The organism is Limnothrix redekei LRLZ20PSL1, from assembly GCF_043235035.1.
Taxonomy (GTDB): Bacteria; Cyanobacteriota; Cyanobacteriia; order CACIAM-69d; family CACIAM-69d; genus CACIAM-69d.
The window spans coordinates 57,672-173,014 of the sequence record NZ_JAZAQF010000057.1; the positions used below are offsets into that span (position 1 = coordinate 57,672).

Below are 115,343 nucleotides of genomic sequence, written 5' to 3' on the forward strand. Positions count from 1 at the left end.
ATCCGCATCGCCCACCACAAAGATCGATCGATGGTTCCATTGGTCAAAGCTTTCGGAAGATTCCCCATTGGTCACCAACAGCCGAATCAAGTCGTATTGGGTGCGGTTGGTATCCTGATATTCATCCACGAGAATGTGGCGAAATCGGCTGTGCCAGTAGCCCAAAACCGATTCATTTTGCTGAAAAAGCTGCACGGGCAACCCAATCAAATCATCAAAATCTAAAGCATTGTTCGCCGCCAAAGCCGCTTGGTAGCGATCATAAACCGTGGCGATTGTTCGACCGCGAAAAGTGGGATCATTGCGCTCCACCTCTTCCGGCGACAGTCCCTGATTTTTGGCATTGCTAATGGCAAAGCGTACCTGTCTCGGCTGGAATTTTTTATCGTCGAGATTCAGGTCTTTTGTCACAATTTGCTTAATCAGGCTTTGGACATCAGATTCATCAAAAATCGTGAAATTTTTTGTCCAGCGATAGCCTTTGGGATGCTGAAATTTTTCCAGATCAAACCGCAAAATTCGAGCACAGAGGGCGTGAAAAGTCCCGATCCATAGGTGCTTGATGGTGTCTTTATAAACCTGGGATTTCAGGCGCGTTTGTTCCTCGGGCCGCAGCAGGTCAAAGGGTTTGCCAAAGCGCGATCGCGACTCCTGTTGAGCAAAGAGGGTTTCAATCCGCTCTTTCATTTCCCGCGCGGCCTTGTTGGTGAAGGTCACGGCCAAAATCTGATCCGGATCCACGCGGTGGTGTTGAATTAAATGGGCAATGCGGAAGGTGAGGGCGCGGGTTTTGCCCGACCCAGCCCCCGCCACCACCAATAGGGGCCCCTGGTAATGTTCAACGGCGCGGCGCTGGGCGGGATTCAGTTGGGCAAGAAACGCAGACATGCGGGAAAAAACGAGGATAGGCGATGGAAAACTGAAAACGGGCAACACCCAAAACCGGCAACCCCAAGCACAAACACAACTCAAAAGGGGCGATCGGGCTGGACAGTTTCAGGGCGATCGGGCACAACTCAAGCGGCAGTTTTGGCCTTCACCACCAACACGGAACAGGGCGCTTGTTCCAGCACGTCGCTGCTGACGGAACCTTGCAAAATTCGATCGATGCCGCTGAGGCCCCGGCTGCCAATGATGATTAAGTCGGTGCGATGGATATTGGCCAAGCGGACAATTTCCGCAGCGGGTTCGCCACTGATGATCTCAATGGTGCTGGGGCAGGGTAGGCGCTTTTGGTAGGCCGCCAGTTGGGTTTCAATTTCGCGATACAAATCCGGTGCAGTGCCTTGGGGGCGATCGAGCGGCTGATCTAGATCGGTGCTGGTGGGCGGAATCACATGCACCAAAATTACTTTGCACTGATCGTTCAAATTGAGCGATCGCAGCATGGCAATTTCTGACTCGGATAATGCCGATCGATCCAGGGCCACCAAAACTGATTTCAACACTGCACCAAGTTAGCTAACGATTTTGCGGATAAAGGCAGCATACACCGCCAATTCTGGAATCTGGCTCCAGCCCCCACCAGACTTAACATTGTAAGCACTTGCGGTTGAGCGGTGGCCTGAAAACGCTGCGCTCCGAGAGATGCCAGTTCCGGGGTTCATCACCGGGGGTTCATCACCGGTTGATTCAGAACAGGGTGGTGGAAACTGATCAACCAAAACCCATCCCCCACCCTAGGGACTGCTTTGGATAAAACGCAGCCCGCTGATCAGGGGATCCCCGCTGGGCGATCGCTCGATCGAGCGATCAAACCCCGAAGGGGTTGCATAAAACAGCTCCACCGAACAAAGGGGGGCTAGTTGCTCCGCTCCCGCGTCGTAGGGACAGCCATAGTACACCAGGCGATCGGCAAGGCGCTGGGTTTCGATCGGGCGGAAAGATTGATGATCGTTCAGAATTCTGACATAGGCTAAGGCAGCCGCTTGGGAAATGGGCCGATAAAACGACAGGCTGTAGCCCACGGATTCCGTGCCGTCCCGCCGCGCCATCAGAGACAGATTGTTAAAGGGATAGATCCGCACCGAACAGGGGGAAGTCACGTCATAAAACCCACAGGCCCGATTCAGCGCTTGCACCTGTTGAAAGTGCGATCGATTAAAGGGCTGGCGACTGAATCGCGCATCTTCCACATCCTCCAAAGGCTCCCCTGACTGAGACGCTGGCCAATCGGCTGGGCCGGGGGGTTCCGAGGTGAGTTCCCACAGTTCTGCACGACAGGGAGCCGCCCCCCGATCGCAATTCTGGGGCCGCTGGCCATCGGGGCCAACCTGATAGATTTGGGATCCTTCAATCAGAAGACCCTGTTGATCATTCAGCCAAAGGGGATTGGAAAAGCGGCCGCGATACTCAATGGCGCTGTTGGCCGTGCCGTGGCGCTCAACGGTGGTGGTGCCATCTGGCTCGATCGTGATTGATTGCCCCGTGCCGCTGCCTCCCAAAAAGTTGAAGGAGCGCCGGCCAATGAAGGGGAATTCGTTAGGCGCTTGGCTCAAGGGGCCCAGCCGATCAGTCACGGGAGCGCGGGGAAACGCGGTGACCCTGGGGTGGCGCGGGGCGATCACGCTTCGCATCCCGATCGCCTGGGCCGGCCCGGAACTCCACAGGCCCCAAAACAGAACGATCGGGAGAGCAAAGCGGCGGCCCCGCTGGCTCCAAGCCGATAGTGCGCAGTGATTGGTCAAGAGATTCATAAATTGATGATTGCTTGGACAGCGGGCAACCAACAGAAGCAGGGGACGATCGCCCCGTCTGGCCCCTGGGGTTGGGCAGGGTCTTCCGCCAAACGATCAGGCTCAGTCCGCCCAGATCCTTAGACCGCCAGCGATCGCTGTGGTTGTCCCCAAATCACCCGCTCATGCTTGTAAATCACTAGCCCCGGTTTAGCGCCTTTGGGTTTGTACAGATGCCGGGGTTCCGTGTAAATCACGGGAACCTGTTCTGCTTGCCGGGCCCGGCTGTAGCGAGCGGCCAGGTCGGCGGTGAATTGCAAATCGGCGCGATCGGGCTGGGATCCCGCTGGCATCCGCAACAGCACGTGGCTGCCGGGAATTTCCTGGGCATGGAACCACAAGTCATAGGCCGTGGCCAACCGGAACGAGAGTCGATCGTTCTGAGCATTGTTGCGGCCAATCCAGACTTCATAGCCGCTGGGAGTGGTGAATTTGCGGAACCCTTCACCGGGGTCAGGCAAGGCCCGGCGATAGCCCGGATCCTCCAAATAACCTTCCTGCACCAGTTCATCACGAATTTCTTCGAGGGCGCTCAGATCTTCGGGGCCGCCGTAGTCCTCAAATTCACTGAGGCTTTCTTCCACCTCTTCCAGGTAGGCTAATTCGCTGCGGGCGGCGAGCAGTAGCGGTTCGATCGCGCTGCGGGAGCGATCGAGCTTTTGATATTTTTTGTAGAGCTGTTGGGCGTTTTGGACACCGGTTTTCGCCGGATCCAGAGCGATGGTCACGGGTGCGCCGGTCTCGAAGTCCGGCAGGCTGATTCGATCCAGCCCCGGTTCCCAATGGTGCAAATGGGCCATCAACAGGTCAGCCCGCGATCGAAACTGGTCGGCTTCGGCAGATTGGGCCAGGCGATCGGTAAATTCTTCAACTTTTTTGCGCAGCTTGCTGGCGAGGTTGCTCACCTTTTGCCGCAATTGTTGCCAAAGCCGCTGGAAGGCTTCCCGATCGAGCCGATCGCCATAGTAGCGATCGAGCAGGTCTTGCACCGATGGGGCCGATCGCTGTTCCTGCCACCCCAGCACGTCGTAGCCCGCTTCCGTCCAACCGGGCACAAAGTCTCCCATTTCCAGCCGTTTCAGCCAGCCTTGCCAAACCTCAAACAGCCGCCGCTGACCTGCCAGTTCCAAGGTTTCCACCGGCTGCTGGGGGTCAATTTCGGCCGCGGTTAGCAGGCTTTTGACCAATGGCGAGCTGAGGCCACGATAGGTTTTCAGCAGTTGGCGACTGATGGGGCCAGGAATCAGGGAAACCCGCTCCCACCAGCGGTCAAAGGATTCGGTTGGTTGCGGTGTGGCCTCCGTCAGTTTGGGCGGCGCACTGTAGCGATCGCCCGTTTGGATCGGCCGCACCCGTGACTGCTGGGCGCTCACTTGGTGGGCTGCGGTGACGATCGTGCCGTCCGCCGTGGTCAAAATGGCATTGCTGTACTTGCCCATAATTTCCACATACAGATGCCACAGGGGCGGATCGCCCGGCCGTCGGGCAAATTGCAAATCCACCACCCGCTCCCAAGGGGCCACCTCCGCAAAAGACACCAGGGCCAAGCCTTTCAGTTGATGCAACAACTGTTGGCTAAAGGTAAAGGTGTCCGGTTCCTTGGGCGGCGCGGCCCCAACGCAGAGCCGCGCCGCCTGGGGATGCCAGGAAATGCCCAACCAACCGCGCCGATCGATCGTTCGCAGGCAAAGGTAGACCGTGAAGCGATCGCGCTGAAAAACCTGTTCCAAGCGGGCCGGTAACCAGTCGCGCCGCAGTTCCCACAAGCTCGCTATCAGGGTGGTGTAATCAACGGGTTGCATGGGACACTCTCGGGCGGGCAACGGATCAGGCAACGGATCAGGCAGCGGGTCAGGGCGATCGGGGCGATCGGGGCGATCGGGGCGATCAGGCCAATCAGGCCAATCTGCAAACCACTAGGATTTGGGGCGGCGGTAGAAGGGACGATTGACCACCTCAGCGGTGATGAATTTATTCCGAATTTGCACCTCCAAGGCTTGCCCCACTTCCGCCAGGGCCGTGGGCACGTAGGCCAAGGCGATCGGGCGGTTGAGGGTGGGTGAAAATGTCCCGCTGGTGACAATGCCCACCGTCTCTCCCTGGTGCAACACCGGGTAATCATGGCGGGCAATGTGGCGATCGGGCAAGCTCAACCCCACCAGGCGGCGGGGAATGCCGGCCGCCTGTTGAGCCTCCAGGGCCGCCCGCCCCAGAAAGTCTCCCTTGCGATCGAGATGCACCAGCCAATCTAAGCTGCCTTCAAAGGGCGTGGTTTCCTCGGTGATGTCCTGACCATAGAGGGCCATGGCCGCCTCCAAGCGCAGGGTATCGCGGGATCCCAGCCCACAAGGAGCCACGCCCGCTGCAATTAACCGCTGCCAAAGCCGTTGCCCCGCCTCCAGATCCAGCATGATTTCAAAACCATCTTCGCCCGTGTAGCCGGTGCGGGCCATGAAAACGGCATCCGTTCCCAGGTGTGTGCGAATCGATCGATAGAACTTGAGTTGTCCCAAATCCGCCGTGATCCAGGGTTGCAAGGTGGCGGCGGCAGTTGGGCCCTGCACCGCAATCAAGATTTGCTCGGGCGATCGATCGATGACCGTCACCGCCGGATCCAAGTGAGCCGCCAACCAAGCCAGATCCTTAGCGGTGGTGGCGGCATTAATAATCACCGTGGCGAGATCGTCCCCTTCGCTATAGACAATCAAGTCATCCACAATGCCGCCCTGTTCGTTCAGCAGCACCGTATATTTCCCTTGCCCCGACTGGAGCGGGCTGAGATCGCTGGGCACTAACTGCCCCAAGGCCGTTTGCCAGGGGCCTTGCAGTTCCAGCTTGCCCATGTGAGAAATATCAAAACAGCCCACGCCCGATCGCACGGTTCGGTGCTCTTCCATCAGGCCAGCAAACTGCACTGGCATTTCCCAACCGCCAAAACCGGTCATTTTTGCGCCCAACTCAACACAGGCGGCAAACAAGGGGGTACGGCGTAGCTCGATCGCGCTCAAGGGATTGTCCTCAAGGGTAGAAATTGGGGCCTTTTCCATTATGCCGGGTTGCTCACGCCGCCATCAAAAAGGAGCGATCCCATGATCTCAATGATCTGGATCGCTCCTCGGAATAACGCTTAATCAGGATGCATCAAGGGGCTGCATCAAGGGGCTGAGGTTAGGCGTTGCCCCCATCACCCACTACCCGATCGAGCCGGGCGATCGGGTCACAGGGTTGAGCACCTAGTCTTCGTCGTCGAAATCTTCGCCGCCGTCAGTGTAGCTCTCTTCCTCTTCCTCATCGCCGCTGCTGGTGTAGCGGCTGCCGTAGCTGCCGCCGATGTCCTCATCATCGATGATCGCCGGGTTACGGCTCAGACCGTAGGCTGCCTCAGCGCCCAGGTCGATCGTCCCTTCCAGCTCATAGGCCCGCGCCGTGCGATCGTCCAGCACCACATCGGCCAGCTCCCCATCGTCGCCATAGAGCGGATCGGTCAGGGTGTAGCCCGTGGTTTCGTAGGGGCTAATTTCATCCACCAGGCCTTCTTCGTAGGCATTGAAGCCCGTACCCGCCGGAATCAGACGACCGATGATCACGTTTTCCTTCAGGCCACGCAGCCAGTCGGATTTGCCCTCGATCGCCGCCTCCGTCAGCACCCGCGTGGTTTCTTGGAAACTGGCCGCCGAAATGAAACTGTCCGTGTTCAGCGAAGCCTTGGTGATCCCCAACAGCACGGGCGTGTAAAGGGCCGGAGCCGCGCCGGTAATCGACATGGCTTCATTCACCCGCTCCACCTGTTGCAGTTCCACCAACTCACCCGGCAGCATCGTCGTATCACCACCGTCATCGATCCGCACCTTGGAGGTCATCTGCCGCACAATCACTTCAATGTGCTTGTCGGAGATTTCAATCCCCTGGGACTGGTACACGGACTGCACTTCATCCACCAGGAATTTTTGCACCCGCTGCAAGCTATCGAGGGCCGCTTCGTAGGGCGACATCAACTCCGCGTAGTAGTTGAAGAAGATTTCCAGGGTTTCGTGGGGATTAGCCGGGCCATCGGTCAGCGGTTCCGCCACGTTCGTCGTTTGACCATCAACCACCTGCACGTTTTGACCGGCCCGAATCGGGTATTCCGCCAAGGTGCCATCGTTCTCGATGATCTTGACTTCCACCGTGTCATCTTCCCCATAGACCACTTGGGCCGTACCGGGACGACGGGCCAACACGCAAGCTTCCTTGGGCTTCCGGGCTTCCAGCAGTTCCTCAATCCGGGGCAAACCTTGGATGATGTCTCCGGTTTTGGTGCGCTCAAACACCAACAACACCAGATTGTCACCCCGCTGAACTAGGTCGCCATCGTCAATGTGCAACACGGCTTGGGAGGACACACGGTAGGGGCGTGCCACCCGCAACACCACGTGATCTTCCCCGATCGACAGCACTTGGCCCGATTCGGCGCTGACCTGGCCGGGCGCAATTTCGCTCTTGCCCGCCACCACCAAGTCATCCACTTTGACGGTCGGGGTTTCCTGGGTCGCCACGGTCACCTGGTCGGTGGGGCGCATGATCAGCAAACGCCGCAGGCTTTCCCCGTCGCCGCGAATGCCGCGCACTTCCCCGCCGTCTTTAGCTTGGATTTCGGTGCGGGCCACCACGGCTCCCGGATCCACCCGATCGCCATCCTTCACCAGCAGGCGCGTGTGGGTGCTGCCCTGGGTCGGATCTGCCGACACATCTCGCCGCACCACCAGAGATTCCAAAATCACCAGTTGCAGGCGCTTGATGTCTTCGTCCGTTGGATCATCCACCAGTTCAATATCGGCGGCCAACTGCGGCGTGCCCTTATCCATTTCCAGGATCAGTTGGGTGCGCAGCAGGTCAATCCCTTCCACGGACTTAACCCGCTCACCGTCCTTGAACGGAATCCGCTGAACGGCCCGCAGTTTGATCGATCGCCCGGCTTCTTCGGCGGAATCTTGGCTCGGCACGGCCGGCTCATCGGGCACGGTGAACTCAATCACCGGCCGCAGCAACAGGCCCGACCCTTCCGGCGTTTCCACATATTCCACGCAAACCAGCTCTTCGGCCGGCAGCCCCGGAATAATGTCTTGACCGGGGGTGATGATTTGCCCATCGACGGTGGCCACCAAGTCCGGATCATCGACCATCCGCAGATCGCCGGGCTTGATCGAAATTTCCCGCAGAATGTCGTTCTTTTGGATCACTTCCACGATCCCGGCACTCTGGCAGAAGATGTCCTTGACGATCTCAGTGCCCGCTTCCACATACTGGCCGTCTTCCACCATCAACAGGGAGATGTCCTTGTTGATTTCGTGGGTTTCTTCGGGAATCCAAAGCAGCGTGCCCCCTTGGAGCACTTCATAGCCCTGTTTGCCCTTGGCCTTTTTGGCCACTTCCACGCCGGAGTAGCGCAGAATCCCGCCGGTGCTGGTGCGGTAGTGGTCGTCAATCAGCTCGGCCACCACTTGGTTGTGCAACACCTTGGTGCCGGGGGTGGCAATCAGGGAGAAGAGTTGTCCCCGATCGGTCTCAATCAGGTAGTGATCACGACCTTGGGCGCTTTCGGTGCGGATCCGAGCTTCGTTCAGCAACACCGAGGCGGTGATAATTTCAATTTCTCGGCTGCCGGCCTTGCCGTCGGCTTCGGCCACCTCGATCGGGAGGCGCACCACCCCGCCATGCTCCGTCACCAGGCGGGTTTCCGCCAGGATGCTGTTGGCCTCTACCACACTGCCATTTTTGACCGTGGGTTCAGCCCCCGGCGGCAGGTTGTAGACTTCCCCAGACAGCACCCAAATCAGCCCACTCCGCTGAGCAATTCGGGTGGTGTTGCCTTGGCGGTCTTTTTTCTCTTCGGGATAGACTCCATCGAACAGCACCTCACCGGCCATGTCCGAAGGCACGTCCTTGGTGGCTTTTTCGGTGGATTTCCGGGTGGTGCGCCCTTGGGCCTGCACCTCCACCAGCATTTGACCCAGCTTCACTTCTTCACCGCTGCGGGCAATCAGGATCGAGCCTTGGCTGGCTTCGAAGGTTTCCTTTTTGCCACCGGCTTCCACGGTGAGTTTGGTGGGCGCTTCCAGCAACAGGGCATCTTCCCCGTGGCGGGTGCGGAAGGAGCGGGCCCGCAGGTTCTTGGGATATTTGACCACCCCATCAAAGGGCGCACGAATCTGACCGGCCACTTCTCCGGTGAAGACCCCCCCCGTGTGGAAGGTACGCATGGTGAGCTGCGTCCCGGGTTCCCCGATCGACTGGGCCGCGATAATCCCCACCGCTTCACCCATGTCCACCATGCTGCCGTGGGCCAAGCTCCAGCCATAGCACTTTTGGCAGACCGATCGGGCCGCTTCACAGGTCAGGGGCGATCGCACGATCACCTCTTCCACGCCCGCCGCTTCGATTTCCTTGGCCAGCTCATCGGAAATGTCTTGGTTGCGGGCCGCCAGCACCTCGCCGGTTTGCGGATGAACCACATCCACCGCCACCACCCGACCCAACAGTCGGGAGCTAATCGGAATTAGGATTTTTTCATCGTCGGTCATGGCCCGAACCGGAATCCCCCGTTCCGTGCCGCAATCGGTTTCCCGAATAATCGTGTCCTGAGACACGTCCACCAACCGGCGCGTTAGGTAACCGGAGTCCGCCGTGCGCAATGCCGTGTCCACCAGCCCCTTGCGTGCCCCGTAGGAGGAAATGATGTACTCGGTAACGGTCAGCCCTTCGCGGAAGTTGGTTTTAATCGGCAAGTCGATGATTTCCCCTTGGGGGTTCGCCATCAAGCCGCGCATCCCCACCAACTGGCGCACCTGGGACAGGTTCCCCCGTGCCCCGGAGAAGGCCATCATGTAGACGGAGTTCAGGGGATCGTTGGATTCAAAGTTGCGCACCACCTCATCTTTCAGGTTTTCGCTGGTGCCGTTCCAGGTGTCGATTACCTTTTGGAAGCGCTCCACTTCCGTAATTTCCCCGCGCACATATTTGGTTTCCGTGCGGCGGATTTCCTCTTCGGCGGCTTCCAGCAGTTGGCGCTTAATCGGCGGAATTTGCAGGTCATCGACACTAATCGAGACCCCGGCACGGGTGGCGAATTTAAAGCCTAGATCCTTCAGGGCATCGGCAAGCTGGGAGGTGCGGGCCGTTCCGTAGTGGGTAAAGGCCCAGGCAATCAGGTTCCGCAGTTGACCCTTACGGATCACGCGGTTGTAAAAGATGGGTTGGGTCGGTTGGTCAGCCATGATCGGTTCGATCTTGTTGCGGTGATGGGGCCAAGCAGGGAAAAGCGATCGCCCCGATCGGGGCCAGGGCCAACGGGGCGATCGCGCAGGCTGGATTAGCCGATGCTGAGGACAGCCTGTTGAATCGTTTGGTTCAGCAAAATGCGACCCGGCGTGGTGCGGATGTATTGGGCCAGCAGTTCACCATCGCACTCGCGCCGAAGGCTGAGGGGGCGGCGGGTCTTTTTGCCCAGGGTGATGGTGGTGGCGGTGCTGCCTGCGGGAATCGTCACCGACTCGGCCGGCTGGGCCACGCGAATCGTCACCTGCTCCGGCGTAATCCGAATCACTTGCCCCGTGGCGGGCGCACTCACACCGGCCGCCAAAGCCGTGCCTTCCACCACCACATGGCCGTTGTTAATCACGGGGGTTTCACCATTCAGGGACACATCGATGGTGTCTTCACCCACCATCACCCACTGCTCCCCAACACCCTCGTCATGCTCCACGGGGCCGTTGTACTGCACCCAAACATAGGTATGGAGGCCCACCTTGCCCCGATCGTAGGCGATCGTCGCATCATCCAGGTTGGCAAAGTAGCGCAGCACATCGGCCTTCTGGTTCGGGTTTTCGGCCGTTAGGTAGTAGCAGCCCAACACCATGTCTTGGCTAGGGGTAATAATCGGGCGACCCGTTGCCGGTGACAGCACATTGTTAGAAGCCAGCATCAGCAGGCGCGCTTCCGCCTGGGCTTCCAGGGACAAGGGCACGTGTACCGCCATTTGGTCACCGTCAAAGTCCGCGTTAAAGGCCGGACAAACCAGCGGGTGCAACTGAATGGCACGCCCATCCACCAAGATCGGCTCAAAGGCCTGAATCCCCAATCGGTGCAGGGTCGGAGCGCGGTTCAGCATCACCGGGTGGCCGTCAATCACCTCTTCCAGCACATCCCACACAGCAGGGTCGTTGCGCTGGATCATCTTCTTGGCGGCCTTGATGTTGTTGACCAAGCCTTGCTTGATCAACCGGTGGATCACGAAGGGCTGGAACAGCTCGATCGCCATTTCCCGAGGTAGACCGCATTGGTGAATCTTCAGATTCGGCCCGACCACAATTACGGAACGGCCGGAGTAGTCCACCCGTTTACCCAGTAGGTTTTGGCGGAAGCGGCCCTGTTTCCCTTCAATGATGTCCGACAGGGACTTCAGCGGGCGGTTGTTGGCTCCCACCACTGTCCGACCCCGCCGACCGTTATCAATCAGCGCATCGACAGCTTCCTGCAACATCCGCTTTTCGTTGCGGACAATGATTTCCGGAGCCAGGATCTCTTGCAAGCGAGCCAACCGGTTATTGCGGTTAATCACCCGACGATAGAGATCGTTCAAATCCGAGGTGGCAAACCGCCCCCCATCCAACTGCACCATCGGTCGCAGGTCGGGCGGAATCACCGGAATCACATCCAGCACCATCCACTCGGCCTTCGCCCCGGTGGCCACAAAGTTGTCAATCACCCGCAGGCGTTTGATCAGCTTGGCCCGCTTTTGCCCCTTGGCCGTGGCGATTTCTTCCCGCAAGCGCTCGGCTTCCTGCTCCAGGGGAATATCCTGCAACAGGCGCTGAATCGCTTCAGCCCCAATGCCCACTTCCACGCCTTCGAGATCCGAATCATCGGCGTAGAGGCGATCTTCGATTTCAATCCACTGCTCTTCGCTCAGCAGTTGTTTGTAGCTGAGATCTGCCGCATTACCCGGATCGAGCACCACGTAGGAGTTGAAGTACACCACCTGCTCCACATCGCGCAGGGGCATATCCAACAGGATTGCCATGTAGCTGGGGATCCCCTTCAGATACCAAACGTGGGTGACGGGGGCCGCCAGTTTGATGAAGCCCATTCGGTGACGACGCACCCGCGATTCGGTCACTTCCACACCGCAACGTTCGCAGACAATACCGCGGTGGCGCACCCGCTTGTATTTGCCACAGTGGCATTCCCAATCCTTGGCGGGTCCAAAAATCCGCTCGCAGAATAGCCCGTCCATTTCGGGCTTCAGGGTGCGGTAGTTGATCGTTTCGGGCTTGGTCACTTCACCGACGATTTGACCGTTGGGCAAGGTACGCTCGCCCCATTGGCGAATCCGCTCGGGCGAGGCGATGCCGATCTTTACGTAGTCAAAGCGCTGCTTGAGTTTCGACATGGTTGTTCGGTGACGGTGGGCAATCAGCAGGCAAACGGGAATGGATCGATCGCCCCAGACAGGACATTAAGGGGGCGATCGATCCGCAGAACTCACACCTTACTCGTCGTCAAACCCTTCGCGGGCGAACACTTCGTAAGTGGGACGGGTGGGCGCGCGGCGGACACCGGGGATATCGATCATCAGATCTACCTCCACATCGCGGCTGGTGCCGTCGTCTTGGATTTCGCTCTTGTGGACGGCGATGTCCAAACAGAGGGATTGCAGCTCGCGCATCAGCACCTTGAAGGATTCCGGTGTACCCGGCCGTGGGATCGCCTTGCCCTTCACTATGGCGTTCAGCGCTTCGTTGCGCCCCTGCATATCGTCGGACTTGACCGTCAACAGCTCTTGCAGGATGTAGGCGGCCCCGAAGGCTTCCAGGGCCCACACTTCCATTTCCCCAAACCGCTGGCCACCCTGCTGGGCCTTACCGCCGAGGGGTTGCTGGGTCACGAGGGAGTAGGGGCCGGTGCTGCGGGCGTGGATCTTGTCATCAACCAAGTGGACTAGCTTCAGCATGTAGCCCTTGCCGACGGTGACGGGGCGATCGAACGGTTCCCCTGTCCGGCCATCGTAGACCGTGATTTTTCCGGGATTCGTCGGCTCAAACAGCCAGTCCTTACCGGTTTCGTCGCGGGCTTCCTGCAACTTGCCATGCACCGCCAAGCGGGAGGCTTCTGCCCCGTACATTTCGTCAAAGGGCGTGACCTTGAAACGCATCCCCAACTGCTCACCGGCCCAACCCAGCAAGCACTCAAACACCTGACCGACGTTCATCCGGGAAGGCACTCCCAGCGGATTCAGCACCACATCTACCGGGCTACCGTCGGGCAAGAAGGGCATATCTTCCACGGGCAGGATCTTGGAGATGATCCCCTTATTGCCGTGGCGACCGGCCATTTTGTCGCCCACTTGGATTTTCCGCTTTTGGGCCACGTAAACGCGCACGACCATGTTCGCGCCGGGGGGCAGCTCGTCGCCCTGTTCTCGGGTAAATACCCGCACATCGACAACACGACCCTTTTCACCGTTGGGCACGCGCAGGGAGTTATCGCGCACGTCCCGGGCTTTTTCACCGAAGATCGCTCGCAACAGTTTTTCTTCCGGCGGTTGATCCGATTCACCCTTGGGCGTGACTTTCCCGACCAGGATGTCACCGGATTCCACCCAAGCGCCGATCCGGATGATGCCGTGCTCGTCCAGTTGCCGCAGGGCATCTTCCCCAACGTTGGGAATTTCGCGGGTGATTTCTTCGGGGCCGAGTTTGGTTTGGCGGGCTTCAATCTCGAATTTTTCAACGTGGATCGAGGTATAAACATCCTCGGCCACTAGGCGCTCACTGATCAGGATTGCGTCTTCGTAGTTGTAGCCTTCCCAGGGCATGTAAACGACGGTGACGTTTTGCCCCAGGGCCAATTCGCCGCCTTCAGTGGAGGAGCCGTCGGCCAGCACCTGCCCAGCCACCACACGCTCGCCGCTGTAGACCAAGGGCCGCTGGTTGAGGCAGGTATCCTGGTTCGATCGCTGGTACTTTTGCAGCTCGTATTCCAGGATGTTGCCGTCTGGATCCTTGACGCGGATTTCTTTGGCGGACACGTAGACCACTTCTCCGGCAGTGCGGGAGACGATCACCATCCCCGAGTCGCGGGCGGCCTGGGCTTCCAATCCAGTACCTACGAGGGGCCGTTCGGGCCGCAGCAGGGGCACGGCTTGCCGTTGCATGTTCGATCCCATCAGGGCCCGGTTTGCGTCGTCATGCTCCAGGAACGGAATCAGGGACGTGGCTACCGAGATGATCTGTACCGGGGACACGGCGATGTAGTCCACCTGGTCGGGGGTGGTGGTGGTGAATTCCTGGCGGTAGCGCACGGGCACCGATTCCCCGAGGATGTAGCCGTTTTCGTCCATGGGCACATCCCCAGGAGCTACGCGCACATCGTCCTCTTCGTCGGCGGTCATGTAGATCGGCGAGCGATCGAGCCGGACGCGGCCATTTTCCACCGGGAACACCGGGGTGGTAATGAAGCCGTAGGGATTAACGCGGGCATGGGTCGCCAAGGAGCCGATCAGACCCGCGTTGGGGCCTTCCGGCGTTTCGATCGGGCAGATTCGGCCATGATGGCTGGGGTGAATGTCCCGCACCGCGAAGCCCGCCCGCTCCCGGGTCAGACCGCCGGGGCCCAAGGCACTCAGACGACGCTTGTGGGTCAACTCCGCCAGAGGATTAGTCTGATCCATGAACTGGGACAGTTGGCTGGAGCCGAAGAACTCCTTAATCGCCGCCACCAGGGGTTTCGGGTTGACCAAAGAAGCGGGCGTTAGGGAATCCGCATCAGATACGGTCATCCGTTCGCGAATGATCCGCTCCAGGCGGTTAAGGCCCACGCGCACTTGGTTTTGCAGCAGTTCACCCACGGAACGCACCCGGCGGTTGCCCAGGTGGTCGATGTCGTCGGTGCTGCCCAGGTCAAATTCCAGGTTGATCAGGTAGTCGATCGCCGACAGAATATCCTGCGGGGTCAACACGCGCACCGTGTCAGGAATATTCAGGTGCAGCTTGCGGTTGATCTTGTAGCGGCCCACCTTGCCCAGGTCGTAGCGCTTGGGATCAAAGAAGCGTGAATCCAACAGTTGCTGACCACCCGAAACCGTCGGCGGTTCGCCCGGTCGCAGCTTGCGGTACAGCTCCATCAGCGCTTCTTCTTCGGAGAAGTCGCCTTCTTTTTCGATCGTCCGTTGGAAGTATTCCGGGTGACGCAGCCCATCGAGGATTTCCGCCGTCGTCCAACCCAGGGCCTTTAGTAGCACTTGGGCCGACAGTTTGCGGGTCTTGTCGATCCGCACCCAAACCATGTCGTTTTTGTCAGTCTCAAACTTCAGCCAAGCACCCCGGTTGGGAATCAAGCTGGCGGAGTAGGTGCGGCGACCGCTTTTGTCAATTTCAAACTTGTAGTAAACGCCGGGGCTACGAACGATTTGGTTCACGATCACCCGTTCCGCGCCGTTGATGATGAAGGTTCCCCGTTCCGTCATCAGGGGCAGATCGCCAATGAAGACTTCTTGCTCCTTGATTTCGCCGGTTTCTTTGTTGATCAACCGGGTCGGCACATACATTTGCACCGAATAGGTGGCATCCCGCCGCTTGGCTTCATCAACGTCATACTTGGGTCGCTTCAGCTTGTAGTTTTTGCCGATGAAGTGCAGCTCCAACTTGCCGGTATAGTCCGTTATGGGGGAGAAACTGTCGAGTTCTTCGATCAGGCCTTCTTCGAGGAACCAACGGAAGCTGGCCCGCTGAATTTCAATCAGGTCGGGCAGCAGAAACGAAGGGGTCGTGGTCGCGAGTTTGTCGGTCATGCGTCTCCTGGGGGCGGTGATGCCAAGTGCAAACCCGTTGGCAGATGGAACGCGGGCAGCAAAACAGCAGCAAAACAACGGTGACCGGGCTTGGCAAGGGGCAAATCACAGGGGCGATCGCCCGGCCCGGCTGCGGGGCCCTAGGCGAGGGCCAGGGCGGGAACGGTGGGTTCGATCGACTGGGGCAGTCGGAACAACTGGCGAGCATTGGCGCTGGTTTGCTCGCCCAGAGCGATCGGGTCAAGATTCCGCAGGGCGGCTACCTGGTTGAGCACCGAAACCACGTAGGCCGGTTCATTGCGACGACCGCGATGGGGAACAGGAGCCAAAAATGGGCAATCCGTTTCCACCAACAGGCGATCGAGCGGCACCACCTTGGCGGATTCCTGAATGTCTGGGGCATTTTTGAAGGTGACCGTACCGCTGAAGCTGATGTGAAACCCAAGCTCCACAAACTGCAATGCCTGCTGAGGGGTACCTCCCCAGCAGTGCAAAACTCCCGCCGGACAATCCGGGCGATCGCGCAGAAACGCAAGCATTTCCTCAGCAGCCTCGCGGCAATGGATAATCACCGGCAAACCTAAATCGCTGGCCAAATCAAGCTGGGCCCCAAAGGCCGCAAACTGCACTTGGTGGGCTGTTGATTTATAGAAATCGAGACCGGTTTCACCAATGGCCACCACCTTCGGATCCGATTGAGCCAAGGTACGAATTTGCCCGCCCAGCGCCTCTTGCCACTGATGTTCCGCCTCCAGTGGGTGTAGCCCAACAGCGAAAAACACTTCAGGGCAAGCCCGGGCGATCGCCTGAATCGCCCCAAACTCGCCCGGATGCACACAAGCGTGAACCAACGCGTCAACGCCGGCCGCCAACCAACGCTGGCGAACGGCGCTGAAATCATCACTAAAGTTGGGGAAATTAACGTGAACGTGCGTGTCGATCGCTTTCACGGCGCGTTTACCCACCTCGACTACGGCTAAGGGTTAATGCTTGGGATCTCAGCCCAGCAGTCTCAGTCAGCGATGGGCAACGCACCAAAGGTGGCGAGGCCCCATCACCCAACCAACCCTTAAGCAGCGACAGCCTTCTTCAGGTAGCTGGCCAACTTCGACTTTTTGCGCGCACCGTTGTTGCGGTGATAAACACCCCGCTTCACGGCCTTGTCAATTTTGCTGGCGGCATTGGACAGATTTGCTTGGACGGCTTCCAGGGCTTCCGGCGAAGGGTTGGCCGCGTAAGCATCCACCGACGACAGATATTTCTTGGTCAGGGTTCGCACCGCCGACTTATAAGCTTTATTACGCAGTCGATTACGCTCTGCGATCTGAACGCGCTTGATTGCAGACTTAATATTAGCCACGGTCGATCTCTTAGGATTTCGATTGCAACGTTGACACTAGATTCCCATGCCGGGGCAAGGGGGACACCCAAACCAGAGGACTTGGGTTCTTGCTTGTTTCTCGTGGTCGAGTCTTCCGCGCCTTCGTTCTAGGATGAGACCAGGAAAAGTCTCAGGGTCGCTCCGCAGGCTGACACCGCTACAATGAGCGGTCAAGAAGCATCGGCACTGGTTCCTTGGGCCCGGTGAGTCGTGACGCTGTTGAGCAGGAAAAAATTTCTGCTCTGGCAGTCACCCTTTGGCAAGGCTGAACAAGGAGAGATTGGACGGTGTTGGAACTGCCCGGCGATCCATAATAACACCCATGGCCGGAACTCGTGCAAAGAACTCCGGAATTTTGTTAAAAAATGTTTTAATACTCACCGCATTAGCCAGGCGATCGCACAAGAGTCCCTGTTGCTTTTTAACCCTTGCTCTCAAGAGACAAGGTTTTCAGGCTGCCGAGTGTTTCTATAATGATGACTACGCCGATCTCGTCGGTAGCCACGGGGCGCTGCGAGGTCGCCGAATTGGACGACCAGGACGCGAAGACTCCATGTTGCGAATTATTACCGAATTGGCCGAGGCCCGGTCGGAGCTGCGGCGGATTTGCGATCGCACCCACGATGAGCAGGTGACGCACAAGGAAGCCACCGTGCGTCAGATCCTCCAAACCGTGAAGCGCCAAGGCGATCGGGCCTTGCTAGCCTACACGGAAGAGTTTGACAAGCAGATTTTAACTGCCGAGCAACTTCGCGTCACGGGGTCGGAACTGGATGCGGCCTACCAACAGGTTTCCAAGGAACTCTTGTCGGCGATCCAACTGGCGAGCCGACAAATTGAGGAGTTTCACCGGCTGCGCGTTCCCAAAAGCTGGGTGCAATTTGGCGATCGAGATGTGGTCTTGGGTAAGCGCTACACGCCGGTCGATCGCGCTGGTCTCTACGTTCCCGGTGGTCGGGCCGCCTATCCCAGCACCGTGCTGATGAATGCGATTCCGGCCAAGGTGGCCGGGGTGGAGCGAATTGTGATGGTGACCCCGCCGGGGCCCGGGGGTGCTTTGAACCCGGCCGTGCTGGTGGCAGCCCAAGAGGCGGGCGTGACGGAAATTTACCGGGTGGGCGGGGCCCAGGCGATCGCCGCCCTCGCCTACGGTACAGAAACGATTCCGAAAGTGGACGTGATCACCGGTCCGGGCAATGTTTACGTGATGCTAGCCAAGGGGCAAGTCTACGGCACGGTGGGCATTGACTCCCTCGCTGGGCCCTCAGAAGTGCTCGTGATTGCCGATCGCACCGCGGATCCCACCCACCTGGCCGCCGACCTGCTAGCCCAGGCTGAGCATGACCCCATGGCCGCGGCAATTCTGATCACTACCGATGGCGACCTGGCCGGGAAGGTGGTGAACGAGGTGAAGGATCAACTGGCGGATCACCCTCGACGGATTGATACAGAAAAAGCGATCGCCCATTTTGGCCTGGTCATTGTGGTGGAAACACTGGAGTTGGCGGCGGAATTGTCCAACGAATTTGCACCGGAACACTTGGAATTGGAAGTGGCAGAACCCTGGGATTTACTGGAGCGGATTAAACATGCCGGAGCCATCTTCCTGGGCCACTCCACACCGGAAGCAGTGGGCGACTACCTCGCGGGCCCCAACCACACCCTGCCCACCTCCGGCGCAGCCCGCTATGCCTCGCCCCTGAGCACAGAAACCTTCATGAAGCACTCCAGCATCATTTCCTATTCCGCTGGGGCCCTGTCGTCCGTGTCCTCGGCAGTGCAGGCATTGGCGGAAGCGGAGGGTCTGCCGTCCCATGGCTATTCCGTGAAGGTGCGCACCGATCGCCCCAGTCCCGAACGTTAGGGAGGATTAGCAAGCAATTGGGCAATTGGAAGTTGAGATTTGTTGCAGATTGTTACCTGTTGTTGTAACTCTTCATATCCCATCCCCCATCCCCCCAAAGGAGATTGATAGACTAAACAACAGTTTTTTTAAGGCTTTGATCTTTGTGATCTTTGGCAAGCCGTTTTTAAAATCCCAACGCAGCCTTTGATCCCACACAACCGCTGTGCAGTTGCCAGGAAAAAATCGCTGCTGATCATCCCGTTGACGACCCTTCCCTAGCACGCTGATAGATCCGTTCAGATTGCGCCAGTCAGATCGATCCAGATCCTGTCCGGTTCAGTCATCCGCCCAACCCGTACCTCGATCGCACTAAGCAATTCATGGTTAGCACTCCCCAAAAACCGCAAGCCGTCCAGCCGGGAGTCAAAGTTCCCGCCAAGGACACAATCCTCACGCCGCGCTTTTACACCACCAACTTCGAAGAAATGGCGGCGATGGATATCTCTGCCAACGAAGAGGAACTCCAAGCAATCATCGAAGAATTTCGGGTGGACTATAACCGCCACCACTTCGTGCGCGATGAGGAGTTCAACCAAAGCTGGGATCACATTGACGGCAAAACCCGCGAGCTGTTCATTGAGTTTCTGGAGCGCTCCTGCACCGCTGAGTTTTCGGGCTTCTTGCTTTACAAGGAACTGTCGCGGAAACTGAAGGGCAAAAACCCGGTGCTAGCTGAAGGGTTTGAGCTGATGTCGCGGGATGAAGCACGCCATGCGGGCTTCCTGAACAAGGCGATGACGGACTTCAACCTGTCGCTGGATTTGGGCTTCCTGACCCAAAGCAAGAGCTACACCTACTTCGCACCGAAGTTCATCTTCTACGCGACCTATCTGTCGGAAAAGATCGGCTACTGGCGCTACATCACGATCTATCGCCACCTGGAAAAGAACCCCGAAGACCGGATTTATCCGATCTTCCGCTTCTTTGAAAACTGGTGCCAAGACGAGAACCGTCACGGCGACTTTTTCGATGCGGTGCTGCGGGCCAATCCCCAATTCCTGAACGATTGGAAAGCCCGTCTCTGGTGCCGGTTCTTCCTGCTGTCGGTGTTTGCGACGATGTTCTTGAACGATCTGCAACGGAGCGGGTTCTACGCGGCGATCGGGCTGAACGCTCGCGACTATGACATCGAAGTGATTAAGAAGACCAACGAAACGGCGGGTCGGGTGTTCCCGATCATCCTGGATGTGGAGAACCCTGAGTTCTATGAGCGGCTCGATCGCTGTGCCGCTAACAACATCAAATTGGGTGAAATCGCTGCCTCGAACGAACCGGGCTTCGTGAAGACTCTGCAAAAGTTGCCGCTGATTTTGAACACGGCCTGGCAGCTCATTGCCCTGTTCCTGATGCCACCCATCCGAGTTGACCAAAATTGGTCGGTGGCTCGCTAGAACTCGGGAATTAGACCCGATTTGACTGTCATTTCGAGCTGATTGGGTGGCCAGTGCTGAGCATTGGCCATCTTTTTTGTCTCTTTTTCTTTTGTCTCTTTTCTGCGTTTTGATCGCTTTTTCTGGCCCATCAAGCCAGTCATTTACGCACAATTAGGCAATGATTTCGTTGCCCTTCCTAGACAGCGGTAAGGTCGTTCGCTACCCTGAAGTCTGTAGTGACGGCTTTGCCGTATCCCGATCGAGATGGTTCTCTGTGCCTTGCCATGACTGCTTCTAGCACAAAACGCCGCCGCCAACTGCCTTGGCTCCATCGCCACGGTCGCACCGTAATTGCGGGCATCGCCGGAACCGGTTTGGTGCTCACCAGCTATCTAACCGTGGTGAAGTTAACGGGCGCAAAGGCGGCTTGCCCCACAGAAGGGTGCGATCGCGTCCTGAACAGTCCCTATGCCGAGGTGTTGGGGATACCGCTGCCGCTGATTGGGATGTTGGGCTATGGCGCGATGTTGTTGTTGGCGCTGGCTCCCCTGGCAACCCAACAGGCCCGTAAGGATCTGCAAGTGCAGATTGAAGAATGGAGCGGCTTGCTGTTGGTGGCGGGCGGCGCAGCGATGGCCACGTTCAGCGGCTATTTGATGTATGTGATGGTCTCGGAAATTCGCGAGACTTGTCTCTATTGCTTGGGGTCGGCGTTCTTTTCCCTGTCGCTGTTTGGTCTGGCCCTCAGCAGTCGCCGTTGGGATGATTTAGGGAAACCCATTTTTACGGCGATCGGGCTGGCCATCATCACGCTGGTGGGAACCTTGGGGGTTTATGCCACTCCCAGCGGATCCAGCTCCAACGGATCGGAAATGTTCACCATCAAGACCACTTCCGGCCCGGCGGAAATTGCTTTAGCCGAGCACCTGACTAAAACGGGGGCACAGGAATTTGGAGCCTATTGGTGTCCCCACTGCCACGAGCAGAAAGAACTGTTTGGCAAGGAGGCGGCCGCAAAGCTGCCCTACGTGGAGTGTGATCCCAACGGCAAGAACGCCAAGCCGGATCTTTGTCGGGCGGCGGGGATTCGCAGTTTTCCCTCCTGGAAAATTGGCGGCAAGCTCTATGAAGGGGTAACTCCGCTCGATCGCCTGGCGGATTTGTCGGGTTATCAGGGCGATCGCACCTTCCGCCAAGGAAGCCTTCAGGAACTGCCAAACCGCGCCGCCCCGATCCCAGAACCCGCCCCTAGTCCTTAAACCCCAATGACTTTCAGCCCAACACCTGAGTTCAGGAGGTTGGGCGTTGTAGATTTTGGGGCCATGATGGGGAATTGAACCGAAAATCTTGAAAAATTTGCAAATGCTTCGCCGGATCAGGCAACTTTTCGCTAGAAAAGCTAAAACAGACGGAATTTGCTTGACATCCTCCCCAGCCTAAAAGCGTGGGGATTCCGGCCCTGGCCGAACAACCGAAGTTGCTCGACTAGACCATGGGTTGACGCTTCACAGGCTGCTGCTAGCAAACCAGTCTGGCGCTAGCCTCCACGTCCGTTTTTAGTCTCGGACTGCCCGCCCGCGACTGAAAGAGAAGTTTGCTTGAGCAAACTGAATGGGGTGTCTTTAGGTCGGCTTCTCCGTTGCCCTCAGATTCTTTTCCTCTCGCTGTCCCAGGCCCGGTTTCACAGCTCAATGGCTGGTATATCGCTGCAAGATGAGGTGGGGATTTCAACCATTCCCATCCTAGCTACAAAATGGAATTTCCATGATCAAAGCTCGCCCGCCAAAGCCGTTAATTAAGCCGTAACGAAGCCAATCCGAGAGAGTGAGGTATCTATCACGATCCGTAATCTCTGAAGCGTTACGATTGAGACCGGGAGCAGTCGGCTAGAATCCAGAAAAGATCGTCAAACATCTTGCCGGGGGTGGCCACTTTTGACCTGGCCCATTTGGCTTGACTCGATCCAGTATTTCCGATCAGGGTGGCGTGCCAACGGCTATTCGCGATGTTCTGTTTAGGCATTTTGTTTAGGCGTTTCGTTTAGATGCTCCGTTTAATAGTCCTCGTGATTTGATTACTCGATTTAATCACCCAAGCTTGATCACCCATCGATCAACCAACCCTGATCGCTCTTGAGACCTCTGACAGTGGCTGTTATGCAGATTTGTCCCCAGTGCCAATGTGAAAACCCTGATGACAACAAGTACTGTCAGCAGTGTGGTGCCTCGCTTGATCGACTGCTTTGTCCGGAATGCGGCACTGAGAATCCCGTCGGTCAGCTCACCTGTAGTGACTGTGGCGAAGCAATCGGGACAGTTCTGCAAGCTCTTTTGGTGCCACCGGAGCCGGATGCCGCTTGGCCAAATCCCCCCGAGACCAATGATCCTGACCAGCCTTTTCTGCGCTACAGGCCCTTGACCCCGATTCGGGCGATCGATGCCAGCGCCCAATATCAAACCCAAGTGCTGGATCAACAACCTTATCGACTGCGATTTTTCGATCGCTGGTTGCACCAACCGATCGAGGGCGACGCGGAACCCACCTTGCCCCCCAGCTCTCAACCCGCAACTTACGAACTCTCGATCGAGTCCCAGATTCCCTCCATTGCCCAACCCTACCTGCTGCTCGATTCGCAACTGGGCCAACGCTTGCCCCAGGTCTACGACACCTGGCAAGGAGAAGGCTGGCAAGTGCTGTTGATTGAGGATCGATCGGACTGGAAATCCTTGAGCGATCTGTGGCGAGATCCCGACACGCCCACCCTGCAAGTCCTGCACGATCTCTACGAAATGCTCGACCTTTGGGAAGAGCTAATTCCCGTGCAATGCACCGCCAGCCTGCTGGTGCTCGACAACCTATGTGTTGACGAAGACAGCGTTCTGAGCCTTAAGCGCCTGCATGACCCCACCGCGCATCCGGAGCAGCCCACCGCCGCCAGCAGCCTCACGCATCTGGGCGAAGCCTGGCTACAGTTGCTGACCCAAGCGGAACATCCGGGAGCCGACTCCCTGATTAACCTGGCCCAACTGATTGCTCGGGGCCAATTCACCAGCCCCGATGTGGTGCGCCAGCACCTGCGACTCATTGCCGACAACTTGGAACAGAAATCCCCCGTGGCTGCGGCCGCCGCTAGTCTGAACGAGAGCGTGGCCATGCCCCCTAGCTCGGTTGTTCCTAGCGGTGGCAATCCGCTCGTGAATCTTCCCCTCAGCAGCCTGCGGGATGACGATGAGGACGATACGCCCACGATCGTCCTGCCCATGAAGTTGTCGAGTCTGGATGAGGCGGGGCGCACGGACATTGGTCGCCAACGCGATCACAATGAGGACTACTTCGGCATTTACACCAACTTCCAGCGCCTGGAAACCCCCAATGGCAGGACGGTTCGGGCCCACAATCTTTATATCCTCTGCGACGGGATGGGGGGCCATGCCAGCGGGGAAGTGGCCAGCCACTTGGCGGTCAAAACTCTGCAGGATTATTTCCAAACCAATTGGCAAAATGAAATGCCCCCGATCGAGGCCATTCGAGAGGGCATCTTCATCGCCAATCAGGCCATTTACGACGAAAACCAAAGCGAGCAGCGATCGGGCAGTGGACGAATGGGAACCACCCTGGTTTTAGTGCTTGTCCACAACTCCAAGGTGGCCGTGGCCCATGTGGGAGACAGCCGGCTCTATCGGCTCACCCGCCGTCGGGGTCTTGAGCAAATCACCACCGACCACGAAGTCGGACAGCGGGAAATTCAGCGCGGCATTGATCCCGATGCCGCCTACAGTCGCCCCGATGCCTATCAACTCACCCAAGCTCTGGGGCCCCGTGATAACACTGGAGTGGATCCAGAAATCCAGTTTTTGGATCTGGACGAGGATGCTCTGTTGTTGCTCTGTTCTGATGGATTGAGCGACAACGACTTGATTGAAACCCACTGGCAAACCCACTTAGCCCCACTGATTAGCTCTCGTGCCAATCTTGACCAAGGGGTTGCGCAACTGGTGGAGCTGGCAAATCAGCACAATGGCCATGACAACATCACGGCCCTGCTGATTCGAGCGAAGGTGCAGCCCAACATGGACAGCATGTTGATGTAGGGCTGGGAGTTGGACTGGGCCAATTGGCCAGGCTTCCTAAGGGGCTTAACCAGCATCCAGGAAGCCACGGTCGATCGAACGGGGAGCGAGCCGAATGCCTAGAAGCTAAGTTCCTAGAACAGGGTGATTTTGGGGTTTTCATCGATGCGAACGGTGAGCGATCGCTCGATTTGCCCTAGGTATTGAAGTTTCGAGACCCCATCCTCAGGATGAGTGACCGATCGCGCACGGATGGTCAGCGAGGGCTTACCCCCCACTCGTCCAGGGGAGTAAAGGTCGATCGCGGCTTGCTTGAGAGTGGCCACCAACACCTCTGCTGGCAAGTCTGGCGAAACAGCAATTGTGGCGAGGGTTGCTCCCGTGTCATAAACCAATTGGTAGGGGGCAGCTCCCTCAATGCGCGGCCGTTCCCGAAGACTGAGGCCAAAACCAAATAACCCCGCCGCCACCACGATCGTGAACGCGGTGACTCCCACCAGTCGAAATCGCCAGGCCCAGCCCAACACAAACGCCAAAATGGTCAAGAGCAAAAACAGACCATCGGCCGCCAAAGTCCACTTGGCCCCCTCGATCGCCAGTTCCGTCAGCCCTTTGCCATTCAAAAGTTGACTTAAATCCATCGCTTGAATTCCCCTTGTCTTTGCTGTTTTTGAGAGTGGCTGTCTTTCAGATTTAGCTGTCTTGCAGATATTGATCTTTCAACATTCTTTTGGCTATTGCGAGAGTGTCTGAGAAGTTGCCTGAGGGACTAACCAAGCGCCAACAGTTGTGGGGGCAAGGCGCTTCAGCCCCTTATCTGGGCCGGTTGATGAGACCCACAAAGCAGTAGCTTTGGCCTTTCAGACATCCTCTGATGGGATCTTTGAAAAGTTGGGAATACCCAAAAAAAGGGGTGGCTCACTGTCCACCCCTCAGACTCTATCGGTTTTGCTTCCATCGATGCAAGCGCACCATCTGAGCGCAACTGAGTAAGCGCAACCGATTAGCTCCTCTGCATCTGGGCGATCAGGAACCGTTCTGCGGTTGGGCCCCAATCCCCAATGACCGAGTTTTTAATCATCATCATCGTCATCGCCTTTGCCGAAGCGCTTGCCAATGCCGGGGGGCAGGGTGTCAAACGTCCGCTTGCCACCGACAATCTGTTTCGCTAATCCGGGCGGCAGACCCAACAAACCACCACCCAGGGTGATGTTGGTAATGTTCGTGATATTGGTGATGTTCGTGATGTTGGTGACGTTGGTGGTGGAGCCGCTGAGGCTGCCGCCTGTGGTGCCGCCGCCGGTAGTGCCACCCGTGCTGCTGCCGCCGCCCGTGGTGCCGCCCGTATTGGTATCCGGCAGACCAAAGATGCGGAAGTTGCTGGCGATCAATTCTGCCTCGGAGTAGATCTTCAGCGAGAAGCCTGAGGAAACCTTGACGATCAAGAAGAAGTTGCCGTCTTCGTCGCGGCCCTTTTGGGTCACGGCTTTCAGCACATCGCCACCGGACTTGAAGCCCAAAGTTGCCGCCAGGGCAATTCGATCGTCCTTCGTTGAGAAGTCGTAAATCGTCGCTTCGCCGGTCAAGGGGTCGATCGAACTGCTGCCCGTCGTACCTGTCCCCGTGCCAGTTGTCCCCGTGCCAGTTGTCCCCGTGCCCGTCGTACCTGTGCTCGTGGTACCTGTGCCCGTAGTCCCGGTGGTTGTACCGAGTGTAGTCCCCGTGGTGGAAGTCGAACCCGTCGTGCTGCCCGTGGTCGATCCACTCGTGCCCCCCGTCAACGAATCGGAACCCGTAGTGGCCGTCACATCCAACTTGCCAAACAGGAACACATCCTTACCAGCACCACCCCACAGGGCATCCTTACCGTAGCCACCCTCGATCGAGTCGTCACCCTCGCCGCCCAGGATCGAATCATCGCCCTGATCGCCCACCAGGACATCCTTGCCAGCGCCACCGACAATAAAGTCATTGCCATCGCCGCCAAAGATCAGGTCATCCCCCGCATTGCCCGTCAGGATGTCATCGCCACCAAAGCCAAAGATCTTGTCATCGCCACCCAGACCATTGAACACATCTTTGTTGGAGCCACCCCGGAAGAAATCATCTCTCTCGCTGGGCCGGTCAGACAAAGGCGAATTCGTGAAATCTGCATCCCGTTTTTCCTTGATGCCGAATTCCAGGAAGTGCTTGAACAGGTTTTTGACCTGTCCGCCCTTGAAGGCCTTGGAAAGGTCTTCGTTGAAGTCTAGGTAAAGATCTTGGTTGAACTTGGGTGAAGGGCTGAGACCCTTGGCAAAACCAACCGCTTGGAAGTGGGCAAAGGCGCTGCTGAATTGGCCACTGGCTACCGCCGCTGCGGCATCCGGATTGGCTTCCAGATAATATTTGCCATCAAAGAATGTGCCGCTGTTACGCCCTTCCTTGACCCCAACAGTCAAGAAGTGCTTGTAGCTATAGGAAAACGACAGATTGTTGAACAGGATAAATCCGTCAACATCACCGTTGGTCTTCAGATATTCATTGGGATTGAAGAAGTAGCTGCCCACCCGCCGTTCCTGAACGCCGGCTTTGATGAAGTGTTCAAAGGCGCTGCGGAAACCGCTGGCTTTCAGCGAAATCTTCAGGTCAACGTTTAGCTCCAGATATGCCTTCGGATCGAAGACCAACGAAGGGGCCCGATCTTCAAACTGCCCAACCGTTAGGAAGTGCTGATAGGCGCTCTTGATGGAGCCACTTTGCACAGCGGCGACCACATCAGGATTTTGATCTAGATAGAACTTTTCGTCGAAGCAAAGGGACGGATCGATCGCGGCTCCCGTTGTGGTTCCGGTGGGGTCGGTGGTTGTACCCGTGGTTCCAGTCGTGCCCGTGGTACTCGTGGTTCCAGTCGTGCCGGTCGTGTCTGTGGTTCCAGTCGTCCCGGTGGTTGTGCCTGTGGTTCCGGTCGTACCAGTTGTTCCAGTCGTCCCGGTGGTTCCCGTGGTTGTGCCTGTGGTTCCGGTTGTGCCTGTGGTTCCGATCGTACCAGTTGTTCCAGTCGTCCCGGTGGTTCCCGTGGTTATGCCTGTGGTTCCGGTCGTGCCTGTGGTTCCGGTCGTGCCCGTGGTTCCGGTCGTGCCCGTGGTGCTCGTGGTTCCGGTGGTTCCAATCGTGCCCGTGGTTCCGGATGTGGTGGTTGGGGTGGTGGAAGTTGGAATAACTACAGTGTCCGTGGTGGGTGTTGTAGCCATGGTTGTTGATGTCCTCAGATATTGCTGATTAAGTCCCTAGATCTCAACTGGATGAGACAGATGAACGGGCTTGTTCACCTGCGATCTCGATCGCAGTCCATGGGCTGGGCAATCGTATTTCGGGCGATCGGGAAATAATGATTTGCTGATGGTGTGTCATTTCACAGCCCACAGCCTGCATCGAAATAATTGCGATACACCCAAATGCTTAGGATTGAAATTTCCTATAGCCGATCGATTCAGGCCAGTTACTGAGTCGATCAGTTTGCTGTTACGAGCTTTTGGCATCTCTGCCTTGTCAGACGAAGGGTTCCCAAATTGGTTCCCGTTCAATTTCTAAAATTCTGGATATTTTTTTGCACGGGGCTGTGACCATCATTTTTTTGAATTACTGTGAAACGAGTGATAGTTCCCATAGAAATTTGGGTAATCTAAAAAGTTTGCAAGATTATTTTCAACGCAGTTTTTTAAGATCACAACCGCAAGACCGTGCGGCAAGAGAGCGATACGAGCTTGGCAATAACTCCCAACCTTTACAGGATGATTGACTGCGAGATCGGACGCTTATGCCAGGTTGAAAACCGGCTAATGGCCCCGTGACTGTTGACCCCAATTTGCTGATCCCTATCTTTGCCCAATCTTTGCCCAAGCTGATGTTCTGAGGGGATGCTTGGGGTAGGGTGGAATGGGCAGTTAACCGGATGAGTCGGGCTTGTGGAGTTGCGCTGTGGATCGGTTGGACTATCGTGGAGCGCTGGTGGTTTTGGCGGATGGGATGGGGGGACAGTTGGGCGCGTTTTATCGATCGCTCCTGGGAGATCCGGTGCGATCGATCGGGTCGGGCTATTGGGAATTTAGGCTAACGGGCGGTCTGCGCCTAGGAATTTTTCGGCCCCAACCCGACCAGGTGGAGCGCTTTCAGGGCGCAACGGGGGGCTTTTCTCTCTGCCTGGAAGTGATGGACTTGGATCAAGCGATCGCCCTGGTGAGCGATCGGGGGGCCACCTTGGCGGGGCCGGTACGCATTGCGAGCCACGGCCGGGAAATTGACGCGATCGACCCGGCGGGGAACCGTCTGATTCTCTATGAGCCAAATGAATTGGCGAATTCTTGAATTAAGAATTCTTGAACTCAAGGAATTGATCAACAGCTATTGATCAACAACTAAAGAACTGAGCCATTAGCGGCCAAAACTTGCTCGATCGCCCGAGCAGCCCCATCCTCCGCCACTGACGGCGCAACCCATTGGGCGATCGCCTTGACCGGTTCCGGCGCATCCCCCATGGCCACCCCCAAACCGGCATAGGCGATCGCTTCCAAATCATTGAAGTTATCGCCCACAAACATCACCTGCTCCGGCCGCAAGCCCAACCGTTGCTCCGCCAAATTCCGCACCGCATTGCCCTTGTTCACGTCCGGATGCGCCACCTCCAAAAAGGTGGATACGGACGTGGTGAGGTAAGCTTCTTGGGCGCAGTAGCGCTGGCGTAGTTTTTCCAAAAGGTCGCGGGTTAAGTGGCGATCGGGACTGAGGGCCAACACCTTCGTGGGTTCGGGACCCTGAGCCAGCACTTGCCGCAAATCTCCCACTTCGATCGGGGTCACGCCCGTGCGATCGGCATAATCCTGGCTGGCCGGTGTCAGTTGGCGAATTAGCAAGCGATCGTTCACATACAAATGCACCGACAGGCGATCGCCCCAGGCCGGCTCCTCCAAAAAGTCAACCACCTCCCGCGCCACAGTCCGATCCAGCGGGCGGTGAAACAGTGGCTTGGGCTTAGGGCGATCGGCCGGTTGGCTGTGGTCGGGTTGATCCATCCAAGCCCCCTGATAGGCAATCAGCGGTAGGGGGGTTTGAATCTCCCGATGAAACCGCAACGCCGAGCAATACATGCGCCCTGTGGCAATGGTGACAGCCAAGCCCCGGGACTGAGCCGCTTGGATCGCGGCCAGAACCGGGGGATTAATTTGGTTATTTCGACCCGCGATTGTGCCGTCAATATCCAACACAATCAACCGAATTGCACGGGCCAAATGATGGGGAAATGGCTGCTGTCCGCCACTGCCCGATTGCCAAGCTTCTGTAAACACCATCGAAAGGCCCCTCACCCTGAAGTCACGGCTCGAACGCTCCAAAGTCTAACGCTCTCCCCAGGGCCAAACCTAGCCAAGAACGGTCTTTGGCAGAGGGAGAACGATCAAACCTATGGAGCATTCAGCGGCTATGCAAAGCCGTGGGATTCGGCCGCAATGGCGAGTCAGGGATGCATCGATGATGAGTTTGCAAGTCCGAACTATGGATCCGCCAGAACCCTAAACTTGGGTTGCCGTGCCACTCGCGACCATCCAAAGCCTTCGCTAAATTGGTTGGTCGCGAAGATGGCGACTATTGCGAATCGGATCCGAAAGGTTCCTGGCCAACGCCAAGGTTTTCATAACTTCCTTCCAGGGAAGCCCACAGGGATTGCAGTTCATGGAAAGCTGCTTCGGGTGAGAGCTTGCCGTTGGTCTCCAAGTTGCAAATGAAGCCCACTCGTTGGGCAAACTCTTGGAGGTTCGCGTTAAAGACCAAATTCTCGGGGCGAACCGCGCCGTGATAGGTGGAACAGGGAGCGATAAAGGTCGTGTGGTCTTTCATTGGGATAACCTCCAGGTCATACACGAGTTGTGAATGGACGAAGAGGCGATCGCGAGCTTCCGGAGGATGTTAGAGCAGAGGGTTAAGGTCTGATTGCACCTGGTTGGAGGATAACGCTAGGCGATCGCGGTAACAGTGCGAGTTGGGCGCGAAAAGAGGTTCCTTATAAACCCCTTAACCTAAGTTTAACCTAGTTTCAGAATTTTGGGCCTGAATTTGGAAAATTTGTCAAGCACTTGACCTGGACTGGGTTGAAGTTTTGCGCCCGATCGAGAAATCAATTCCTAAAAGGGAGACTAGGGACTGATCGGAAAAATATCCGACCGCTGGAGGAATTGATTAGTTTCAGCATCCCTGAAATTGCGGAGAAACACTGCGATCGCGATCGTCCTCCAGCCCGATCGACATCATCACGCCCCCCTTAGATTTGGAATTTGGGCTTTGCACTCTGGGCTTTGCGCCCTTGACTTTTTTCACCCCTCAGTCCAGCCAATCAGGATCGTTCAAGGCCTGATTCACCAACGTTTCAAGGGCGTTTCAGTCGGGGCTTCAGGGCGCGAAAAGCCGATAACAATTAACCATCATGGAGGAAACCGGGGCTTTTCGATGGGCCAAGGCCCAGTTCCTTAAGGATTCGAGACGATTCGTCAAAAAGATTGGAAAGCTCGGGAATGGTTCTGATTATTTCGGTTAACCATGAACCATCGCGGAGAGCCTTACGGGCCGTGGCGATCCACTGAACTCAGCTCCCCGTTTGCCCTCCAAGGCTGTCCCGTTGTCAATCAATTCCTATCAATCGCCATCGAAATCCAACGATTGATGGCGACAGTATTTACAATTGGTTACTAAGTAACTGGTTCAGGCAACGTTCGCCATGACTTCAGCGATGACTCCTGTGTTTGATGCGACGGATCCCAAACGGGCCACGATCGAGGCACGGGCAGTGGCAGAGGATGTTTCCGCGCCGGTATCGCCAAATCAGGGGCCCACCGACGACGAAGACATCGAAACCTATCGATCGCCCCACTACGACCCAGACGCGATCGACGCGGCCTATCGAGGACGCTGGTGGGCAGTACTGCAACGGGCGATCGCCGTTTTATGGCCCTGCTTCACGTTTGCCTTTGCAATTTGGCGCGATCGCCAGAGCAACCAAGTCAAGCGCAACGAAGCCCGCCGCGCCCGCCAGTTACGAGAATTGCTGACCCAGTTGGGGCCCGCCTTCATCAAAGTGGGTCAAGCCCTTTCCACCCGGCCCGACCTAGTGCCGCCGGTTTATCTGGAAGAGTTGACCCAACTGCAAGATCAATTGCCAGCTTTTCCGAATGAAATTGCCTACCGATTCATTGAGGAAGAATTGGGCGATCGCCCCGAAAACTGCTTTGCCGAACTCAGCGAAAAACCCGTCGCCGCCGCCAGCCTGGGGCAAGTCTATCGCGGCAAATTGAAAACTGGGGAAGCCGTTGCCGTGAAAGTGCAGCGGCCCGGACTCACGGAGCAAATCACACTTGACGTTTACATCATGCGTGGCCTTGCCAAATGGGCCATGAAAAATGTCAAGCGACTGCGGAGCAACCTAGTCGCCATTACCGATGAATTTGCGGCCCGCATCTTTGAGGAAATGGACTATTCCCAAGAAGGGCGCAACGCAGAGCAATTTGCCAAGCTCTATGGCTCCATGGCAGAAATTTACGTGCCCAAAATCTATTGGCAATACACCGGCAAGCGGGTGTTAACCATGGAGTGGATTTCGGGAACAAAGCTCACCAATTTGAAAGAAGTGGCCGCACAAGGCATTGATGCCACCCACTTGGTAGATGTGGGGGTGCAGTGTTCTCTGCGGCAATTGCTGGAACATGGTTTTTTCCATGCGGATCCTCACCCGGGCAACCTGTTGGCCATGCCCAATGGTCGATTGGCTTATCTCGATTTTGGGATGATGAGCCGAGTTAAAAAATATCAGCGCTACGGACTGATCGAAGCGGTTGTTCACATGGTGAATCGCGATTTTGCTCGATTGGCAGAAGATTATGTGAAGCTGGAGTTTTTGACTCCTGACACCAATTTGGAGCCAATTTCCCAAGCCCTATCCGGTGTGTTTAGCAATGCGTTGGGATCGAGTGTTTCGGAGTTGAATTTCAAAAACATCACCGATCAATTGTCAGGGGTGATGTATGAATATCCGTTTCGAGTTCCGGCTTACTATGCCCTGATTATTCGATCGCTGGTGACCCTTGAAGGGATTGCGATCAATGTGGATCCGGAATTCAAAGTGCTCAGCAAAGCCTATCCTTACATTGCCAAACGATTGCTCACGGATCCGGCTCCAGAACTGCGGGCTTCGTTGCAAGATTTGCTGTTCCGGGAAGGAGATTTTCGTTGGAATCGGTTAGAAAATCTGTTGCGCAATGCCAAGGACAGTGCTGATTATGATCTCAATGAAGGGATCGATCGGGCAGCGGAGTTTCTGTTGTCGGAGCGTGGGGAATTTATTCGCCAGCAGGTCGCCAGTCGGTTAGTGGAAGCGATCGATGCGGCGGGCCAAAGTGCTTGGCGATCGCTCCTGGACAATTGGGGCAAGTTCCTGAACCGCAACCCAGGCAGTCCGGCAAGTTCCAACCCGGGAACCAACTCTAGTGACCCGCGTGAAACCCTGGAGCGGTTGCAACGCATTTGGCAGTTGCTTCAGGAAACGCCTGGGTTTGATTCCATGAAGCTGTTGCAGTTGGCGGCGCGGATTCTGGTGCGGCCGGAAACCCAGCAGTTGGGTCAACAGATCGCCGGAGAGTTAGCCCAACGCGCGATCGCCCGGTTGATTCGGGAGGTGTTGGTGGCACGATCGCCCCAAACGATGACCGATCCCAAGGCGGCCGTTCCGATCGCAGCTTTGCGTTAGGCAATCATCGGGAAGATTTGGATCCCTTGGGACTGGTGCTCAGGGTTGCTTGAGGCTTACTTGAGGGGAAGGCGATTGCTCGATCGGGCGATCGCCTTCTTCGTTCAGAGCGCGATCCTCCGTTACCCGGTAACCCCGCATTAGCTCGCTCAGCATTGGCTAACCCAGAATTCCTTATTCCTTGAGGGTCACCGTTGAATTTATTTCATATGAATTTATTTCATAACCCAATAACGATAAAAAGATAAAAGACCATCAACGGTTAAATTAAGAAGCGGTTGGCTGGCCGATCGCCCCTCCTCCCGAGACCCGATCGCCCCAGCCCCCAAAAACCGCACAATTAAATCAATTCACTCGATCGATCCCACATCGTTTGAGATCGCATCGAGCATCGAGATCGCATCGACTGAAATCAACTGCGAGCGCCTGCGAATAACTGCAAGCATCTGGAATCACCCGTCCTTCAAGCGATTGATTGAACTCAGGGAAACCAGGGCAACTAGTAGTACGGCTGCCTTAATTCGCTGGGTCAAATTACATGACTGTTACCGTCACCTGATCGTTAAGTAGCAAGATGCTCAAGCCCCTTGTTACCACGACTGGCTCCGCAACTTTGACCCAATGCCTTAAGCCTGTCACGCTACTAGTGCAACTAGCTCCATTCGTAGGCTGGCGTTTGACTTTGAAATTGTTTTGAGAAAACTTGAAAAAAGGAGATCAAGCCGTGGTGGTTGCTGCACCGATTGGGGTTGAAGGGACAACGGATCGATCGACGGCGATCGATGTGTTGATTGTCGGCGCGGGTTTAACAGGCTTGAGCGCTGCCCACCGCTTGGTTAATCACCCGGGCAACCGGGGGCGATCGACCCTGGTGGTGGAAGCGCAAAACCGTGTGGGCGGCAACATCACCACCCGATCGGCCGATGGGTTTCTGTGGGAAGAGGGGCCCAACAGCTTCGCCCCCACGCCAGAGTTGCTGAAACTCGCCGTGGAAGTGGGGTTGAAGGATGAGCTGGTGTTTGCGAATGGCAAGCTTCCCCGATTTGTCTATTGGGACGGTCGGTTACAAGCCATTCCCATGAGTCCCGGCGCATTTTGGAATTCCACCCTGCTGAGTGATCGGGGCAAAGCCAGACTGCTGTTAGGCGCGGCGGGTTTTGTGCCCCCGATCATGGGTGCAGCCATTTCGGCAAGGGGCGGCGAAGAAACCGTCCGTGAATTCTTCACTCGCCACCTGGGCCAAGAAGCCATGGAGCGCCTTGTGGATCCCTTTATCTCGGGAGTTTATGCCGGAGATCCCGATGCCCTCAGTGCTTCGGCGGCCTTCCGCAAAATGGCCGCCATGCAAGCGGCCGGTGGTGGCTTGGGAGCCGGGGCTGCCCGAATTCTCTGGGCCAAACGCCAAGCGACCAAGCAAGCTCCCGCAACCGATCCCCGCTTACCCAAACCCAAGTCCGGGGAGTTGGGATCCTTCCGCGAGGGGCTACAAGCTTTGCCGGAAGCGGTGGCACGCGGTTTGGGCGATCGGGTCAAGCTGGGTTGGCAGGTGGAGGCGATCGCCCGTGATCCCCAAGGCACTTACCAGGTTGCGATCGCCAGTCCCGATGGCCCCCAACAGATCACGACTCGATCGGTCATTCTGGCCACCCCGGCTCCGGTCACGGCTCAACTGCTAGAACCCCTCGCCCCCCGAGCCAGCACCGCCCTCAACGCCATTCCCTACCCCGCCGTTGCTTGCGTAATTTTGGCCTATCCCGAAACCGCCTTTGCCCAGTCCCTGCGCGGCTTTGGCAACCTGATTCCCCGCAGCCTGGGCCTGCAAACCCTAGGAACCATTTGGGCTTCCAGCCTGTTTGCGGGACGCGCTCCCCAAGGTTGGGCCCACCTAATCAACTTCATTGGCGGCGCACAAAACCCCACCCTGATCCACAAAACCGAAGACGAAATCGCCCAAATGGTTCATGCGGACGTGCGGCGGATTTTGCTGAAACAGGACGTGCCGCCCAAGGTGCTGTCGGTCAAACTCTGGCAACGGGCGATTCCGCAATACACGATCGGGCATGGGTCTCGCCTGGCCACCTTGCACCAGGAGCTTCAGCATTGGCCTGGCCTCTTTGCTTGCAGCAACTATGAAGGCGGCGTAGCGCTGGGTGATTGCGTGCGCCATGGTTGGGAACAGGCCGACGCGATCGAGCAGTTCCTCGGCAGTCGGGTCTAGGCACTCAGACCCCGCCTACCCGATCGGAGATCTATTTTTGGATCGCGTTGAATTGTTTTGAATTGCGTTCAACCATCTCCCAAGGGGCGCACAGTTCTCTTTTAGCTGTGCGCTCTTTGTCCTGATGTTGATTTGTTGGTTACTGGTTGTTGGTTACTGGTTGTTGATGCCTGTTTGTTAATTGTTGGCACTTTTGACGATGGTTCTGGCTATGATTCTGATTTTTTAATTTCTCTGTCTTGATTCATTTTTTAAATTTGTTTTTAAATTTGTTTATTGATTGATATTTTTCACCTTTTGCCTTTTTCACAACTTTTCTAGCTTCTAGATGCTTATTTATTAGCTTTCTATCGATTTCATGGTTATTTCACCGATCGGCCCTTAGCACTCCTATGTTGAGGCGACTGCATTGGGAATGTTGTTCGTTGCCGTTTATTACGTTCTGATCGACGAAAATTGGGCTATTGTGTGAATTTTTATCGCGAAATTTCAAGAATTCTCAAGCTTATTAAAGGTTAATTGCAAAGCCAGGCTCTTCCCAAACGCCCAGCCAAATCGGGATGGTAATTTGGGACAGCACAGCCGCTCATTAGCGGTTCTTATTAGTGCCTTTTGTTTAAGAAATCATCAAGGAAAAAACCATGCAACCCGAGCAAAAAGATTTGGTCACTGGTGTTATTTCCGCTGCCGTTGGGGCCGGTGTGGCGGTGTCCTTCGCGGTGGCGTTCGGTCAAAGCCCCTGGATCGCAATGGGCATTACGGCTTTTTCGGCAGGTGTGGCCCTGTTGGTCGATCGCACCGGTTTGATGTAGTCGCCTCACTGCGGTCTCTTTTTCTAAGATACGGCTCCCTAAAAATATGGCCCCAAAATACGGCTCCCTAAAACAGGGAAAGCTGATCGTTTTGGGAATCGTTTGGGGATCCGAGGCGATCGCCCCCAGTCCGATCCCTGGCCACTGCTGCCGCGCCTTCGGTGATTGATAACTGATTCCAAGGCAACGGGGCGATCGCGGTCGCCGCCGGAACCGTCGCCGCCTCTAGCAGAGCCTGAAACTGGCGGGCCGTGTGGGGCGAATGCTCCTCGATCGGGCAGTGGACAAAAAAATACAGTTGCACCCCTCGCTCCAGCCAGCGCAACACTCGATCGCGCCATTCCAACAAATAAGCCTCATTGCGCCAGGCTTCCGGGTGGGAAATGAACCGGACGATCGCGAACTCCGCCGTTACACAGGACTGCAGCGGCAAATTCGGTTTGCGCCGCTGGGATTGCCGTTGGGGATCTTCCCGAGCCAAATCTAACCCCCGATAAATGGGTCGCGTGTCCAACACCACCCGACCAATCCCCAACTCTCGTAACCAACCATTGAGGCGATCGCGCCACTGGGGCAAAAACCAATCCCGGTGACGCACCTCCAAAGCCAAAGAGACATTGGTTGACCGTCGCCATTGGCTCAAAAACTGTCGCAGATCTGCGCTCTGGCTGGGGCCGTAGCTAGGAGGAAGCTGAGCAAACAAGGGCCCGCACCGATCGCCCAAGGCCACAGCCCGCTCTGCAAAGGCCAACGCCGCCGGCCCGCGATCGAGCAAGGGGCCCACATGGGTCACATCCCGAGGCAACTTCAGGCAAAAGCGAAATCCATCGGGAACCAACGATCCCCAGCGCTGCACCGTGGCTGCCGTTGGCACACCATAAAACGTCGTATTGCCCTCAACGGCCCAAAACCGCTCGCCATAACAACGCAGGGCTTTTTGCCCCGAAGTTCCCGGCGGATAGACTGAACCCACCCAACCGGGATAAGACCACACAGCGCAACCGAGCCGAAATTGCCAATCGATCGCCATACCCTATTGCCATACCCTATAGATCCTTCAGAGTATCTTGCAATCATTTTCTCTCCAAAATGTCCCACGATCTTCTAGGGGGCATGGCCCATCGCGGGTAAAGCTGCATCCAAATTCAGCAGCTCTCGCCCATAACTCAACTCACTATTAATCACAGGTCAATGATCCCGGCAAGATTACGCCCAAAGACTGACCATGATTGATTTTCGTTCGTTTGGGTTCCTAGGGTCTGAGTCGCATTGATTGTTCTGAAGATTAGAAAACCGTCGTTCAAAAAATTCTTGGCCATCATTGTCGAGAAAAATCAAGTTTTTCAGGACTTTGAGCTTATTTTGGGCAATTTTTGGGAATTTTAGAACTTAGCCCCTGTTTGATCGTTTTCCATCAACCACAAGCGCAGAACCATTGGGTAATGGTTGCTTCACCGTTTCGTCCATTACCCAAATTAGTGCATCTCGTTCCGTAAAAACCCTGAAATCAGGTTGTGGATATTAATACCAAGACAACTCTATACCCGAGGACAAGCCACCACCAGTAACACGCCTTAAACGCAGAGGTCAGAAAAACTAAGAGATCAGAAAAACAACAAGGATCGGAAGTATAAATTGTTGTTGATGGCAACACCAACTGGGTCAATGACCCAGCAAACTTGCAAAGTAGTTCAGGCAATTTCAAGGAGTTGAGAAATGAAGCGAGCCTCGCGATCGAGGCCGAGCGCTGGGAGGAAAGAGGGGATGGATCAATGCAATAGTGACTCTGGAGTTAATCGATGTTTGGACGTAGCAAAAAACTAATGCCGTCAGTGACCTATCTGGCTGAAGGAAGTGATTTTCAAGGAAACTTAAGAGTCCAGGGCGGTTTACGGGTTGATGGCGCGGTGCGGGGCACGGTGGAAGTGAATGGGGATTTGGAGATTTCGGCGGCTGGCTCGATCGAAGGGCCCGAGGTCAAAGCCGGCAACATCATCATCCACGGCACAGTGAAGGCCAGTATTGTGGCCGAAGGGAGTCTGACCCTAACGCGTACCTCGCGCTTGGAGGGGGATGTGGTGGTTAGCGCCCTGAATATTGAGGCGGGGGCTTTCTACGTGGGCCACATTGTCACCAAGGATGCCAACTTGTTGCCCGTTGCCCCGCCGATCCCCAAATTGGTGGGCCGCAGCGAGTAGGGATTTCCTGGGGCACTAGGCAAGGTGAGAGGGGGCACCATGCCATGAACAAACCATCCACAAACCATCCACCAACAACCGACCAACGACCAGGCCCCAATCGCCGTCAGGATTGAAAATCTTACCGACTATTGAGATCCCTGAGATTGGGTCTATCTCCTGGGGTTAGCGGTTCAGCCTCAACAACTGCGGCTTAACCCTAGGAGATAGATCCAGTTCTCTGGAGAGGGGTGTGGGCTTGGCAGGACAACGGACAGGTGGGCCAAACCCGATCGAATCCAAATCAACTGGAACCCAAATCAACCAAAACGCTGATTTACGGCCTCAGTTTCACGATCTCAGTCACCGATCTCAGTTGCCCGATCGCCCGGGATATTCGGGATACATGTCACGGGGGCGATCGCGCCCGTCAATGCATTGGCCCATGGCGGTGGTGAGGTCACTGGTCACCTGGCGATTCAGGGTGGTGACGCAGCGGGCAAACCGTTCGGGCAGCAAACTGCGGCGACAATGATCCAAAACGGCGCTGCCGTCAACGGCTCCGGCCCGCGAGATGCTGACCACACAGTTGGCGGTGTCGATCGGGCGGCGAGCTTGCCGACAGGTTCTGAGGGCCGCTTCCGCTGAGATGGTGGTTTTTTCGTCAATCCGCTCCACGCAGTCGCCCAAGTCCTCGGGGTGGAGCACATAGGCACAGGAGCTAGCAATCAGGTCGGGGCTGATGTTGGAGTCGCGCAGGTCGCGCACACAGCGATCGTATTCGTTGGCTTGGGCAGCGGTGGGGGTCAGCAGCAGCGGCAAACCCAGGGCGATCGCTGCGATTGTGGATTGAAGTTTCATCGCAAAGTTCAAGCGGTACTTGTGATGGGGACTTGATGGGAACTGGATGGGGAACTGTTGAGCCGTTGGACGATCGAGGACGGGGCGATGGGCAAACGAGGCCCATCCTCGATCGGGGACAGGGACACGATCAGCCATTTCCACCTCCCTAGGCTAGAGCTTTTCTGGGCTGGCGCTGCCCTGAACTCTAAAAATTGGTGCGATCGCGGTTGGCGGCCGTGGCCCGTTCGATCGTGGTGGCCACCGTCACCGATCCCAAATCACCGTCGGCCCGGGTGCGAAGGCTGAGGCTGTTGGTTTCCAACTCTTTTTCACCGACCACGGCCATCACGGGGATTTTCTCCTTTTCGGCGTTGCGGACGATTTTGCCCAGGCGATCGCCCGAACCATCGACCGTTGCCCGAATGCCCGCCAGTTGCAGTTGCTCCACGACGCGATCGGCGTAGTCGCGGAAATTGTCGCCCACGGGCAGCAGGCGAATTTGCTCGGGAGCCAGCCAGAAGGGGAAATCTCCGGCGTATTCTTCGATCAGGATGCCCACCAGCCGTTCGATCGACCCAAATGGCGCACGGTGGATCATCACCGGCCGCTGGCGGCTGCCATCGGCGGCGACGTATTCCAGATCAAACCGCTCCGGCAGGTTGTAATCCACCTGCACCGTTCCCAGTTGCCATTCGCGCTCTAGGGCATCTTGGAAAATGAAGTCCAGCTTGGGCCCGTAGAAGGCCGCTTCGCCGGGAGCCTCGAAGGAATCCATGCCCAGGGTTTGCACGGCCGATCGAATGGCGTTTTCGGCCTTGTTCCAGGCCTCATCGGAGCCGATGTACTTGTCGGAGTCGGGATCGCGAAAGCTGAGGCGGGCTTTGAAGTTTTTCAGTTGCAGCGCCCTAAACACCGTCAGGATCAGATCCACCACCTTCAGAAATTCCGCATCCAACTGCTCGGGCGCAACAAACAGGTGGGAGTCATCCACGGTGAAGCCGCGCACCCGCGTTAGACCACCCAGCTCGCCGGACTGCTCGTAGCGATAGACCGTGCCGAATTCCGCCAGGCGCATCGGCAGTTCTCGGTACGAGCGCAACTGGCTCTTAAAGATTTGGATGTGGAAGGGGCAGTTCATCGGCTTCAGCACAAAGCCCAACTCGGCGGCCGCCTCATCCGGCGACTCGGCCATCATCGGGAACATGTCTTCCTTGTACTTTTGCCAGTGGCCGGAGGTTTTGAACAAATCCACGCGGGCAATGTGGGGCGTGACCACGGGCAAATAGCCGCGCTTGACCTGTTCGCCCTTCAGGAAGTCCTCCAGGATCGATCGCAGCATCGTGCCCTTGGGTGTCCAGAGGGGCAAGCCGGGGCCCACAGGGTCAGCAAAGATAAACAGCCCCAAGTCTTTGCCCAGTTTGCGGTGATCGCGTTTGAGGGCTTCTTCCTTGCGACGTTTGTATTCGGCCAGTTGCTCTGGCGTTTCCCAAGCCGTGCCATAGATTCGCTGGAGCTGGGCCTTGGTGGCATCGCCGCGCCAATAGGCTCCGGCCACGGTTTCCAGTTCGATCGCCTTGGGGTTAATTTCCGAGGTGTTTTCCAGGTGGGGGCCGGCGCAAAGATCCCACCATTGATCGCCCAGGTGATAAATCGTGATCGGTTCGGTTTTGATGTCGTCGAGGATTTCCAGCTTGTAAGGCTCCCCGATCGCCTCAATCCGGCGCTTGGCTTCCTCGCGGGACACCTCTTCGCGAATCACCGGCAGCTTTTTGTTGATGATTTTGATCATCTCTTTTTTGATCGCCTTCAACGCCTCTTCACTGAAGGGTTCGGGGCTATCAAAATCGTAGTAAAAGCCGTTTTCGATCCAGGGGCCGATCGTCACTTGAGCCTTGGGAAACAAGCGCTGCACCGCCATGGCCATCACGTGGGAAGTGGTGTGGCGAATTTTTTTCAGCGTTTCCGATTCGCTGGTTTTCGGCAGGGTGATTTTATCAACCTGGTCGGCGGCGGGCAGGGGACGATCGGGCAATTGCTGAACCATACCAACGAAACTCAACAACAGTAGAAAGCGACGGTCGATCGCGCATCGTGGCTACTCTAACGCTAATTGACGACATGGCCCGACTTTTGGTTCGCGAACCGCCGCTTGGGGCCTTCTATCTTAGCGAGGCCCGCGATCGGGTAGCGTTTCGGGACAGGACGCTCAGGGGCACAATCAGGGCGAATGGGCGGAAATGGGCGGAAATGGGCAGTTTAGGCGCGATCGCTGTCGGGCAAGCTATAGGGCACAATCCCGTTACCCTTGCCCGATCGGGCCCGATAAAGGGCCACGTCTGCCCGGTGCAACAACTCAGCCGCCGTGCGGCCATGGTCTGGGAAACTGGCAATCCCGATCGCCACGCCAATTCCTTGGGGCGCAAACTCCAGCAGGGACGCATCCAACGACGACAACAGTTGGCGCAACCGCTCCGCTCGGCGACAGGCTTCCTCAATCTCCGTGTTGGGCAACAACAGCACCAAGTCGTATTTGCCGTAGCGCCCCAGGGCTTCCAACTCAGAAATATGGTTGCGCAACCGCATCACCACCCGTTGCAACAAATATCGGCTGGTATCTTGGCCCGAAAGACGCTCCGCCACAGCCAACCCATCCAGGGCGATCGCCAACAAACTCAAGGGTTGCTGGGCACGAGCCATATTTAGCAAATCGCGCTGAAGTCGCTGCTCTAAATATTGCCGATTGAACAGTTGTGCATCCTCGTCTTGAAGCGCCACCAGGTTATGTTTCTGGCGCGATTGCATATCAGACAAGGCCAAGCCCAAGTGCTCCGCCACGGCCGTGGCCATGGGTTGGTATTCGGAAATCAAACGCTGATTGGGCTGGGTGCAAAGGTGCAACAGGCCCAAGGTTTGCCCCCGCCCCACCAAAGGCATACAGAGAGATTCACCAATGAACCCCTCAAAGGCGTGCTGACAGCGCAGGTTTTGCGGCCCCGCTTCCACTCGGTGCGATCGCCCACGCCGCAGGGCCCAGCAATGGCGAAAGGCAAAGGTCGATTGGCTGGAGAAACCATCGCCCCACTGGCTGATCAGGGAAAATACGCCCTTGCTGTCGTCGTATAAAAACACCCCTCCACTACAGCGTGGAAACAAAGCCATCAACACACTGGGCAAGGCGCGGCCCGCCTCAGCGATGCTGAGGCAAGTTTGCAGCAGGCCGCTGAGATCGCCCAGCAGTTTCAACTCCTGGTTACGGCGCTCTAGGGTATCAATCCAAGCCTTGAGCTGGACATTGGCTTCGGCCAGGGCCCGCTCGGCCCGTTTGCGATCGCTAATATCACGCGCCACCCAAATCACGCTGCTGTGGGAGGTGGGGGCAATGTTGGCAATAAACCAAGCCTCCTGTTCTCCCAGCCGCAAAGAATATTCCAAGGACAGGGAACGTTGTTGCCGAATGGCTTCCCGCGCGGCGGCCAACCAAGGGCCCGATCGGGTAGAATCCGTCAAAATTTCCACCATCTGATTAATTAGCTCCCCCCCATGATTTGATACCTGGGCCAACTGGGTGGGCATCACTCGCACATGGGCCTGCTCCGTTGACAGTTCCAGCACCAGATCCGGCAGGGCTTCCAACATGCCCCGCATTTCAGCATAGGCAGTCATTAACTGCTGCTCCGCCAGGTCACGGTGATCGGCCTGTTGTTGCAATCGCAAAATTAGCTCCTGGGAGACGACCATCAGCGGCAACACCCCCAGAGGCCGCAGTCCTCCATCCACTACGGGCAAAATATCCAGGTCTTGACGAGTAAACAGATCCAACAGGGTTCGGAGGCCCTCAATAGTGCCAATCCATTGCCCCAAGTCCTTGAGCAAGATTGGTTGGACGGCCTGGGCAATGGTTCCTAGTAGCCGAGTGGGCTGAGTGGCCAGGGCCCGCAAGAGATCCCGAGGCAAAACCACGCCCTTGAGCTGATTGCTTTCGAGAACCAGCAAACAACTCGATCGAGCAGCACTATCGGGCAGAGCCATCCAGCGCCGTGCCGCTTCCGCCACCGATCCAGACGCTGAGCCTGTGGCAAAGGTTCGTTGAACAGCCGCTTCAATTTCCATGCATCCTGGCCACCGACAGGCTCAGACAGTAGATTGCGCAAGATATTTGAGCATTGGGGTTGCGGATTTCATGGCGAATTTCATTAATATCATCGATCGCTTGACCTCCATGCGGATGGCTCTAGATCAATCGATTCCATCAATTTGATCGCCTTGATCGCCGTCGATTTGATCACCTGGATCGCCCTCGATCGCCCCGATTCTCCCGATCGCCCTCACCCAATCACTGGATTTAATGGATTTGAGCAATAGCGATCAGTTAACGTGATCGGTCTAATCAGACTCATCAATGGGTACTGATCAAGGGGACTGTGAATCTCAAATTGATTGTGATCGATGATGGGTCAATCAGTCGTTGATCCGAGTCCCGATCAATTCCCCCAGTGCATCACGCATGATCGGTCATGAAATCACTCATGCGGTTGATGGTGAGCCATCTTCCCTTGATCGATCACAGGGGATCACCGGAGATGCAATCAGTTCCATCAAGGGCGATCGCCCCATCACCCCTCGGCTGTGGCTCGATCGAGATTGATAGAACGGATGGATGAAGACAATTGATCTTAGAACCGCAAATCGTAGACCGCAAATCTAGGCTGCAACCGCAGACAGCAGATCCCGAGCCACAAACAACCGGCCACAGGGCTGTGCTCATCTAACCTTGCTGTGCTCAGTGTTCAGCGGCCAACAACCCCAAGCAAAAGCGATGATGGGCCACATCATAATGGGCCACAAATTTAACTCTAACTTAGGGCCGGAGTCTCGGTTGCATCGGCCCACGGGATTCACCATTCCCCAGCAGCCATCGGCCGCTCTCCCCAGAAACCGCCAAGCCCAATTGCCAAGTCCAGCGATTCGACCTAATTGCCAAACCCAATTGCCAAACGACAGCCATTTGCACCCTGTCTGGTAAAATTTGGGAGACTTCTACCGTGTTCGGCTTCTATGGGGTCAACTGGGGATCGAATCGCAATTGACGCAATGGGCGGCGACTATGCCCCCGAAGAAATCGTCGCCGGAGCCGTGCGCGCCAGCGAAGAACTGGGGGTTAAGGTTCTGCTAGTCGGTGATCCCCACAAAATCGAGGCTTGCCTGAAAGAGCACAATGCTGGTTCAAACCTCGAAATTGTGCCCGCCGATAGCGTGGTGGAAATGGACGAAGAGCCATTGACTGCCCTGCGCCGCAAACCCAATTCTTCCATCAATGTGGCCACGAATCTGGTCAAGGAAGGCCGAGCCGATGCTGTGGTTTCGGCGGGGCACTCGGGCGCGTCCATGGCAGCGGCACTGCTGCGGTTGGGACGAATTCCGGGAATTGAGCGCCCCGCGATCGGGGCTGTGTTGCCAACCCAGGTCAACGGCAAGCAAGTTTTGATCTTGGATGTGGGGGCCAATGTGGACTGTCGCCCCAAATTCCTAGAGCAGTTTGCCGTGATGGGTTCCATCTACAGCCAACATGTTTTGGGGGTGGAACGGCCCAACGTGGGTTTGGTCAACATTGGCGAAGAGGAATGTAAGGGTAATGAATTGGCCCTGCGGGCCCATCAGTTGCTGGCGGAAAATCCCGTCATTCACTTTGCGGGTAATGCCGAGGGGCGCGATATCCTCTCGGGTCAGTTCGATGTGGCTGTCTGTGATGGCTTTGTGGGCAACGTGCTGCTGAAGTTCGCGGAAGCCGTGGGCAGCGCGATGCTTCAGGTGGTGAAGGAGGAGCTACCCAAGGGCACACGCGGCAAAATTGGGGTCACGGTGTTGAAGCACAACCTGAAGCGCATTAAGCAACGGGTCGATCATGCGGAGCATGGGGGCGGTTTGTTGCTGGGCGTGAACGGGGTTTGCATTATTGGCCATGGCAGCTCGCGGGCCCCTTCAGCCTTTGGGGCTATCCGCCTCGCCAAGGCGGCTGTGGAATCTCGTGTGATTGAGCGAATCCAAGCCCAGTATCAACAAAGCGTGCAGCAGGCTGTTGCTTCGGAGAATTAATGCAAACGCGATCGCCCTTTGGAATCGCCCTCATTGGCAGCGGTTCAGCTTTGCCGGATGGAATTTTAGACAACCTTGCTCTGGAGCAGTTGGTTGAAACCTCCGATGAGTGGATTTCCACAAGGACGGGAATCCGTCAGCGGCGTTTGGCGCAACCGCAGGAGTCCCTTACGCCGTTGGCCGCAAAGGCTGCTCAGCGAGCGTTGGCAATGGCGGATCTCCAGGCGGCTGATTTGGATTTGATTCTGCTGGCCACCTCCACGCCCGATGATTTGTTCGGGAGTGCTGGGGCGATTCAAGGGGCGATCGGGGCGAGCCACGCGGTGGCGATGGATTTAACGGCGGCTTGCTCGGGGTTTGCGTTTGGCTTGGTGACGGCGGCTCAGTTTTTGCGATCGGGTGTTTATCGCAATGTGCTGCTGATTGGGGCCGATGTGCTCTCGCGCTGGGTGAACTGGAACGATCGTGGCACTTGCATCCTGTTTGGCGACGGGGCAGGGGCTGTGGTGTTACAGGCAATTGATTTGCAGGAGCAACCCGCCGCTAGCGATGCTTTGCTGGGGTTTGAGCTACGCAGCGATGGCTCCATGAACCATGTTTTGAACCTGGCGGGGGAAGCGATCGAACAGCCTCTCAAAAACGGAACCGTGGTGGGTCAAGGCAATTTCCAACCGATCACCATGAACGGTCAGGAAGTCTATCGTTTTGCCGTTAAGCGGGTTCCCGAGGCGATCGAGAAGGCCTTGCATCGGGCGGAACGGTCGATCGAGCAGGTAGATTGGCTGCTGTTGCACCAAGCGAATCAACGCATCATCGATGCGGTGGCCGATCGCCTTGGTTTGCCCCACGAAAAAACCATCAGCAACTTAGAGCGCTACGGCAACACGTCCGCCGCCTCCATCCCGATCGCCCTTGATGAAGCGGTTCGTGACGGACGGATTCAGCCCGGCCAAACCTTGGCCCTAGCTGGATTTGGGGCTGGTTTGTCCTGGGGTGCTGTCATTGTCCGTTGGGGCCGCTGACCATCGCAGCCTCATTGACTCCCAGCCTCAGTCTCCATGGATCGGCAGGCGAATCAGAAACTCTGCACCTTGGCCAATCTCTGATCTCACCTCCAAGCTCCCCCCGTGTTTATCCACAACAATTTGGCGAGCGATCGCTAATCCCAACCCCGTTCCCTTCCCCACGGCTTTTGTCGTGAAGGCATGGTCAAAAATATTCGATCGCACCGCTTCGCTCATGCCCTTTCCATTATCCCGAATAGCAATTTGCACCTGTTGATCCACAACCTGGGTACCAATTGTAATTTGCTGCGGATGGGTAACCCAATGCTCAAAGGATGCCCCTTGAGCTAACTCATCAAACATATCGATCGCATTGGCCAGCACATTCATAAACACCTGGTTCAGTTGCCCTGGAAAGCAATCGATCGAAGGCACATTTCCATAGTCTTGAATCACTTGAATTGCCGGGCGATGCTCATTCGCTTTCAGTCGATACTTCAAAATCAGCAGCGTACTATCAATCCCTTCGTGGAGATTAGCCTGAACTTTATATTGGGTATCTGCTCTCGAGAAGGTTCGCAAGCTGTTACTAATTCCTTTGATGCGATCAGTTGCTAATTGCATAGACTTCAAAAGTGTTGGTAAATCTTCACTTAAAAAGTCCAGTTCAATTGCTTTTGCATGACTTTCAATCGCCAATTCAGGATCAGGGTAATACTGCTGATAAAGCGATAGATGGCTCAGCAAATCTCCTATTGAATCTTGAAGATTTTGAATACTGCCATTTAAAAAGCCGATCGGGTTATTAATTTCGTGGGCTACACCAGCCACCAAATTTCCCAGCGAGGCCATTTTTTCGCTTTGCACCACCTGTAATTGGGACTGCTCAAGCTGGTGGGCATAGGTTTGGGCTTGCTGATATAGGCGTGAATTTTCCAGAGAAATCGCAGCTTGGGCACAGAGAAAGTTCAAGACCAGTAGGCGATCGTTCGTAAAAACATTGGCCACTGCGCTATTTTCTAAATATAAAATCGCCACCAACTGCGATTGATTTAAAATCGGCAAGCACAACACGCTTTTAGGGGCGACCTGAATTAAATATTGATCTGTAATGGGCAGATTGGTTTGGCCGTGATCAATGACCACTGTTGTCTCAGTATTCTTCACGTACTGCACCAACTGCACCGGCAAAGCAGGGCAAGTTTCCAAAGGTTCTGTGCAGACTTCCACTAATTCTAATCGCGCGATCGCCCGCACCTGCCAAGCACCTTCACCACCAGCAACCACCAGCGCACAGCGATCGCCACCCGAACATTGCAAAACAATTTGTGTTAGTTGCCGCAACAAATCATCTAACTGAATCGTACCGGCCAAGGTCTGAGAAGCACGAATGACCGCCGCCAAATCCAACATTTCATTCACGTCGGAAGCAGAAGAACTGGGCGTACCACTAACCTGGCCTGAAGAATTGTGAATTGCAGATGTGCGGAGTGCCAGCGGAATTGTAGCCGCTGCCAGCGTTTCTAAGGGATTAAAAACTGGCGCAGGCGATCGCAAAATTGGACTCAACAACTGTGGATAGCGTCGCTCCAAATCCGCAGTTTTGGCCTTCGCACCCCAACGCGCATAGCCATAATAAGCCTCTTGCATATAACCGGCGGCCACCTTTTCTTTACCCCATTGGAGGTAGAACTTTGCTGCCAGCTCATTGGCCAGAGCTTCCTCATGGGAAAACCCACTTTTTTTAGCATCAGCGATCGCACAGTCATAGGTCTCGATCGCTTCAGTTTTTTGCCCCAATACTCGATTAACCTCAGCCGCCACCAATTGCCAACGATGCGCTTGATTTTCTGGCGCATAAACTGCCCATTGATGAAGGCGATCTTGGGCCCCTTGCACTGACTCCCAAATTTTGGTCTGTTCTGATGATGTTGCCAAGGAGTACTGCTGAAGTTCGATTAACGCTTGGTAAAACACCCAAGTAGACATCAAAAAGAAGCCAATTCCTGCATCCTGATACTCTTGAACCATTGGGATTAACGCTATAGCTGCTTCATGTTCTTCAAATAGGTAGTAAAGAAAGATTTGATGCAAATAGCCACTGAACAGAGAGGCTCGATCATTCCCCACCTTGAGGGAGGGAACCAATTGCTCCAGATCAAAAACATCGCCCTGCAAACGATAGGGAACAGTCGATCTACCCAGAAGATTCAGCACCGCTTGTAGATAAGACTGATGGGCACGCAAGGCTGCTTGCTGCTTCACTTGCTCAATCACAACTTCATGGCTCAGCAGTTCCTCCGCTAAGCCCAGCAGCTCTCGCCCACTCCAATATTGATGATTAGAATAGGTAAATAAATTCAGCGCTACACATTCCCAATCGCCACTTTCCAAGCCACTGCGGCAGCCCTCCAACAAGGCTGGAGTTACCTCTTGTAGCGGCTCGCACCAGTGGCGAGCAAAGGTATTCACAACCAGATAAACTCGGCTTTTAAACGCATTGGCTTGCAATTTTTCCAGAAGTGCCAGCGAAAGCTGCGCAAATTGATATCCTGCCGGAATATCATTCATGATTCCACAAAGAACCATTCCATAGTCTGCGTAGGAAACCACAGAAACTGCACAGTTTCCGTGATGAATTGAAAGGCTGATTTGTTTAAAAATCAGGAGTGGCAACAGAGCCGGAGCTGCCATACATGCAGAGTGCGACAAGTTTGTCAAAATCTGCATAGCGGCTAAGAGTTTTGGATCTTTCATCGGTGGCAAATCCAGCAAACTCAACGGATCTTGCGCTTCCCAGGCCTGGCGCGATCGCTTATAAGCTGCATCAATTTCTGCGGGTGTTGGCTGCAAAGGAAACTCGATATCCAGTTGTCGCAAAACTTGCAGCCCTAAATCAATCACTTGCGCAAATTTACTCTGCGCCTGAAAAACCAACATTCGAGTTTCATAGACTTTAATTTGATCCAACACTGAAGTGCTGTTCTGCAAAATCACTTCACCCCAGATTTTGAGTTGCTCAAATTCTGTGTTGAGGTAGGCCGCCTCTAGGCGTTTTTGATGTAGCTCCAGCGTCAAATCGTAATCTTGCTGCCAAGCATTGTCTGGCAACAAATCAATTCCCTGATTCAAATAATCCAAGGCAGCCCCGTAGGCTGCCGAAGCAATTGCTTTGCGACCCGCTTGTAAATTGAGGCAAACCAACTCACTTCGATCAAAATTATCAGTAATTAAATTACGACCCGCATTAAGGTGATTAACAATTTCAAAAACCCGATCTTCTTGATCGTTTTGGGTAAAGTGCTGAACCAAAAGCCGACCAATTCGGTAATGAAGGGTAGGTCGCTCCGACTCTGCAATTAATGAATAGGCAGCTTGCTGAATTCGATCGTGTAGAAATCGATAGGTTGGGTTCAATTCATAGGGGCGATCGGCCTGTTCAGTTATTTCCGAGTGAAAGAGCTTATAAGCCTGATTCACGGGCACAAGCATCCCTTCCTGAAGCGCTCGCCACAATGCAGCAGCCGCTTCTACCAAAGACTGCTCAGCAATTACTGCCAATGTTTCTAGATCAAACTGATTACCAATACAGGCCGCAAATTGCAAGCATTGCTGAGTTACAACCGGTAGTTTTTGCAGTTGCACCGCCATAAACTCCACTACATCATCAGCCAAGGCTAGGACATTAATTTGCGCTAGATCGCATTCCCAATGGCAGTGGTTGGTATTGAATGTGATGTAACCCTCTTCATGAAGTGTTTTCAAAAATTGTGTTGTAAAAAATGGATTTCCTTGTGTTTTTTGATGGACTAGTTTTGTCAGGGGCAATGCCAAACTGGGCAAACAATAAAAGGTGTCCGCAATTAAATAGTTCAAATGCTGAATAGTCAACGGTTGGAGCATAATCGTATTAACCGTTGCTTGAGATTTTTGTAACTCTTTCAGAGTCAAGATTAATGGATGAGCTGCTGAAACTTCGTTGTCTCGATAGGCTCCCAACATTAATAAATACCCTTGATCTTCCATCAAGATTTTCAGCAATTCCAAAGAAGCTGGATCTGCCCATTGCAAGTCATCTAGAAAAATAACGAGTGGATGTTCAGTGGTTGTAAAAATTTGAATAAATCTTTGAAATAGTAGCTTGAAGCGGTTTTGAGCAGCCATTCCCGATAACTCCGGCGCAGGTGGCTGTGAGCCAATAATGCGCTCCAGTCCTGGAATGACTTCCAGCAAAACCTGTGCTTGGTTGCCCAATGCTTCCAAGATTCTTGATTTCCAATCCTGCAATTTTTGGTCAGATTCCGAGAGCAACTGCCCGATCAGACTTTGAAACGCTTGGACAAAGGCTGACAGGGGAATATTACGATTGAATTGATCAAATTTTCCTTTAATAAAGTATCCCTTTTGGCGCGTAATGGGTTTGTGAATTTCATTGATGACGGCTGTTTTTCCAATTCCAGAAAACCCTGCAACCAGCATCAACTCAGTTTTTCCCTGTTGAACTCGATCAAACGCATCGAGCAGAGTTTTTACTTCTAATTCACGACCATAGAGCTTTTCAGGAATTAAGAAGCGATCACTGAGATCTCTGCTACCCAACTCAAAATCTGGAATCGTCTCTTGTGCCTGTAGTTGATCTAGGCAAATTTGCAAATCGTGGCCCAGTCCGCGAGCACTTTGGTAGCGATCTTCAGCATTTTTAGCCATCAGTTTCAGCACAATCGCAGAAACCACGGGCGAAATTTCTGAATTCAGAGCGGAAGGGGCGATCGGCTGTCTTGCCAAGTGGCAATGCACCAACTCCATGGGATCAGTGGTGGGGAATGGAAGTTGGCCGGTCAGCAGCTCATACAAACTCACACCCAAAGCATAAAAATCGCTGCGGTAGTCAATGCCGCGATTCATCCGCCCCGTTTGTTCAGGAGCCAGATAAGCCAACGTGCCTTCCAAACTAGTGGGACTCTGAAGATATTGGGCTTCACGGGGCAACAGGGAAGCAATACTAAAGTCAGTTAATTTAATTTTTCCCGAGGAGGGATGAATCAAAATATTGGCCGGCTTAATATCTTTGTGAATGACTTTTTGTTGATGCAAGTAATCTAAAATTACGGACAATTGCAGAGCGATAGACAGAATTTCATGCAAAGATAATGGCTGATTTTGAACATATTCACGAAGAGAAATCCCTCCGAAGTCTTCCATGATTAATGCATAACTATTTTCATAGGCAGCCAAAGCATAGGAGCGGACGAGGCCTGGCATATCCAAGGCTTGGGAAATCGTGTACTGATTCCGAAATTGCAATAATTCCTCAAAACTGGGATAAGTTGATCGCAGAACTTTAATCACAACGGGCTGTTGTGACTGTGATTGCATTCCGCGATAAACAGCAGTTCGAGAACCTTGGTAAATTTCTTCAATGAATTGATAACCCGATAGTTGACAATCTGCCAGCATTAGAGTAAGCCCAAGAAAAGACGCAGGAATAGACAAGGAAGCATTTTGAGATTTTTTCAACTATTTTTAAAATCTCAGTATATTAGTCATACATTCTGGTCTAATAAGATACAAAGACTTCTATAGCGCAATAATTTTCCGCGTATTTCACTATTTTATAATCTTGAGGGACACAATAGTTTTGGTGCGGCGATTTCGGTCAAAATTGGTGACCGTCCCAGATCTGGTCAGTCAGGCAGCTATGCTTTGATGCTCCATGATGGCACCCAGTGTTATCCCAGCTCAAAACTGGTAATTCCAAATATCTGACCCAAAGGCAGCTCCGGCGAGCACCCTCGGTACATTCGGGCAGTTTCAAAAGCTGGTTTCATTTTGTATTTCTGGGCCAGTTCGATCGCCTGAGGATTAGGTTCAGGGACATCTAAATAGAAGGTTGCTCCTAATGGAATGGTGGCCACCAAGGCTTGGATAAGCGCATCAGCCAGATCAGGGGTTTCAGCATTGAGTGGGCCAATTTTGTAGCCGGTGTGGCACGCACGAATCACGCCATAGGCACAGAGCCGATCGCCCTGCAAAATGCCCATGGATTGAGCGTCAGGCTGATTAATCCAAGCTCGTAAAAATTGCTCGCGTTGCTCAGGAAAAAAGCGACGATCGCACTGTTTCAGTTGCTCAAAGGGGATGGCGGATAGCGGCACAAGGTCGGGGTGGAGTTGGTCAGCGCGATCGCTGATGCCCGCAAAGCGAATATTGCGATGGGCAAAGGTAAATCCTGATTTTTGGTAATTCTCTTGTTGGGCAACCACGCCATCTAAGCCGATCGTTCGGCCTTCAAGAATTTCGATGGCACGCTGCCAAATTTGGATGCCATAGCCTTGATGCCGAGCGTCTGGGTGGACGATGTAAAACCCAATGAAGCCAAACGTGTCACCATACCGCACGGCCGAAATTGAAGAGATCGGACTTTGGTTCAATTTCCCAACCAAGAATCCTTGGGGATCGGTTTCATAAAAGATATCTGAATCATTAATTCCTGGGTTCCATCCTTCTAGTTCAGCCCAGCCTATTGCTATTTTGAGTTCATCCTTTGACATCACTGAAACATCGTAATCTGAACCTTGAGATAGCTGCATTTCAAGCCACCTTATTTATCATCAATTAGAAAGTACAATTCTTTTCAGGAAGGTTTATTTTTACTAAGACGAATTCTCAGCCTGTTTCTAAACAAGAACAATTGAACATTTATTCATTCAGTATCAATCAGACGGTGAGCGTCAATAAATGATTAGCTCGTCAGAAGTGAATCATGATGAAGTTCTAACATTTTGCAAATTTAATGACAAGATTCAAGAACTATTAAGCGAAGGAAGCCAAAAGACAAAAGGCAGAGATTGCAAAATCTTCACAAATCAAAATCTTCAATCGCATCAATTCTTAAATCTTTGCCGAGATTATCAAGTTTCGTGATTTCTCTCGCTAGCATTAAGCGAATACCCTACTCGATCGTACATTTTCTAGCTCCAACTCAAATGATGGACTTTCTATCTAGTACCGTTGCATTATCACGAATACAGTTTGCAGTTACAGCTATTTTTCATATGCTTTGGCCCGTTTTAACCACGGGCATGGCTATTTATCTCGTCATTGTTGAAGGACTCTGGCTAAAAACGCGCAACTCTGATTACTACCACCATGCTCGTTTTTGGTCAAAGCTATATGTCTTGAACTTTGGAGTGGGGGTCGCATCCGGATTACCCATGGAATTTCAATTTGGTACAAATTGGGCTCCATTTTCCGAGGCCGTGGGTGATTTTTTCGGCAGCATTTTGGGCTTTGAAGGCGCAATGGCTTTCATGCTAGAAGCTGGTTTTTTAGGCATTATGTTGTTTGGCTGGGGGCGGGTTAATCCTGCTATCCATTACCTGGCAACAATCATGGTTGCTTTTGGTGCAAACTTATCCACATTTTGGATTTTAGTCGCCAACTCCTGGTTACAAACTCCAGCAGGTGGTGAAATGGTAAATGACAAGTTTGTAGTAAGTGACTATTTTCAAGCTATTTTGAATCCGTTTATGATCAAGAGCGTGATGCACATGTTCTTGGCCACCCTAGAAACTTCGCTCTTTGTAATTGGCGGCATCAGTGCTTGGTATATCTTGCAAAAACGACATCAAGAATTTTTTACTCAATCACTCAAAATTGCCCTGGCAGCAGCAATTTTAGTTGCTCCTCTACAGATTTACGTGGGACACCTGAGTGCTGAACAGGTTTATCACTATCAGCCCACAAAGTTAGCAGCAATTGAAGCCAAGTGGGAAACATCTTTAGCCGGTGAATCAGCAGACTGGAGCCTAGTAGCCATCCCCGATAACCAACAGGAAAGAAATCGCTGGGAAATTACTATCCCCAATGCATTGGGCTACATTTTGGAGTTCAAGGCTAAACTCTCCGAGCCAGTTTTAGGTCTAAAAACTTGGTCTGCGAGCGATCGCCCCCACATGGTGGGGCTGGTTTATTACTCCTTCCGTATCATGAGCGGCATCGGCATTTTCATGGCTGTATTAATGGTTTGGAGTAGTTTGCAATGGCTGCGGGGCAAACTCAATTCGGAGAAGTTGGGTGAGCAAAAGTGGTTGCTCCGTAGTTGGATGCTCACGGCTCCCTTGGGATATATCGCCGTTGAGGCCGGCTGGATTGTGCGTTGTGTGGGTCGTCAACCCTGGACACTGTATGGACAAATTCGGACTGCCGATGCTGCATCACAACTACCCGCTAGCACAGTGCTGACTTCATTACTGAGCTTCACGATCGTCTATTCAATTTTGTTTGTAGCAACACTATATTTCGGCAGTCGAATTATTCGTCAGGGTCCTAATTTGAATCTTCCTTTGCCGAATCATAACAACCCAATGCCAGTTAATCCTCAGCCTGCGCAATTCGTCCCGGATCAGCGTCCCACTGAAGCACAACAGTAACAGTCTCAACTAGACGAGTTTCAATTGATCATGAATGCTCTCTTACATTTTCTTCCACAAGTCTGGTTTGTTGTTTTAGCATTGTTTTTGTTTTTGTATGTCATTTTGGATGGTTTTGACCTGGGAGTAGGAATTTTATCTCTGACCAGCTCTAATGAAGAACGACGCAGCCTGTTAATGACTAGTTTGGGTAATGTTTGGGATGCAAATGAAACTTGGTTAGTGGTGATGGGAGGAGCTTTGTTTGGGGCATTCCCATTAGCCTACGGCACAATCTTGAGTGCTCTCTATATTCCTATTTTCATCATGATTTTTGGGCTAATTTTTCGAGCAGTTGCCTTTGAATTTCGGGAGCATTCTCAAAGGAAGCTGTTTTGGAACTTAGCTTTTGGAATTGGAAGCTTTATGGCAGCTCTGGGGCAAGGGTTTGCCTTGGGTAGTGTGATCGAAGGAATTGCTGTGGACGGAGCAGGGCATTTCATTGGCTCATCCTGGGATTGGCTCGATTGGCGATCGCTGCTTGTGGCGTTGACATTAATTCAGGGATATGTCTTGATTGGCTCGACTTATCTGATTTTGAAAACAGAGGGGGATCTTCAAAAAACCCATTTCCAAACAGCGAAGTTAGCAGCAATCACCACCTTAATTGGGGCAGTTTTGATCACGATTGTCACACCTGTTTTTTATGAGGCAGTGCGAACACGCTTGTTTAGTCCACCATTGCTATACATTTTTATCACAATTCCTTTATTGGGTTTGCTGTTAGTTGGTTTACTTTTGCGCAGTCTTATTCAACAAGAAGAGCGTACACCCTTTGTTTGGACGATTTTAATTTTTTTATTGACTTTTATAGGGTTGGGGCTAATCATTTTCCCTTACATTATCCCCACTCAAATTACCATTTATCAAGCAGCGGCTGCTCCTAGTGCCTTGGTGTTTATGATCATTTTTGTGGGATTTCTAATTCCAATCATGATTTTCTACAACATCTACCAATACGTGGTGTTTCGAGGCAAGGTGGCAGGCAGTGCCTATGATCATTGACGGTTTTTGATGTTTCTCAATGATATTAATTAGATTCAAGTCAGACGCTCAGTTAGCATCTTTAAGGAAAGGCTTGGGGCCATCCCGACTGTCACAGTTGGTTAGTAGGAATGAAGGATTCGTTGGCAAGCTCAACAAAAAACTCACACATGAGTTTGTGCATGAGTTCGTGAATAACCAGTCCATGAATTGACCTAGCTGATCGCCTCAAAACGGCCGGATAACTGACTGGGATCGGTGTTGTTGACAAATCCCAACACAACGCCTGCACCACGAATAAATGTCCCTGGCGTGTTGCGCAGATTACCCGCTTCCAAAGCGATCGCACTGGCCGTTAAGCCTCCCGCGAGGCCAATCACATCTTCCGCGCTGAAGTCGGTGATGATGTCGGCCAGGGCGGGGTTACTGTCGGCAGTGGTGGGATTGAGAATGAATCGATCGACCCCAGCCCCACCCGTCAGCAAGTCCACTCCCCGATCGCCACTCAGCCAATCATTCCCATCGCCGCCGATCAGCGTGTCATCACCTTGACCACCAAAGAGGCTGTCGTTGCCCGCTTCCCCAAACAGCAGGTCATTGCCCAGGTTGCCATACAGATCATCATCCCCATCACCGCCTTCGAGGCGATCGTCATCGCGACCACCGGAGAGAAAATCATTCCCGCCGCGACCGGCCAGGGTGTCGTTGCCTTGGTTTCCGGAAAGGGTGTCGGGGCGATTGGTGCCGACCAACGGATCGTTGCCGGAGAGGGTCTGCGCGATCGTGCTGTCAATCCAACTGGCAAAGGCTGAAAGCCGGGTCGCCGCAAAAATTTCGCCGTAGCTGGTGTCGTTTGCACCGGTCACGTCGGCTCCCGTGGCCCGGGGCACAGCACCGTAGGACACCACCCCGGCCACGCGGTTGCCAAGAAACAAGGGCCCCCCGGAGTCGCCACTGCTGGATCCCACTTCAGTGCTGCCAGTGCCCCGATCGCGCAGGCCAAAATCACGCCCTAGGCCGTCATTGCGATCGGTGCCATTGTCAAAGTCATAGATCAACTGGGTTCCAGGCAACACGGCCACATTCGACTGGCGGTTTAAAACATCCCCTAGCCCATCAATGCGGTTGGTTCCTAACCGGCGAGTGGCGGGAAAATCACCCACTAGTTCCCCAACGCTGCCCGTGCCCGGCTGACCATAGCCCACCAGGGTCGCCACCTGCCCCACTTCATCGCCGTTGCGGTAAATATCGTAGCGATCGGCCCCCTCGGGAGCCAGGGAATCGAGCCACAGGATCGCCACATCGTTGTTGGAATCTGGATCAGAGCTGTCCCAGTTGGGGTGGACAAAAATTTGCTGCACCCGCACCGACTGTCGCCCCTCCGGCAAATCGAAATACACCTGATAGCTGTTGTCGCTCACCAGGCGATCGGCCACACAGTGAGCCGCCGTCACCACATGCTGGCCCGACAACAGCAGCGAACCGGTGCAGTCTACTTGGCCCCCCGTGCCATAGCCCACAACTCCATCAAATCCCTGACCCGTGGAGGACAAAAACCGCACATCATTCGCCTCACTGGAAGCAACGGCAATGCGCGAACGGCGATCGAGCGATTCAAGGGTCATAACTATCCGTTAACCGAATTCATCAACAGGCCACTGCGGGATTCGACTCCGATCGGCTCGATCGGGTTTCCCAAACCAGCAATCTGCCCCCGCTGGCTGCAAAATTCTCCAGCGCTTGACTAATCGCCTGATGGTTTCGCTGGGTTGATTCGATTCGGTGAACTCGGTTAAGGCAGTGAATTGGGCCGATGAATCATCAACCATCAACGGGCGGCTTAACTCTCTTCGCTGGCCAAGTTTGGGCGATCGGGGGTTGCCGCTGAAGCGATGGTCGGTGGTTGATAGAACCCCGCCACCAGGGCCAACATTAACCAGAAAAGCGTGCTGACCTGGGGGCGATACCAAACCGTATCCACCAAACCATGGGCCAACATACCGGCCATGGTGGACAAGGCCGCCAGCAACCAGTAGCCCTGGCTGGCTTGCAGTTGTCGCAGTCGATTGAGGGCCCTTCCCCCTTGATAAGCCGTCATGCCCAACAGCCAAACAAAGCAGGTGAAACCAATCACACCCGTTTCCACCAACACTTCCAAAACCACGGAATAGGCACTGAGGGCGCTGAACTTCGGCTTTTGGTAACGCGGATAGACGCGGTTGAAGGCCACATTACCGGGGCCAATCCCTAACCAAGGGCGGTCTTGGATCATCTGCAAAACCGCTTGCCAAACATTAATGCGGAAGTTGTTGCTGCTGTCGCCCCGGCCCGCAAAGATGCTGAAGACCCGATCGCGCAGGGGTTCCAAAGCCGCCACCGCCAACACCATCAGGGTTGTGCCACCGCCCAGCAGGGCCGGCATCGCCCACCGTCGCCAAAAGGGAGTGAACCGCACAGACCACCAATAGAGCAGCAAAATTCCCAGCACCGCCAACTCCACCACCAGCCCAATCCAACCGCCTCGGCTGAAGGTGAGCACCAGACAGGTTCCATTCAGCCCCAACAGCACCACGCCTAAGATTTTTTGGATCCAGCTTTTCCAGGCTAAGATCGCTGCCACGCTCAGGGGAACCGAGGCTTCTAGGTAACCGGCTAGCAGATTGGGATTGCCCAGATAGCTGTAGACCCGGGTTGTTTTGCTGAGGGGTGATTCTGGATCAACCCAGGTGGCCAGGGCATCGGCTCCAAAGATCCATTGCCGCAGACCATAGACACTGGTGGCTAAGGCAGCCAGCAGGTAGACGGTGATGATGATGGCGCGGCCCCGTTCCAGCCGGGTGACCCGTGCCAGAACACAGAAAAAGACCAGGTACAAAATCAACTTAGTCCAGCCCACGAAGGCGGCAGCCTGGACGGGCGAAAAGGCCACGGCCACGGTGGCGATCGCCCCATAAAGCAACACCAACAGGTGAATGGGGGTGAACAATCCAGGCTGATCACCAGCTTCCGCAGCGGCAACGGGGCGATCGGTCACCGTTAGCAACACCCAAAAAGCGCCGGCCGCCAACAGCAACAGCCCCAGCAAATCCGTTTCGGCAAAGGGAGCCAAGCCAAAAACCGTGGCCGCCAACAGGGCCAGCAGGGTTTCGCCCCAATGCAACAGCCAGCTACTTTGTCGCCAAGCGCTGAGGGCCCCAATCCAACGACCCAGCCAGCTTGTTTGTCGCCACTGGGTTAAGGCGACTCCAGAGAGGGTGAGGGTTTGCCCGATCGTGTCCCAATGGGTCATGCGAGGAGGTGGCGGCGATGCCTGTGTGGAAAACAGCACATTTAGCCTAGGTCGATCGGGGCCCAATGGCTAGCGATCGTGCCGCTGGCAGTTTTCCCGAATTGGCTCAACGATTCGCGCAGCCCTTTGCGTAGCTACCAGCACCACTACCAGCGCAAACCCTAGCGCAACCCTTGGCTCACTCCTAAGACCAAGCCGGATGGCGCATCAGGGCATTCATCACCCGCACGCCCCGCAGTTGATTGGTGGTGGGCAAATGGCCTCGGGGCGCTGCCAAACTCCAGGTAAATTCGCCGGGCCAGCGTGTCCAGTGGTTACCCTGTTTCCAGTTAATTTTGGGCCAGAATTTTTCCCAATCTTGCCCCACGCCCAACCAAATTTCGCGCTGAATCGAAAAGCCAAATTTCCCTTCGGAATAGGTGCGCCACAGGCCATCAATCACTTGCAGATCGAGAGCGGGGAAGCGATCGACCTCAGTGAAGTACAGCCATTTGCGTTTGACAGCTTCGGGGCCCGCCAGCTCGCACAGTTTTTGGATGGTGATTCGATCGGCTTGATCAAAATCTTCCTCAAGCAACGCCGTTTGAATGGGTTGGTAGTCCACGGTGCATTCCCTGGGCAACTCCACCACCCCATCGGGATAGTAGCCTTCAAGGAAGTTGCGAGCCTGGGGTAAGTCGGCCCGGTTCAACAGTTGGCAGATGCGACCCAGCAGCGGATCGATCGTGTCAATGGCCAAGGGCTGGGGCGATCGATCCTTGGCAAAGTCGATCAGCAAGGCCACGCCATCATCCAGGGCCGCTAACGCCGGAAGGGCAGCCAATTGCTTTTTCAGGTTGCCGCTGTTGAGCGCGGTGGCCAGGGAGTCGAGGGCGGTAGACGGATCAATGACGGCGGACGCAGGGGAATCGCTCATGCCAACCTAGGAAGAACCAGCGTTTTCAAGAAATGGTTGTTAAAGGAAAATTGGCCGGAAATGGCGCATTAGGGACTACGGCGCAAACCCCAAAACCACGAGCGGATTGATCGGTTTGCCCAGGCTTCGAGATTGCAAATCATGATTACCAATTGTTGAGCGCTGCTCAGGGATTGGCTTGATCTTGCTGCTTAAGCTTCGGGAGCTTTCGGGAGCTTCGGGATCTATGGTACTGGGTTTCGCGGCCCTTGCCCGATCGCCCCGGTATTCCTCAGCAATCCCTGCATGAGACTGGTTCGGGCCACGAGCGATCGGGCTTCTAAAGATAGCCATGCTCCGCTAAAAAGTCGGGGGTGATGGCATAGCTCTCCCCCGCGCCGCCGTTAAGGGGGCCCGCTCCCGATCGCAGGAGTTTTTCAACATATTTCCCCAACACGTCTCCTTCCAGGTTGACGGCGGCCCCGGGCTGCAAGTCCTGCAAGGTGGTGTGGGCGTAGGTGTGGGGAATGGCGGCCACCTTGAACCAGCGGCCATCGTCCGAACAATCGGCGATCGTCAGGCTGATGCCATCGATCGCGATGCTGCCCTTTTGAACGATGTAGCGTGCGACCCGATCGCTCGCCTGAAAACTCAGTTCCCAGGAGGTGGCCGTGGAGATCGCCGATTCAAACCAGCCGGGCCCGTCCACATGCCCCGTCACGAAGTGGCCGCCAATTTTGCTGCCCACCCGCAACGAAGGTTCCAAATTCACGCGCTGCACTTGCCCCAGGGTGGTGCGATCGACGGTTTCCGGGGACACAGCCGCCACAAACCCATCGGGCAACAGGGTTTCCACCGTCAAGCACACCCCGTTCACCGCCACGCTATCACCCAGTTCCAAGCCGGGAACGATCGCCCCGATCGCCTCGGGTTCGCAGGTAATCACCACCCGATCGTTCCCCAGCCGTTCCAGGGTTCCCAGTCCTTGCACCAATCCTGTAAACACCGCTGAGTCCTAATGCCTGATGCCGTTAAAAGCCACTGTTCAAAACTACCGATCAGAACCACTGAATCAAAGTCACTGAATCAAAGTCACTGCGAAAAGTCACTGAATCACAATCACTGCGAAAAGTCACTGCGAACAAGGGCGAGTCGTCGAATCCGAGTTCAGAATCGCAACCGCTGGCGATGGTTGGCCACCGACAGCACCAGCCCGATCGCCACAAAGTTGGTGAGCATTGCCGATCGCCCATAACTCAACCAGGGCAAGGGAATCCCCGTGATGGGAGCCAGACCGATCGTCATCCCAATGTTGACCGTAATTTGGAAAATCAACATTCCCAACACGCCAATCGCGATCGCCGAACCAAAGTTATCTTTCGCGGATTGGGCGATCGACACCAACCGCAAGCAAATAATCCAAAACAGGGCCAGCACCACGATCGAGCCAATAAAACCCAGCTCTTCGCCCACCGCCGCAAAGATAAAGTCCGTGTCCTGCTCGGGGATGAAGTTCAACTGGGTTTGGGTTCCTTTGAACAACCCCTGGCCCCAAAGTTCCCCCGCCCCGATCGCGATCCGCGACTGGATCAAGTGATAGCCCCCACCCATCGGATCCTGATCTGGGTTGAGAAACATGGTGATTCGGGCCTTTTGGTATGGCTTCAAAAAGTCCCAAAAGATTTTGCCCAATCCCCCGGAAGTCAGGTTCAGCACGATCGCCCCCAAGCTGCCATAGATGCGCCAGGGCAGGCTTTTCCAAGCCGCAAACCCCATCAGGGCCACCCAAGCCAACCAAGCGGGCAAATAAACGTTAAACAACAAGGCGGAAATCACCGGCGACACCAGCAGCGCCAGCCAACCGGGATTGGCATTGCCCCAATACAACATGCTCATGCAAATCGACCCCAGCACCAACGTTGATCCTAAGCTGGGCTGCAAGAACACCAGGGCTGCGGGCACAGCCGTAATCGCTAACACCTGGAACAAACGCGGCAGGGTGGAAATGCTTTCTTGGTTGATGGCGCTGGCCAGAGTGATGATCAGCCCCACCTTGGCAAACTCCGAAGGCTGAATATTAAAGTTCCCGATCGTCAGCCAACGTTCTGCCCCCAGGGCCGTAGTCCCAAACAGCATCACCGCAATCAACAGCAGGTTAATGCTGCCGTAGATCCACCAGCGCCAACGCTCCACTTCCTCATAGCGCGATCGCGCCAGCCACAGGGCAATGATTAAACCAATGGCTCCCATCACCAGGTGTTGAATCCAGTTCGTGCCCCCGGAACTGAGTTCGACGCTGCGGATGCTGATGCCACCAATGACGGTCATCACCGTGACCGCCAGCAGCAACACCCAGTCAATATCAGCCCAGGGTTGAATCAGCGATTTGAGATTCCAGCGACTGGAGCGCAACATGGAAGAAGCCATTGAGTGCAAGCAAAGGGTGAGGATTAGATCGAACAGTAGCGGAGCGATGGCCCGATGGTTCACCGCCAGTCGCCGGTAACCCCCAAACTAGCTCAGGCAAACTAGCTCAGGGCCATTACCGAAACCCGTGCTGCCACGGCCTGGGCGATCGCCTTCAGGGCCTGGGCTGAGGCCGAATCCGGAGCTGACACCACAATAGGCACACCCCGATCGCCCCCTTCCCGCACAGGCATCTCCAAGGGCACACAGCCCAGCAGCGGCACTGCTAATTCTTCCGCTGTCTTTTTACCCCCACCCGAACCAAATAGGTCGTATTGGCGATCGGGCAAATCCGGCGGAATGAAGTAGCTCATATTTTCCACGATCCCCAACACCGGCACACTGAGCTGCTGGAACATCTTCAGCCCCCGCCGCGCATCAATCAGCGACACCGTTTGGGGCGTGGTCACAATCACCGCCCCCGCCATGGGCACAGCTTGGGCCATGGTCAACTGGGCATCCCCCGTTCCAGGCGGCATATCCACAATTAAGTAGTCCAACTCGCCCCAGTCCACTTGGTACAGGAATTGGCGAATGATGCCGTTCAGCATCGGCCCCCGCCAAATTACCGGTTGATCGGGGTCAATCAAGAAGCCCATGGACACCATCTTCACGCCGTGGTTTTCCGCCGGTTCCAAGATGTCTTGCCCCTGCCCCTGCCCTGGCCGCACCATCACCTCCGCCTGGGTTAAGCCCAGCATGGTCGGCACGTTGGGCCCATAAATATCGGCATCAATTAGCCCCACTTTGGCCCCCGATTGGGCCAGGGAAACGGCAATATTCACGGCTACGGTGCTTTTGCCCACGCCTCCCTTGCCGCTGGAAACGGCCAGGATATTTTTCACGCCGGAAATCCCCGCACGATCGGGCAAGGATTTTTGTTGCGGCGTTTCAGCCGTCACTTCCACGTCCACCGACTCCACGCCGGGCAGGGTTTTCACCGCCCGCTTACAGTCATCCACAATAAATTCCCGCAAAGGGCAAGCGGGGGTTGTCAGCACCAGGGTGAACCGTACAGCGCCACCATCAATGCTGACGTTGCGGATCATGTTCAACTCAACGAGGCTTTTGCGTAGTTCCGGATCTTCCACGGGGCGCAAAATCTCAAGCACGGCTTCGGGACTGAGGGCGGTAGCAGTCATGGGTGAGTGGGAATTCGTTGGCGTAGCTGAGTCGAAAGCTGAGTCTTAATCGGAAGCTGAGGCTAAAAGAGATCCCGAACAGATCCCTCAGAGATCCCGAATTCGCTGAAGTTTCCAAGACTCTGACTGCGGGGGCCGATAGTTCGGCATTGGCAGCGAGTCGGGGGGATTCAGGAACTTTTGGATGATTCTAAGGATTTGTACTCAGAGTTTATATGTTTTGAAATCTTACCGTTTGCCGGTGGGCTGCTACCGATCGAGCAGAAGGCTCCTTATGTTCTGAATGTCCTGATTGTTCTCAGGGCTTGCAAGATCGAGACTTGGGGAAATCTGAGGAGGCTCGGTTCTCAGGGGTCTGGGTTGGATTCTAGAAGTTGCCTCTACATCTGTTTGAGTTCTGCTTGAGTGTTGATAAGTATTTGTTTGAGTATTTAGTTGATAAGTATTTATTTGAGTATCTGTTTGAGTCGCTCTCATAGCTCTGGAGGTTCGTCAATATTCAAGCTGATCCCCATCTTGATCCCAGTCTTGCTAAGGGAAGTTGGCAGGCGGCGGCTTAGGCGATCGGGGGCGATCGAGCGCTCATACCAACGATTAATTCCGATTCAGCAGCAGGATTACAACAAAATTGTTAAGTTCTACGACTGCTTGGCCGGACTTTTAGGGGCCTCCGGTACGCTAGAGGGTCAATAGCAACCGTGGCACTGGTTGTCGTTCGGGTGAGGAAACTGACCCAACCGCCAGAACCTGTTTTCTACCAAGATCGATCGTCGTCCCCCGTCCCAGGCTGAGGGAGTTCCTAAATTTAGGTCGATCGCGGGCGTTTCCTTTTCCTAAAGCTTCCTAACAAACTGCGTTAGACATTAGCTATGACCGCATTCGCAACCCCCGCCAAATCATCGATCACCCATCCCGAGGCCAACGGCCAGGCCCAACCCATGGTTGCGGGCGCACCGCCAGCCGACTCCCGTGAACGGGTTGGCCAATGGATGCGCCAAATTCAAGATGAAATTTGCCAGGGACTGACGGCCGCCGATGGGGCGGGTCAGTTCCGTGAAGATGCCTGGGAGCGGCCCGAAGGGGGCGGCGGGCGATCGCGCGTCATCACCAACGGCGGCGTATTTGAGCAAGGCGGAGTCAACTTCTCGGAAGTGTGGGGCACTCAATTGCCCCCTTCGATTTTGACCCAGCGCCCGGAAGCCGCCGGCCATGGCTTCTATGCCACCGGTACCTCCATGGTGCTGCACCCCAAAAATCCCTACATCCCCACGGTTCACCTCAACTACCGCTACTTTGAAGCGGGCCCCGTGTGGTGGTTTGGTGGCGGCATTGACCTCACCCCCTACTATCCCTTTGTGGAAGACGTGGTGCATTTTCATCAAACCCTGAAGGATGCGTGCGATCGCCACAATCCGCACTACTACGACACCTTCAAACTCTGGTGCGATGAATATTTCTTCCTGAAGCACCGCAATGAAACTCGTGGGGTCGGCGGCATCTTCTTCGATTACCAAGACGGCACCAACGAACTCTATCGCGGCCCTGATGCCCAAGGCCCCGCCGCCCACCACAGCAAGCAAGTGGGCGTACCGGCTCAGCGAAATTGGGAAGAGTTATTCGGCTTCGTGCAAGATTGCGGCCGAGCGTTCCTACCGGCCTACGTGCCGATCATTGAGCGTCGTCAGTCCCAGGAATATGGCGATCGGGAGCGAAATTTCCAGCTTTATCGTCGGGGACGGTACGTTGAGTTTAACTTGGTGTACGATCGCGGCACGATCTTCGGGCTGCAAACCAACGGTCGCACAGAGTCAATTCTGATGTCTTTGCCGCCACTCGTACGCTGGGAATATGGCTACCAGCCCGATCCCAACACGCGGGAAGCTAGTCTCTATGAGATCTTCCTGAAACCGCAGGATTGGCTCAATGCACCCCCTCAAGTGCCTGGACTTGCCTAGCAGCTTGGGGAAAACGGCACTCCGAGACCACTTAAGTCTCCTGGGGTGCCGTGATACAATCCGAAGGAGACTTACCTGTCGAGCGCTGCTTCCGATTGCGTGGTGCTCGTAGCCGGTGCGATCAAATCGAAGCATTAAGCCCCCAGCTTTGTTTCGATCTCCGTGTCCTGACCGGGATCGTTCTTTGCACGTCCACTGGCCCCCGAGTTTGGGTATGGTCATGAAGTGCTTGCCGATCCGCCGCTGTCCTCAACACGATCTGTCGGCCAGCCCCCTTCCTAGTCCCCCAAGAGCGAACAATCCATCATGGAGCAGAAGACCCACACGACCAAAGATGGCACGACGGTAATTGTTCTCACCCCTGAAGGACGGCTGGACATTACGACAGCCTGGCAATTTCGCCTCAAACTGCAAGAATGTATTTCTAAGCTGAGTCCTCATATCGTCGTGAATCTCAGCAAGGTCAACTTCATTGACAGTTCTGGCCTCACCTCGCTCGTTGCCGGGATGCGTGATGCCGATAAGGAAAAAGGCAGTTTTCGCCTCTGTCAGGTACACCCCGAAGCCAAGCTGGTTTTCGAGGTCACCATGATGGATTCCGTATTTGAAATTTTTGATAGTGAAGACCAAGCCCTTGAGGGCACTCCTCGCACGATCGCCAGCTAGGCCTTCGCCCTAGCGAGCCATCTGCCCGTTGCAATTAGGTTGTTATCAAACAAGAGGGGCGATCGCCTCCTAGGCAGCGCAAACCCCGGGCCGCCCGATCGGGAGCAGTCAACTTTTCATCCAGCTCATAACGTCACCCACCCAAGCACTGGAAGATGAGTCCTATGAATCTTCCGGTGCTTGTGGTTTATGGGCCGAACTGGGTGCTTTGTTGCCTCAGTCCACTGCTCGCGCAACTCCTCGCACGACCATCTGGCAACTATCCACAACCATTGCCAGTGCCCACCACTCCAGGGCTTGGCTGATGCTGCCCAGTGACACAGCGGATTCGATCGACCCGCCCAGCCATCATCCAAGAGCCATGATAAGGGGGATGATCAAATATTGCAGGACAGTCGTAGTCTTTAAGAATTTTTAACGGCCAGACCTGTGCCAAGCCATCGAGCAAGGATGAGAATAGGTAAAAGTTCAGTATTGCTCGCTACTAAGCAACAGCCATAGATAAATTTGGTGCGTTACAGTAGGGTGCATTTGAATCGAGCCATACCGAACCATCCGAACCGATCGCCAAGAGGGCCTTCTATATGCTGCAAACGAAACTGCGTTACTCGATCGACGAGATCCGAGACGAAGCCCGCCATCTCGTGGAAACGGGAAACGTGGATCGTCATCAGCCCCTCTATGTCCTCTGCCAATTTATTCCGCCTCGGGAATGGACTTGTGTGGAGTTTGAGCTAGAGCGGTGTGACTATCTACTCCGGGACTGTGTGGGAGACCTGCTCAGTCACGAAGAATGGACTAACGATTAAGACCAGTAGCCCAAGCCCATCAAGCGCACATTAATTGGCTTGCCAAACCTTAAGCTATCGCGTGAGACTACGTGGGCGCTGTTACCCATCAAATTTGCAATTTTCGCTCGCCAGATCAAACAATCAACTGCCGATCGGCTGAGATACATACACACTCTCTCACTGCGATTCATTCAGACCCATTCAGATTCAGCCTCATTGAGACTCACCCCAAGATCTAAGCAGCACTGATCAGGTCTAGTTAGCTCCGGTTAGATCTATTGGATTGATTGATCAGACTCAATTTATTAATCACAATCTATCAATCAATGGATCTAACAGGGTGTCGATCAACAAATTTCAATGAATGCCTAAAAGCAGGCTGAAGTAATCCAGAGCGCCAAACGGCGCAAACATTGACCAGGCAAGGAATTGACCAGGCAAGAAGCTGGAGTTCCTTGCCTGTTTATGTCCTGTTTATATGTAGACTCTGTTACTGAACTACTTTCGCTAACGTTTCTATTGTCTGATTTTAGTTTTTAGATGGCTAGATTTTTGTACTTCTGAGCTTCTGGGTTGCTAGACTTCTGGGATTTTAATTACTCTTTTTCATCAGCATTCAAGATTAAGTCCAGGATAAAATACTATCAACATTTTTGTAAACATCTTGGTTTGCGAATTAAATCTAACCCGTATGCGCAAGTTTTTAAATCTCTTTAGCTATTAACTTAGATATTTTTGAATCGATAATAATTTTCACTGAAGACTAAGCAAGGTTTAAAAGAAAAAACTAAACAAGCAAATTCACAGAAAATAATCCATAACAGGAAAATCAAATAAGAAAACAAGGAGCCAAGGCCCCTTGTTTCGTCAGCGATCGATCAGTTGTATTTAGTTGTATTTAGTTGCTGTGTTGACTTGCTTTTAAGCGTCCAAGGCTTAAGTTCTGAGACTCAAACCGAAGGCTCAGGTAAACGCCCTAAACCACTTGTTCAATTTCGGCAATTTCGGGGATCACTTCCTTCAAGCGGCGCTCGATGCCCATTCGCAGGGTCATGGCCGAGCTAGGGCAAGAACCGCAAGCCCCTTGAAGACGCAGCTTGACAACTGGCCCGTCAATTTCAACAAGCTCAACGTTGCCACCGTCAGCCATCAGGTAGGGACGAAGTTCATCAAGGGTGGTTTCGACGTTTTCAACAGTGAGGGGTAGGGTCATGGCGAGCGTTCTGGATTTAGCAAAACGGATGAGGATTTTCCTTGGAGGGATGACCTCAGGGCGGGCGATGGATGGGTCGCTGGATCGTGTGATCGCCCGTCCTTTAGTGTATCGCCTGACTTGATTACTTTTACAACAGACAGGTTGCTAAATCTGGGTCATGCCCCCGAGTCATTCCCCCAAGTCATGCTCTTGAGTCATGCCCACAATGTGATGGGATCTCAGTTCATAGGGGATCTCAGTCCATGGCGAATCGCTCACGACCGGTTGCCCGTGGCCGCTCGTTTGTGGCAGTTAGCGCACCAAAATCGTGAAGGTCAAGGGAGGAAGCTCTGTTTCGCCCACTTGGGCCACGGACAGCCGGTAGCGATCGCCCGGTTTGACGTTCCGCATGGACAGGCGCAGGAGGCCTTCCCCAGCCGCTTGCACGGAGGCCTGGGGGCCGTTGAGGGTGGCGGTGCCCGTGCCGGGAAGCCGCAGGGTGAGGTTCAAGGCAGGGCGATCGGCTTGGGGGATGTAGTGGGCCTCAATCCGCAAAGCACCACCGTCGGCTAGCCATTCTTGGGTGACCTGGGGGGTTTTGGCGCTGAGTTCGAGGGTCAGGCGGTTCAGCAGTTCCCGCGCGGCCAACAGAGCAATGGTCATTTGCTGCTGGGGATTGGCGCGATCGTATTCCACATATTCCATGGGGAAGCGATTGGCAGCGCCTGTACGCACGGCCGTTGCCCAGCGCAATACGACGGAGGCTTGGGCATTCAACAGACGATCTTGGTCGGGAAATAGCTCATCCACGGCTTGCATGAGGGCTACGCCTTCTTTGAGAGCCTGGGCAGCAACGGTTTGACAAGCGGCTAAGAGTCGTTCGGCCAAGTCCGCTGGCAGGTTTGTGGGCAGGTTGAGCTGCTGGAACTGCCGTAGCCAGGGATTTTGGGGAACTTGGGCGATCGAGGGCGCGTCCTCGTACGTGTCGCGATAATCTAGCACTGTTTCGGGCGACTCCCAGGGAAACAGGGGAGGACGCTGGGACGCTTCTAGAATCAACCGCTGTTTCAGCAGGGCATGATAGCGCTGGTCAACGACAGGCATTGCATCAAGTTCGAGCATAGGATTCGCAACCGATAAATCGCTGGAGGATAGCGATCGCGCTGGTGCGGGGTTGATCGCCGGATCCTCAAGAGCGGAAAAGTCACTCTCTAGGAGGTCAGCGGGATCGAAGGCATGGGCAGCGAGGGCCTGTTCGATCGCCTGATCAATCTCGATCGGCTCAAGCTGGGTTGCCCCAAGTTCAATCGGCTCAAGCGATCGGGACTGATCAGGGGTGGTTGTGGAGTCGAGTTCCTTGGCCACATCCAATAACTGGCCCAAGAGCTGCGCTTGCAACGCACCGGGAACGCTATCTAAGTTGCTATTCATCTGTCCCCCTCCTCGTTCCGGACTCTGTGCGATTACGAATTTCCCAAGCGGTTTCCAGCAACTTGAACCATAGCTTTTGCACTTGAGAAGCGCTGATCCCCATTGCTTGGGCCACGGTTCGATCGTCTGATCCCGCGCGTTTTAGCTCCACCAATTTGGTAATTTCCGGGCCCAGTTGATTGAGCAAACTTTCCCATTGACGAGGGGTTAAGCCTAAATCGCGCTCCAAATCCACATCAAGCCACTGGTGAACCAATTCCCAACGGTGGAGCAAAGCAAAGCGAATGAGGTGATATTTGAAACGCTGTTGTAAGTAATCGCGCTGACGAGCATCCAGCCCCAACACCTTTTCAATTTCGCTGGCGGATAAGTCTTTTAATCGCAGCACCAAGTAGTTAACGCATTCCTCTTGGTTGCGATCGCGCAGGTAAGCAATTAATTCATCCACAACCGCCTGGCGCAGGGCCCCATCCATCACATCGGTAGATTCCTTGGCGCTGATTCGATCGCGCACCTGCTGCACCGATGCGTCATCCCAGGAGTAGCCCTCACCGCTATCACTGGCGCTTTCGGCAGCCTGATCCATGTCGATCGAAGTTTCCGGGGGCTGTTGACGGGCAAAGGTTTGGGCCCGCAACACAATTAACTGCTGCGATCGCCCGCCAGGCAACGGAATCCGGCGCTTGGCGTAGCGTTCCACAAACGCCATATATTCCGCCAACTCCAGCCGTACCCGAGGGGTATAGTCTGGGGGCAACTGGTTTTCACGCCGAAAGGCCCCCAACGCTTCCACATAAAATCCCTGGAGGAAATCCTCGATCGCCAACAGCCGCGCTTGATAGCTCGTGCGCGATCGGGCTGGGGAAATGTATCGGTAAATGATGGCGCTGAGGGTGCTGTGCAACTCGGCCCGGCCGCGTTGGGATCCCAATTGGTAATAGCGCAAATTCTGTTGCAATCGGTGACGAGCCAGGCTGTGGGCCCAACCCAACACATCCCCGGAAGACTGGATCCGACGACTTTCAGTGCAGATGCGATCGACTTCCGCCGCAATTCGATCGGCCACTGCTGCACAAACCGCCTCTGGAGCCGTCGTTCCTGACCGCAACTCCCGCTGCAATAAATTGATCGTCGATTCCACGCCCCTACAACTCTCGTCTGATGCCAACATTACAACCGACCATTGCGACTGATGCCACCCCAAGACTCCGGAGATGTCCTACGGAACGGTTTACCATGACAAGCATAATCGACTCAGCGATGACCACCACGAGCGATTACGCTGCTTGTGCGATCAGTAACCCCAATTAGCCCCCAACAACTTGCCACAAAATCCGCAGGTACAATGCTTGCGGCCGAGCGCAACGATGGTTGTGGCACGAGCGATCGTTGCTAGGACTGTTACTAGGGCGATTGCCAAAGCTGCTGCCCACCCTGCCTAGCTTGACCGTCATTTTTCGTCTTTTTCATTGAACCTATGGATATTGAAAGCCAAATTCAAATTCTGATCGACAATGCCCCCCAAGACGGTCAAACCCCCGAAATCGTTGCCGCGATCGCCCCAGCATTGATCTACTTCGCCAACCAACTGAGTCGCGAAGACTACTACATCCTACAAACCCTCAATGGCGATTGGGTACGCGTCACCCTCGGGAACCGCCGCGAGCAGGGAATCGAGAAAAATGTGGTCTACGCCTTTCCCACCTTGCAAGACGCAGCCCGTGGCCCCATGCCCACCAAAGATCCCAACTTGATGGCCGCCCCATTTCCCGTCACGCACATCCTGTTTCAACTGATGGCAATGGAAACGATCGATAGCCTCGTATTTTTCGACATCCCCGGCGATGTGATGCAAGGCATTGAAGTAACCCGAGAAGCCTTTCAAGAAACTGTTCGCAACCTCTTCTCTCAGGTGCAGCAATGGCAGGAGGGCGACATGATTCCCAATCCGCTGCCCAATAGCGCCACGACGATCCCTTCAGACTTTGCCTAGTAGCATGGCCACCTTAATTTGGGGGGTCAAAGTTGCGAAATCAGTTGTCATAACGAGGGGCTTAAGCCCCTTGTTACCTAGCGATCGGGGAACGGCAACAGCCATTTGACTTGACCGATCGACATAGGCTCGTTCCGCTACTAGAAAGCTTTGGGAAAGTTCTATGATCTACCATCTATGATTCATTTCTATATGCCCTTTGCCCAAGTGAAGAGAAAGAGTTGAGGCACAAGAGGACTGTCAATTTTCATTCAAGTTCTAAAAACAACAAAAGCCACCTCGATGTTCAAAACTAGGGTGGCTTTCGTGTTGTTTGTTACGGTTGGTCGGTTGCAGACAACTATAGCCAGTGGTGACTAAAGATCGTCGTGGCAAGTAATCGCTGCGGGTAGCAAGTGCAGGTCATTACTTTGGGGAGTTGCTGCGAACCGTCATTGTGGATCATCAACGAGGTTAGAACTCAACGACCACTCGTGCGGGTGCAGAAAATGGTTGACTCTGCTAACACTAACCCCTGAAGGTTCTAATGCTCTAGGCGACTGAGGATGCAGCGAAGGCAACTGCCAAAGTTAGCCCCAGGAGTAAGACAGCGGCCCCACCCAGTTGTGCGTAGCGGCGTTGTTCCCAGAAGGTGGGGTAATGCGCGTAGTACATCTTCGGCTCTTTAGCGTAGTTATTCAGTTGGCCGGTTTCGTTAATGGTGGTGTACATGGCACTGCTCCAAAGGGTGTGGGGGCTGTTTGTTGCCCTGTGTTTCACAGTATAACACTATGTAAATTTTTCTTGCAACATACTTGACGAAAATTATTTTATTTTCCTCATTCGGAGCAAAAAGCCTTTGTAGTCATCAGTCCAGCTCTCGGATCAACCCACATTTCATCGTTTAATAGACACATGCGTTAATAACGATTTAAAAATCACTACAGATTGCTTGCTTTGGGCCCGATCGCGCCCGGGGGCGAAAACGCAAGGCTATACTCGTTTTTGAGCGGGGATCGTCCTTGTCTAGTTCTTCAGCCCCTGTTCACCGCTTCCTATGTCCTCCTCGATCGCCCCGTGGCCCGATCGCCCTTGCCGCTTTGCCGTCATCAGCGATTTACATGTCGCTTTGCCCCACACGGTTTGGGACCATCCGAGTCGATTTCACTTGGTGGAGGTGGCGATTCCGGCCCTAGAGCAAATCCTAGAGCGACTGGAGCTACTAAATTTAGATTTCCTGTTGTTGCCCGGTGACCTAACTCAACATGGCGAGCCAGAAAATCATCAGTGGTTGGTGCAACGGCTGAAACAGTTGCCCTATCCGGTTTATGTGGTTCCGGGCAACCATGATTTTCCTGCCCAATCGAGCTACCCACGCATCACGACCCTGCCGGAGTTTGTGGCGCTGTATCGAGACTTTGGCTATGGGGATTCTCCGCAGCCCTATTACATTCAAGAGTTGTTGCCTGGCCTGAGGCTGATTGGTCTGAATTCCAATCAACTTTCAGAAGATGGCAAGGAAATTGTTGGGGCGATCGATGCGGAGCAAATGGCCTGGCTCGATCGCACCCTCGCCCAGCTCAACCCGCAGGATCTGACCCTGGTGATGGTGCATCACAATGTGGTGGAACATTTGCCAGAGCAGGCGACTCACCCCCTGGGCAGTCGTTACATGCTCCAGAATGCGATCGAACTGCGCCAAAAGCTGCGATCGGCCGGGATCCAGTTAGTCTTTACGGGCCACCTCCATGTGCAGGACATTGCCGAAGCTGACGGACTCTATGACATCACCACCGGCTCCCTAGTCAGTTACCCCCATCCGTTCCGCTTGGTCACCTTGCGGCGCGATCGCGCGGGTCATCCTTGGTTGGAGGTGGAATCGGGCCGCGTGAAGTCTGTTCCCGGTTGGGAAGATTTGCCCGCCCTTTCTCGGCAGTGGATGGGCGATCGGAGTCCACCGTTTATGTTGAAAATGTTGATGTATGGCGGTTTGGGGCTGTCGCAAGACGAAGCGCTCTTGCTGGCTCCCCAGTTGCGGAATTTCTGGGCCGATGTGGCCAATGGGGACACGCTCTTTGAGTTTCAGCAATTGCCCCCGATCGTGCGGGACTATTGCCAACAATTTGGGGCGATCGGCCCCGACGGCTCGATCGCACGCATCGACAACCACATCGCCCTGCGCCTCTAGAAACATCAAACCCAACCTGCAATCTCCAGGCCGCTAACCACTCCTAACCCATCCCCCAAAAGCAGACAAGGGGCTTAAGCCCCTTGCCCTTCGCGCGATCGTTGGCTATTCAACACCAAATTCCGCGCCCTCAGTTTTTTCGTCCCCGCGCATCAAGCGTCACCCAGTACCAGTCACACGGCACCCAGAGCGTTCTAAACCGCAGCCACCAACGGCTCCGAAGCCGACGGCCGACGATTAATCACCTGGTCAATCAGGCCATAGTCCTGGGCTTCTCCAGCCGACATGAAGAAGTCGCGTTCCGTGTCCTCTTCAATGCGGCTCAGGGGTTGACCCGTGTGATCCGCCAAGCAACGGTTGAGATTGGCCTTGTGATACAGAATTTCCTTAGCTTGGATTTCGATATCCGTTGCTTGGCCCTGTGCGCCGCCCAAGGGTTGGTGAATCATAATTCGGGAGTTCGGCAAGCTCATCCGTTTGCCCTTTTCACCGGCACTGAGCAAAAACGCTCCCATGCTGGCCGCTAGCCCAACGCAGATGGTGCAAACGCTCGGGCGGATGTGATTCATCGTGTCATAGATGCCCATGCCAGCCGTCACCGAACCCCCAGGGGAGTTGATGTACAGGTAGATATCCTGTTCGGGATCTTCCGCGTCAAGGAACAGGAGCTGCGCCACGATCGAGTTGGCCACATCCGCATCGATCGCCGTTCCCAAAAACACAATGCGCTCCCGCAGCAACCGGGAATAAATATCAAAAGCGCGTTCGCCGCGGCCAGATTGTTCGATAACAGTCGGGATCATGCGCGTCCTATGGCTTGTGAATGACCTGAAACAACCTTGATTCTAGCGAGTTGCGCCAAATACCTTCTAGGGGTCTCGATACGGGTCTCCGCCCTAAGGTCTGCTCGATCGCAATGAAGCCTAGGCTGAACAGGCTAGTTGCCCATTTCACGCTCTCGATTCTGAGCAAGGTCGATCGACGCTCAATAGGCTGATCCACCATTCCCCGGCGATTTTTCAGCCAGCCAGAGCACAAGATCAGCAACGCTACACCAAAAGCCCAGAGACAAAAAAAGGGGTGGTGTGTCAATCACACTCACCCAATGAACCGTTGTCGTAAAAAGAGAGTTAGAGCAGGAAAAGAGAGTTAGAGCAGGGTCTGTGGAGATTGCCAGAGATGTCAGACAGAGATGGCACGCTGCGGAGACCCCAAAGGGGTGACTTTTTTGCTTTGTCCGCAAGCGCGTGAATGCAATGGAGTTTTTAGCCCTTATTGCGTTTTCAGCACTTTCATAACTTTAAGGGTATGCGAAAACCCCTAGCTGTCTGTAAAGCTAGGATGAACTTTCGCCCATTCCGTATGAACCTTTGGTAAAGAATTGCCAGGCTCCAAGGACAGGGACTGAATTGAATTGGGTTGAGTTGGATTGGGCTGCGAGGTTGACCCAGCATTTCAACTGGTTAAACGACTTCTCGCCCAGCATTTACCCCATCTGTTTTGATCCGTGTCTGACTGTCTGACTGTCTGACTGTCTAACTGTTTAACTGTCTGGCTATCTGCTGTTTGCGGTCTGCTTTTTTCGTGACTGGCTTGTTTTCAGCCGGCTTTACGCGCCAAAGCAGGATCGATCGTTTCCCGCCACTTGGTTCGCCCGTGGAGATGATTCAACCTTTGGCGATCGGGGCTAACCAGGCGGGGGGATGCCAGTATTTTGCCGGTTGCACTCTAATTTGGAAAGGGCGGGGGTCAGTTTTTTGATCGCCACAGGGCGATCGCCCGGGTCACCCCCAACCCACTCCTTTCGTTGAACGAGTTCATTGAGTCGCTTGCAAACGATTCGTGAACTATTCGCTGATGGCTCCCACCGCTCCCGAATAGATGGCTCCGCGCGGTGCATCCAAGGTCACGATCGCCCCGTCACGAATGGCATCGGTGGCCCCGTCCACGCCCACAATCACGGGAATGCCTAACCGTTGGGCGATTGTGGCCGCGTGCCCCGTCAGACTGCCATCTTCGGTAATTACGCCACCGGCACGGCGAATCGCTTCAATGCAATCAACACTGGTAGCAGGGGCCACGAGGATTTCGCCCGCTTCCAGGGAGTTGGCATCCATCAGGTTTTTCACCACCCGGGCCCGACCGCTAACGGAGCTTTGGCCAATGCCACGGCCACGGCCCAGCACAGAGGTCACCACTTCTACTTTGATCAAGTCTGTGGAACCGGAGATACCTTGCAACGTACCGGCGGTCATCACCACCAAATCCCCTTCGCGCAAGACGTGCTGTTCTTGGGCCAGCCCGATCGCCGCTTGCAGAGTTTGGGTGGGTGACGGCAAATCCAACACCATCAGCGGCCGCACTCCCCACACCAATTGCAATTGGCGGGCAATGTTGACATGGGGCGTGACAGCCAAAATTGGCGTACTGGGGCGGAACTTGGAAACGTTGCGGGCGGTGGCTCCGGACTTGGTGAGGGTTACGATCGCCGCTGCATCCAACTGGGCCGCAATGTCCCCAACGGCCTTGGAAATCGCATTCGGGATCGATCGCCCAGCACTTTCCAAATCGAACTGGAATTTTTCCTGTTCAATCCGCACGGCAATCCGAGCCATGGTGGCCACGGCTTCCACAGGATATTGACCCACAGCGGTTTCGTTGGACAGCATCACCGCATCAGTACCGTCCAAAATGGCATTCGCCACGTCGGAAATTTCCGCACGGGTGGGCCGCGGGTTGCTGACCATGCTGTCGAGCATCTGGGTTGCCGTAATGATCGGGATGCCCAGACGATTAGCCGTGCGAATCAAGCGCTTTTGCAGGACGGGCACGTCTTCGGCGGGCAGTTCAACCCCCAAATCGCCCCGCGCCACCATCACCCCGTTACACAGGGAGAGGATGGCCTCCATCTGTTCGATCGCCTCGTGCTTTTCGATTTTGGCGATCACGGGCACGTTTTTGCCCCGACTGGCGATCAGCTCGCGGATTTCCAGCACATCTTGGGGATTGCGCACAAAGCTCAACGCCACCCAATCGACCCCTTGATCCAGGCCGAACACCAAATCTTCTTTATCCTTGTCGGTCAAAGCCTTGATCGACAGGTAAACCCCGGGGAAGTTCACGCCCTTGTTGTTCGAGAGGCGGCCGCCAACAATGGTGCGGCAGTGGAGATCGCCCTTGGCTCGATCGACCCGTTCCACGACCATTTCCACGCGCCCATCATCGAGCAAAATCGTGGCATTTTCAGGAACTTCTTCCGCCAGCAAATCGTAAGTGACGGAGCTTGCGTCCTGAGTGCCCACCACTTCCCGGCTGGTGAGCACGAAGGGATCGCCCTTTTGCAACACGATCGACCCTTCAGCAAATTTGCCGAGCCGAATTTTCGGGCCCTGAAGGTCTTGCAGAATCGCCACCGGCTGATTTAGCTCAAAGGAGATTTGCCGAATCAGCTTAATGTTGGACTGGTGATCGGCATGGCTGCCATGGGAGAAGTTGAGGCGAAGCGTCGTGGCACCGGCTTCAATGAGCGATCGCAACACATCGGGCGTGTTAGTGGCGGGGCCAATGGTGGCGACGATTTTGGTGCGGCGCAAGGGCTGTGGCGAGTCCATGAATGTCTCGAAACGTTGCGGGTACTACGATACCATCGATGGAGTCCTCTCTCTGCTATGGGCCATGCGATCGACCTGGGACTGCTTGCTAGAGAACGTGGGTGAGTGGTATGGATCTTTTGCCACGGTGGATGACCAAGGACAACTCCTTAGCGATCGCCCCAGCATCACTAGCATTACCCCCCTCGAAGGCGGCAAAACCATCCATCAGCGAGTGCGCCAATTTGCCCCCACGGCCGATGGACAGTTTCCTGAAATCGAAACCGCTGCCCCCGTTCAAGATTTAGAACTCACTTACAGCAACCTGGGGCGAGGATTCTTAGCCCTCGAAACCGGCGCATTTTCCCAAGGTTCCATGCAATTAGGGCCCTTTTCCGAATTTGGGGCCGAGTTGGGATTGGTGGCTCGGCCCTTGCGGGTGCGGGTCGTGATTCGCTACGACAAGGCGGCGCAGTTAATGCCCCTTTCCCTGATTCGGGAAACCCTGGATCCTATGCCAACCTTGCCGCCGGGGGAGCCGCTCACGCCTGAAGCGCTGTTAACCGCGCTGCCAGGAGTTTGGCAAGGACAGTGGGTGACGGTCTATCCCGATTTTCAGCCGGCCCAAACAGGCATGTCGCACTTGGAAGTTCGGCGATCGGGCGATCGGCTGGTGCAAACGCTCAAGTTCGGGAATCAGGCGATCGGCTCTGATGCGGCGATCGCGGGGAATCGGCTGGAGTTCCGCGCAGGCAACAGCACGGTGCTCCTGCTGCCCAACGGGATTTCTGCCACCTTTCCCACGCAACTCAATTATCGACAGCCGCTCTTTTTGGAGGCCGGTTGGCTAATCAACCCCAATCTGCGCCAACGGCTGATCCGCAGCTACGATGCCCAAGGAGCCTGGGCTAGCCTAACCTTGGTGACTGAACAGCGCGTCGCCTAGGTTGTTCCAACAACCCTGGCCCAGTGGCGAGGCGCGATCAAATGCCACATCTAGCTAGGGCGTTGGTGCAGGGCTGGATTGGGCTGGGCGCTGGGCGGGCCCCTGAGTCCGTTTCAACTCTTCCCGCAAAATTTGACGATAGGCACTGGGCAGCAAACGGGTCATGCGGTTGGTTTCAATGCCGTAGCCCAAACTAGTCCAAGTCCCGGACAAACGGCGCAACACTCGATCGAGCTGGCCTTGGCGCAAGGCCTGGCGCAAATCGATCCCCCAAGCAGCCCGATCGTTCAGCCAGCGATAAACCACCCAATCCTGATAAACCGGCTCGAAACTGTAGCGGCCCAAAACGCCCCAACTGTGGCGATCGGGGTGATAGGCCTTCGCCTTTTCAAACCAGGTGCGATCGAGCATTTGATAGCGACCCGCCGCCGTGGAGCAATTGCCCATATTGGGCCCCAGCAAAATCGTCACGCATTCCTGGGGATGCTGGCTCAGGTTCCGAACCCGTCGGCCGCCGTAAAGCATCGCGTAAGGATCACGGCCATTCGCCTCGCTCACCGAGATTGTCCGCATCAAGGCTCGCAGGTAAGGGTCTCCGCCCTGCATGGCCAGAGGCGGAATGGCCACGCCTTCGCTCAGCTTCAAGGCTGGGCCCAAGTAATTGGCCCCCGATGGCGACAACTCCGACAGGTTCAAGCCCAACCACAACAGGGTAATGGCACTGCCCGCCGCGATCGCCCCGTTGACCAAAGATCCCCAAAAGGTCGTCGATCCCTCTGCTGGTGCGGGTGCGGGCAACTTGGGTGGCAACTCGGTAGGCGAGCCGTTGGCATGGTCAAGCATGGGCCAGAAGCCGGATAGAGCACCGGAGGCAAGGGGGCAAAATTGGGCGATCGGGAAACTGAGCCTGAATCGACGAACGGTCTGGTTTTGATCGATACCTGAGTCCACCGCTCCCCTCAGGCACATTCTAAAGCCCGATCTTCCAACAGGCTGAGGGCAATCACCCCACAACACCCTTGTCCACCTCAGCTTCATCCATGCAGGAATTGGCGCACTGTGGCTAGGTAAGTTTCCGGATCCTCCAGCATTGGGAAATGTCCCGTGGCCGTCAGCTCGCGGTAGGTAATGCGAGGATTGAGTGCAGCGGCCTGCTGTCCCAAGCGCGGCGGAATAATTTGATCAAACTGTCCCGCCACCAACAGGGTCGGCACAGACAAGGCCGCAAAGGCAGCGGGCATCTCTTCCACGGCTCGCAGACTAACGGAGGTGAAGATCGTGCCCAGGGCCGCCGCACGATCGGCCTGAGTAAAGTCCTCCAGGAAAGCACGCTGCTCCGACATCGGAATGGAGCGATGTAAAAACCGCGCCATGAACAGTTGTGGCGCTAGGGGTAAGCGAGACAGCCAAGGAGGGCGAAATTGCACCACATAGCCCCCAAACCGGTAAAAGGCCGCAAAGGCCGCCGCGTCATATTCAAAAATGCCGCTACAGGTCAGGATGGCTTGCCGAATCCGATCGGGCGATTGCCGCATCAGCAACACGGCCACCGAAGCCCCCATTGAGTGGGCATTGAGATACACCGGCTCCGTGATGCCCAGGCGATCGAGCAGCGCGATCAGATCTTCCCCATAGGCTTCCAACCAGTAGTCAGGGGAATCGGCCGGAGGGTGGTCTTGGGGCAAGCGCGATCGGCCAAATCCCCGCAGGTCATAAATCAGCGCATCGAAGCGATCACTCAGGGCCGCCGCAGTCGATCGCCAATAGCGCCCGGAGCCGCCCCAGCCATGCAAAAACACCATAATGGGCCGACCGGTTGGGGTCGTTGCGCCCCCCTGTCGGATCCACTCGTAATAATGCGCTGTTCCGCGCACCTCCACATAGGCCATGGTTGCAGAGCAGCAAAGAAGGTTATTGCAAAAAGGTTAATAGATCACAAGATCAAACTTCGAGTCCGGGTGCCAAGCCCCCAAATATCAGGCTTGATCGGGCCATTAGCCCAATGAGCTGAGCTAGTTCCAGTCCTAGGCAGGCTAGGCAGACTCCGGCTTCGGCAGCGACGACGGGTGCAACAACAACTCCGCAGTCGATCGATGCTCCACCATGTGCCGCGTAATCAAACAGCGGGTCAAATCCTTCCGCGACGGCACTTCATACATCACATCCAGCATCAGCTCTTCCACAATGCTGCGCAGGGCCCTCGCCCCCGTTCGCCGTCGATAGGCCTCCTGGGCGATCGCCCGCACCGCATCCGGCTCAAACGTCAATTGCACATTATCCATCCGCAGCAGCTTTTGATATTGCTTCACCAGTGCATTACGCGGCTGCGTCAGGATCGCAATCAGCGCCTCCTCATCCAACGGCTCCACCACCGCCAGCACCGGCACCCGCCCAATAAACTCCGGAATCATCCCGAACTTCACCAGATCTTCCGGTTCCAGGTGGCGCAAGGTATCCGCCGTGCGTTGCTCACGGGATTGGGTTTCGCCCGCTCGCACAAAGCCCATCGACTTCTTGCCCGTGCGCTGCTCCACCACCTTCTCCAAACCAACAAACGCCCCACCGCAAATGAACAAAATATTGCTGGTGTCGATTTGGATGCAGTCCTGGTAAGGATGCTTACGGCCCCCCTGAGGCGGCACATTCGCCACCGTCCCTTCCAACATCTTCAGCAGGGCCTGTTGCACCCCCTCCCCAGATACGTCGCGCGTAATGGAGGGGTTTTCGCTCTTGCGGGCCACCTTATCAATTTCGTCAATGTAGATGATGCCGCGCTGGGCTTCCTCCACGTCAAAATCCGCCACCTGCAACAGACGCAGCAGGATATTTTCCACATCTTCCCCAACGTAGCCCGCCTCCGTCAGGGTTGTGGCATCGGCCACCGCAAAGGGCACATCCAAAATTTTGGCTAAGGTCTGAGCCAGCAGCGTCTTGCCACACCCCGTGGGGCCCATCAGCAAAATATTGGACTTTTGGAGTTCCACCCCATCATCTAAAGCGGGCGCACTAGGATTACTGGGGCTTGTTGCGGATCCCTGACCATTTTCGGCTTCTTGCAAGCAGGCTAGCCGTTTGTAGTGGTTATAAACCGCCACTGATAAGACTTTTTTGGCTTCGTCTTGGCCAATAACGTGATCATCGAGGTATTTCTTGATTTCCCGGGGCTTCAGTACCCGATGGGGTGTGGTGCGGGGAGTGCGGGCGCGAGTCCGCTCAGCCGGTTCAGGACGAGGCGGCGCTTGGGTTGCTGTGCCGCCATTGAAGAGTTCTTCGTCCAAAATTTCATTGCACAGATCTACGCACTCATCGCAGATATAGACTCCCGGCCCAGCAATAAGCTTGCGGACTTGCTCTTGGGACTTGCCACAAAACGAACACTTGAGATGGGAGTCAAATTTCGACATACAGGTTGCCCCTCGAAGTCGCGCACTCGTTACCGCATTTGCCCATGGCATTGGCTCATGGCAAAGGGGTGCTGCGCTGGTAGTGAATCAAGATCTGGCTGATGGCAGATTTGCAAAGTCCCTGGCTCCGCCCGTGAACCGGTGGAACCCTTGACAGAACCTGAGTTCCGCCTCAGGGGCGATCGCACGAACATTTCCGCTGGCCAAACGCTGGCTTTGGGCGCGTGGTCACCCTAGTGGTCACAATGCGAGAGCAAACATCTAACCAGAGGATACCTTTTTCCATTATGCCTCAAGCACTCCGCAAGCCGTTGAAAACCTGGCAAAGGCACGCCGAGCGATCACGCTTCCATGGAGTTTTCAGGATCCCGATCGCCCCCACCCCAACAATTTCGACCGTCAATGCAAGCGCCACACAAGCGCCATCACCCAGAAAAGCAACCAAAACAAAAGAGCAAGTGCATGGGTCACACTTACTCTTTTGAAAATGGCTTCATTTGGATCATGCTGGCTCCCGCAAACGGATTCAGCCAAGCACTGTTCCTAAAATTGCCCCTGAACAAGCTGGGCTAGTTGATCAAAGATTACCGCCCAGCTTGATTGGCCACTACACCGTTATTTCAACGCGGCAGTGGGGTTGCAACTTAGAACTTGAAGACAGTCCGCAGCACGCCCAACACAGCGGTGTCGTTGTCGTTGTCGTGGTTTGCGTCAGTCACCACAATCACGCCAGGGGTGATCGAGATGTTGTCGTTAACCGCAAACTTGTACAGGGCTTCGATGTGCCAGGAGTTGTCATCATCTTCGCCACCGACAGTGTTGTCGGCGTTGTACAGGTTGGGCTGTTGACCCACAATCAGAGCACCCACGCTGCCTTCCTTGAACAGGTCGGGGAACGCGAAGGTCAAAGCCCAGTTGAACAGGTCAGCGCTGCCATCGCCATTGTCTTCAGCGTCAGCAAACGTCCAGCCAGCCCAGCCGCTCAGCACGAAGTTCTTGCTCAGCTTCGCGGTGGTTTGTACGCCCACGTTGTGAGCCGTGGTGGGGTCGCGGAAGGGGTTATCACCCAAGAAGCTGCCGGTGCCACCGGTCAAGCTCGGACGGGTACGAGCATCGGTGCTGTGGTAAGCGTAGGCATACAACAGACCGATATCCCAAGTTTTGCTGGGGGAGTAGTACAAGCTCGCAGCAGCACTGTAGCTACCGTCGAACAAACCAGCACCGGTTTGGGGATCGTTAGCTTCGCTGGCCAGGTAGCTGGCGGCAAAGCGGAAACGTTCGCCCTTGTAGTTCACACCGATACCAGCGCCTTGGGGCTGACGGAACAAGGGGTTGTAGCGGCCGAAGCGCGACAGAGCACCATCAGCCGAGGATTCCAGCAGGGGGTTGGCGGTGTAGTGGATATCGTCGATGTCCAGACCGGTCGTACCCACGAAGGCGCGCCAGGTGTTGGCGCTGTTCAGGGGGAAGCGGTAGTACAACTCATCCAGGACGAAGTTGTTGCTGGTGTTCGATTCCCAAGCCAAACGAGCCATGTTGGTCTCGCTGCTGTAGTAACGAGGCACGTTACCCACTTGCAGACGGGTGCGCAGCAAGTCCTTACCAGTAAAGCTGGTGTTGAAGTTCAAGCGCACGCGGTGCGAGAAGGTGGCGTTGTCTGCTTCGTCGTTGTCGTCATCACCAACCACGTCCGACAGGCCAGCAGCCACGGCCATCACCACTTCACCGGTCAGCTTGGTGGTGGTGGAGAATTGGTTTGCTTCCAGCTCGGAGGTGCGGGCTTCGAGGGCATCCACACGACCGCGCAGGGCAGCCAATTCAGCAGCGAATTCTTCTTGCAGCTTTTGCAGCTTGCGCAGATCTTCCTTGGTGGCCAAGGGATCGGTAGCAGCCTTGATCAGGTCGTTGATCCGATCGAGACAGGCGTTCAAACCGGCGGCAAACTCGTAGCGGCTCAAGGGGCGATTGCCCTTGAAGGTGCCATCCGGATAACCGGCGATGCAACCATAGCGCTCAACCAGCGATTGCAGCGCTTGGAAAGCCCAGTCAGTGGGTTGCACATCGGACAACTGCGACACGGAGGTCACTTGGTCCATGCTGGCGAGATCGTCTTGCAGGCCAAGCTCGATCGCCGAAGGGCTAGCGTCAATATTGGTTTGGGTCGTTGCTTCGCCGGCAAAAGCGCCTTGAGCGAGCAACAGCGAGAGGCCAGCAGCAGCCGGGCTCAGGCGCAGTGCATTCCAGAACAGTTTCATTCGCGTTTCCTCACACCGATACCAGTGAAAGTGTTACTGAGTCAGTACACTTCCTGTGGCGATTATAGATCGAACCGACAAGAGGCGGAACCGAGTCTTGGAAAAGATTCTCGAAAATTACGGTTAAGGAGGGTCTGAAACTCCTGATTTCATCGGTGATCGGGAAGATCAGGAGGATTCGATCAAGTTCGATCGAATCCAGTCAAATTTGATGGCACTGGGGTGGTGCTGGGGTGACGTTGAGAGGGGAAAACTGGCGAAACTAGCAAGCGGGCTGTCAGTCTTCGCGGCGAATGGTCACAATCAGTGCAAAGCGCTCGCTCCCCAATTCCGTATCCTCATTCTCCAGGCGACTGGAAAAAATCGATCATCTCCCCAAAATGCGAACACCGAGGGAAAAACGCTAGGAAACGCTTTTACCCTCGGTGGTTGTCAATTTTTCGGGTTGTGCTAAGCCCCAAAACTGCCAAAACCAGAAATTGCCAAAAGATGTGCTCAGTTGGCTGAGGTTGCCTTGACCGATTTTGCCAACCCGATCGCCTCAGACGAAGGGGCGAGCCGCTTGACTTCTATCTTGATCTCATTGGTCTAATTCCATTTTGATTTCATTCAATCGCGCTGGATCTCATTTGGTCGCCACGAAAGTCCCCAGGAGACGCGGGTTTGCGAGTCGATGCTAGGGCTTAGTACGCACGCTCACGGGGCCATTCACCAACACCTGGCAAGCCAAACGGTAATTGTCGGGCTTCTTGCGAAGGGTGCGGTTCTCAAAATCCGTCCGATCGGACAAGTTTTCTATCCCTTCCACAATTTCGACAACGCAGGTGGCACATTGGCCATAGCCACCGCAGTTCATCATTTTGCCGTACAGCTTATAGATATCAATGCCGTTCTCGATCGCCTTGATTCGCAGGTTGGAACCGGTGGCGGCGATTACGTCCTTGTTTTCGTTAACGAAGTGAATAGTGCCCATAGGGTGTTGGGAAAGGGACTCGCTGACGGGGCGTAGCTCAAGGGAAATTGTGGGTCTTTGCTGGGAACTGGAAGCTCGTGCGGTGGGGGGCGATCGAGAAGGGGTCAGAGCCACGACCGATGCCACTGACCCACGCCAGAGTCAGTACAGTGCTGCAAGCCAGGGACACAACAGGCACAACGAACGCAAGGAAGGCAATCGGTGAAAGATTGCGAGATCATTGCAAGATGTTGCAGTTTGTTGAGCTATCCCAGTTTAATGCGACTGTCTCAGGAGCAATCGTGGCAGAGAGTCGAAAAAACCGACCTCGACCCGATCGCCCCAAAACGCAAGACCGCTCAAAGCAGACCATTCAAGTTCGATCGATCCCGATCCGCTGGAATGCAAGATCGGGCCGGCCAGGCCCCCTAGGGAGTATTACCCGTCGGTGCATCGATCAGTTCAGGCAGTTGAATCGGTTCCGGAACCGGTTGAATCGTACCCGGCGGCAGGTTGCTGACGGCGCGGTTGAGGGCGGCCAATGCGCGGTTGTAGCCGATAATCGCAATCAGCACATTACCCCGCGCCCGGGTGAGGCGGGTTTCTGCGTTGAGTCGATCGGTCTGTGTGCCCACGCCGGCTTGGAACCGGAGCCGCGCCAAGCGCACTTCCTCTTGGGCTGACTCGATCGCCTTGAGGGAAGTTTGAATGTTTTCGGCGTTGGCTTGCAGGTTGGAGTAGGCCACTTCCACTTCAAACCGAATTCGATCGCGCGTTCGGCCCACACCGTTTTCAGCCTGTTCGATCGCCACCGACTCCTGACGCGCCTGGGCCCGGGCCGCTCCGCCATCAAACAGCGTCCATTGCAACTGCAAGCCCGTGGAATAGCCGCTGACCAAGCTGAAGTCGTCATCGGGCTGAATCACATCCAGCAACTCGTAGCGAGCAAAAGCGCTGAGCTGGGGCCCCAACTGAGACAACCGGGCCCGCCGTTGGGCGCTGTTCAGTTCTCGCTGGGCCAGTTGCTGTTCAATTTCTGCCCGGTTGCGATAGGCCAGCACGATGCTGTCTTCGAGGGGCAGCGTCCATTCTCCTGCCTTGGCGATCGGGTCAGCGGTTTGGATATCGATCACTTCCGGCAAACTCAACAACCGGGCCAGTTCCCGGCGGCGCTGGGTTTGTCGATCGCGCGTTTGCACCACCAACTGGCGATCGTTGGCCAATTCCACCTCCGCTTGCAGCACCTCAAACCGCGTTCCCAACCCAGCCTTTTCCAAGGCTTGGGCATCCTTCACGCTTTGCTCCCGAAACTTGACCGCTGATTGGTCAATTTTGAGTTGCTCGTTTTCCTGTTGCAGCCGGTAGTAACTATCAGTGATGTCGCGCCGCAAGTCCTCAAAAGTGGCTTCAAGGGCTAACTCATTGGCTTGCAACTGGGCTTGGGCGGCGGCAATGTTCGCGGGCCGCAGTCCCGAAGTATAGATGTTGTAGCTCAGCTCCAGAGAACTGCTCCAGGTGAACTGATCCTGGGTATCAATATCCACTTGGCCCCCAAAGTTGCCAACACGGCGGGCAGCTCGGTTTTGCAACAACAGATTCAGGCGACTGCCGGCCGTGAGCGAGTCCGTGAGGGAGGAGGAGAACCGCAACTGGGGATAGTTGGCGGCGATCGCCTGGCGCAGTTGGGCTCGGCTGCTTTCGATGTTGAGGTAGGCCTGGCGCAAATCTCGGTTATTGCGACGGCCAATTTCTAGAGCCTGCTCAAGGGTAATCGGCTGGGTCAGCAGGATCCGCACTTCTTCCGGCAGGGTGGGAAATTGCAGCGGGTTCGGGTCAGACTCCAACGTTTGGATGATCAGCTCATCCGCTTCCGCGATGCCTTCGGGACGATCGCCCAAGGAGCCAGGCGCTGAGGGCACATTTCCCAACGGATCTGGATTACTGGAGCTGTCATTTGCTTGGGCAACGGGAGCCGAATCTCCCCCGATCGACTCGGAAGCGTCGGCCCTGGGGGAGTCTGCTGCAAGCTCTTGCTCTTGACTGGCTTGCTCTTGACTGGCTTGCTTTTGACCGGTTGATTCTTGGGCGATCGACTCCTGATGACGGTCGGCAGCGATCGGGACTGCGGTGGCCACCACTCCCACAGCCGCTTTAGTCGGTTTAGCTGGTTTAGGCGAATTTAGCGAATTAACGGGCGAATGAGACGATTCAGTAGATTCAGTAGATTCAGTAGATTCAGTAAATTCCGCAGATTCCGCAGATTCCGCAGACAACAGCAACGGAGAAGCAGATTCAGCAGATTCAGAACCGGTTGCGGTGGCTAAATCCGGTGGCGAAGTAGGGGACTTGTCGGCTATGACATGATCAGCTTCAGCCAAGGCGGCAGCCGCATCCGCTTCCACCGACTCGGCGCGGGCGGCATCCGCCCACAGACAACACAACGCGACGGTAACCCCTAAACCCGTGGCGATCGCTCGATGGGCAATCTTCATAACCAAAACTTGCTTCGCTCCTCACGCCTAAAACCGGCTGTTTTGACGGCTGCCACTGGTGCAAAGTTCGTAAATTACTCAATTACTCGCCTATTGCTCGCACAGTCACCAGCAGACGCTGCCAACTCCCGAAAGTTCGGGGCCCGAAAGTTCAGGGATTGATTGCTCCCTGTGGGGGTTGCCAGCGTCGGTTGAATGGCCCTGCGCAGTGGATACTCGATCGAACTGAGATCAAACTGAGAATTGAACCAGGATCGAATCGAGGTTGTGCCTCAAAAAGCATACTGGTTAGTCTAGCGGCTGGCCTACAGAATCGGCCGGCTCGCTCCCCCGAGTCCCGAAACTCCTACGCCAGCAAATCACTGGGCGATTGAGGAGCGATCGCGTGGGGCCAAGCAGCGGCCACCGCTTGTTCAATCACCGCTTCAGCACTGGTGACAATCACGATCGGGACTTGCAGCCGATCGCTCACCTCCTGCACCGTCATATCATCCAAAAAGCGCTGTTCACCGTGGCGCAACATCAACGACGGCAGCAGCAACGCATCCCCCAAATCTTGGCCCGCCAACTTTTGCACCAAATCCTGGCCCGTCAGCAAGCCGGTAACGGTCATGGTTTGGCCCCAATAATCTGAATTCAGGGCCGCCAACTGCACCGTTAGTCCCGAAATTTGATTGAGCTGGCACACCAAACCACTGAAGGGCCGCTCCACCGTGTTCCCCACCACCCAGGTGAGACGACGGGGAAAGGGGGTTGCACGCACCGGGTTTGCCGCCAGGACCCGCTCAAACTGATCCACAAACAGCCGAATGGAACCCACGCCGTTGTCAATTTGCGGAAAATCTTCGTACTCGACCATTTCCGGCAAATCCTGACCCGCAATCAGAAACCACTCATCGGCTAACCAAACAAAGGTGGAACCGAGGGTTTGGCGAAAGGTTTGTTGGAGCGATCGCACCTGGGCAATAACTTCGCAGGCTTTGGCGGGGGTGACGGGCTGTAGCTCATCGTCGGCCGGGCGGAATTGCGTTAGCCCCGCTGGCACGATCGCCACGGAGGTGACCGTTGGGCGATGGGGTTCCACTTCGTCTTGGTCGCCATCTAGATCATCATCTAGCTCATCGGGGTCTTGATCATCCCAAGCGGCCCGATCGAACCCATCGGCCTCATCCCACTGATCATCCTCATCGGCCTGATCCTCCTCTGAATCCCAATCCGTTAGGCCCATGGGCTGCGATCGCGGATCGAAAACATCTCGATCAAATGGATCGAAAACATTCGGATTAAAGGCACCTGGATCAAAAACATCTGGATCAAAAACATTTGGGTCAGACAGATCCAATCCTGCCGCTTCTGAACCGTCGAGGCGATCGATTACCGCCACCCGATCGTGTTCAGCTTCAATCGCCCCCGAATCGGCCTCAGGCGATCGCCCCGCCAGCAGCGTCACATTTTCGGAAATGGCCCAACCGCCCCCGATCGCGGCTTGGTCAGCCAGGGCCGGCTTAGCCCGCCGACTGGGCCCAGCTTGACCCGCAGGCGATCCATAAAAGCTGGCCAAATCGTGAATGGTTCGCTCTAAATGCACCCCGTCATTAATGCCAGGGCAAAGCACCACTTGAGCATGGATTTGCAAGCGCCGATCGCGAAACCAAGCTAACTGGTTCATGATCTCGCCCGCCCGAGGATTTTTTAGCAGGCGCGATCGCACCTCTGGCTCCGTGGAATGCACCGAAACAAACAAAGGCGACAACCGCAGCCGCTCAATGCGATCCCATTCCCGCTGCGTCAAATTGGTGAGGGTGAGATAGGAGCCATAGAGAAAACTCAACCGATAATCATCATCTTTGTAATAAAGCGATGCGCGTTTACCGGGCGGCTGCTGATCAATAAAACAAAAGGGACAGCGGTTATTGCACTGAATCAGACCATCAAACAGGGCCGCTTCAAATTCCAAGCCCAGCTCGTCGTCATAGTCCTTTTCAATTTCAACCAGGTGGGTGCGATCGTACTGATCCAGCACTTCCAACTCCAACACCTCATCGGCACAGAGGAAGTTGTAATCAATCAAATCTCGGGGTTTTTGGCCATTAATAGCCACCAACCGATCGCCCACTTCAAACCCCACCTCTTGGGCAATTGATCCGGGCAACACTCGCGTAATTTTGGCCGGTCGCACCGCTGCTTCGCTCATCCCCACGCTCCTGAATAGACACTGGCCAGGCGGTCACCAATCGCGTTTTCCTTGGGCACAGCCGGCCAAAATACAGACACCCGATGGCGATTGTGCTGGGGCGATCGGGCCTATGCTGTTGATTCCCAAGCCTTAAACCCCACTGGGCAAGGCCAGGGCGGCTTTGGTGGCCGTTGATTGCTCGTAACCACTCTACCAACTGTTGATTAACCCTATGCCCGCCGCATCCGCTTCCGGCATTCAGCCCACTCTGGAATTCATTCCGCCCAACTACACCCCTTGGGTGCATCGGTTGGCGCGCTGGATCTTTCCTTGGTTGATTCGCCAACAGGGCATCGCAAAACTCCATACGGAAAATGCTGAAACGTTGGCGGAACTGTTTCGCGATTTCCAGGCGGGCAAACTCCGCTTTATTTTGGCTTTTCGGCATCCCAGCACCAATGACCCATTCGTGATGTCCCACTTGCTGTGGGAGGCAGTGCCCCAGGCGGCGCGCGATCGGGGCATTCGGCTGCCGGATTGGCCACACACGCACTTTATTTACGATCGGGGCATTCCCCTTTGGGCGGGGGATGCGGTGGCCTGGATGTTTTCCCACTTGGGCGGCACGTCAATGCAGCGGGGCAAGCTCGATCGCCCCGGGCTAAAAACGGCTCGCGATCTGTTGCTGAACGGGCGGTTTCCGCTGGCGGCGGCCCCGGAAGGCGCAACCAACAGCCACAGCGAAGTGGTTAGCCCCCTGGAGCCGGGCGTGGCCCAAATGGCCTTTTGGACGGTGGAGGATTTGCGATCGGCCGGGCGATCAGAACGGGTGGCCATTGTCCCGATCGGGATTCAATACACGTACCTTTCGCCCCCTTGGGCCGAGATCGATCGGCTCATTGACACGATCGAAAGCAGCCTTGGCCTCACGAATCCCCTGAAAACCACCGCCCCCACCAGCCCCGAAGAAGGTCGCTACTTGCGGTTATATCTGTTGGGCGATCGGCTCCTGGACTTGGTGGAGCAGTTTTATCAAACTTTCTATCAACAAACCCTCCCGATCGTGGACTTGCCCGACCCCAACGAGCGCATGGGCCAACGGCTGAAAAACCTCTTAGATACCGCATTGCGGGTGGGGGAAGCCTATTTTGGCGTAACCAACACCGGCACGGTTGAAGAGCGCTGCCGTCGGTTGGAACAGGCCGGCTGGGATCGGATTTACTGCGATGACGGGCGATCGCGCTGCCCAGTGGAGCGAGGCTTGGCCAACTGGGTAGCCGCCGAAGCCACCATCCGAATGCAACACATGCGCCTAGTGGAACGGTTTACCGCTGTCACGGGCCGCTATGTGCGCGAAAAACCCACCGCCGAACGGTTTGCGGAAACTCTAATGATTCTATGGCGCGTCACCACCTGGATTCAGGGAGACGACACCAGCAAGCCCCCGCAACTGGGCAAACAAGCGGTTTGGTTACGGGTTGCTGACCCGATTTGGGTAAGCGATCGCGCAGCGGACTACAAAGCCAATCGCCGCGCTACCCTCCAATCTGTCACCCAGGAAATTCACCAATCCCTCAAAAACCTAATCGCCTAGCCGGGTCGCCCTCAACCGGACTTTTCCTGGTTCGCCGCTGTCCGACGGGCCAGGAAGCGTTCGGAAATACCGGCCATGGCATATACCAAGCCCGATCGATATTCATGGCGCATGGGGCTATTGGCTTCTAGGTTGAGATATTCCTCGGGGCTGAAGAAAATTGACATTAGATCAGTTAAACCAAAAGATCAGTTAAACCAAAAGAATGATCGCACCGATCATAGTAAGCAGTATCAAGATCATTAGATAGCTCTATGGTTCTTGTTCCAAGGTGCTGAAAATTTCCGCCAGAATGCTGTTAGAAAATAGCAGACCATCCGGTTCTGCAAGAGCGAGCCGATCGCCCGATCGCACCACCCAACCCTCCGCCGCAAATCGATCGAGGCATTGCAACACCCGATCGACCCAAACCGTGCCAAATTCCTGGCGCAGGGGTTCCAAGGCCAAACCTTCTGCCAACCGCAATCCCAACATCAGCGTTTCTGCCAATCGATCGGGCACAGATTGGGGTGAAGCGGGTGGTTCAATTGCGCCGTTGTTCAGCCAGTCGTAGTAAGCAGCTCGGGTGCGTGGCCGGCCAAAGCGCTGCCCGGCCAAGTAGCTGGTGGCTCCCATCCCAAAACCGTAGTAGGGGCGATTTTCCCAGTAGGTGCGGTTGTGGCGACACTGAAAGCCGAACTGGGCATAGTTGGAAACTTCGTAGTGCTGAAAACCCGCTGCCTGAAGGGTTTGGGAAGCCATCCGATACATTTGAGCCGTTTGTTCATCGGAGGGTAGGGGTCGATCGCCCGGTTGGTAGCGCCGATCGAACACGGTTTGCGGCTCAATGATCAGGTCATAAACCGATAGGTGCGCCGGGCCACAGGCCACAGCCCGATCGAGCGACGCTTGCCACTGGTCGATCGACTGATTGGGTAATCCCGAGATCAGATCTAGGCTCCAATTTTTGACCCCCGCCGACTGCAAAAGGGCCACGGCCTGTTCAATATCTTGGACTCCATGCGATCGGCCGCAGGCGGCTAACAATTCCGCTTGAAAGGCTTGCACTCCCAGGCTAATGCGGTTGACCCCAGCCGCCAAAAAGCCCGCCAACCAAGCGCGATCGAACGTACCCGGATCGAGTTCCATGGAAATTTCCACTTGGGGAGCCAACCCAAAGCGGCGATCGAGCAGTTGCAAGATCCGATCGACCTGTTCGGGGGCCAGCAGGGACGGCGTGCCGCCCCCAAAAAAGACGGTTTCCAAGGGCGGTTGGTCTGCGGCGGCGCGATCGGCCCCAAGGGTGATTTCCCGCTCCAAGGCTGACAAGTATTCAATGATTGGGGCGCTGTTGCGACCTGTGGCGGGTTCCGGTGGTTGGTCGGGGCGATCGCGGAAGGTTTTGAACTCCCCCACTACGGAAATGGGGAAATCGCAATAAAAGCAACGCCGCCGACAAAAGGGAATGTGTAAATAGGCGGCCCGGGGCGGGGACAGGGCCAGGGCGACGGGATAACTCATGGGGTTGGGTCGGTATTTTGGGTCGGCTCGATCGGCTTGTGGAAATCGGCTGGCGCGATCGCGTGCATTAGCTCGCTCGATTCGCTGGCTTGATTTACTGGCTCGATCCGCTGGCTCGATCCGCTGGCTCGATCGGTTAACCGCCCTGGGTTTCAGCCAAAGCCACCAAGCCACGGGGCTATAATACTCATCAAATTCTGTCAAGAATTGGGCGCAATCGTTCTGAATCGCCGCCCCTGGGCGACCGATCAGAAGCAACCACCGCGACCAATCCCAATTCGACTCAGCCCCCACCCACCGAAGAGCCTGGAATTAGCCACCGCGATCGTTCCTGCATCCACCGCCTGCAAGCAATGCTCTGAGCAATGGTCGCGATGACTCGGGCGATCGTCCACTCGATCGATGACCATGATTGACACCGTAATTATCCTTTCATTTCTGATCGCCGGTGCGGGCATTGGCTTTTTCGGCATTGACTTTTTGCCCGCCCAAACCCTGGCCCAAGTCACCAATCGCGAAGGCCTCAGCTTTGCCACGGGTGGTTTTGGGGCCCTGATTGGCTTGGTGCTGGGACTGGCTTGCCAAACCACTTACCGACGCATTGAAAACCAGGTGCGCCAAATGCCACCCGATCGGCTGCTGACCCGATCGGGTGGGGTGGTGTTGGGGCTGCTGATGGCTAACTTGATGTTGGCTCCTTTGTATCTGCTGCCGTTTCCTTGGGAGCTGGCCTTCATCAAACCCCTCGTGGCGGTGTTGGGCAGTGTGCTGTTTGCGGTCACGGGCGTATCGTTGGCCGACACCCACGGGCGATCGTTCCTACGGTTAATTAACCCCAACAGCGTTGAATCCATCCTGGTCAGTGAAGGAACCCTGGCTCCGGCCGCCGCCAAAGTGGTGGACACCAGTTGCATCATTGACGGCCGGCTGACGGCCCTGCTGGAAACCAAATTCATTGAAGGGCGCTTGATTGTGCCCCAGTTCGTGTTGCAGGAATTGCAGCGCATTGCCGACTCCGCCAGCGACCAAAAGCGATCGCGCGGGCGGCGGGGGCTGGATATTTTGCAGCAAATGCGTGAGGCCTATCCCGATCGACTCACGATCCACTCCGCCGACTACGAAGACATCACCACCGTTGATGCCAAACTGGTGCGACTGGCCCAAGAAATCAACGGCGCACTGCTGACCACGGACTACAACCTGAATAAGGTGGCCACGGTGCAAAACGTCCCAGTCTTGAATGTCAATGACCTGGCTGATGCCCTGCGCCCCGCCTACCTGCCCGGCGACAGCATTGAGCTAAAAATTGTCCGGGAAGGCAAGGAACCGGCCCAAGGGGTGGGCTATCTCAGCGATGGCACGATGGTCGTGGTCGAAGATGGCAACTCCTATCTGGGCGGTGAATTGCGAGTGGTGGTCACCAGCGCCCTGCAAACTTCCGCCGGGCGGATGATTTTTGCCAAACCCGAAGCCGCCGTTTCATAGGCCATTGCATCTAGGCCATTGCATCAAGGTTGGGCAGCGGTTCGGATCCAGAACAAAGCAACAAGAAACATGGCAACGTTAACGGATTGGACGGTGGGGCTAACTCGGCGGCGGTTGCTGTGGGCCTTGGGGGGACTGTCGATCGCGGCGATCGGGGGTTGTGGGCGATCGGGCAGCACGGGCGGTGGCGGGCGATCGCAACTGGTCACTAGCATCCTCAGCGAACCCAAAACCTTCAACTACGCCATTAACGAAGAATCGCCCAACATCTTCGGCATCACCTACGAAGGCCTGGTGGAAGAAGATCCAGAAACCGGCAAGGTGGAACCGGCCCTGGCCGCAGGCTGGGAAATGAGCGAAAACGGCCAGCGGATCGTTGTCACCCTGCGATCGGGGTTGCGTTGGTCGGACGGTGCGCCCCTCACTGCCGATGATGTGTCCTTCACCTTCAATGAAGTCTTTTTCAATGAAGCAATTCCCACGGGCATTCGAGACGTGTTGCGGGTGGGCCAAAGCAATGCACTGCCCCAAGTGAAAATGCTGGGCCCGCTCCAGGTGGAATTCAGCGTTCCGGAACCCTTTGCCCCCTTTTTGCGGAGTTTGGGCGTGGGCATTTTGCCCGCCCATCGCCTGCGCCCCACCCTCAAAACCAAGGGAACCGACGGCCGGCCACAATTTTTGACCACCTGGGGCGTGGACACTCCGCCCAGCCAAATTGTTGGCAATGGCCCCTACCGACTCAAGGAATATGTCACCAGTCAACGGCTGGTATTTGAGCGCAATCCCCACTATTGGCGCAAGGGGCCGAACAATGCGCCCCAGCCCTACATCGAAGAGTGGGTTTGGCAAATTGTGGAATCCCAAGACACCTCCCTCTTGCAGTTTCGATCGGGCGGTTTGGACTCGATCAGCGTCACCGCCGACTATTTTTCCCTGCTGAAGCGGGAGGAACAACGCGGCAACTTCACGATCCACAACGCTGGCCCCACCTTGACCACCTCGTTCATCTGCTTCAACTTGAACAAGGGCCAACGGGACGGCAAACCTCTCGTTGATCCGATCAAGTCTGCTTGGTTTAATGATTTGCGATTTCGGCAGGCGGTGGCCCACGGGATCGATCGCCAAACCATGATTGACAGCATCTTTCGGGGGCTGGGACAACTGCAACATTCCCCGATCGCCAGCCAAAGCCCCTATTATCTCTCGCCGGAACAGGGGCTGCTGACCTATGGTTTCAACCCGGAGCGATCGCGCCAACTGCTGACCGAGGCCGGCTTCCAAAATCGCAACGGTGAGTTATTCGACGCGGCCAGCAACCGAGTGCGCTTCACCCTGATCACCAACGCAGGCAACAAAATTCGCGAAGCCATGGGCGCACAAATCGCCCAAGACCTGGCCAAACTGGGAATGAAGGTTGATCTTCAGCCGATCGCCTTTGGCAGCTTGGTTTCCAAACTCTCCGATAGTCTGGATTGGGAATGCCATTTGCTGGGGTTTACCGGCGGTGTTGAACCCCACGGCGGTTCCAATGTGTGGCGGGTCACGGGCCGGCTCCATGCCTTTAACCAAACGCCGGATCCCGGCAAGCAACTGGTGGGCCAGGAATTTGCCCCTTGGGAATTGGAGATCGATCGCCTCTATGCCCAAGCCTCCCAGGAGCTAGATGAAACCAAGCGCCGCGCCCTTTATGCCCGCACCCAGCAGTTAACCCAGCAATATCTTCCCTTCATCCACCTGATCACGCCCTATTCTTTGGTGGCCGTGCGGAACACAATCCAAGGGCTAAAGGTGAATGCCCTCGGCGGTGCATTCTGGAATATTCACGAGTTGCGGCTCGATCGGGAAGATTGAGCGGATCTCTGAGCAGCCAAAACTGCCACCCTGTGCGCCCCAGCGATCAACAGCGATCAACGCAGACAAGGAGCTTAAGCCCCTTGCCCCCACGACTGATGATTGGACTGATGATTGGGGCGCTTGGGCCAAAACCCCTGGCTTTCACGCATCAGCCACCCAAGTCCACCGTAATCGGTGAATCCTGGCGCACGGTGGCCGCTTCCCGATGCATCAGGGCCTCCCCTTCTCCGGGCGGCTCCAGCCCGATCGCCCGTATGTCCGCATCCACCATGATCTTGACCAATTCCTCAAAGGTCACCGACGGTTCCCAGCCCAGCTTTTCCTTCGCCCGGCCCGCATCCCCAATCAACAGATCCACTTCAGCCGGCCGCAAGTAGCGCGGGTCAAACTCCACAAACTGCTGCCAGTCCAAATTCACATAGCCAAAGGCCACATCCAAAAACTCACGGATCGAGTGGGTTTCATTGGTGGCCACCACATAGTCATCGGGTTGTTCCTGCTGCAACATCAGCCACATGGCCCGCACGTAGTCCTTGGCATAGCCCCAATCGCGCTTGGAATCGAGATTACCCATGAAGATTTTCTTTTGGGTTCCGGCCAAAATCCGCGATAGGGCCCGCGTAATCTTGCGGGTCACGAAGGTTTCACCCCGGCGGGGCGACTCGTGGTTAAACAAAATGCCGTTACAGGCAAACAGCCCGTAGGACTCGCGGTAGTTCACCGTTTGCCAATGGGCATAGACCTTGGCGCAGGCGTAAGGACTGCGGGGATAAAACGGGGTTGTTTCCTTTTGGGGAACTTCCAGCACCTTGCCGAACATTTCGGAAGAGCCAGCTTGGTAATAGCGAATTTCTTGGCCGGTGCGTTGTTGGGTTTCGCGCAAGGCCTCCAAAATCCGCAAGGTTCCCAGCCCCACGGCATCCACGGTATATTCCGGCTCGTCAAAGCTCACCCGCACATGGGACTGGGCCCCCAGGTTATAGACTTCGTGGGGCTGAATTTTGTCGAGGATTCGGCGGAGGGTGGAGCCGTCGCACAGATCGCCGTAGTGCAGAAACAGCCGCACACCTTCGTTGTGGGGATCTTCGTAGAGGTGATCGATCCGATCGGTGTTGAAGGTGGAGGTGCGGCGGATGATGCCGTGAACTTCATAGCCCTCTTGGAGCAGCAGTTCCGACAGATAGGAGCCGTCTTGGCCAGTGATGCCGGTGATTAGGGCGCGCTTGGGTTGCGTCATTAGGGACAGGGTTTACGACTGAAGGGAGGTTGGGATCGTCTGGGTTGGGCGATCGAACCTGAAGGGAGAACAGCACCGCAACCCAAGCGCGATCGAACCGTCGCCATTATCCATGACGATCGAGCAAGGCCGCCACCAACCGCAGGGCATCGTTGCGGGCGATCGTTGCGGGTCATTGCTGATGGATCGAGGATGCTAGGGCCTAGTAAGCGCCGTTCTCCTTGGTGGCCACCACCACCCAGAGGGTCTTTAACACGATCCAAATATCAAGCCAAAGGTTCCGGGCGCTGGCATAGTACACATCGATCGAAATGCGGCGATCGTAGGGAATGTCGTTGCGTCCCGACACTTGCCATAGTCCAGTAATTCCCGGCTTCACGGTCAGTACCTTATGGATGTGACGACCATACATGGGCAACTCTTCGGGAACCAACGGCCGCGGCCCCACCACACTCATATCCCCCAGCAATACATTTAAAAACTGGGGGAATTCGTCCAAGCTGGTCACCCGCAAAAAGCGACCAATCCAGGTGATGCGGGGGTCGCGCTTGAGCTTGCAGGTGGCGGCATATTCGGCCTGCAAGGCGGGATCTTTGGCAATCATGGCGGCTAGCATTTCATCGGCGTTCACCACCATGGTGCGAAATTTGATGCACCGAAAACGGCGAAAGTTTTTGCCGACGCGACTTTGGGTATAAAAAACGGGGCCGGGCGAACTGAAGGCCACAAGGGCAATCAGCAGGAGATACAGCGGCGAAAAAACAATCAATACAAACAGGGAAAAAACGATGTCAAACAGTCGTTTAACAAAGTCCGCATTCAGGTTGCTGATAACGGCAGGCCCGAGGCTTCGACGGGAGGTCGATCGCCCGGCCCGGCTGGCAACGGAAGGACTCTTAGCCAGCATGACACTCCTTCAAGTTTGTTCACACCACACCTGAGCCTAATGATAAGGCTTGGTTCCGAAAGTCCGGCCCGGACAATACGCTTCAAGAACTGACTACCGGGGCGATCGAGCCAATTCCGGCGGCTAATTCTCGGCAGCCAGGGCCGCCAACCAGGGCTGAATTTGCAAGTCATATTGGCCTGCCTGTTCCGGGGGATACCAACCCTGTTCGATTTTGGCCAGAATTTGCGGCAGGGCGGCTAAAAATTCGGGTGATCGGAGGTTGGGATGCACCGTCCAAGCATCGGTGGACGGCAGCACCGCCCGCCACCAGGGGCCCAGTTCCAGCCGTTTGGAAACCATTAACTCCCAGGAATCCAGGCGACCGCGCCCGGTGGTTCCATACAAGGCGGTGCGCAGGACGGTGGGGAGCTGATCGAACCAGGGACGGGGCGATCGGTGCCACAAAATGGGCCAGGGCAGGAGTTGGTCAAACCGGCGGCGATCGATCAAAAAGGCGCGGCTGCTGAAGAATTTGAAGCGATAAAACCCATCGGGGTCTTGGGTGAAGGGTTTGACCTGATGCATGGCATCGGCCGGCGGCCCCGTCAGTGGCCGCACGGACATCACATCGGGCCGAGCCTTAAGCAGTTCCACCCCTTCGGAAATCCAATCATGGCCGGGCTTTTGATAAAGCATCATGTCGCTGTCGAAGTGCAGCAGGTAGTCACCCGCGATCGCTTCGAGGGCGTAGAGGCTGCCAAAAATGGGGTAGCCCTTCCAATTGTGGGTGTGGGGCAGGGGCCAACCAAAGTGTTTGCGGTAAACCTGGGGCCGTTGGCCATAGTCCATGTCTGCGAGCCGATCGACAATGCCGCGATCGAGTAGTTCTTGGCAGGCGGCCCGCAATTGCTCGATCGTCCCCAGGCCCGGCCGCTGCACTTTATCGCCAGACAGGGGAGCCGTGTCCACAAACAGCACCCGCTCCACAAAGGGAAAGTTACAACTCCGAACCAGGTGCGGAATGGTATGCATCATGAATGGCAAGTCCGTACGCGCCACCATGATCGACAGGGAACAAGAGGGAACAGCCACCGCGATCGCAACTCCTCAGCTCAAGGTTATGAATTCAATCTATGAATTCAATCTATGAATTCGGCCAATTCCACCCTACTTCGATCGCCCCGGCCGTCAATCAGCCGACTTTCTGCAATTGATCCAACCGTTCCAACACTTCCGCGCTGTGAACCACTGGCCGCACCTTCAGGAATCGATCGCGCAGGATTCCTTCCGGGTCGATCAGATAGGTATGGCGCATGGACATGGGATTCATCCAAGAACCATAGGCCCGGCTGACGGCCCCGTCGGTGTCTGCCAACAGGGGAAAACGCAACCCCTCCGCATCACAGAATTCCGCGTGGCTGTCCACATCATCGGCGCTGACTCCCAAAATTTGGGTGTTACGGGCTTGATATTGGGGTAAGTCGCGCTGGAACCGCTGGGCCTCGATCGTGCAGCCGGAGGTGAAATCCTTGGGGTAGAAATACAACACCACCCACTGGCCCCGGTAATTTTGCAGCGAAATCATGCCATCACCGCTGTTGCTGGGCAGGGTGAAATCGGGAGCCGGGGCATTCAAGGCCGGCTGAGGGCCACCCAAGGCCCAGGCAGCATTGGGGCCAACGAACCATAGCGCCAGAGCGATCACTCCAGCCAAACAACCCACCAACGCGCGATCGAGCCATTGGCGCACCCGAGCCAAAGACCCCGAGGGGGCCAAAGGGTGTGAAAGCAACATCAAACAAGCCTCCTCAGACCTGAGTTTCGGGATTAGGGTTAATCAACGGTTTTGATGCTGGGGGTCGATCGCAGTTTTGGACTAAACCTCAAACTCCGCGCCCCTGATGGCCAAGTCGCTGGTGGTGCGACGCACGGCCACGTAGCTGCCCAAGAGGCCCACGGAACAGCCAAACCCCACCAAAATCGAAAGCAACAATAGCAAGTCAGAACCCGTGAGGGGCAAGTCTCGGGCCAGCAGTTGCACCAATCCCAAGCGGCTGTTCAGCAAGGAACCGAGGGCCTGTTGCAAGGCCATGACGGCCAAACTGGCGATCGAGGCTCCCTGGATTCCAAAAACGGCCCCTTGGAGAATAAAGGGCAAATAGATCCACACAGGGGTTGCGCCCACCAGTTGAGCGATTTCAATTTCCTGACGACGGGCGGCCACCACCAACCGAATGGCGGTGATGATCGTGGCGATCGCGGCGGAAACCAACAAGACGATCGTGCCCGTGGCCACCACCTTCAGCCCCCAATCCAGCTCCCGCAGCCGCACCACCACTTCCGCCGCATACCGGGCCGCATCTACGCCGGGCAATTGGGCAATGGTGGCCGCCAGTTGGGGAGTCAGCTCGGCCCGGGCCGCTTGGACTTTCAGCTCATCGGTGAGGGGGTTGCCTTCCAACTGCTGGGTGGCGCGGGCAATATCCGAAATGCCCAAATCCCGAACCAAATCTTGCCAGGCTTGATCTTTCGGAATCACTTGCACGGCCACCACGCCTTCGAGCTGGGCGATCGATCGGGCCACGGCGGCGGTTTGGGCCCCGGGTTGCAAATACACGCAAATTTCGAGCTGGCTCCCCAGTTTGGCCAGGGCCCGATCGAGATACCAAGTGCCCTGCAAGCTAATGCCAAACAAAAACAAGGACACCGCCACCGTGCCCACGGCGGCCCAGTTCATCCAGCCGCCCCGTCGCAGGCCTTGCCGGGTTTCTTGCCACAGATACAGCCAAGGGATGGCCGTCCGATCGCCCATGGGGGTTGCCTTCGCCTCCGACTCGCCTCTGAACCATCATAATCAGAGAAATGGCGGTCTCGACTCCTGGCCAGACTCCTGGCCCCATTCATTCCACACCCTCGAAAGCCGCCCGTGACACACTCCGCCCCCAACTCCACACCCAACTCCGCCCCCAACTCCACACCAAACACACCCAAGCACGCCCCGGCTAACGCTATGACCAACGCCGCTGATTCTGAACCCCAATTCCAAAACCAGCCTGCGGCCGAGTTGGGTGCAGGGGAAAATGGGCGATCGATCCTGATTTGCCAGAACGTTCACTGCTACCGCAATCGATCGGGAGCCGTGCTGGCCGCTTTCCAGAGCGCCGCCTTGCCAGCGGGGGTCACCGTCACCGCCAGCGATTGCCATGGCCAGTGCCATTTAGGCCCCAGTGTGCGAATTGTGCCCGATGAAACTTGGTATGCCCGGGTCGAGCCAGCGGATGTGTCCAGGATTGTGGAGGAACATCTGCGGCAAAATCACCCGGTCTCAGATTTGCTGAATCCTCGCTTACATGTGGATTACAGCGCCTATTACGGCCAAGCGGGCTACGGTCAAACCGGGGCCGCCTCCTGAGCGTTGGTCAAAGGATTCATCAACGGCGTATTCCAAGTCACGATCAAAAAAATTCACCCCCCAACTCTCCAAGCAAACAGAGAAGAAGGGAGGTGAGGGTTAATCAACAGTCTGAAGTCCCTTCAGACCCTCATTACAGCGACTGGCGCACCAAAACTCAATTGTTTCAGCCTCGCGCCAGCCGATGACGACGGCCCCTAGGCTTCAACCGGAGGCAGATCCAACCGCAACGAATCCAAAACGCTTTGGACATTGCTGGTGGCATAGCCCACTTCAAGGGGGAACTTGGCCTGCAAAACGGCCAGCACCCGATCGAGCTGACCTTCAAGCTGGCGATCATTGCGAATCAGCTTCCGCAACCGATCCTTAACGGCCGGCAGAATCGGCCCCGTATCTTTACCCTCAGAGGCTTCGAGGGCGTGGGTGCGGAACAGATCCAGGCGATCGATCTTTTGCGTGCGCAACAGGTCTTGCAATTCATAGCAAGCCCGATCGGTAAACTCTTGGGTCACATATTCCAAGACCACCGGTTGCAAGCCAAACATAGCCCCACCGGCCGCGCCACGCTCAATCAGCGATCGCCGGCCCAGGGATTCCAACGCTTCGATTAATTCCGGTTGCGAGAACGGAATCGAAATCTTGTCGCGCAGTTGGCTCAAAGACAGGGGTTGCTGTTCGATCGCCAACCAATAAACAATCGCCCGTTCAATGTCCGACAGGCGATCAAACTGGCGTTGCAACAAATCGCGAATATCCCCAAATACCAGGGTCGATTGCTTCAAAAACTCCGACACCCGACCGCCAAACAGCTCTTGAATCGTGGTCGAAGCAATCTTCAAGGTGAGCGGGTTTCCCCGATACAAATCAATCAACTCCTTCCAGAGTTTTTCCTCTTGCAAGCCCTTGTCGCGGAAAATTTCACCCGCTTCATCGGGGCCCAACGCACCCAACTGCGACACTCGCACCGGCAACGTATTGCCCTCTAGGCGAGCCACCTCACGGGGCTTTTCGGAACTGGTGAGCAGCAAGCAGCTTTGGTGCGACTCTTCGCCCACCCGGCGCAGCAATTCACCATAGTCCTCAAACCCGTCGCGGTATTGTCCGGAGATATCCCCTTGGCGCAGTACCGACTCCACTCCATCCAGCACCAACAAGCAGCGGTGTTGACGCAGATAGTCAATCAACAACGTAATGCGATTGTGGGCACTGTCGGGCAGATAGGTTTGGCGCTTGCGAGACAAGGTTTGCACCAACCGACCAATCACCTCGCGGGGCGAAACCCCATGGCGGAGCGATCGCCAAATGATGAACTCAAACTCGTCTTGCTCTTCGAGCGATCGAGCCAAGCGCACCGCCAACGCCGTCTTACCAATCCCCGCAATCCCCAGCAAGGCCACCACTCGGCAGTGATCTTGAGAAATCCAGGTTTGCAGGGCGGCCAGCTCCTGCGCACGACCATAGAAAGCCGAAATATCCGGCGCTTCTCCCCAGTCATACTGAGGCGGCAACTCGCCCACTTCCACTTCAGGAGTGACCGGAATTGCCACGATCGGCCCTTGTGTTTGACGGGTTTGATACTGAGACACCAAAATCTGCTGAAGCTTGGCCAATTTTCCTGGCCCAGCACCAGCAATATGAAACTTTTTATACACTTCACCCAAGCGCTTACGGGCCGCTTCTGGGCGGATTCCTAGGCGTTGGGCAATGGCATTCATCGGCTCACCATTGATGGCTGCGGCCAGCACATCCAGCTCGGTATTCGAGACACTATGCTCCTTCGCAATTTGTCTCAAAAAGTCTTGAGGAATCAATTCACCAATCTCTCTGTACTAAACAATCTTCGGCCTTCATCTTAGCCTCGAAAATGTATTTCTTATATGAATATTTTCTAGACAGGAGTTCGTAGCTATCAGGGGAGAGTGGGATAAGCTCTCGCATCTCGCACGGTGGAATATTGCGTTTTCAAGATACTTGTGCCTCCCAGACAGGTTTTGCCCTGCTCTGGCCGAGGGATCTTGGAATTCAGGATTTTCTGAGCATGAGTTTATGGGCATTAACTACAAGGGTGGATGGGGTCGAAATCACTCTGCAAATAAGCGAATAGGGAGGCAACCCAAACACCACCCCGAAGCCGACTCAGAGATTGACGAAGATCGACAGCGAACCCTGCGCCCAAAAACTTGCCCGAAAGCTTGCCCGAAAATTTGCCCGAAAATTTGACCCGACTGGGATCCCTAAGCTCGATAGAATGGGGGGTGCTAGCAACGCCGCTGTGTTTCGCCGAGTTTTCAGGTCTTTGCGTGGATCTAGATCGAGTCTTTAAACATCCTAAGCCAATCGTTGGAGTCGTCCATTTGTTGCCGCTGCCGAGTTCTGCGCGGTGGGGACTGAGCCTGAAGGCAGTTATTGAGCGCGCTGAACAGGAAGCAGTGGCGCTGGCTGCCGGTGGGGTGAATGCGATTTTGGTGGAAAATTTTTTTGATGCCCCTTTTCCGAAAGATGCGGTTGATCCGGCGGTGGTGAGTGCCATGACGCTGGTGGTTCACCATTTACAAAATTTGGTGACTTTACCGATCGGGGTGAATGTGTTGCGCAATGATGCCCATTCGGCCACTGCGATCGCAGCTTGCACCGGGGCACACTTTATTCGGGTCAATGTGCTGTCGGGGGTGATGGCCACCGATCAGGGATTGATTGAAGGCCAGGCCCACCAGCTCCTGCGTTATCGGCGGGAACTGGGCAGTGATGTCAAGATCTTGGCGGATGTGTTGGTAAAACATGCTCGCCCGATCGGGTCGCCCAACTTAACGGTGGCGGTGCAAGACACGATCGAACGTGGCTTGGCCGATGGGGCCATTTTGTCGGGGTGGGCCACTGGCAGCCCGCCAAACATTGAAGATTTGGAGTTAGCCAAGGCTGCGGCGGGAGATACGCCAATTTTTGTGGGCAGCGGGGCTAATTATGACAATGTGGCTCAACTGCTGGAAGTGGCGGATGGGGTGATTGTGGCCAGCTCCCTGAAGCGGCGAGGCCGGCGGGATTTGCCGATCGACCCGAACCGGGTTAGCCAGTTTGTGGAGGTGGCGCGGCGGGGTCGGCCGGCTTCTGCGATGGTTGTCCCTACACCTACACCCATGAGTTAGTACTCATGAGTTAGTACCCATGGGCTGGCCCTCAGGGGCTGGCACTCAGAGGCTCAAGCCTAATTAATCGGTACTAATCAGTCCAGGGTTATGGCTTTGGCGGCAACGCAATGGTGGGGGCCAGTTGAAACCCGGCGATCGCCCCTTGCAAAATGGCTTGGCGCGATCGCTGGCGCAAGCTTTCCACCGTGATGAGATACGTATCCTGGCCGTCGGTGGTGGCGGCCACCTGCACCGGGCTTTGGGGGCTGGCATAAAGCTGCCAAGTGCGCCCGCCCACCTGCTGGGATTCTTGGGCTATCAGGGGCACGGTCAGCCCTAACCGTTGCAAGGCTTGGGGGCCGGTTGTGCCCACCACCCATGTGAAGCTGATTCGACCTTCATTCGGTTCTGTTTCGGGCGATCGCCACAGGTTGGTCAGGATCGGATCTCGCTGCCAGCCCAAGGGGACGAGCGATCGAACTCGAGTGCCCCACACCGCGATCGCCTGCAGGGCGGGAATAATCGGCACTTGGGGCATAAATTGCACCTGAGCCACGCAGCGCCCATCGGGAGCTTGGTTTGGATTGCGCAAAAAATCGCGAACCAGGCGGTTGGCACAATCACTGCTGGCAAAGGCCCCATGGCCCAACCCGGGAAAGGTGTAGTGATAGGCGCGGGACAGGCTGGCTGCCACCTGATTGCCAAAGGGTGGCGGCGTGACCGGATCTAAGTTGCCCGACAGCAGCAGGGTGGGAATGTTGGTGCTCACGGGGCGGTTGGCTTCGGGGCCCAAGGTGGGGACTGGCCAGAGACGGCAACTGTCTAGGAATTCTTGAGGATCGGTGCTGAGGGAGCGCAATTCCGGCAGGATGCTGCCCAAGTCGGCGGTTTTGAGGGGGGTGAATCCGGCTTCTTCGGCACAAAGCACCGATTGTTGCATTCCATCGGCTAGGGGGCTGAACCAATCGGACGCTAGCTCCGTGAGGGAAGACCAGTCGCCCGATCGCATTTCGCGCAGCCATTCCGGGAGTTGCGGAATTAAGCTGCTGTCGTAGAGCGCTGAAATGACCAGGTTAACCAGCCCATCGCCATCGATCGCCACGGTGCGCCAAAATTGCTCACCATTGTCGGCCAGGACTCGGCCCGATCGCCCCGCTTGTAATTGCGCATCCACATAGGCGATCGCGTCAAAGCCTTCGGTGGTGATGGGCTGGCGCTCCAGTTGGGCCACCACGGCTTGGAAGGTTTCTTGCAAACGGGGATATTCCCGCTGACAAACGGGCGATCGTTGGCATTGTTCAAACAGTTGCCGCAGGGCCCGATCGTGACTGCGCAAGGATTCAGTGATGTAGTTGGTGTTTAGGGGAACCACCGCATCTAAGATCACGCTCCGCAGTCGATCGGGATGGCGCTTCATCAGGTGCTGGCCCAACATTGTCCCGTAGGACACCCCATAGAAATTGAAGCGACCATAGCCCAGGGCAGACATCACCAGCGGGATATCGTCAGCATTTTCCCAACTGTTATAGGCTCCTAGGTCTATCCCCTGGCCCAAGAGTCGATCGCGACAGGCCCCATAGGCCGCCAGGGTTTTTTGGTTAATGACTTCCTCGCTGAGCTGGGGCAGTTGGGGCGCAATCTGTCGATCGACCTCGTAGATTTCTTGGCAAAACAAATAGGGCTGGGAAAATTGCGTGCCCCGTTGCTCAATCAGCACCAAGTCCCGATCGCTCAGGCCCGGCGTGGCGGCGATGGCTTCCCACCAAGGTTCTAGCAGCATCAGGGTGGAACCACCGGGCCCCCCTTGGGCCATCACCAGTGGATCCGGTTGGGCCTGGGGGCGATCGCTGCGAATTTGGGCCACGGCCAGACGAATGGTGGATCCCGTGGGGTCAGCGTGGCGCTCTGGCACGGTCACAAAGCCACAGCGCAACCGATCACCCAACCGAGCCAGGGCCTCGGTAAGCAACAGCGATGGGCAAGGGGCCGCTTCAAATTGACCGATGGGCAAGAGGGGTGACGTAAGGGCAATGGCAACCGATGAGGAAGGGGGGCGGTTTCCGGCCACAACGCCCATGGGCAACCCCGTGGAAAAACCATCCCCCCAAAGGGTTACCGCCATGGCACAGCCTGTCACCATCACCCACCGTTGCCACCAACGCCCCCTCCGCCCGATGACCATCACAGTTTCTTAAGAAAAATAAAAATTTTGTAGCAAGGTGCGATCGATAGCTTAACCGATGGCGGGCGATCGACATATCCCTTTACAGATCCGGGTTTTGGGCGTTGAAACGGGTGTAAAACAAATCCCGACTTTTTTAATCGGGATTGTTTGCAGCCCCCTTGTAACCCGTGATACGCTTTCTGCATTCGATGGGATACTCCCTAATCCCGTTGCCGCAAAACAGGAGCGAAACCGCCCCATGACTGGAGTTCTCGATACCCGCCGCACCGCCACCGAATCGCCCGATCACCAACTGGATCACCAGCACAGTCACCCAGCCGATAGCCACCATAGCCACAGCGGCCACTTTACGCACCTGAAGTGCAAAGAATGTGGTGCCGAATACGAAGCCACCGCCATGCATGTGTGCGAGTTGTGCTTTGGCCCGCTGGAAGTGAAGTATGACTACGAGGCGATCGCCCGCAATGTATCGCGCGAAAAGATCGCGGCCGGCCCGAACTCCATCTGGCGCTACAAAGATTTTCTGCCCGTAGGCAGCGACCCGATCGACGTGGGCACGGGTATGACTCCCCTCCTGAAGGCTAACCGCCTGGCTCGTCGTTTGGGTCTCAAGAACCTCTATATCAAGAACGACGCGGTGAACATGCCCACCTTGAGCTTCAAGGATCGGGTGGTGTCCGTGGCCCTGACCCGTGCTCGCGAGCTGGGCTTCACCACGGTTTCCTGTGCCAGCACCGGCAACTTGGCTAACTCCACAGCGGCGATCGCCGCCCACGCGGGTTTGGAGTGCTGCGTGTTCATTCCCGCTGACCTGGAATCGGGCAAGGTGTTGGGCACGTTGATCTATAACCCCACCGTGATGGCGGTGCGCGGTAATTATGACCAAGTGAACCGCCTTTGCTCGGAAGTGGCCAACAGCTACGGCTGGGGCTTCGTGAACATCAACTTGCGTCCTTACTACTCCGAAGGCTCCAAGACTTTGGGCTTTGAGGTGGCGGAACAGTTGGGTTGGCAACTGCCGGATCACATTGTGGCTCCGTTGGCTTCTGGCTCCCTGTTCACGAAAATCCACAAGGGCTTCCAAGAGCTGATCGCCACGGGCTTGGTGGAATCGAAGCCCGTGAAGTGTAGCGGGGCCCAGGCGGAGGGTTGCAACCCGATCGCCACGGCCTTCAAGGAAGAGCGGGACTTTATTGCCCCCGTGAAACCCAACACGATCGCCAAGTCGATCGCGATCGGGAACCCCGCTGATGGGATCTATGCGGTGGAGCAAGCCCGCAAAACCGGCGGCCACATTGAAACCGCCACCGATGAAGAAATCGTGGAAGGCATCAAGCTGCTGGCGGAAACCGAAGGCATCTTCACGGAAACCGCTGGCGGTACGACGATCGCCGTCTTGAAGAAGTTGGTGGAAGCGGGCAAGATTAACCCCGACGAAACCACGGTGGTTTACATCACCGGCAACGGTCTGAAAACCCAAGAGGCGGTTCAAAGCCACGCGGGTCAACCGTTGGAAATTGATCCGAAGCTGGATAGCTTTGAGCGCGCTTGGGATCGGGCCCGCACGCTCGATCGCCTGGAGTGGCAACAGGTTTTGGTCTAGGGATTTTCCCAAAAACCGGGTGATTCGCGGCTTGGGTTGTGAATCACCCCCACCGCGCGGGAGTTGGTCACGCGCTCATGGCTCTTGCTCATGGGGAGCCTGCCCACTGACCTGGCCAGCCCAAGCGGCGGCCGACCGAATCCCACTGGGGTGAGGTTAGGAGGTTGGGGCCAATCTCGGGCGATTCATGCCTGCTGTTTGCGGGCTTGCTTTTGACTGTTTTTGGTTGTTTGCAATCACGATTCGCAATCATGATTTGTCGTCACGATTCGATGATTGATTCGATCGCCTGCCCTTTTTTTTGCGTTGTTCTGAGTTTCTGAATCTGCACGACCATGGCCATTAAAGTTTTGATTCCTACCCCGCTGCAAAAATTCACCGAGGATCGGGCCGAAATCGAATGCAGCGGCGACACGATCGACGCGATGATTGACTCCCTGGAAGAAAGCTGTCCAGGAATTAAGGAGCGCATTTGCGACGAGCAAGGCAAACTCCGCCGCTTCTTAAATGTCTACGTGAACAGCGAAGATATCCGCTTCCTGGATGGCCAAGCCACCAGCCTGGCCGACGGCGATGAGGTGAGCATCGTGCCGGCCGTTGCGGGCGGTTGAACCAAGGCTGCGGTTGATTCCTCGGAATCCCGATTGGCAGCTTCCCAGCTTTTCAGTTTTTTCAGTCTTTGGAGAAAGTCGGGCGATCGCCCTAGCGCATCAATTGGGGCGATCGGGATCCGATAGACTTCACTAAATTTGCGGCAACACGAGGGAACCCTAGCGGTATCCTCGTTTTTTCTTTTGGTTTGGTTGGGGGGCAGGCGCTGAACCTGCCTCCCAATTAATCGCCCAAATATCGCCCCCATTTAGGAAATTAGGGACTCATGGGGCAAGGCTTACCCGATCGAGACCGTTTCCGTTTGGGGATTGCGCTTCCCTTCCGTTTGCAGGGCCGCCGCCAACCGGTTGAGGGCGCTGACGTAGGCTTGGGCAGAAGCCACCACGATGTCGGTGTTGGCCGAATGGCCCGAAAACACCGTGTCCGCGTGGCGAATCCGGATCGTGACTTCGCCCATCGCATCGATCCCTGCCGTCACCGACTGCACGGAGAACTCGATTAAGTCGTTGTCGATTTGAGCGATCCGGCTGATGGCGCGGTAAACCGCATCCACGGGGCCCGTGCCGGTGGCCGCGTCGGTGCGATCGTTCCCGTCGGGCATCCGCACCGTGACCGTGGCCGTGGGGCAGGACTTGTCCCCGCAGGACACTTGCACATGCTCCAGGCGGTAGAGTTCCGGCACTTGGCGGATTTCGTCGTTGACGATCGCCTCCAAATCCCGATCGCTCACTTCCTTTTTCTTGTCCGCAACGTCCTTGAACCGCACAAAGGCCTTGTTCAATTCTGTTTCGGTCAGCTCAAAGCCCAATTCTTTCAGGCGCGTGGCGAAGGCGTTGCGGCCCGACAGCTTGCCGAGGACAATTTGGTTTTCCGTCCGCCCGATCGTTTGGGCATCGATGATTTCGTAGGTCAGCTTGTTTTTGAGCATCCCGTCCTGGTGAATGCCCGATTGGTGCGAGAAGGCATTGGCTCCGACGATCGCCTTGTTCGGCTGAACGATCATGCCCGTCAGTTGCGAGACCATCCGCGAGGTGCGGTAGATTTCCTTCAGGTTCACGCCGGTCAAGGGTTCTTCCGACTCCGGCGATCGCCCAAAGAACGGGTTATAGAACGATCGCCGCACATGCAGCGCCATCACCAACTCTTCCAGGGAGGCATTGCCCGCCCGTTCACCGATGCCGTTCAAGGTGCATTCCAACTGACGCGCGCCGTTTTGCACTGCCGCCAGGAAGTTAGCCACCGCCAAGCCCAAGTCGTTGTGACCATGGACGGAAATCACCGCCTGATCAATGTTCGGCACGTTTTCCTTGATGCCGCGAATCAGCGCGCCAAATTCATCAGGGGTGGTGTAGCCCACGGTGTCGGGAATATTCACCGTGGTCGCCCCAGCGGCGATCGCCCGCTCCAGCACTTCATAAAGGAATTCCGGATCGCTGCGCCCCGCATCCTCCGGCGAAAATTCCACATCATTGGTGAAGCTCTTGGCGTAGGCCACCATTTCTTCGGCGATCGCCACCACTTCCGGCCGCTCTTTTTTGAGCTTGTACTTCATGTGGATGTCGGACGTGGCGATGAAGGTGTGGATCCGCCACTTCGACGCTTCCTTCAGAGCTGCGGCCGCCGTTTGAATGTCTTCCTTGCGGGCGCGGGCCAAGCCGCAAATGGTCGGGCCGTTGGGGGTGCCCACTTCGGCGGCAATCCGTTGCACGGCATCGAAGTCCCCGGGGCTGGAGAAGGGAAAACCGGCTTCGATGATGTCCACTTGCAGTCGAGCTAGCTGGCGGGCGATCGTTAGCTTTTCTTCGACGTTCAGCGATGCGCCGGGCGACTGTTCGCCATCGCGCAGGGTGGTGTCAAAAATCAAAACGCGATCGGGATTAATTACCGGGCCAGCAGACTGAGCGGTCATGAAATTACCTCCGAGGAATCGGCCGCGACCAATGCGGACAACTATTCATAAGGGACAACCAAAAATGCAAAAGCGCAACGCTAAATTTAGGTTGCGCCCATGGGGCTTATTCTAACGATTTTGGTTGCCGATCGCGCAAGGGGCGATCGGGATTGTGATCGGTTGATGGGATGGGCATCCCGAGTATGCCCATCGAATATTTGGACAATTCAATCGGGTAGGGGTGCACCGCTGTGCGCCCACAGTCAGCGATCGCTGAAGTCCCGATGAATAGTCATTGGTTAATAATCCGACTTTTCGATTTTGCGGCGGATGTCGTTGAGGTCAATGTAGCGATCGGTCGCATTGCGCAGTTCCCGGGCAATCATCCCTTCGGTGGAAACCACGGTGATATGGGTGTTTTTGGAGCGCAACAGCTCGATCGCCCGCTCAAAATCCCCATCACCACTGAACAACACCACTGCATCATATTGATCCACGGTGTTGAACATATCAATCACAATTTCAATGTCCAGGTTCGCCTTTTGGGAATAGCGCTCAGACTTGTCGTCGTAATATTCCTTCAGCAATTTAGTGCGAACCGTGTAGCCCAGATTAATCAACGCGTCCCGAAATCCCCGCTGATCCTGAGGATCCTTCAGCCCCGTATACCAAAAGGCATTAATCAATTGCACATTAGCTGGTTCGGTGAAATATTCAAGAACCCGCCGAGGATCGAAAAACCAGCCATTCTTTTGCTGGGCATAAAACATATTGTTGCCATCCACAAAAATGGATAGACGGGCGGTATTAATTGTCATAGAGAAGGAAGCCTAGCTGGTTGATTCAGATGTTTTGAGAAGTGTTTAGGGATTTAGACGCTAGCGTATGGCAGCTTGGTCTAACGAAGGGGCTGGCTGAGGGTTAGGGTGGGCTGATGCTTGAGACCCCGATACAGCGGGAGCGATCGCGCCGTGAGCTGCCTAATTTGAGCCTAGCACTTCATAATATTCCTTAACTTTTACATATTCCTTAACTTTTACACAAACCACCGAGGGGCCGAATCGCCCGATCTCCCCCACAAGCAATCCTTTAAGGCCACCGCTGAGAACACCGCGCCCTGAAGCCGACTCACGGTGGATCGCCCGATCGCGGCTGGTCATGGCTCCCTAAAAACAAAAAAATTGAAACTGTTCCCAAAACCCTTCACAGAATCAAAAAAACTCTGCTACTATGTAGCTCGCGTTGTCAAAACAGCGCCTTCTGGAGAGATGGCTGAGTGGTCGAAAGCGGCAGATTGCTAATCTGTTGAGGGTCGTTTAGACTCTCCGAGGGTTCGAATCCCTCTCTCTCCGTTTTGAACAGACTTTGAAGTAGAGCCTGAATTGGAGTCGGAGTCATTTTAACAACGGCTGCCAATGACTGTTCAACCGCGATTGGGATAGTCATCAGTCACAAATATCAGTCACAAATATTTGTAAAAATCTATTTGTAAAAATCCATCAGCTTGAACGGATCTCCGAAAAGCCAAAATTGATCCCTGGTCGATCGACGCAGGCAAGAGGCTGAAATACCTTGCATCCACGACGATAGGCGCTTTGCCAGTCTCCAAAGATACTTTTCAGACATCCCCCAAGGGCGATTATGAGATTCGTGAGCGGATTGAAGACCCATGGATTTCAGGGATGAATTTCAGAGATGAATTTCAGAGATTAGTTCTAGAGATGAATTCTAGAGACCAGTTTCAGAGATTGAATTTGAATATTAGATTGAGAGATTAGATCCACCCGGGCTTCAGACCGGCCCTTGATTTGATCAGCCAATCTGATCAAGCAATTTGATCACACAATCTGATCACGCAATCTGATCAACCCAGTAGCAAACTCAGGGCCGAGACTCCTAGGCGATCGATTTGCTCGATCGAGCCAGGACGGGCTAAGACTAGGCCGCATTGGGTTTTCCAATTCTTGAGGAGTGAATGACCATGACTGCGATGCCCGAGCATCACGACCCCATGAAACCACAATTGACCTCGCAAGCCAGACAGCCGCGTCGTGCCTGGCCAGCCCTGATGGCCGTGGCGGCCTTAACCAGTTTGCTCGGAGCCTGTGCCGGACAGCCCAACGCATCCCCCGCCGGAGGCAGCCCGGAAGCCGCTGCGCCTACCGATGGGCTGAAGTTGGGGGCCCTGCTGCCCACCACAGGCGATTTACAGTCGATCGGGCAGCCCATGTCAGAGGTTTTGCCCCTGGCCGTCGAAACCATTAACGCCTGCGGGGGTGTGAACGGCAAACCCGTGAGCCTGGTGCTGGCCGATGACCAAACGGATCCGACCGTGGGCGTGGAAGGGATGACCAAGCTGGTGGAAGTGGACAAGGTGGCCGGGGTGGTTGGCTCCTTTGCCAGCAGTGTTTCCGGCGCTGCGGTGGATGTGGCCGTGCGCAACAAAGTGATGATGATTTCGCCCGGCAGCACCAGCCCCGTATTCACGGAACGGGCGAAAAAGGGCGAATTTCAAGGATTTTGGGCCCGAACGGCCCCGCCGGACACCTACCAGGCTGAAGCACTGGCCAAGCTGGCCTTTGAGCGGGGTCACAAGCGGGTTGCCACGATCGTGATTAATAACGATTACGGCGTGGGATTTGAGCAAAAATTCATCGCTGCGTTCAAAAAACTGGGCGGCACGGTGGTGAACGAAGCCAAACCCACCCGCTATGACCCCAAGGCGGCCACCTTTGAATCGGAAGTGAACGCGGCCTTCAGCCAAAAACCCGACGCGGTGGCGGCAATTCTTTATGTGGAAAGCGGGGCCCTGTTGTTGAAGGCAGCCTATGAGCAGGGCCTGAGCAAGGGGGTGCAAATCATGCTGACGGATGGCATGAAAACGGACGACCTGGCAAAACAGGTGGGGATGGGATCCGATGGGAAACCGATTGTGGCCGGGGCGATCGGGACAGTGCCCGGAGCCGATGGTGAAAGCCTCACGGCCCTGGCAGAATTGGTGCAACGGAAACTGAACAAAGCCCCCGCCGCTTTCGTGCCCCAAACCTGGGATGCGGTGATGTTGATGGCCTTGGCAGCCCAAGCGGCCGGCGAAAACACGGGCACAGGGATCCAAAGCAAGATTCGGGAAGTATCTAGCGGCGACGGGGAAGCGGTTACCGATGTCTGCAAGGGGCTGGAGTTGCTGAAGGCGGGCAAGAAGATTAACTACCAGGGCGCAAGCGGCAACGTAGACATTGACGAGAACGGCGATGTGGTGGGTAACTACGACGTTTGGAATGTGGAGAGTGACGGCAAGATTTCGATTAAGGGCAAGGTGAAGCTGCAATAGGGGGCGATCAAATCCCGCCGCACCCAATTAAGCTTCATCAAACTTCATCATATTCGGCACTCAGTGCCACCGGGGCGATCGAGCAGGCTGCAATGGGCCAATCGATCGCCCTGTTTATTGCTCTTGCGTGCTTCCTGTCCCTGCTCCTTTCCAAACAGCACCCATTGATCCAGATTCAAATAGGAAAACTCAATCAAACAATTAAGTTTTTGTGTCAGTCTCTAATTGACCCAGGCGATCAATCCTCAAGCGCTCCATAGTATAGTCGTTAAGTCAGTACTAAAAAAGAGTAATCAGATTATCTGGTTACAGCAACGCCCTATTTAATTTGAATGGGCTAAGTAGGCCCAAGCAGTTTCTCATCATCTTGGACATTTTCCAATTCTCTGCCCAGGCATTCTGTCAAAATATGATCGAACTGTTCTGTCTAAGCAATCTGTACAACCTGCCTTGATCAATTTGTCCTAAGTCGCTTGTTTTAAGCCACTGGTCATTGCATTGGTTTTGTTTACAGAATCACTGATTCAAACAACCTTCACGATAGAGTAATGAGCCATGTTAGAAGGATTTATTTTTGCCACTATTTTATTAGGATTTTTCGGCATGATTTTAAAGAAAAATCTAGTCATGAAAATTGTTGCAATGGATGTAATGAGCACAGGTGTCATTGCCTATTATGTGCTCATAGCAGCGCGATCGGGTCTATTTACACCTATTTTGCAATTTCCTTCTCGTGATGTGACCTATGCAGATCCAGTTCCCCAAGCGGTGATTTTGACGGCGATCGTGATTGGCTTTTCCATTCAAGCACTGATGTTGGTAGGTGTAATGAAGTTAGCGCGGGATAACCCAACCTTGGAAACGGCTGAAATTGAAAAAAACAATCAGCAATAAGCAGTTCGTTGGTTTTTCAATTTGCCATTAGCGAGGAATACAATCAGGTCAACCAGCAATTATTTTAGTTGATTCTGTTGAAACCAACTCTGATTGACTCGTTTGAATTAATCCTGGCTTCATCGCTCTTGGTTAAGTCGCTCATCGGTTCAGGTTTAAGCTCAAATTAATTTTGAGTTAAGTCTGAATTCACCTCTTGATTAACTGCCCCGTTGATCATTCATTACTCCATAGATGCTGACTGAGTTGAGCGGTGTTGCACACCC

Annotated in this window: 79 protein-coding genes, 1 tRNA gene and 1 pseudogene (1 of these 81 only partly in view); 29 read left to right on the top strand and 52 right to left on the bottom strand. The window is 55.3% G+C overall.

What is annotated here, in order from left to right; translation table 11 throughout:
* The 10 genes from pcrA to rpsT all read right to left on the bottom strand — a co-directional run.
* Positions 1–888: the start of a DNA helicase PcrA gene (gene pcrA, locus VPK24_RS09220; RefSeq protein ID WP_393012365.1), read on the bottom strand. It extends 1,494 nt beyond the left edge of the window; only the first 888 of its 2,382 coding nucleotides appear in the window; its start codon is at positions 886–888; the stop codon falls past the left edge of the window.
* Positions 889–1,016: 128 nt separating this feature from the next.
* Complete coding sequence (locus VPK24_RS09225; protein WP_099531907.1) at positions 1,017–1,448, bottom strand: universal stress protein; 432 nt, start codon at positions 1,446–1,448, stop codon at positions 1,017–1,019.
* A gap of 231 nt (positions 1,449–1,679) precedes the next feature.
* Positions 1,680–2,696 carry a hypothetical protein gene (locus VPK24_RS09230; RefSeq protein ID WP_393012367.1) on the bottom strand — a complete coding sequence of 339 codons (1,017 nt, stop codon included), beginning with the start codon at positions 2,694–2,696 and terminating at the stop codon, positions 1,680–1,682.
* A 119-nt stretch (positions 2,697–2,815) separates the two neighbouring features.
* Entirely contained in the window at positions 2,816–4,537 is a 1,722-nt protein-coding gene (locus tag VPK24_RS09235) for an Rqc2 family fibronectin-binding protein (RefSeq protein WP_393012369.1), read from the bottom strand.
* A 114-nt stretch (positions 4,538–4,651) separates the two neighbouring features.
* The gene (gene gcvT / locus VPK24_RS09240; RefSeq protein ID WP_393012371.1) at positions 4,652–5,782 is read right to left on the bottom strand and encodes a glycine cleavage system aminomethyltransferase GcvT; all 1,131 of its coding nucleotides are present in this window, start codon (positions 5,780–5,782) and stop codon (positions 4,652–4,654) included.
* 186 nt (positions 5,783–5,968) lie between these two features.
* Positions 5,969–9,988, bottom strand: coding sequence for a DNA-directed RNA polymerase subunit beta' (locus tag VPK24_RS09245; RefSeq protein ID WP_393012373.1), 4,020 nt, complete (start codon positions 9,986–9,988; stop codon positions 5,969–5,971).
* Between the two features lie 95 nt (positions 9,989–10,083).
* Positions 10,084–12,162 (bottom strand): DNA-directed RNA polymerase subunit gamma, encoded by a 2,079-nt coding sequence (locus VPK24_RS09250; protein WP_190355606.1) that lies wholly within the window; start codon positions 12,160–12,162, stop codon positions 10,084–10,086.
* A 99-nt stretch (positions 12,163–12,261) separates the two neighbouring features.
* Positions 12,262–15,561, bottom strand: a complete 3,300-nt coding sequence (gene rpoB, locus VPK24_RS09255) for a DNA-directed RNA polymerase subunit beta (protein WP_393012375.1) — start codon at positions 15,559–15,561, stop codon at positions 12,262–12,264.
* A gap of 140 nt (positions 15,562–15,701) precedes the next feature.
* Positions 15,702–16,511 carry a TatD family hydrolase gene (locus VPK24_RS09260; protein WP_393012548.1) on the bottom strand — a complete coding sequence of 270 codons (810 nt, stop codon included), beginning with the start codon at positions 16,509–16,511 and terminating at the stop codon, positions 15,702–15,704.
* A gap of 119 nt (positions 16,512–16,630) precedes the next feature.
* Entirely contained in the window at positions 16,631–16,921 is a 291-nt protein-coding gene (gene rpsT, locus VPK24_RS09265) for a 30S ribosomal protein S20 (protein WP_393012377.1), read from the bottom strand.
* A 574-nt stretch (positions 16,922–17,495) separates the two neighbouring features.
* Between rpsT and hisD the strand changes: the two genes are divergently transcribed.
* The 4 genes from hisD (at position 17,496) to VPK24_RS09285 (ending at position 24,312) form a co-directional block, all read left to right on the top strand.
* Positions 17,496–18,806 carry a histidinol dehydrogenase gene (gene hisD, locus VPK24_RS09270; RefSeq protein WP_393012379.1) on the top strand — a complete coding sequence of 437 codons (1,311 nt, stop codon included), beginning with the start codon at positions 17,496–17,498 and terminating at the stop codon, positions 18,804–18,806.
* Positions 18,807–19,168: 362 nt separating this feature from the next.
* The gene (gene acsF / locus VPK24_RS09275; protein ID WP_190526750.1) at positions 19,169–20,239 is read left to right on the top strand and encodes a magnesium-protoporphyrin IX monomethyl ester (oxidative) cyclase; all 1,071 of its coding nucleotides are present in this window, start codon (positions 19,169–19,171) and stop codon (positions 20,237–20,239) included.
* A 266-nt stretch (positions 20,240–20,505) separates the two neighbouring features.
* Positions 20,506–21,480 carry a vitamin K epoxide reductase family protein gene (locus VPK24_RS09280; protein WP_393012382.1) on the top strand — a complete coding sequence of 325 codons (975 nt, stop codon included), beginning with the start codon at positions 20,506–20,508 and terminating at the stop codon, positions 21,478–21,480.
* Between the two features lie 897 nt (positions 21,481–22,377).
* Positions 22,378–24,312 (top strand): serine/threonine phosphatase, encoded by a 1,935-nt coding sequence (locus VPK24_RS09285; protein WP_393012550.1) that lies wholly within the window; start codon positions 22,378–22,380, stop codon positions 24,310–24,312.
* Positions 24,313–24,425: 113 nt separating this feature from the next.
* On the opposite strand, the gene VPK24_RS09290 is transcribed toward VPK24_RS09285, so the two are convergent.
* Positions 24,426–24,932, bottom strand: a complete 507-nt coding sequence (locus VPK24_RS09290) for a DUF2518 family protein (protein ID WP_393012384.1) — start codon at positions 24,930–24,932, stop codon at positions 24,426–24,428.
* Between the two features lie 432 nt (positions 24,933–25,364).
* Complete coding sequence (locus VPK24_RS09295) at positions 25,365–27,524, bottom strand: calcium-binding protein (RefSeq protein ID WP_393012386.1); 2,160 nt, start codon at positions 27,522–27,524, stop codon at positions 25,365–25,367.
* Between the two features lie 727 nt (positions 27,525–28,251).
* On the opposite strand from VPK24_RS09295, the gene VPK24_RS09300 reads away from it, so the two are divergent.
* On the top strand, positions 28,252–28,638 hold the full coding sequence (locus VPK24_RS09300; protein WP_393012388.1) for a VOC family protein: 387 nt from the start codon (positions 28,252–28,254) through the stop codon (positions 28,636–28,638).
* Between the two features lie 50 nt (positions 28,639–28,688).
* On the opposite strand, the gene VPK24_RS09305 is transcribed toward VPK24_RS09300, so the two are convergent.
* Positions 28,689–29,618, bottom strand: coding sequence for a Cof-type HAD-IIB family hydrolase (locus VPK24_RS09305; protein ID WP_393012390.1), 930 nt, complete (start codon positions 29,616–29,618; stop codon positions 28,689–28,691).
* Positions 29,619–29,910: 292 nt separating this feature from the next.
* Positions 29,911–30,162, bottom strand: a complete 252-nt coding sequence (locus VPK24_RS09310; RefSeq protein ID WP_393012392.1) for a DUF7219 family protein — start codon at positions 30,160–30,162, stop codon at positions 29,911–29,913.
* An 886-nt stretch (positions 30,163–31,048) separates the two neighbouring features.
* Here VPK24_RS09310 and VPK24_RS09315 point away from each other — a divergent pair.
* From VPK24_RS09315 to VPK24_RS09325, 3 genes are all read left to right on the top strand, one after another.
* Positions 31,049–33,058: an ABC1 kinase family protein gene (locus tag VPK24_RS09315; protein WP_393012394.1), complete on the top strand. Its 2,010-nt coding sequence runs from the start codon at positions 31,049–31,051 to the stop codon at positions 33,056–33,058.
* A gap of 724 nt (positions 33,059–33,782) precedes the next feature.
* On the top strand, positions 33,783–35,276 hold the full coding sequence (hemG, locus tag VPK24_RS09320; protein ID WP_393012396.1) for a protoporphyrinogen oxidase: 1,494 nt from the start codon (positions 33,783–33,785) through the stop codon (positions 35,274–35,276).
* A 641-nt stretch (positions 35,277–35,917) separates the two neighbouring features.
* Positions 35,918–36,088 carry a hypothetical protein gene (locus VPK24_RS09325; protein ID WP_190355568.1) on the top strand — a complete coding sequence of 57 codons (171 nt, stop codon included), beginning with the start codon at positions 35,918–35,920 and terminating at the stop codon, positions 36,086–36,088.
* Between the two features lie 67 nt (positions 36,089–36,155).
* On the opposite strand, the gene VPK24_RS09330 is transcribed toward VPK24_RS09325, so the two are convergent.
* Positions 36,156–37,118 (bottom strand): DUF72 domain-containing protein, encoded by a 963-nt coding sequence (locus VPK24_RS09330; protein ID WP_393012398.1) that lies wholly within the window; start codon positions 37,116–37,118, stop codon positions 36,156–36,158.
* A gap of 769 nt (positions 37,119–37,887) precedes the next feature.
* On the opposite strand from VPK24_RS09330, the gene VPK24_RS09335 reads away from it, so the two are divergent.
* Positions 37,888–38,286 (top strand): bactofilin family protein, encoded by a 399-nt coding sequence (locus tag VPK24_RS09335; RefSeq protein ID WP_393012400.1) that lies wholly within the window; start codon positions 37,888–37,890, stop codon positions 38,284–38,286.
* Positions 38,287–38,637: 351 nt separating this feature from the next.
* Here VPK24_RS09335 and VPK24_RS09340 read toward each other — a convergent pair whose 3' ends face one another.
* From VPK24_RS09340 to VPK24_RS09350, 3 genes are all read right to left on the bottom strand, one after another.
* Positions 38,638–39,264, bottom strand: coding sequence for a hypothetical protein (locus VPK24_RS09340; protein ID WP_393012402.1), 627 nt, complete (start codon positions 39,262–39,264; stop codon positions 38,638–38,640).
* 49 nt (positions 39,265–39,313) lie between these two features.
* Entirely contained in the window at positions 39,314–41,152 is a 1,839-nt protein-coding gene (thrS, locus tag VPK24_RS09345) for a threonine--tRNA ligase (protein WP_393012404.1), read from the bottom strand.
* A gap of 212 nt (positions 41,153–41,364) precedes the next feature.
* Positions 41,365–43,218 carry a diguanylate cyclase domain-containing protein gene (locus VPK24_RS09350; protein WP_393012407.1) on the bottom strand — a complete coding sequence of 618 codons (1,854 nt, stop codon included), beginning with the start codon at positions 43,216–43,218 and terminating at the stop codon, positions 41,365–41,367.
* A 945-nt stretch (positions 43,219–44,163) separates the two neighbouring features.
* Here VPK24_RS09350 and plsX point away from each other — a divergent pair.
* Entirely contained in the window at positions 44,164–45,201 is a 1,038-nt protein-coding gene (gene plsX, locus VPK24_RS09355; protein ID WP_393012410.1) for a phosphate acyltransferase PlsX, read from the top strand.
* A complete protein-coding gene (locus VPK24_RS09360) occupies positions 45,201–46,223 on the top strand; it encodes a beta-ketoacyl-ACP synthase III (protein WP_393012413.1) in 1,023 nt (340 codons plus the stop codon). The genes plsX and VPK24_RS09360 overlap by 1 nt, the downstream gene beginning before the upstream one ends.
* A 27-nt stretch (positions 46,224–46,250) precedes the next feature.
* On the opposite strand, the gene VPK24_RS09365 is transcribed toward VPK24_RS09360, so the two are convergent.
* On the bottom strand, positions 46,251–51,662 hold the full coding sequence (locus VPK24_RS09365) for a trifunctional serine/threonine-protein kinase/ATP-binding protein/sensor histidine kinase (protein WP_393012416.1): 5,412 nt from the start codon (positions 51,660–51,662) through the stop codon (positions 46,251–46,253).
* Positions 51,663–51,934: 272 nt separating this feature from the next.
* Positions 51,935–52,795: a GNAT family N-acetyltransferase gene (locus tag VPK24_RS09370; protein WP_393012419.1), complete on the bottom strand. Its 861-nt coding sequence runs from the start codon at positions 52,793–52,795 to the stop codon at positions 51,935–51,937.
* 399 nt (positions 52,796–53,194) lie between these two features.
* Here VPK24_RS09370 and VPK24_RS09375 point away from each other — a divergent pair, with 399 nt between their 5' ends.
* Both VPK24_RS09375 and cydB read left to right on the top strand, forming a co-directional pair.
* On the top strand, positions 53,195–54,637 hold the full coding sequence (locus VPK24_RS09375; protein WP_393012553.1) for a cytochrome ubiquinol oxidase subunit I: 1,443 nt from the start codon (positions 53,195–53,197) through the stop codon (positions 54,635–54,637).
* A 30-nt stretch (positions 54,638–54,667) separates the two neighbouring features.
* Positions 54,668–55,681, top strand: a complete 1,014-nt coding sequence (cydB, locus tag VPK24_RS09380; RefSeq protein ID WP_393012421.1) for a cytochrome d ubiquinol oxidase subunit II — start codon at positions 54,668–54,670, stop codon at positions 55,679–55,681.
* A gap of 194 nt (positions 55,682–55,875) precedes the next feature.
* On the opposite strand, the gene VPK24_RS09385 is transcribed toward cydB, so the two are convergent.
* The 6 genes from VPK24_RS09385 to VPK24_RS09410 all read right to left on the bottom strand — a co-directional run bounded on the left by VPK24_RS09385 (position 55,876) and on the right by VPK24_RS09410 (position 63,452).
* Positions 55,876–57,285: a trypsin-like serine protease gene (locus VPK24_RS09385; RefSeq protein WP_393012424.1), complete on the bottom strand. Its 1,410-nt coding sequence runs from the start codon at positions 57,283–57,285 to the stop codon at positions 55,876–55,878.
* 215 nt (positions 57,286–57,500) lie between these two features.
* The gene (locus tag VPK24_RS09390) at positions 57,501–58,949 is read right to left on the bottom strand and encodes an IctB family putative bicarbonate transporter (RefSeq protein ID WP_393012555.1); all 1,449 of its coding nucleotides are present in this window, start codon (positions 58,947–58,949) and stop codon (positions 57,501–57,503) included.
* 184 nt (positions 58,950–59,133) lie between these two features.
* Positions 59,134–59,865: a GUN4 N-terminal ARM-like repeat domain-containing protein gene (locus tag VPK24_RS09395; RefSeq protein WP_393012427.1), complete on the bottom strand. Its 732-nt coding sequence runs from the start codon at positions 59,863–59,865 to the stop codon at positions 59,134–59,136.
* A 319-nt stretch (positions 59,866–60,184) separates the two neighbouring features.
* Positions 60,185–60,850 (bottom strand): riboflavin synthase, encoded by a 666-nt coding sequence (locus tag VPK24_RS09400; protein ID WP_393012430.1) that lies wholly within the window; start codon positions 60,848–60,850, stop codon positions 60,185–60,187.
* A 161-nt stretch (positions 60,851–61,011) separates the two neighbouring features.
* Complete coding sequence (gene rodA / locus VPK24_RS09405; RefSeq protein ID WP_393012432.1) at positions 61,012–62,271, bottom strand: rod shape-determining protein RodA; 1,260 nt, start codon at positions 62,269–62,271, stop codon at positions 61,012–61,014.
* A 101-nt stretch (positions 62,272–62,372) separates the two neighbouring features.
* Entirely contained in the window at positions 62,373–63,452 is a 1,080-nt protein-coding gene (locus VPK24_RS09410) for an Mrp/NBP35 family ATP-binding protein (RefSeq protein ID WP_099531576.1), read from the bottom strand.
* Between the two features lie 938 nt (positions 63,453–64,390).
* On the opposite strand from VPK24_RS09410, the gene hemF reads away from it, so the two are divergent.
* The 3 genes from hemF to VPK24_RS09425 all read left to right on the top strand — a co-directional run bounded on the left by hemF (position 64,391) and on the right by VPK24_RS09425 (position 66,882).
* A complete protein-coding gene (gene hemF / locus VPK24_RS09415; protein ID WP_242026213.1) occupies positions 64,391–65,407 on the top strand; it encodes an oxygen-dependent coproporphyrinogen oxidase in 1,017 nt (338 codons plus the stop codon).
* Between the two features lie 306 nt (positions 65,408–65,713).
* On the top strand, positions 65,714–66,073 hold the full coding sequence (locus VPK24_RS09420) for an STAS domain-containing protein (protein ID WP_099531579.1): 360 nt from the start codon (positions 65,714–65,716) through the stop codon (positions 66,071–66,073).
* 584 nt (positions 66,074–66,657) lie between these two features.
* Positions 66,658–66,882 (top strand): DUF4327 family protein, encoded by a 225-nt coding sequence (locus tag VPK24_RS09425; RefSeq protein ID WP_099531580.1) that lies wholly within the window; start codon positions 66,658–66,660, stop codon positions 66,880–66,882.
* 958 nt (positions 66,883–67,840) lie between these two features.
* On the opposite strand, the gene VPK24_RS09430 is transcribed toward VPK24_RS09425, so the two are convergent.
* From VPK24_RS09430 to hetZ, 3 genes are all read right to left on the bottom strand, one after another.
* Positions 67,841–68,077 carry a NifU family protein gene (locus tag VPK24_RS09430; protein ID WP_393012437.1) on the bottom strand — a complete coding sequence of 79 codons (237 nt, stop codon included), beginning with the start codon at positions 68,075–68,077 and terminating at the stop codon, positions 67,841–67,843.
* A 294-nt stretch (positions 68,078–68,371) separates the two neighbouring features.
* The gene (locus VPK24_RS09435) at positions 68,372–69,490 is read right to left on the bottom strand and encodes a hypothetical protein (protein WP_393012440.1); all 1,119 of its coding nucleotides are present in this window, start codon (positions 69,488–69,490) and stop codon (positions 68,372–68,374) included.
* Complete coding sequence (hetZ, locus tag VPK24_RS09440; RefSeq protein WP_393012443.1) at positions 69,483–70,661, bottom strand: heterocyst differentiation protein HetZ; 1,179 nt, start codon at positions 70,659–70,661, stop codon at positions 69,483–69,485. Before hetZ ends, VPK24_RS09435 begins: the two co-directional genes overlap by 8 nt.
* 306 nt (positions 70,662–70,967) lie before the next feature.
* Here hetZ and VPK24_RS09445 point away from each other — a divergent pair, with 306 nt between their 5' ends.
* Complete coding sequence (locus VPK24_RS09445; RefSeq protein ID WP_190355580.1) at positions 70,968–71,483, top strand: hypothetical protein; 516 nt, start codon at positions 70,968–70,970, stop codon at positions 71,481–71,483.
* A gap of 531 nt (positions 71,484–72,014) precedes the next feature.
* Here VPK24_RS09445 and psb34 read toward each other — a convergent pair.
* Positions 72,015–72,242: a photosystem II assembly protein Psb34 gene (psb34, locus tag VPK24_RS09450; RefSeq protein ID WP_393012446.1), complete on the bottom strand. Its 228-nt coding sequence runs from the start codon at positions 72,240–72,242 to the stop codon at positions 72,015–72,017.
* 277 nt (positions 72,243–72,519) lie between these two features.
* On the opposite strand from psb34, the gene VPK24_RS09455 reads away from it, so the two are divergent.
* Positions 72,520–73,650 carry a metallophosphoesterase family protein gene (locus tag VPK24_RS09455; protein ID WP_393012448.1) on the top strand — a complete coding sequence of 377 codons (1,131 nt, stop codon included), beginning with the start codon at positions 72,520–72,522 and terminating at the stop codon, positions 73,648–73,650.
* A 194-nt stretch (positions 73,651–73,844) separates the two neighbouring features.
* Here VPK24_RS09455 and clpP read toward each other — a convergent pair whose 3' ends face one another.
* Positions 73,845–74,453: an ATP-dependent Clp endopeptidase proteolytic subunit ClpP gene (gene clpP / locus VPK24_RS09460; protein WP_099531589.1), complete on the bottom strand. Its 609-nt coding sequence runs from the start codon at positions 74,451–74,453 to the stop codon at positions 73,845–73,847.
* 1,044 nt (positions 74,454–75,497) lie between these two features.
* Entirely contained in the window at positions 75,498–77,261 is a 1,764-nt protein-coding gene (gene pyk / locus VPK24_RS09465; RefSeq protein WP_393012452.1) for a pyruvate kinase, read from the bottom strand.
* On the opposite strand from pyk, the gene VPK24_RS09470 reads away from it, so the two are divergent.
* Entirely contained in the window at positions 77,215–78,186 is a 972-nt protein-coding gene (locus VPK24_RS09470) for a DUF3598 family protein (protein WP_393012455.1), read from the top strand. The genes pyk and VPK24_RS09470 overlap by 47 nt on opposite strands.
* Before the next feature lie 54 nt (positions 78,187–78,240).
* Here VPK24_RS09470 and VPK24_RS09475 read toward each other — a convergent pair whose 3' ends face one another.
* The 8 genes and pseudogenes from VPK24_RS09475 to VPK24_RS09510 form a co-directional block, all read right to left on the bottom strand.
* Positions 78,241–79,029, bottom strand: coding sequence for a glycoside hydrolase (locus VPK24_RS09475; RefSeq protein ID WP_393012458.1), 789 nt, complete (start codon positions 79,027–79,029; stop codon positions 78,241–78,243).
* 191 nt (positions 79,030–79,220) lie between these two features.
* Positions 79,221–80,075, bottom strand: a complete 855-nt coding sequence (locus VPK24_RS09480; RefSeq protein ID WP_393012461.1) for an alpha/beta fold hydrolase — start codon at positions 80,073–80,075, stop codon at positions 79,221–79,223.
* Positions 80,076–80,219: 144 nt separating this feature from the next.
* Positions 80,220–81,590 (bottom strand): ATP-dependent protease ATP-binding subunit ClpX, encoded by a 1,371-nt coding sequence (clpX, locus tag VPK24_RS09485; protein ID WP_393012464.1) that lies wholly within the window; start codon positions 81,588–81,590, stop codon positions 80,220–80,222.
* Positions 81,591–82,234: 644 nt separating this feature from the next.
* The gene (locus VPK24_RS09490; RefSeq protein WP_393012467.1) at positions 82,235–83,845 is read right to left on the bottom strand and encodes an iron uptake porin; all 1,611 of its coding nucleotides are present in this window, start codon (positions 83,843–83,845) and stop codon (positions 82,235–82,237) included.
* Positions 83,846–84,521: 676 nt separating this feature from the next.
* Positions 84,522–84,818 carry a 2Fe-2S iron-sulfur cluster-binding protein gene (locus VPK24_RS09495; protein ID WP_099531595.1) on the bottom strand — a complete coding sequence of 99 codons (297 nt, stop codon included), beginning with the start codon at positions 84,816–84,818 and terminating at the stop codon, positions 84,522–84,524.
* A gap of 407 nt (positions 84,819–85,225) precedes the next feature.
* A complete protein-coding gene (locus VPK24_RS09500; protein ID WP_393012469.1) occupies positions 85,226–87,289 on the bottom strand; it encodes a TolC family protein in 2,064 nt (687 codons plus the stop codon).
* 346 nt (positions 87,290–87,635) lie between these two features.
* The gene (locus tag VPK24_RS09505) at positions 87,636–88,517 is read right to left on the bottom strand and encodes a DUF512 domain-containing protein (protein ID WP_393012560.1); all 882 of its coding nucleotides are present in this window, start codon (positions 88,515–88,517) and stop codon (positions 87,636–87,638) included.
* A gap of 318 nt (positions 88,518–88,835) precedes the next feature.
* Positions 88,836–89,483: pseudogene (locus VPK24_RS09510) on the bottom strand (PDZ domain-containing protein); the annotation flags it as partial.
* 214 nt (positions 89,484–89,697) lie between these two features.
* Between VPK24_RS09510 and VPK24_RS09515 the strand changes: the two are divergent.
* The gene (locus tag VPK24_RS09515) at positions 89,698–91,059 is read left to right on the top strand and encodes a lysophospholipid acyltransferase family protein (RefSeq protein WP_393012472.1); all 1,362 of its coding nucleotides are present in this window, start codon (positions 89,698–89,700) and stop codon (positions 91,057–91,059) included.
* An 11-nt stretch (positions 91,060–91,070) separates the two neighbouring features.
* Here VPK24_RS09515 and VPK24_RS09520 read toward each other — a convergent pair whose 3' ends face one another.
* Together VPK24_RS09520 and hemW are read right to left on the bottom strand one after the other, a co-directional pair.
* The gene (locus VPK24_RS09520) at positions 91,071–91,226 is read right to left on the bottom strand and encodes a hypothetical protein (protein WP_393012475.1); all 156 of its coding nucleotides are present in this window, start codon (positions 91,224–91,226) and stop codon (positions 91,071–91,073) included.
* Between the two features lie 85 nt (positions 91,227–91,311).
* Complete coding sequence (gene hemW, locus VPK24_RS09525) at positions 91,312–92,763, bottom strand: radical SAM family heme chaperone HemW (RefSeq protein WP_393012477.1); 1,452 nt, start codon at positions 92,761–92,763, stop codon at positions 91,312–91,314.
* A gap of 204 nt (positions 92,764–92,967) precedes the next feature.
* On the opposite strand from hemW, the gene VPK24_RS09530 reads away from it, so the two are divergent.
* Positions 92,968–94,044, top strand: coding sequence for a PIN/TRAM domain-containing protein (locus VPK24_RS09530; RefSeq protein ID WP_190355591.1), 1,077 nt, complete (start codon positions 92,968–92,970; stop codon positions 94,042–94,044).
* Positions 94,045–94,113: 69 nt separating this feature from the next.
* The gene (locus VPK24_RS09535) at positions 94,114–95,895 is read left to right on the top strand and encodes an ABC transporter substrate-binding protein (RefSeq protein ID WP_393012480.1); all 1,782 of its coding nucleotides are present in this window, start codon (positions 94,114–94,116) and stop codon (positions 95,893–95,895) included.
* Between the two features lie 151 nt (positions 95,896–96,046).
* Here VPK24_RS09535 and gmd read toward each other — a convergent pair whose 3' ends face one another.
* From gmd to VPK24_RS09560, 5 genes are all read right to left on the bottom strand, one after another.
* Positions 96,047–97,135 carry a GDP-mannose 4,6-dehydratase gene (gene gmd, locus VPK24_RS09540; RefSeq protein ID WP_393012483.1) on the bottom strand — a complete coding sequence of 363 codons (1,089 nt, stop codon included), beginning with the start codon at positions 97,133–97,135 and terminating at the stop codon, positions 96,047–96,049.
* Positions 97,136–97,337: 202 nt separating this feature from the next.
* Positions 97,338–98,042: a sugar transferase gene (locus tag VPK24_RS09545; protein ID WP_393012486.1), complete on the bottom strand. Its 705-nt coding sequence runs from the start codon at positions 98,040–98,042 to the stop codon at positions 97,338–97,340.
* A 123-nt stretch (positions 98,043–98,165) separates the two neighbouring features.
* Positions 98,166–99,116, bottom strand: a complete 951-nt coding sequence (locus tag VPK24_RS09550; protein WP_393012488.1) for a hypothetical protein — start codon at positions 99,114–99,116, stop codon at positions 98,166–98,168.
* A 100-nt stretch (positions 99,117–99,216) separates the two neighbouring features.
* Positions 99,217–99,819, bottom strand: coding sequence for a peroxiredoxin (locus tag VPK24_RS09555; RefSeq protein ID WP_393012491.1), 603 nt, complete (start codon positions 99,817–99,819; stop codon positions 99,217–99,219).
* 81 nt (positions 99,820–99,900) lie between these two features.
* Positions 99,901–100,836: a cell division protein FtsX gene (locus VPK24_RS09560; protein ID WP_393012493.1), complete on the bottom strand. Its 936-nt coding sequence runs from the start codon at positions 100,834–100,836 to the stop codon at positions 99,901–99,903.
* Between the two features lie 114 nt (positions 100,837–100,950).
* On the opposite strand from VPK24_RS09560, the gene VPK24_RS09565 reads away from it, so the two are divergent.
* Complete coding sequence (locus tag VPK24_RS09565; RefSeq protein ID WP_393012496.1) at positions 100,951–101,436, top strand: (2Fe-2S) ferredoxin domain-containing protein; 486 nt, start codon at positions 100,951–100,953, stop codon at positions 101,434–101,436.
* A gap of 197 nt (positions 101,437–101,633) precedes the next feature.
* Here VPK24_RS09565 and VPK24_RS09570 read toward each other — a convergent pair whose 3' ends face one another.
* On the bottom strand, positions 101,634–103,229 hold the full coding sequence (locus VPK24_RS09570) for an NB-ARC domain-containing protein (RefSeq protein ID WP_393012499.1): 1,596 nt from the start codon (positions 103,227–103,229) through the stop codon (positions 101,634–101,636).
* A 507-nt stretch (positions 103,230–103,736) separates the two neighbouring features.
* Here VPK24_RS09570 and btpA point away from each other — a divergent pair.
* A complete protein-coding gene (gene btpA / locus VPK24_RS09575) occupies positions 103,737–104,579 on the top strand; it encodes a photosystem I biogenesis protein BtpA (RefSeq protein WP_393012501.1) in 843 nt (280 codons plus the stop codon).
* 88 nt (positions 104,580–104,667) lie between these two features.
* Here btpA and VPK24_RS09580 read toward each other — a convergent pair whose 3' ends face one another.
* The gene (locus VPK24_RS09580) at positions 104,668–106,743 is read right to left on the bottom strand and encodes an alpha/beta hydrolase (RefSeq protein WP_393012504.1); all 2,076 of its coding nucleotides are present in this window, start codon (positions 106,741–106,743) and stop codon (positions 104,668–104,670) included.
* A gap of 241 nt (positions 106,744–106,984) precedes the next feature.
* On the opposite strand from VPK24_RS09580, the gene thrC reads away from it, so the two are divergent.
* Positions 106,985–108,349: a threonine synthase gene (gene thrC / locus VPK24_RS09585; protein ID WP_393012507.1), complete on the top strand. Its 1,365-nt coding sequence runs from the start codon at positions 106,985–106,987 to the stop codon at positions 108,347–108,349.
* A 335-nt stretch (positions 108,350–108,684) separates the two neighbouring features.
* Positions 108,685–108,960 (top strand): ubiquitin-like small modifier protein 1, encoded by a 276-nt coding sequence (locus tag VPK24_RS09590; RefSeq protein ID WP_393012510.1) that lies wholly within the window; start codon positions 108,685–108,687, stop codon positions 108,958–108,960.
* Positions 108,961–109,238: 278 nt separating this feature from the next.
* Here VPK24_RS09590 and VPK24_RS09595 read toward each other — a convergent pair whose 3' ends face one another.
* From VPK24_RS09595 to VPK24_RS09605, 3 genes are all read right to left on the bottom strand, one after another.
* Complete coding sequence (locus VPK24_RS09595) at positions 109,239–110,870, bottom strand: 2-isopropylmalate synthase (protein WP_393012513.1); 1,632 nt, start codon at positions 110,868–110,870, stop codon at positions 109,239–109,241.
* 281 nt (positions 110,871–111,151) lie between these two features.
* Positions 111,152–111,670 (bottom strand): LabA-like NYN domain-containing protein, encoded by a 519-nt coding sequence (locus VPK24_RS09600; protein ID WP_099531612.1) that lies wholly within the window; start codon positions 111,668–111,670, stop codon positions 111,152–111,154.
* 162 nt (positions 111,671–111,832) lie between these two features.
* The gene (locus VPK24_RS09605; RefSeq protein WP_393012516.1) at positions 111,833–112,012 is read right to left on the bottom strand and encodes a hypothetical protein; all 180 of its coding nucleotides are present in this window, start codon (positions 112,010–112,012) and stop codon (positions 111,833–111,835) included.
* A gap of 102 nt (positions 112,013–112,114) precedes the next feature.
* Between VPK24_RS09605 and VPK24_RS09610 the strand changes: the two genes are divergently transcribed.
* The 3 genes from VPK24_RS09610 to VPK24_RS09620 all read left to right on the top strand — a co-directional run bounded on the left by VPK24_RS09610 (position 112,115) and on the right by VPK24_RS09620 (position 115,077).
* A tRNA-Ser gene (locus VPK24_RS09610) sits at positions 112,115–112,204 on the top strand.
* Between the two features lie 659 nt (positions 112,205–112,863).
* Complete coding sequence (locus tag VPK24_RS09615) at positions 112,864–114,183, top strand: ABC transporter substrate-binding protein (RefSeq protein WP_393012563.1); 1,320 nt, start codon at positions 112,864–112,866, stop codon at positions 114,181–114,183.
* Between the two features lie 555 nt (positions 114,184–114,738).
* Positions 114,739–115,077: a cation:proton antiporter subunit C gene (locus VPK24_RS09620; protein WP_393012518.1), complete on the top strand. Its 339-nt coding sequence runs from the start codon at positions 114,739–114,741 to the stop codon at positions 115,075–115,077.
* The last annotated feature ends 266 nt before the right edge of the window (positions 115,078–115,343 follow it).

Coding starts and splice junctions, on each gene's coding strand:
- VPK24_RS09445 (WP_190355580.1), top strand. CDS start 70,968: ATGGATATTGAAAGCCAAATTCAAATTCTGATCGACAATGCCCCCCAA.
- VPK24_RS09600 (WP_099531612.1), bottom strand. CDS start 111,670: ATGACAATTAATACCGCCCGTCTATCCATTTTTGTGGATGGCAACAAT.
- VPK24_RS09515 (WP_393012472.1), top strand. CDS start 89,698: ATGCCCGCCGCATCCGCTTCCGGCATTCAGCCCACTCTGGAATTCATT.
- VPK24_RS09475 (WP_393012458.1), bottom strand. CDS start 79,029: ATGCTTGACCATGCCAACGGCTCGCCTACCGAGTTGCCACCCAAGTTG.
- VPK24_RS09580 (WP_393012504.1), bottom strand. CDS start 106,743: ATGGTCATCGGGCGGAGGGGGCGTTGGTGGCAACGGTGGGTGATGGTG.
- VPK24_RS09235 (WP_393012369.1), bottom strand. CDS start 4,537: ATGCAACCCGTTGATTACACCACCCTGATAGCGAGCTTGTGGGAACTG.
- VPK24_RS09505 (WP_393012560.1), bottom strand. CDS start 88,517: ATGGGCCTAACGGATTGGGATTCAGAGGAGGATCAGGCCGATGAGGAT.
- acsF (WP_190526750.1), top strand. CDS start 19,169: ATGGTTAGCACTCCCCAAAAACCGCAAGCCGTCCAGCCGGGAGTCAAA.
- VPK24_RS09480 (WP_393012461.1), bottom strand. CDS start 80,075: ATGGCCTATGTGGAGGTGCGCGGAACAGCGCATTATTACGAGTGGATC.
- VPK24_RS09470 (WP_393012455.1), top strand. CDS start 77,215: ATGGTGGCGACGATTTTGGTGCGGCGCAAGGGCTGTGGCGAGTCCATG.
- VPK24_RS09230 (WP_393012367.1), bottom strand. CDS start 2,696: ATGAATCTCTTGACCAATCACTGCGCACTATCGGCTTGGAGCCAGCGG.
- clpX (WP_393012464.1), bottom strand. CDS start 81,590: ATGTCGAAATTTGACTCCCATCTCAAGTGTTCGTTTTGTGGCAAGTCC.
- VPK24_RS09430 (WP_393012437.1), bottom strand. CDS start 68,077: ATGACCCTACCCCTCACTGTTGAAAACGTCGAAACCACCCTTGATGAA.
- VPK24_RS09490 (WP_393012467.1), bottom strand. CDS start 83,845: ATGAAACTGTTCTGGAATGCACTGCGCCTGAGCCCGGCTGCTGCTGGC.
- VPK24_RS09410 (WP_099531576.1), bottom strand. CDS start 63,452: ATGACTGCTACCGCCCTCAGTCCCGAAGCCGTGCTTGAGATTTTGCGC.
- VPK24_RS09395 (WP_393012427.1), bottom strand. CDS start 59,865: ATGAGCGATTCCCCTGCGTCCGCCGTCATTGATCCGTCTACCGCCCTC.
- VPK24_RS09245 (WP_393012373.1), bottom strand. CDS start 9,988: ATGGCTGACCAACCGACCCAACCCATCTTTTACAACCGCGTGATCCGT.
- cydB (WP_393012421.1), top strand. CDS start 54,668: ATGAATGCTCTCTTACATTTTCTTCCACAAGTCTGGTTTGTTGTTTTA.
- VPK24_RS09530 (WP_190355591.1), top strand. CDS start 92,968: ATGATTGACACCGTAATTATCCTTTCATTTCTGATCGCCGGTGCGGGC.
- VPK24_RS09560 (WP_393012493.1), bottom strand. CDS start 100,836: ATGGGCGATCGGACGGCCATCCCTTGGCTGTATCTGTGGCAAGAAACC.
- VPK24_RS09350 (WP_393012407.1), bottom strand. CDS start 43,218: ATGGAAATTGAAGCGGCTGTTCAACGAACCTTTGCCACAGGCTCAGCG.
- gmd (WP_393012483.1), bottom strand. CDS start 97,135: ATGACGCAACCCAAGCGCGCCCTAATCACCGGCATCACTGGCCAAGAC.
- VPK24_RS09385 (WP_393012424.1), bottom strand. CDS start 57,285: ATGACCCTTGAATCGCTCGATCGCCGTTCGCGCATTGCCGTTGCTTCC.
- VPK24_RS09500 (WP_393012469.1), bottom strand. CDS start 87,289: ATGAAGATTGCCCATCGAGCGATCGCCACGGGTTTAGGGGTTACCGTC.
- VPK24_RS09425 (WP_099531580.1), top strand. CDS start 66,658: ATGCTGCAAACGAAACTGCGTTACTCGATCGACGAGATCCGAGACGAA.
- VPK24_RS09595 (WP_393012513.1), bottom strand. CDS start 110,870: ATGACCGCTCAGTCTGCTGGCCCGGTAATTAATCCCGATCGCGTTTTG.
- rodA (WP_393012432.1), bottom strand. CDS start 62,271: ATGGCTTCTTCCATGTTGCGCTCCAGTCGCTGGAATCTCAAATCGCTG.
- VPK24_RS09305 (WP_393012390.1), bottom strand. CDS start 29,618: ATGGTGTTTACAGAAGCTTGGCAATCGGGCAGTGGCGGACAGCAGCCA.
- clpP (WP_099531589.1), bottom strand. CDS start 74,453: ATGATCCCGACTGTTATCGAACAATCTGGCCGCGGCGAACGCGCTTTT.
- VPK24_RS09310 (WP_393012392.1), bottom strand. CDS start 30,162: ATGAAAGACCACACGACCTTTATCGCTCCCTGTTCCACCTATCACGGC.
- VPK24_RS09340 (WP_393012402.1), bottom strand. CDS start 39,264: ATGGCTGATCGTGTCCCTGTCCCCGATCGAGGATGGGCCTCGTTTGCC.
- VPK24_RS09370 (WP_393012419.1), bottom strand. CDS start 52,795: ATGCAGCTATCTCAAGGTTCAGATTACGATGTTTCAGTGATGTCAAAG.
- VPK24_RS09615 (WP_393012563.1), top strand. CDS start 112,864: ATGAAACCACAATTGACCTCGCAAGCCAGACAGCCGCGTCGTGCCTGG.
- hetZ (WP_393012443.1), bottom strand. CDS start 70,661: ATGTTGGCATCAGACGAGAGTTGTAGGGGCGTGGAATCGACGATCAAT.
- VPK24_RS09280 (WP_393012382.1), top strand. CDS start 20,506: ATGACTGCTTCTAGCACAAAACGCCGCCGCCAACTGCCTTGGCTCCAT.
- VPK24_RS09435 (WP_393012440.1), bottom strand. CDS start 69,490: ATGAATAGCAACTTAGATAGCGTTCCCGGTGCGTTGCAAGCGCAGCTC.
- VPK24_RS09325 (WP_190355568.1), top strand. CDS start 35,918: ATGCAACCCGAGCAAAAAGATTTGGTCACTGGTGTTATTTCCGCTGCC.
- VPK24_RS09495 (WP_099531595.1), bottom strand. CDS start 84,818: ATGGGCACTATTCACTTCGTTAACGAAAACAAGGACGTAATCGCCGCC.
- VPK24_RS09360 (WP_393012413.1), top strand. CDS start 45,201: ATGCAAACGCGATCGCCCTTTGGAATCGCCCTCATTGGCAGCGGTTCA.
- VPK24_RS09375 (WP_393012553.1), top strand. CDS start 53,195: ATGGACTTTCTATCTAGTACCGTTGCATTATCACGAATACAGTTTGCA.
- VPK24_RS09455 (WP_393012448.1), top strand. CDS start 72,520: ATGTCCTCCTCGATCGCCCCGTGGCCCGATCGCCCTTGCCGCTTTGCC.
- plsX (WP_393012410.1), top strand. CDS start 44,164: ATGGGGTCAACTGGGGATCGAATCGCAATTGACGCAATGGGCGGCGAC.
- hisD (WP_393012379.1), top strand. CDS start 17,496: ATGTTGCGAATTATTACCGAATTGGCCGAGGCCCGGTCGGAGCTGCGG.
- VPK24_RS09285 (WP_393012550.1), top strand. CDS start 22,378: ATGCAGATTTGTCCCCAGTGCCAATGTGAAAACCCTGATGACAACAAG.
- VPK24_RS09545 (WP_393012486.1), bottom strand. CDS start 98,042: ATGCTGGCTAAGAGTCCTTCCGTTGCCAGCCGGGCCGGGCGATCGACC.
- VPK24_RS09295 (WP_393012386.1), bottom strand. CDS start 27,524: ATGGCTACAACACCCACCACGGACACTGTAGTTATTCCAACTTCCACC.
- VPK24_RS09420 (WP_099531579.1), top strand. CDS start 65,714: ATGGAGCAGAAGACCCACACGACCAAAGATGGCACGACGGTAATTGTT.
- VPK24_RS09535 (WP_393012480.1), top strand. CDS start 94,114: ATGGCAACGTTAACGGATTGGACGGTGGGGCTAACTCGGCGGCGGTTG.
- VPK24_RS09520 (WP_393012475.1), bottom strand. CDS start 91,226: ATGTCAATTTTCTTCAGCCCCGAGGAATATCTCAACCTAGAAGCCAAT.
- VPK24_RS09290 (WP_393012384.1), bottom strand. CDS start 24,932: ATGGATTTAAGTCAACTTTTGAATGGCAAAGGGCTGACGGAACTGGCG.
- thrS (WP_393012404.1), bottom strand. CDS start 41,152: ATGGTTCAGCAATTGCCCGATCGTCCCCTGCCCGCCGCCGACCAGGTT.
- thrC (WP_393012507.1), top strand. CDS start 106,985: ATGACTGGAGTTCTCGATACCCGCCGCACCGCCACCGAATCGCCCGAT.
- VPK24_RS09250 (WP_190355606.1), bottom strand. CDS start 12,162: ATGTCGAAACTCAAGCAGCGCTTTGACTACGTAAAGATCGGCATCGCC.
- VPK24_RS09590 (WP_393012510.1), top strand. CDS start 108,685: ATGGCCATTAAAGTTTTGATTCCTACCCCGCTGCAAAAATTCACCGAG.
- rpoB (WP_393012375.1), bottom strand. CDS start 15,561: ATGACCGACAAACTCGCGACCACGACCCCTTCGTTTCTGCTGCCCGAC.
- VPK24_RS09555 (WP_393012491.1), bottom strand. CDS start 99,819: ATGTTGCTTTCACACCCTTTGGCCCCCTCGGGGTCTTTGGCTCGGGTG.
- VPK24_RS09365 (WP_393012416.1), bottom strand. CDS start 51,662: ATGCTGGCAGATTGTCAACTATCGGGTTATCAATTCATTGAAGAAATT.
- VPK24_RS09605 (WP_393012516.1), bottom strand. CDS start 112,012: ATGACCAGCCGCGATCGGGCGATCCACCGTGAGTCGGCTTCAGGGCGC.
- pyk (WP_393012452.1), bottom strand. CDS start 77,261: ATGGACTCGCCACAGCCCTTGCGCCGCACCAAAATCGTCGCCACCATT.
- VPK24_RS09330 (WP_393012398.1), bottom strand. CDS start 37,118: ATGGCGATCGATTGGCAATTTCGGCTCGGTTGCGCTGTGTGGTCTTAT.
- gcvT (WP_393012371.1), bottom strand. CDS start 5,782: ATGGAAAAGGCCCCAATTTCTACCCTTGAGGACAATCCCTTGAGCGCG.
- hemF (WP_242026213.1), top strand. CDS start 64,391: ATGGTTGCGGGCGCACCGCCAGCCGACTCCCGTGAACGGGTTGGCCAA.
- VPK24_RS09335 (WP_393012400.1), top strand. CDS start 37,888: ATGTTTGGACGTAGCAAAAAACTAATGCCGTCAGTGACCTATCTGGCT.
- VPK24_RS09620 (WP_393012518.1), top strand. CDS start 114,739: ATGTTAGAAGGATTTATTTTTGCCACTATTTTATTAGGATTTTTCGGC.
- VPK24_RS09315 (WP_393012394.1), top strand. CDS start 31,049: ATGACTCCTGTGTTTGATGCGACGGATCCCAAACGGGCCACGATCGAG.
- VPK24_RS09390 (WP_393012555.1), bottom strand. CDS start 58,949: ATGACCCATTGGGACACGATCGGGCAAACCCTCACCCTCTCTGGAGTC.